The organism is Microbacterium sp. NPDC056003 (assembly GCF_042274785.1).
Taxonomy (GTDB): domain Bacteria; phylum Actinomycetota; class Actinomycetes; order Actinomycetales; family Microbacteriaceae; genus Microbacterium.
This window is the reverse complement of sequence record NZ_JBHJXQ010000003.1, coordinates 112,812-224,778: the sequence shown is the minus strand read 5'-3', so window position 1 is coordinate 224,778 and position 111,967 is coordinate 112,812. Positions and strand designations below refer to the sequence as shown.

Here is a 111,967-nt window from a genome sequence, read left to right as displayed (position 1 = left end):
GCACGGCGATGCCGAATACGAGGAGGGGACGGATGCCGCGGCATCCGCTGCCCGCCACCGTCTGGAGATCGGCGCGCTGCCCTGGAGGTACACCGAGGCCGAGTGACCCGCCGGTCAGTCTTCGAGGAGACGGCGGACGTGCGTGCCGACGGCGTGCGTCTCGATGAGGAAGCCGTCGTGGCCGAAGTCGCTCGCGAGCACGACCGAGCGGTCGCCGTCGAGGGTGCGACGGATGCCGCGCGCGATGCGGTGCTGACCGTCGATCGGGAAGAGCCGGTCGCTGTCGATCCCGAGAACGAGCGCGGTTGCGGTCACGCGCCCGAGGGCGTCGTCGATGCCGCCGCGGTCGCGGCCGACATCGTGCGAGTTCATCGCCTCGACGAGCGTGATGTAGGAGTTGGCGTCGAAGCGACGCGTGAACTTGTTGCCGTGGAAGTCGAGGTACGACTCCACCGCGAACCGGCCGCCGTGGCCGAGGGGGCTGACGCCCGACTGCCACGAGCGCTGGAAACGCTGGTTGAGCTCGGTGGGCGAGCGGTAGTTGAGCAGCGCCATGCGGCGGGCGAGCGCGAGTCCGCGGTTCGGGCCGTCGCCGTCGGCGGCGTCGTAGTATTCGCCGCCCTGGAACCGTGGGTCGATGCGGATGGCCTCGAGCTGCACCGAGTTCAGTGCGATCTGGTCGGCGGTGTTGACGGGCGGAGCCGAGAGGATGCCGACGCGCTCGACGCGGTCGGGCAGACCGACGGCCCATTCCAGTGCGTGCATGCCGCCCATCGATCCGCCGATGACGCCGGCCCACACGTCGATGCCGAGGGCGTCGGCGAGGCGCACCTGCGCGGCGACCTGGTCGCGGATCGTCAGGTAAGGGAACCGCGACGCCCACTCGTAGCCGTCGGGGCCGATGCTCGCGGGGCCGGTCGAGCCCTGGCAGCCGCCGAGCATGTTCGGTGCGACGACGAACCAGCGGTCCGTGTCGATGGGCGCGCCGGGACCGACGATGTCGTCCCACCACCCGGTCGTGGGATGCCCCGGCCCGGCCGGTCCGCGCACGTGGCTGTCGCCGGTGAGGGCGTGGAGCACCAGCACGGCGTTGTCGCGCGTCGCGTTCAGCTCGCCCCACGTCTCGTAGGCGAGGCGGTAGGCGGGCAGCTCACGCCCGCCCTCGGTGCGGAACGACCCGAACGCGGCGAAATGACGCTCGCCGACCGGGTCGCCGTCGCGCCACGCGCCGGTGGCCGGCGGGCGGCCCAGCAGCAGGCGGGCATCGGCCTCCGTCACCGGTGCCGAGGGCACGGTGTCTTCGGAGGTCTGCCAGTCCATCGGACCATTCTCCCGCCCTGCCGGTGCCCGTAGGCCGAGTGTTACAGAGGGGCGTTGCGCCGGTCGCAAGGGCACGCCGGTCGCAAGGCATGCCCGGTCGCGGGCCACGCCGGTCGCAGGGCACGCAGGTCGTATGGCACTCGGTGGGGCTCGACCCCGACCCGATCGCGGGGCTCCGCACCTCAGCCCCGGAATGTCGCCGTCTCGTACAGTGCGCCGTGCTGGCCGGCGAGGGCGATCGGCCGGGCATCCCACGTCTGCACGAAGCGGTGGTCCGTCGGCGTGCCGGGCGGCACCTGCGCGTCGATCTCGTCGAGCGTGCCCATCGTCTCGTTCGACAGCCACACCACCCGGCGGCCGATGGCCGCGCCGAGCCCCGCCATGATGTCGGCGAACCGGCGGCGCTCCGCAGAATCGAGGTACAGCAGCACAGCGCTGTGGAACACGACCAGCGTGGCGTCCGGCGGAGCGGCGGCCGCGACATCCGTCACCCGCTCCAGCAGATCGCCGCGGACGATCTCGGGAGGATCGGATGCCGCGATCGCGGCGGCCGCGCGCAGCCGGGAGACCCGGGCGTCGTGGTCGGGCCCGGGCCAGATGAGGTTCGCGAGCCAGTCGACGGCGTCGGCGTCGGCGACGTCGATGGGATCGAGGTCGATTCCGCGCCGCCAGACGACATCGGGATGCTGTTCGGGGACGGATGCCTCGTCATCGACGGTGCAGGTGAGCACGACGTCGCTCGGCCCGTCGGGCGGGTCGACGCGCCGCACCCCCGACGGGACCGCGTAGTCGACGCTGTACCGATCCGGGAACAGACACAGACCGGCGGCGGCCCCGACCTCGAGCAGGGCGATCGGACCGTCGATGCGGGAGAGGGGCGGGAGCCAGGTCGCACACCGGTTGGCCTCGTTGGTCTGCACGGTGCGGTCGGCACCGGTCGCCACGATGCGATCCCAGTGCTCGAGGAGCCACGGCCGCACCTCGTGGTACGGGCTCATCGCCGCACCCTCCCAGCGCGCCGACGCGAAGACGAGGTTCGGCTGCTGCTTGGCGCGGGGGAGTGCGGCCAGGCGGGCGAGCAGCTCGGGATCACGCGCGATGCCGAGCGCCCAGTCCTCGTACAACGGCGAGGTGCCGCGCGCCCAGCGGCGGCCGAAGTCGTCGTAGAAGGCCGCGATCGCGGCCGTCGGAGCACCGGTGTCCACGCGCCCACCCTACGATCGCCCGGCCGCCGTGTCGCCGGGCCGGTCTACCATCCGTGGAATGGACGTGATCGAGTACCTCTTGAGCGGCGATCCGGCGATCCGGTGGCAGGTCATGGCCGACCTCACCGATGCGCCGGCCGCCGAGATCGCAGCGGAGCGCGCGCGTGTCGCCACCGAAGGCTGGGGTGCCCGCCTGCTCGCCGAGCAGGGCGACGACGGGCTCTGGGACGGCGGCGTCTACAGACCGGGGTGGGTCGACGAGAGCCGGCCGTTCTTCGACGCGTGGACGGCGACGCACTTCTCCCTGCAGTCGCTCATGGAGTTCGGACTCGATCCGGGCTCGCCGGAGGCGGTGCGCGCGATCACGCGGGTGCGCGAGAACGCGCGGTGGGAGTACAACGGCGCACCGTATTTCGAGGGGGAGATCGAACCGTGCATCAACGGGATCGCCCTCGCGCTCGGCGCGTACTTCGCGCGCGACGAGTCGGCCGCGATCGCTCAGACCCTGCTCGACACCCAGCACGCCGACGGGGGCTGGAACTGCTGGGAGGACGACACGGCGACACCGTCGTCCTTCCACTCGACGATCTGCGCGCTCGAAGGGCTGTGGGCGTGGGAGCAGCGCACGGGCGGCTCCGACGAGCTCCGTGCCGCTCGGCTTCGTGGCGAGGAATATCTGCTGGAGCGACGACTCTTCCGCCGCAAGTCCGACGGCTCGATCGTCGATCCCCGCATGACGATGACGTCGGTGCCGTGGCGCTGGTTCTACGACGTGCTCCGCGGGCTGGAGTACTTCCGGCTGGCCCGCCCCGGGCGCGACGAGCGCTGCGCCGAGGCCATCGAGCTGATCCGCGCGAAGCGCCTCGAGAACGGGATGTTCCGATTCGAGAACCACCACGAAGGGCCGATGCTGTTCGCGATGGACGGCGAGCACGACGGCTTCCCGAGCCGGTGGGTCACTCTGCGCGCCCTGCGCGTGCTGCGCTGGTGGGATGCCGGCTGACGGCGGCGCCGAGAGACAGAACAGCGGATGCCCCGGCCCACGTGGGCCGAGGCATCCGCTGATCTGAAACCGAGGTCAGGCGCGCGCGGCCTCCGATACGCGACGAGCCGCCGCGAGCGCCTGCTCGAGGTCGGCCTTGAGGTCGTCGATGTTCTCGAGACCGACCGACAGGCGCACCAGGCCCGGCGTGACACCGGCGGTGAGCTGCTGCTCGGGAGTGAGCTGCGAGTGCGTGGTCGACGCCGGGTGGATGACGAGCGAGCGCACATCGCCAATGTTCGCGAGGTGGCTGAACAGGGTGAGCGAGTTCACGAACTCGCGACCCGCCTCGACACCGCCCTTGAGCTCGAAGGACAGCACGGCGCCCACGCCCTTCGGAGCGTAGGTGTTGGCCGCCGCGTACCACGGCGACGTGGGCAGGCCCGAGTAGTTGACCGAGGCGACGTCGTCCTGGTTCTCGAGCCACTCCGCGATCTCCTGCGCGTTCTGCACGTGACGCTCGATGCGCAGCGACAGGGTCTCGATGCCCTGGATCAGCAGCCACGCGCTCTGCGGCGAGATCGCCGCGCCGAGGTCGCGGAGCAGCTGCACGCGGGCCTTGATGATGTAGGCGAGCGGGTCGCCGACCGCGGCGGTGTAGGACGCGCCGTGGTACGACGGGTCGGGCTCGGTGAGGCCCGGGAACTTCTCGACGTTCTTCGACCACTCGAACTTTCCGCCATCGACGATGACGCCGCCGATGACCGTGCCGTGACCGCCGAGGAACTTGGTGGCCGAGTGGATGACGATGTCGGCGCCGTGCTCGAAGGGCTTGATGAGGTAGGGCGTCGCGATCGTGTTGTCGACGATGAGCGGGATGCCGTTCTCGTGCGCGACGTCGGCCACCGTGCGGATGTCGAGCACGTTGATCTTCGGGTTGCCGATGGTCTCGCCGAAGAAGAGCTTCGTGTTCGGGCGGATGGCGCGTCGCCACTCCTCGGGGTCGTCCTGGTTCTCGACGAACGTGGTCTCGATGCCGAGCTTGGCGAGCGTGTACTTGAAGAGGTTGTACGTGCCGCCGTAGATCGAGCTCGACGACACGATGTGGTCGCCGGCCTGGGCGATGTTGAGCACCGCGAAGGTCTCGGCGGCCTGGCCGCTGGCGACGAGGAGGGCACCGGTGCCACCCTCGAGCGCGGCGAGGCGCTCCTCGACGACGGCCTGTGTCGGGTTCTGGATGCGGGTGTAGATGTTGCCGAACTCGGCCAGCGCGAAGAGGTTCGCGGCGTGGTCGGCGTTGTCGAACACGTACGAGGTCGTCTGGTAGATCGGCGTGGCGCGGGCCTTGGTGACCGGGTCCGGTGCGGCACCGGAGTGGATCTGCTTGGTCTCGAAACGCCAGCTCTCGGGTGCGGACATGGCTTGCTCCTGCGGGTTCAGTGGGCGGGGGCGGCATCCCCCGACCGGATCGACAGTACGGATGTCGCGGCCTTGTCAACAACGAAGGGGAAATGTGACGTAATCTCCGGGCCGCGCGGACGACGGACGACCCCGGGCGGAATGGGTACCGTGGAGGCATGACGACCAGACGTGCTGTGGTGACCGGGGCGAGTTCGGGGATCGGTGAAGCGACCGCGCGGAAGCTGCGCTCGCGAGGCTGGGATGTCGTCGCCGTCGCCCGCCGGGCCGAGCGCCTCGAGGCGCTCGAAGCAGAGACCGGTGCGGTGGCGTTCGCCGCCGACCTCACCTCCGATGCCGATGTCGAGGCACTCGCCGAATTCCTCGACGGCACCGGTCCCGTGCACTCGCTGGTGCACATCGCCGGCGGCGCCCGCGGCGCCGACCGCGTCGAGGACGGCCTCGTCGAGGACTGGCAGTGGATGTTCGACGTCAACGTGCTGTCGGCTCAGCGGCTGGTGTCGGCGCTGCTGCCGCAGCTGCGGCGCGCCGCCCGCGAGGGCGGCCACGCCGACACGCTCTTCGTGACCTCGACAGCGGCACAGACCGCCTACGCCGGCGGAGCGGGCTACAACGCCGCGAAGGCCGGTGAGGCGATGCTCGCGCACGCCCTTCGGCTCGAGCTGAACGGCGAGCCCATCCGCGTGATCGAGGTCGCCCCGGGCATGGTGCACACCGAGGAGTTCACGACCAACCGGCTCGGCGGCGACAAGGTGGCGGCCGAGCGTGTGTACGAGGGCGTTCTCGCGCCCCTCACCGCCGACGACGTCGCCGACGTGATCGCCTACGCGCTCGATGCGCCGGGTCACGTCAACCTCGATCTCATCACGATGCGCCCGGTCGCGCAGTCCGCCCAGCACCTGCTCGCCCGCGGTCCGCTGCGTCCGCGCGGCGAAGGCGGCCTCGCGTGATCCCCGCCAGCGGCACGACGATCACCTACGCATCGGGCGCGACGTCGTCCACGGGCACGGTCGTGCACGTTGCCGACGCCGGCGACGGGCGCTCGGCCATCGTGCTCGACACGACCGCGTTCCATCCCGTCGACACGGCGTGGCCCGATCAGCCGGCCGACCGCGGCACGCTGAGTGCGGGCGGTGCGACGCGCGCGATCGTCGACGCCGTCGTCGGCGCGACTCAGGGCGACAGCCTCGTGCTCGGCCGCGACGTGCCGGTGCGCACCGGCACCGAGGGCTGGACCTTCGTGGTCGCGCACATCGTCGAGGGCGATGGCATCGCCGAGGGCGACACCGTGGAGATCGAAGCGGATGCCGCGTACCGCGCCGCTCTCTCAGCGGGGCACACCGCCTGCCACCTCGCCTCGCTGGCGCTCGACGCCGCGCTCGCGGACGCGTGGCGCAAAGAGGCGGCGACCGATGCGCTCGGCGCCCCGGCGTTCGACGCCCTCGCGATCCAGGAGTCTCGGATCCTTCCCGACGGATCGCGCGACGTCTACCGCATCGGCAAGTCGCTGCGCCGCAAGGGCTTCGACCCGGCCGCTTTCGACGACCCCGCCGCGGTGGCCGACCGGGCGAACGCGCTGCTCGCCGAGTGGATCGCGAGCGGCGGAGCCGTGCGCGTCGATGCCGACGGTCCGAGCCTCGCCGACCGCCGCACGTGGGTCTGCGAGCTTCCCTCGGCGGAGGTGCGCATCCCCTGCGGCGGAACGCACGTGTCGGTGCTGTCGGACCTGGCCGAGGCGACCGTGTCGCTCGAGGCGCACCCCGTCGACGGCGGCCTCGAGGTCGTCATGACGACGACCGCGACCCGGCGCTGACGCCGGGCGGCGGCATCCGCCCATCCCGTCGTCTTCCGCGCACCCCGTCGTCGGCCGTGCAGGATCAGAGGATCTGCGCCTCGCCGGCGACGGTCTCGACCTCTTCGGGCAGAGTGTCGGCGAACGCGACCTTGGGCACGAAGAACAGCAGCACCGCGGCGAGGAACCCGCCCGCCGCGCAGATCGACCACACCGCGAGGTAGCCGCCGAGCGACGCCGCGGTCTCGCTCGCGACGACGCCCGCACCGGCGGCGAGGACGACGCCGAAGACGGCCGAGGCGAACGTTCCGCCGATGGTCTTGGTCGTGTTCGTCAGCGCCGAGGCGATGCCCGTCTGGCCGTGAGGAGCCGCCGCCGCGGCGGCCGCGGGGAGCGCGCCGACGAGCGCACCCGAGCCGATGCCTGCGATGGACAGGTTGAGCAGCACCTGCCACAGCTCGGTGTGGAACGGGAGGAACAGCGCGTAGCCGATGCCGACGAGCGCCGAGGCGACGATGAGGATCGCCCGGGGGTTCGCGCGGCGGGACGTGACGGCGAACAGGATCGCCCCAACGATGAGGGACACGAGGTAGAGGCCGATCACGTAGGAGCGCGCTTCGGCATCGAGTCCGAGGCCGTAGCCGAGCGATGAGTCGGTGCCGGCGTAGGTCGACAGCGGACCCTGCGCGCCGAGCAGGCTGATGCCGACGAGGAACGCCGTCGCCTGCACCGGCCACATCTCGGGGCGCCGCAGCACGCGGATGTCGATGGCAGGATCGGGCTGCCGCAGCTCGAACAGCACGAAGAGCACGAACGCGACGATGCCGAGCGCGAGGAGCACCCACACGAACGCGGCGCCCGCTCCGTTGAGGCGCAGGAACGTGAGCGAGCTCGTGACGAGCAGCAGGCCGAGGGCGAGGATGACGAAGCCCCAGGTGTCGAGTCGCCGGCCGCGCACCGGCTCGGACTCGGGCACGCCGAGCCAGATGACCAGGCAAACGAGGGTGACGGCGATCGCGGGCACCATGAGGGTGAGCGTCAGGTCGCCGGTCGCGGTGAAGATGCGCCCCGCCGCGAGGGCGCCGATGATCGCTCCGGCCTCGAGTCCGACCACGAGCAGACCGGCTGCGCGGCGCGTCAGCGAGACGCCCCGGTTCTGCTTCCTGCCGCGCTCGAAGATCAGCGCGATCTCGAGCGGCAGCCATACGACGTAGAACCCCTGCAGCGCCCACGCGATCAGGAAGCTCCAGAAGTCGCCTGCGAAGGCCAGCCACCAGCTCGCACCTGCGGTGAGGATCGCCGCGATCAGCAGGATCTTCTTGTGCCCGTACATGTCGCCGAGCCTCGCGAGCACCGGCACGACGAGCGCCGACAGCAGCAGCTGCGCTGCCTCGAACCAGTTCACATCGGAGTCATGGATGCCCAGCTGATCGACGATGTCGCTGAACAGAGGCACGTAGTAGCCCTGCAGGATGCCGCTCGTGACCTCGACCAGGACGAACCAGCCGATGAGGCCCGCGGTGATCCCGAGGGCGGAGCCGCGCAGGCGGTCGGTGGCGCTGGAGACTCGGGACACGAGGGTGAGACTACTCGACCGGCGCGCCTAGTCTGGGAGCGTGTGGATGACGGTGCTGGATGCCCGGCGCGGGAGCGCTCCGTGGCGATGACGCTGCCCGAGCTCGCGGATGCGGGGCTCATGGATCCGGGCTGGGCCGAGGCGCTCGCGCCGGTCGCCCCCGACATCGCCGCGCTCGGCGAGCGACTGCGGGCGGAGGTGACCGCAGGCCGGTCGTACCTGCCCGCCGGAGACCGCGTGCTGCGGGCGTTCCAGCGGCCGCTCGCCGACGTTCGGGTGCTGATCGTGGGGCAGGACCCGTACCCGACTCCGGGGCATCCGATCGGCCTGTCCTTCGCGGTCGACCGGCACGTCCGCCCGCTGCCGCGGAGCCTCTCGAACATCTACCAGGAGCTCGAGGCCGACCTCGGCATCCCGCGCGCGGCGCACGGCGACCTGTCGGCGTGGAGCGAGCAGGGGGTCATGCTGCTCAACCGCGTGCTCACCGTCGCGCCGGGGCAGCCGGCATCCCACCGCGGCTGGGGCTGGGAGAAGGTCACCGAGCATGCGATCCGCACGCTGGTCGACCGAGACGGTCCGCTCGTCGCGATCCTGTGGGGGAGGGATGCCGCGAACCTGCGCCCCCTCCTCGAGCCCACGCCGATCATCGAGTCCGCCCACCCGTCGCCGCTGTCGGCCAGCAGAGGGTTCTTCGGGTCCCGCCCGTTCTCACGCGCGAACGCGCTGATCGAGGAGCAGGGCGGCCGGCCCGTCGACTGGGCCCTCCCGGCCGGAGCGTAGGCTGGCCGGATGCTCGAGGAGGAATACGACCGCGACCGGCGCCGGCTGCCGCGTCATCTGCGTCGTCGTCCTGAACCGGAGCGTCCCTTCTCGTTCGACATCCGGCCCGTTGCCGACGGTGACATCCCCGACATCCGCGAGATCTACAACTACTACGTGACCAACTCGGTCGTGACGTTCGACGAGAAGAAGTGGTCGATCGCGCAGTGGCGCGAGAAACTCGCGTACCTGCGCAAGCTCGATCTGCCGTTCCTCGTCGCGGAGTCGCCGACCGGGCAGATCCTCGGCTACGCGCTGGTGCAGCCGATGTCGACGAAGTCCGCGTACCGCTTCTCGGTCGAGAACTCGATCTATCTGGGGCAGGCGGCAACAGGAAAGGGACTCGGCAAGGCGCTGCTGGTCGCCCTCATCGAGGCGTGCGAGCAGAAGGGCATCCGTCAGATGGTCGCTGTGATCAGCGACAAGGGTGCCGAGGGTTCGGTCGCCCTGCACGAGAAGCTCGGGTTCGTCGAAGTGGGCCGCATGGGCCGTGTCGGTTTCAAGTTCGGCCGGTGGCTCGGCACGATCTACCTGCAGAAGGAGCTCAAGCCCGCCAAGAAGAAGGGGCTCTTCGCCCGCTGACACGCTCTTCGCCCCGCTGATCGGCTCAGTGCCGCGGAAGCTCAGCGCCGCGGTGAGGAGGCGGCCGCGTCCTTCACGGCATCGATGAGCTCACGCCACGGACCTCGGGCGTCGGCGTCGGCGAGCTCGGCCTCGCGTGCACGCTCGCCGCACCGGGCGTCGAGACGCCACACGAAGCGGTCGGCGCCGGTGTCGTCGCGCAGGATCGCCACCGCCTCCCACGGGCACCCCTCGATCAGCGCGCGCCACCGTTCGGCGTCGGACCCTTCCGCCTCGGCGCGCCACTCGCGCGAAAGGCCCGCGAACCCGCCCGAGCGTGTCACGGTCACCGAGACCGGGAGGTCGGCGCTCGTGTCAACCTCCGGGGGCGGTGCGGGCTGCTCGCCGCCGACGGGGGGCTCGGGCGAAGGCCCCGGCGAGGGCGTCGGCGACGGGCGCGGCGAGCGGGCGGCGGGACGTGCGCCGTGGGGCGCGTCAGGCAGCGGTCTCTGCGGCTCGTGCATCGTCGATCACGCCGACGCTCGTCCAGGCGGCCCGGACGGCGGCGACCTCCTCCGACTCCTCACCGTACTCCGCGGCGGCGGCCGCCAGGGTGGCGTTCGCGAACGTCGAGAAGTCGGCCGTCGACGGCAGGGCGCCGCTGAGCGTGCGATACCAGATCAGGCCTGCACGTTCCCACGCGTACCCGCCGAGTGCGATGGCCAGGAGATAGAACGCGTGATTCGGGATGCCGGAGTTGATGTGCACGCCGCCGTTGTCGTCGCGGGTCACGACGAAGTCCCGCATGTGCGCCGGCTGCGGGTCACGGCCGAGCACGTCGTCGTCGTACGCCGTGCCGGGTGCGGCCATGGAGCGCAGCGCGCGACCTTCGACCGCATCCGTGAAGATGCCTTCGCCGATGAGCCACGACGCCTGGTCGGCGGTCTGCCCGAGGTGGTGCTGCTCGGCGAGCGCACCGACGACGTCGGCGAACGACTCGTTGAGCGCGCCCGACTGGCCGCGGTAGAGCAGGCCGCCTTCGTCTTCGATGACGCCGTGGGCGAGTTCGTGCGCGATGACGGTGAGGGATCCGGTGAACCCGGAGAAGACCTCGCCGTCGCCGTCGCCGAACACCATGCGCTCGCCGTTCCAGAACGCGTTGTCGTAGTTCTCGCCGTAGTGCACGGTCGACAGGAGCGAGCCGCCCGAGCCGTCGAGGCTGTCGCGAGCGAAGGCGTCCCACAGGAAGTCGAACGTCGCGCCGAGTCCGTCGAACGCCTGGTCGACGGAGGTGTCGCCGGTCGGCGGGTCGTCTTCGCCCCTCACCTTCACCCCGGGGAGTTGCTCCTTCTGCTGCGCGTCGGAGATCTCCCGGTCGGGGGCGGGTGTGGCTTCGGCGACCAGGGTGCCGTCGTCTTCGATCGACAGTCGCAGCCGCGAGCGAACCGGACGGTACTCGCGCGGCGCCGCCAGTGTCGACCGGGCCGCCTCGGCCGCCTTGGCCCACGTGGGCTCCTGCACGGCGGCGATGCGGGCGAGCAGGTACGGGGGGACGATCGCGTGGGCCATGGTCAGAGGCTAGCGGCGAGGTCCGACGGTGGGCGCATCACGGCAGCGCGTCCGCATGACGACGTCACTCCTCGGTGCTGCCGCATCAGCAGAGCCCGCGCGGACGGCCGCGCCGCGGTCAGACGATGCCGGGGTCGATGACCGGGATCGAGGCGAGGAGGCGACGCGTGTACGACACCTGAGGCTGGAGCAGCACCTTCTCGGTCGGACCCTCCTCGACGATGCGACCGTCCTTCATGACCACCACCTCGTCGCACAGGCTCTGCACCACGCCGATGTCGTGCGACACGAGCAGCATGGTCAGCCCGTCGCGAGCCCGCAGCTCGCCCAGCAGCTCGAGGATCTGCGCCCGCACGGTGACGTCGAGCGCCGAGAGCGGCTCGTCGCCGACGAGCAGCTCGGGGCGGTGGACGATGGCGCGGGCCAGCGCGATCCGCTGGCGCTGGCCGCCCGAGAACTCGTGCGGGAAACGATTGGCCATGCCGGCCTCGAGACCGACGTCTTCGAGCACCTCGCGCACGCGTGCGCGCCGGTCGCCGTCGATGCCGAGCGCCCACAGCGGCTCGCCCACGATGCGGCCCACGCTCATGCGGGGATCGAGCGACGCGTACGGATCCTGGAACACGATGCCGGTGCGGCGGCGCAGCCAGTGCAGCGACCGGGCGCGCGCCGACGCGTCGATCGGCCGGCCGTCGAACTCGACGGTCCCCTCGGTGGGGGCATCGAGCGCGAGCAGCAGGCGCACGAGCGTCGACTTGCCCGACCCCGACTCGCCGATGATGCCGATGGCGGAGCCGGCGCGCACGTCGAGGTCGGCATCCGCCAGCCCCGTCGTATACACGCGCGGCCCGAACAGCCGGCTCTTCGGGGTCGGGTAGCGGCGGGTGAGTCCCCGCGCACGCACCAGGAACTCGCTCACGCGGCACCTCCCGCGGGTGCGCCGCCGGGGCGCCACAGCGTCGCCGTCGCGTCGCGCAGCAGCCCCTGGGTGACCGGCGAAGCGGGCGCGGTGAGCAGCTGTGACACGGGCGCGTCCTCCACCACGCGGCCGTCCTCGAGCACCACCCCGTGCGTGGCGATCTGAGAGAGCACCGCCAGATCGTGGGTGATGAAGACGAGCGACATGCCGTCGTCGCGCACGAGCGAGAGCAGCAGTTCGAGTATCTCGGCCTGGATCGTCACGTCGAGCGCCGTCGTCGGCTCGTCGGCGATGAGCAGGCGCGGCCGGCACGCGAGCGCCATCGCTATCGCCACGCGCTGTCGCTGGCCGCCCGACAGCTGGTGCGGGTAGCGCGAGACGATGCGCTCGGGGTCGGGGAGGGCGACTCGGGAGGCCTCGGCCACAGCGCGGGCCGCGGCATCCCGTCTCGATGCCTTCTCATGGATGCGGATCGACTCGGCGATCTGACGGCCCACGGTGCGGATCGGATTGAGCGCCGTGCGGGGCTCCTGGAAGACGATGCCGATCTCGTCGCCGCGGAGCGCGGCGAGCTCGCGGTCGGGGAGGCCCACCAGCTCGCGGCCGTTCCAGCGGATGCTGCCGGTCGCGGTCGCACCGTCGGGCAGCAGTCCCAGGATCGCGAGCGCCGTCAGCGACTTGCCCGAGCCGGACTCGCCGATGAGCCCGACGCGCGCGCCGTCGGGCACCGCGAACCCGACCCCGTCGACGACGCGCCGGCCGCCGATCTCGATCGTGAGGTCCTGCACCTCGAGGCTCACGCGACCACCTCCGGCACATGGGTGCGCGCGACGCGTCCGGCCCCGCGCGCATGCGTCAGCGTCGGATCGGTCGCCTCGCGCAGCCCGTCGCCCAGCAGATTGAGCCCCAGGACCGTCAGCGTGATCGCGAGGCCGGGCCACACCACCGACAGCGGGTGCACCGTGATGAACTGCTGCAGCTCGGCCAGCAGCAGGCCCCACGAGGGCTCGGTGACGGGGGCGCCGAAGCCCAGGTACGACAGGCCCGCCTCGGCGAGCACGGCAACGGCCATGCCCCACGACAGCTGCACGATGAACACCGGAGCGACGTTCGGCAGCAGGTGGCGGATCAGGTTCTGCGCGGGAGTGAGCCCCGAGGCGCGGCCGGCGACGACGAAGTCGCTGTGCAGCACGCGGCGCAGCTCGGGTCTCGTCACCCGGGCGATGTTCACGCCGAAGCCGATGCCCACCGCCCAGATCACGACCCACAGCGAGCCGCCCCACACGGCCGAGATCATCATGGCGATGATCAGCACCGGGAACGCGATGAGGATGTCGACGAACACCGCCACCGACTCGCGCACCCATCGCGCGGTGAGCGCGCCGAGCGAGGCGAGCGCGATGCCGATGATCGTCGCGACGATCCCCGCGCCGACGGCGACGAGGATCGTGGTGCGTGCGCCGGCCATGAGCAGGCTCAGGATGTCGCGACCCGCCGCATCGGTGCCGAGTACGTGGGGCCAGCCCGGTGGCAGCCACCGCGAGGAGATGTCGACCTGCTGGGGGTCGAACGGCGTCCAGAACCGGGCGATGACCGCCGTCGCGACCACGACGATCACGACGATCAGACCGAAGCGGCCCGTCGACAGTCGCCACAGCCGGCCGAGCCACGCCCACCGAGACGGCGGGGCGCCGGCCGCGGCATCCGTCTCCGCTCTCTTCAGAAGATCGCTCATGTCGCCTCCCGCTGCCTCGGATCGATGAGGCGGTGAGTGAGGTCGACGACGAAGCCGATGATCAGCACGAAGCCGGTGAGCACGAGGAGCTCGCCCTGCACCTTCGGCAGATCGCGGGCGCTCACGTCGGCGACGAGCATGCGGCCGATGCCGGGGAGGGTGAACAGCTGCTCGATGATCACCGCGCCGACGATGATGCCGGCGACCTGCAGGCCGAGGACGGTGATCACCGACAGGCCCACGTCGGGGAGGCCGTGGCGGATGAGGGCCGCGTTGCGGGTGAGGCCCTTGGCGGCACCGGTGCGGACGTGGTCCTGCCCGACGGCCTGGAGCGTCGCGCTGCGCACGAAGCGCATGAGCATGGCGCCCTCGACGATGCCGATCGTGAGCGCGGGCAGGAGAAGCGCGCGGAACGCCGCCCACGGATCCTGCCACCCCGCGCGGGGGAACCCCTGGGCGGGCAGCCAGCCGAGCCACACGGCGAAGACGACGACGAGCATCATGCCCGCCCACACCACCGGTACGGCGGCGAGGGTCTGCGCGCCGACGCTCAGCGCGGTGCCGTCGGGACGACCGCGGCGCATCGCCGACAGCACGCCCAGCGGCACGCTGAAGACGACGGCGATCGTGAGGGACATGATGCCGAGCGGCACCGTCACCTGCGCCTTCTGTGCGAGTTCGTCGGCGACGGCGGTGCCCGTGAGCAGCGAGCTGCCCAGGTCGCCGCGGAAGACGCCGCCGATCCAGTCGAGGTACTGCGCCGGCAGGGGCTGGTCGAGGCCGAGCCGCTCGCGGATCGCGTCCACCTGGCCGGGGCTGCTGTTGACCCCGGCGATCAGCTGGGCGACGTCACCGGGGAGGACGCGCAGCGAGAGGAAGATGAGCACGCTGGCGACGAGCAAGCCGAGCAGAAGCAGGGCAAGACGCGTCAGCGTGTATCGGATCACCCGTTGCTCTTGGCCAGCTCGGCGAGGTCGAGCCGCTCGTTCACGTTGATCGACGGCATACCCGTGATGTTAGTGCCGACCGCGACCACCGACGCGCCGTTGTACAGCCAGTCGGCCGCCGCGTCTTCGGAGACGATGCGCGCGGCCTCGGCGAGAAGCTCGGCCGCCTCGTCCTCGTCGGTCGCCGCGAGCGACTCGGCGAACAGCTCCTGCACCTCGGCGTTGTCGTACGTGAAGTAGTAGTCGGGGTTCGCCCAGTTCTCGAAGTCGCGCGCCTCGGTGTGCAGCACGAAGCTGAGGTCGTAGTCCTTGTTGATGTAGACGTCGTTGAGCCACGTCGAGAAGTCGACCGAGTCGACCTCGAGGGTGATGCCCACATCGTTGAGGTTCGACACCAGGATCTGCGGGATCGTCGTGGAGTAGAAGTTCGGGATCTTCAGCGTGAGCTCGAGGTCGTCGGCGCCGGCGTCCTCGAGGAGGGCGCGCGCGGCATCGGGGTCGAACGGGGCAACGTCGGAGAGGTCTTCGTAGCCCGGGTCGAGCGACGGGATCGGGCCGTACTGCGTCTCGCCGGACGCCAGCGCCTCGATGAAGGCGTCGTGGTTGATCGCCTGGCGGATCGCCTGACGCACGCGCTTGTCGGCGAGGGGGCTGCCGGGCTGCTGGTTGAACGCCAGGGTGCCCTTGTCGGTGGACTGACCGAGCACGAGCGCGAAGTCGCCGTTCGCCTCGATCTGGTCCTTGAGGTTCGCGTCGTAGCCGGTCACGACATCGACCTCGCCGGCGAGCGCCGCGTTGAGCGCTGCCTGGTTGTCGGGGATGTAGTCGAACACGACCTCGGCCACCTGCGCCTGGTCGCCCCAGTAGTCGTCGTTGCGCGTGAAGGTGATGCTCGCGCCCTGGCGCCAGCTGTCGAGGCGGAACGGACCGGTGCCGTTGGCGGCCGTGTTGTAGTCGACCGTGTCGCCCTCCTTGAAGACGAGCCCGGCGCGCCCGGTCAGGTTCCACAGCAGGCTCGAGTCGGGCTCGGCCAGGGTGAGGGTGATGTCCTGCCCCTCGGCGGTGATGGCCGTCACGTTGGCCAGTCGCGCCGAGTCGCGCCACGCGGGCGTCGCCTTGCGCGTGGTGAGCGACCACACGACGTCCTGGGGCGTGAGCGCCTGGCCGTCGTGGAAGAGCACGCCCTCGCGCAGCGTGAAGGTGTAGGTCAGGCCGTCGGGGGAGATGCTCCAGTCACTCGCGAGCGAGGGCACGATCTCCTGCTCGGGCGTGCGGGCCACGAGTCCCTCGTAGATGTTGTCGATCAGAATCTGATCGAGCGCGGCGCCGGCTGTCTGGCGGATGTCGAGGTTCTCGGGCTCGAGCACCAGGCGGATCGCCACAGACGCATCGGGGTCGGGTGCCGCGGTCGCGCTCGGCGTCGGGGACGAGCCCGCCGAGCAGGCGCTGAGCAGAAGAGCGCCGGCGGCGAGGAGCGAAGTCGCGGCGATCGCAGTGCGACGAAGCATGGAGATCCTTTCGGAGGGGGATCCGCACGGTGTGCGGTGCCGGGGCCAAGTCGGATTGGTTGGACCGACGCGCCGGATCACAAGCCTATTCAACGGAATCCGGAGGCGAGGAACCCGTTGCCCGGAACGCAACAGAAGCGTTAATCGTTCCCGAGGCGGATTCGTCGCCGCGCGCGAGGCGGCGTCGCCGTTCGATGCGGCGCCGCCGACCCGCCCCGTGCGATCCGGCGTGGGTAGGCTGGCGGCATGACCGAAGAACGGCGCGTCCACCTCTCCCGCTCGGCGCCGCCGGCCTATCAGGCGCTCGCCGCGTTCTCGAAGACCGTGGGAGGCATCGCGGCCGAGAGCGGGCTCGACGACCGGCTGAAGGAGCTCGTACAGATCCACACGTCCCAGCTCAACGGCTGCGCCTATTGCGTGCGGGTCCACGTCGAGCGGGCGGTGGCGGCGGGGGTCAGTCCCGACGTGCTCACCCAGATCGCGGTCTGGCGCGATTCGGGTGTCTTCAGCGACCGCGAGCGGGCGGGACTCGAACTGGCCGAAGCGTTCGCATTCATCCACGAGGACGGCGTCCCCGATGACGTCTACGACCGTGTCGGCGCGATCCTGACCGAGCAGGAGTACGTGGCACTCAGCTGGATCCTGGTGTCGATCAACGCGTTCAACCGCGTCGCGATCGCGGGCCGGTACAGCGTGCCGCCGCGGGACGACCTCGCCGGCGAGGACCGCGACGCCGCCTCGGGCGCTGCATGGTGACGGACCCCGACGATCCGGTCGTCTCGGGGGCGGTCAACCTCCGCGACGTGGGCGGTCTGCCCGCAGGTGCGTCGATCACGCGGCACGGCGTGCTCTTCCGCTCGGGCAACCTCGCCCAGCTCGACGAGCACGGCACCGCCGCTCTCGGTGGGCTCGGGCTGCGCCGCATCATCGACCTGCGCGCTGACGACGAGGTGGCGCACGCGCCCAGTCGCATCGACGGCCTCGAGGTCGTCACGCAGCGCGTGCCGCTGTTCCTCGGCTCGGTCGAGTCGTTCTTCGCCGATGACATCAGCCTCGACGAGATGTACCGGCAGCTCGTCGACGACTCGTCGGCGGGCGTGGTCGACGTCGTGCGCGGGATCGTGACCGACCAGCCGGTGCTCGTGCACTGCACGGTGGGGAAGGACCGCACCGGCGTCACCGTCGCGCTCACCCTCGCGGCCGCGGGCGTCGACCTCGACGCCGTCATCGCCGACTACGCGCGCACCGAGGGCCTGCTGCCCGACTGGCGCAACCGCCGCGTCGTGCAGCTGCTTCGCTCGATGCACCCCGAGGCGAGGCACCTCGAAGACCTCGCCACGCGGTCGCCCGCGCCGGTGATGCAGGCCCTGCTCGACGACGTCACGACCCGCTTCGGCTCGCCGGCCGACTACCTGCGCGCGCACGGATTCGGCGACGACGAGATCGCCGAGCTGCGGCGGGTGCTGCTGCGCCCGCTGTGACCGCACATTTCGTGTGAGGTTAGGCAACCCTTCATAGCGGGTATAGTGGGGGTGTCATGAGCCACACCACCGAGCACAGCGCCGCAGCCTGCCGTTCTTCGCGGCACACGCGCGTCCAGCACCTGATCACGGCCGACGAGTCCTCGCTCGCCGAGCTGCAGGTCGTGCTCGCGACGCTGCCGATCTGCTCGACGGGCCGTGTGTTCGTGGAGATTCCGGATGCCTCGTGGCAGGCCCACATCACCGTGCCCAGTCGCATGGTCCTGACCTGGCTCGACCGCTCACGCCGGTCGGGTGCCCCCGGCACGAGCCGAGGCTGTGCCCCCGGCGAGGCGCTCGCCCGCGCGGTGAACGGCTGGGCAGACGAGATGCTCTGCGCCGAAGACGACCAGACCCGCATCCATCTCCTCGGCGGCTACCTCGGCACCGCCGACATCGTCGATCACCTCACGGGCATCGGCATCGCGCCGACGTCGATCCGCACGCCGGCCGAGTACGGCCTCACGACCTCGCGCTGACATCCGCGCCCGGTCTGCGGTGGCGTCAGGCCGCGCCGCGGGGCACGTAGTTGCCGTCCTCGAGGCCGGCGAGGATCTCGAACCGGTTGCGCAGCGGGTCGCGGCCGGCCAAGAGGTAGAGGAACGGCATGAGGAGTCCGTACCGTCGCCATTGCGCCTTGTGCACCGCCTCGTGCCGCAGCAGGTGGTCGCTCACGCGGCCGTCGCCGGTGAGGAAGCAGCCGCCCACGCACACCCCGCCCCTCGCGAACGTCCACGCCGGCATGCCGCGGAACACCCACAGGCCCTCGCGACGCTCGATCCGACCCGTGCTCCACAGCGTCCCCCACACCCAGCCGACGGCGGTGCCGTAGGCGTAGCCGATGAGGCTGAGGGGGGAGTCCAGCAGAAACGCCGGGATGACGCGGTCGATGCGTCGTCCCCGCTCGACGGCGAGGTCGGCGCGTGCGCGCCATCCCCGAGGGGGTGTCGCGATCGGACTCACGCGAGCGCCCCGACGACGCGCAGGATGGCCCCGAGGTCGTCGGTCGCCGATGCCGCCGATGCCGGGGAGTAGCCCGCGAGGGAGGCGCCGGCGAGCGGCAGCTCCGCGCGCACGGCCGCGATCGCCGCGGTGAGCTCCGCCACCGCCAGTCCGAACGGCTCGGGGTGGGCGTTGCCCGCGATCTCGGCGGGATCGAGCACGTCGACGTCGACATGGATGTACACGGCGTCGGCCCCGCTGCCGCGCACCGCGGCTGCGAGCGCGGCCGGGTCGCGCAGTGCGTCGACGTCGAGCGCGGTCACACCGAGCGCGGTGACCGCGTCGATCTCGGCGTCGTCGTACGACCGCGCGCCCACGACGAACGTGCGCTCGGGTGCGACCGCACCCTCGGGGAGGGCCAGCTGCGGCGCTCCCTCGCCGAGCACCGCGCGCAGCACCATTCCGGCGAACGCCCCGGAGGGAGAGGTCTCGGGAGAGTTCAGGTCGGGGTGAGCATCCATCCACACCACCGCCAGTTGCGGAACGCGGCGCGCAGCGTGGGCGATGGGCTCGATGGCCACGCCGCAGTCACCGCCCACGGTCAGCACCGGCTCCGCAGAGGAGTCGAGTGCCGCCGCGATCAGCTCGCGCACACGCTGCAGGCTGCTCAGCCGGTGCACGCCGGTGCCGAGGGCCTCGCCGGCCTCCATCGGCACGTCGAGGATCGTGGTCGCCGATCGAGGCAGGTCGCCGGCGATCGCGTGCGCTCCGTCGATGAGCTGCATGGCCCGTGAGGAGGGGCTTCCCTGCCATTGCGGCACAACGAGGTAGCGCGTCATCCCCTCATCCTCTCGCAGCCCGACCCGCCCGCGCAGGCCGAGGCGCACGCCGTGCGCGAACACGCCGAAGGGCGCCGCCCCTTTGCGGAGCGACGCCCTTCGAGCGGCCGCGTTACGGCGTGTACGGGGCGCTGGGCGCGTCGATGGCCGCCTGCGCCGGGGCCTGCCCCGACTTCAGGGCGGCGAGGCGCGCCTCGACCTCGGTGAGCTCGCCCACGTCCTCGAGGCTCTCGAACTGAGCATCGAGAGTGGATGCCGCGAGCTCCTGCTTGCCGGCGGCGAGAGCCTCCTGACGGCGGACCTTGTCTTCGAAGCGGCCGAGCTCGCTGGTCGGGTCGAGGACGTCGATCGACTTGACCGCGTCGTGCACCTTGTTCTGGGCCTCGGCGGTCTTGGCGCGTGCGAGCAGCTCGGAGCGCTTCGACTTCAGCTGCTCCAGCTTCTGCTTCATGCCGTTGAGGCCGTCCTTGAGCTTGGCGACGACCTCGGTCTGCGACGCGATCGTGGGCTCGACGGCCTTCGCCTCGTTCTCCTCGCTGATCTGGCGCTGGAGCGCGATCTTGGCGAGGTTGTCGAACTTGTCGGCGTCGGCGGTGTTGCCGGCGCCGCGCAGCTCGTCGGCCTTGCGGCTTGCGGCGAGCGCCTTGTTGCCCCACTCGGAGGCCGCCTGCACGTCTTCCTGGTGGTCGCGCTCGAGCAGCCGCAGGTTGCCGATCGTCTCGGCGATGGCCGCCTCGGCATCGGCGATGCTGTTCGTGTAGTCGCGCACGAGCTGGTCGAGCATCTTCTGCGGGTCCTCGGCAGAGTCGAGGAGCGCGTTGATGTTCGCCTTCATGAGGGTCGAGATTCGACCGAAGATGGACTGCTTCGCCATCGGTTTTCCTTCCTATCGGACAGAGCGGGAGTGGTCAGGTTTCAGGGATGGGATGCCGTCGGTGCGGCGCGGACGCGATCAGAATCGACCACCTCCGCGGCGGGCGCGCGTGCCGCCCCCGCCGAAGCTGCCCGGCCGGATGCCGCCGCCGGAGCCTCCGCCGCCGAGCATGCCGCCCAGGCTTCCTCCGCCCAGGCTTCCGCCCGACGACCGGCCGCCGCCCATCATCGAGTTGATGAGGATGCCGCCCAGCACGGCGCCGAGCACGTTGCCCCCGCCGCCCTGCTGCGGGCCGCCGCCGAACATGCCGCCCATGCCGCCGCCTTCGAACGAGCCGACGTCGGACTGCGCGAGCTGGATCGCCTGCCCGGCGAGCTGGTCGGCGCGCTGCGCGTGCTGCATCGCCTGCTCGGGGTCGCTCGTCTGCAGCTGCTGTGCGCGGACCAGCGACGCCCCCGCCTCGGCGAGCCGCGTGCGCGCCTGCGCTCCGACGGCGCCGCGGCGTGCGGTGATGTAGTCCTCGGCGGTTGACACCTGTGCCTGCGCCTGCATGATCAGCTGGCCGACCATCTGACGTGCGCGCTGCGCCTGGGCCTCGGCATCCCGGATCCCCTTCACGAGCGCGTCGATCTGCTCGTTGGCGCTCTCGAGGCTCTTCAAGGTGACGAGCGGGCGCTTCGCGGAACTCGCGAGATTCGCCTTGGCCGCGTCGATCTGCTGGGTGGTCGCGGCGATGGTGGCGGCGACGCGTCCGTCCGGATCGGGGAGTGTGCCAGCGGTGACGACGTCCTGCTCGAGCTCGGTGATCAGCTCGGCGGCGCTGCGCTCGCCGGCGGCGAGGTCGGAGGCGAGCTTGCCGATGGCGTCTTCGAGCAGCTCGGCCTGGCCCACGGCCTCTTCGGCCGCTCGGATGCCGACGGCAGCCTCGCCGCCCTTGCCCGCGCCGATGGCCGCCTCGGCGGCGACGAGCTGCTCGCCGGCGAAGGCGAGGCGCTGGCGTGCCTGCTCGGGGTTGTCGGCGATGGTCGCCAGGGCTTCGGGCGCGTAGGCCGAGCGCAGAGTCTGCAGAGCGGCGGCGGCGCTGTCGAGGGATGCCTCGGCCTTCGCCTTCTCACCCTGTACACGGGCGAGCGCCTCGGGGGCGTTCTGCTCGAGCTTGCGCAGCTCGTCGAAGTCGGCGGCCTTGTCGTCGAGCATCGCGTTGGACTGCTCGCACAGGGCGATGATGCGCTCGTTCCAGGCGCGGGTGTCCTGCTCGGAGTCGGGCGTGGCGTCGTCGAGCTGCTGCTTGAGGGTGAACGCCTCGTCGAGGTTCGCCTTCGCCGTCGCCAAGGCCTCTTCGAACTCGGCCGTCGCCGCGTCGCCGAACTGCGCCTTCGCGAAGCCGAGCTCCTGTGCGCTCGTCTTGATCGCGTCATCGGTCTGGACGAGAGCGGATGCTGCGCGCCGCTCGAGCTCGGCGAGCGGAAGCTGCTCGACCGCGGGCCCGCCGGCGCCGCCGGCCACCGTGCCGGACTTCTTGCGGCGTGCTCGCAGGACCAGCCAGATCACCAGCAGCACGACACCGGCGATGACGACGACCCAGATGATGCCCGACGGGAAGCCGCCGGTGCCCCCGCCACCGCCCCCGCCGCCGAGCGACGATCTGATGGAGTCCGCGGTGGCGGTGATCGCGCCGACGTAGTCCTCGTCGCGGAGGTGCGCCTGGGCGGCGGCTTCCGCGGCGACCACCTGCTCCTCGGAGAGCGGACCCTCGGAGTCTGCGGACAGGTAGTACTGGCGTCCTTCGGTGGAGACGGCGAGCAGGTACTGCGACGGACCCAGTCCGTTCTGCTGCGCGACCGTGTTGGCCCACTGCTCGCTGCTGGACGGGTTGGTGAACTCGTCGACGAACACGACGTAGAGATCGGCGCCGGTCGACTCGAACAACTCGGTGAGCTCGGTCTCGGCGGCGCCGAACTCACCCGACGTGAGCGCACCGGCCTGATCGACGACGTAGCCCGAGCCCAGATCCACCGGGTCGGTGGCCCAGGCGCTTCCGCCGATCGCTGTCAGGGCGACCACCAGAGTCGCCGTGAGCATCGCCGCCCATCGCCCACGCATCGATTCCCCCTCCGGGACGCGGAATCCAGCCCCTCCGCGAGTCTATGCAGGCGCGGGCGACACGCGAAAGCCCGGGCGGACGTCCGGCCCTCGGCGCGGGTCGCTGCCCCGTTCGCAGCGTGATCGCGGGTACCCTCTCCGATTCGGAGGAGACATGGACGATCGCTACGGCACCGACGTGCTGGCCGACGGCTGGCGCGCGCGCTCGGCCACGCGGCTGGCGCGGGTCGAGGCATCCCGCGATCTCGTCGTGGAGGTCGCCGACGACGGCTTCTGCGGTGCCGTGGTCGGCGTCGCGTCGGGCATGGTCGAGCTCGAGGACCGCCACTCCCGCCGCCGGCTGTTCCCCCTCGGCCCGGGGTACCTGGTCGACGGCGCCGATGTCGTGCTCGTCGCGCCGGCCGCGATGCCGGCATCGACCAGTCCGAAGCGCACCGCGTCGGGGTCGTTCGCGGCCGAGGACGCGCGGGCGCGCGTGGCGCGGGCGAGCCGCATCTTCGTGGAGGGACGTCACGACGCCGAGCTCGTGGAGAAGGTGTGGGGAGACGACCTGCGCGCTGAGGGTGTCGTGGTCGAGTACCTGCAGGGCATCGATCTGCTCGAGGCCGTGCTCGAAGAGGAGCCGCCGTCGGCCACCCGGCGGTACGGCGTGCTGGTCGACCACCTCGTGCCGAACTCGAAGGAGTCGCGCATCGCGCAGGCGCTCGAGCGCGGCCGGCACGGAGCCCACATCCGCATCGTCGGTCACCCCTGGATCGATGTGTGGCAGTGCGTCACGCCCCGGGCGATGGGCATCGAGAGGTGGCCGGAAGTGCCGCGCGGCATCGAGTTCAAGGTCGGCGTCTGCCGCGCAATAGGCTGGCCGGCCCGCGATCAGGCCGACATCGCGCGGGCGTGGCAGCGCATCCTCGGGTCGGTGCACAGCTACCGCGACCTCGAGCCCGCCCTGCTGGGTCGTGTGGAAGAGCTCATCGACTTCGTGACGCTCGACTGAGTGTCGCCCCCGCCGGTCGGGCAATCGGTAAGCGCAGGGCTGTCGATGTATCCGTGAGCTCATCGCACCCCTCCTCACAGATGGGCGGCGAGCCTGCCGTCCTTGAGCGAAGGAGCGGCGATGGCCGAGATCGATCCGAAGGATGCCCGCGTGCTGGCAGGCGTCGAACTGAATGCACTCGCGATCGCGGGAGTGTTCTCGAAAGAGCGGCTCGACGGGGCCGAGGTGGCTCCGGATGCGACGCCGGTCTTCGACATCACCGGGGTCGTGCTGTTCTACAGGTTGCCCGTCGACCGCGGTCGTGAGCGGCTGGGGGCCGTCGACATCGCCGCCGACGCACTGATGGGCGACGTCCTGGTGGCCTACTCGGACGGGATGACGTGGAATCCCGACGCCCTCATCGGTGAGGCGCGGGAGGCTGCCCGTCGGAGATACGAGGTCGACGCGGCCGACGAGGTGCGATTCGTCGCCTACAGCTACCCCAAGCTCGGGGTCCAGTTCCTGCGCCGCGGCGAAGAGATCGTGCTGCTGGAACTGTTCACATGGGAACCGGTCCCGCCTGCCGGAGTGACGGTCGGACAGGCCGCGAAGCGCACCGACCGCAAACCTCTCGAGCCCGAGAACTTCGAACGGTGGAGCCTCGTCGAAGAGATGCCTGCGCCTGCTCGGCGCACGCGTGCAAAGCGCTTCGGGGAGCGTCTCCGGAACCTCGGCGAACTCACGCTGCACCGCAACGCATACGAGGTCAACCCCGACCTGTGGCGCGACATCCTCGTCTTCTCGCGCGTCGAGACGCGCGAGATCCGCTACTCGCTGCGGACGAGTCACCACACGCCCTGCTACGAGCTGCGGGGGCAGGAGACGAACGTGTGGTGCGTCGGGGCGAGCTCCCAGATGCTGCTCGACTTCTACCGCTACGAGTACACGCAGGACCGCCTCGCACAAGAGCTCGGGCTCGGCACGAAGGCGAACCCGAACGGGCTGCCGTACAGCCAGGTCGCGCACGTCGTCACGGCGCTGGAGGCGCTCACCGGCGGCGGCCTGGACGTGACGATGATCACCAATCCGACGTTCGCGACCTTCCGCACTGAGATCCGGGCGAATCGACCGCTCATCAGCTTCGTGCCCGGCCACTCGCGCACGGTGGCCGGCTTCACCGAGACGAGGATCCCCGTGCTCTACAGTGGGCCCAATCGAGGGCTGCTCGTCTACGACCCGTGGCCGCCGAACGCGGGTGTGATCACGAAGTGGGAGAACTTCGCCGCCCAGACGTATCAGTATGCCTACACGGCAAGGGTGACCAAGATCTAGCTATGTCCGATGCGGAGTCGGTGCGAAGCACAGCCGGGTCGTTCGTCGACGACCCGGCTCAGCTCGGCACGCCGATTGCGGTGAAGGATGCCGGAGGCGCTCTGACGTCCTGGTTCGTGCCGATCCTGGCCGGCGCGAGCGTCGCGGGATTCGTCGAACTGCTGCCCGACCTCACGCACCGCCGGACCTCGTGGTTCCCGGACGCCCCCGCGGCGTCGTCGTGGCTCGATCCGGCGATCATCCGGACTCGCGCGGCGACCGCTCTCACGGCGGACGAGATCGCCGCGGAACCGACGCTGTCGTTCGACGGGAGCCCTGACCGGCTCGCGTGGGCCGTCCCAGTCCGTGGCGCTCGTGGTGATGGGATCGTGTTCGTCGCCGGCGACGTGGTGTGGCGGAGCGAGGACCGCTGACCTCTCGGCTCCTCACGGCCGATCTGCGGGCGGGGTGCGTGCCCTCCCCTCGATCGAGTGCGCGCGGCGTGCCCTCCCGTAGGTCGAGTGCGCGCGAAGCGCCCCTCCCGCCGATCGAGTGCGCGCGGCGTGCCCTCCCGTAGGTCGAGTGCGCGCGAAGCGCCCCTCCCGCCGATCGAGTGCGCGCGAAGCGCGTGTATCGAGATCCCCCGGCTCCTCGATCGGCCTCGCTCGCTGGCCCAGGGGGTTTCGGTACGGCGCTGGCGCGCCTACTCACCCGGCGGGGGTCCCGGGACGGTCAAACCGTCGGGAGATTTCGCCCCGACACGCCGGTGACGGCGGACTTCGGCGGCGTTTCTCCCGACCGTTTGACACCCGTGGGTGCGGGGGGTTTCGGTACGGCGCTGGCGCGCCTACTCAACCTGCGGGGGTGGTGCTTGCGCGCCTACTCAACCTGCGAGAGGTGGGGCGCTGGCGCGCCTACTCAACCTGCGAGAGGTGGGGCGCTGGCGCGCCTACTCAACCTGCGAGAGGTGGGGCGCTGGCGCGCCCACTCGACCTGGGGTGCTTCGCGCCCGCCCCGCCGCCGGGCGAAGCGCGGGGCGGCTCTCGAATAGCCTGGGAGGGTGTCCGACACCGTTCCCCCCGCAGACGACCAGCCCCGCACCTTCCGGGAGCGTCCGGTGTCGTTCGTGCGGCGCAGCGGGCGCATGTCCGACGCGCAGGAGCGCGCCTGGTCCGAGCTCGCCGGCACGTATGTCGTCGAATCGCCGCGCGACCTCGCGGCGACCAGCATCCGGCCCGGCTCCGCGATCGACCCCGCACACGTCTGGGGCCGCGAAGCGCCGTTGATCGTCGAGATCGGGTCCGGCCAGGGGCACGCGATCGTGCATGCCGCGGCATCCCGCCCCGACGACGACTTCCTCGCGATCGAGGTGTTCCGCGCCGGACTCGCCCGCACGATGCTCGACGCCGACAAGGCCGGCGCGCGCAACCTGCGCCTCGTCGAGGCGAACGCCCCCGAGGTGCTCGAGCACCTGCTGCCCGAGGCATCCGTCTCGGAGCTGTGGGTGTTCTTCCCCGACCCGTGGCACAAGAAGAAGCACACCAAACGTCGCCTGGTCACCCCCGCGTTCGCGGCGCTCGCCGCGCATGCGCTGACCGACGGCGGCATGCTGCGGCTCGCCACCGACTGGGAGGACTATGCCCTCCAGATGCGCGCGGTGCTGGGCGACGCCGCCGACTTCGAGCCGGCGTTCGAGGGGGAGTGGGCGTCGCGATTCGACGGCCGCGTGCTGACGGCGTTCGAGCGCAAGGGCGCGCGGGTCGGTCGCGACATCCGCGACCTGGCGTATCGGCGAAGGCCGAGGCCGTGACCCAGCCCTCCGAGCCGCCGGCGACGCCGCCTGCGCCGAGAACGGAGCGAGCGGGTGCCGCGACCCGCGACCGCTGGCGGGTGGTGCGTCCGCTCAGCCACCGCGACTTCCGGGTGCTGTTCGGCGCGGTCGTGCTGTCGATCTTCGCCGCCGGCATGTGGGCGGTCGTCATGGTGTACGCCGTCATCGACGCCGGCGGCGGTCCGCTCGGGCTGTCGCTCGTCGCCGGAGCCAACGCCACGGGCCTGCTGCTCTGCGCGATCCCGGGCGGCATCGTGGCCGACCGCGTCTCGCGCCGCACGATCGTGCGCGTGGTGGAGTTCACGAACTTCGTCGCCATCACGACGATCGTCGTCGCGGGCATGGTCGGCACGGTCACGATCCCGCACCTGACGATCGTCGCGTTCGTGCTCGGCGCGGGGGCCGGGTTCTTCTTCCCCGCGTACAGCGCGATCCTGCCGCGCATCCTGCCGCAGGGCCAGCTGCTGGCAGCCAACGGGCTCGAGGGCGCGATCCGTCCGGCGCTGCAGCAGGCGGCGGGACCGGCCGCGGCGGGAATGCTGCTGGCCGCGCTCATCCCGAGCCATGCCGCCGTCGTCATCTCAATCGCCTACGCGCTCGCGTTCGTCGGCCTGCTGTTCCTCCGGGCCGAGCCGCCCGCACCGCACGATGAGCCCGAGCGCGCGGCATCCGTGTTCCACGATCTCAAGGAGGCGGTGGTCTTCACCGTCCGCACCCCCTGGCTCTTCGCCACCCTGCTGTTCGCGACGGGCTGGGTGCTGGTGTTCGTCGGCCCTGAGGAGGTGCTGCTGCCTTTCCTGCTGCGCGAGCGCATCGGCACCGACCCGCGATGGTTCGGCTTCCTGCTCGCGGTCTACGGCTTCGGCGGCGTGGTCGGGTCGATCGTCGTCTCGTCGATGAAGCTGCCGCGCCGGTACCTCACGGTGATGAACGTCGTGTGGGGCGTCAGCACCCTGCCGTTCGTGATCGTCGGCCTCACCGACCAGTACTGGCTCATGCTCATCTCGATGTTCATCATCGGGTTCGGGTTCAGCTACGGCAACGTCATCTGGGGGACGTTGCTGCAGCGCCGGGTGCCGCGCCACATGCTGGGCCGCGTGTCGAGCCTGGACTTCTTCGTCTCGCTCGCGCTCATGCCTCTGTCGATGGCCCTCGCCGGCCCGCTGTCGGAGGTCGTCTCGCTGCAGACGATCTTCATCGTGGCCGGCATCCTGCCGCTGCTGTTCGGACTCATCGCGATCTTCGCCGCGCGCATGCCGCAGGACGAGATCGCCCACCCTCTGGATCACTGATGCCGGCCTCTCCTGCCGCCGCTCCCGTCGCCACGCTGCCCGCCTGGTCGTGGCACCTCGCGCCCGCGCTCCTGGTGTGCCTCGCCGCGCCGGCGTTCTTCGTGCTGCGCGTGCCGTGGGTGGGCTGGGTGCTGCTGGCGGCCGGCCTTGCGGTGGCACTGATGATGGAGCGATCGGATGCTGCGACCCGCGGCCCCGTCGATGACGTCGCAGAGTCCGGGGCGCGGCGCCCGAGCATCCTTCGCGATCTGTCCCTCATCGCGATCGGAATGCTGATCGTGAGCGCGATCCCGCTCGAGGCGGAGCTCGACAACGTCGCGTTCGTGCGGTTCGGGCTCGCGCTGGGCGGCGCGGTCGCCGTGCCCTACGTCATCTCACGGTGGGCCTACCGCGACTACGCGATCCGGTTCCCGTGGCGGGGCGGCGGGCGGTGGACGGCGTTCCAGTGGACGTGGCTGGCCGTGGTGCTGGTGCTCGGCTGGCTGATCCTGCCGTTCTACTTCATCACCTCGGGCGTCTACCTCAACTGGCCCGTCGTCGACACCCCCGATCTCATCGCGCGCCTGTTCGTCGGCGTCGGCGCGGTGGGCATCTGGGACGAGCTGTTCTTCATCTGCACGTGCTTCGCGCTCCTGCGCCGGCACTTCCCGTTCTGGCAGGCGAACCTGCTGCAGATGATCGTATTCGTCTCGTTCCTCTGGGAGCTGGGCTACCGGGCGTGGGGTCCGGTGCTGACCATTCCGTTCGCCCTGCTGATGGGCTATATCTTCATGAGGACGCGCTCGCTCGCGTACGTCGTGACCGTGCACCTGCTGTTCGATGCGGTGGTGTTCGCCGTGCTCGTCCACGCGCACAACCCCGGTCCGATGGACTGGCTCTTCCTGGTCTGAGTGATCCTCGCCCTGGCTCGCGGGCTGCCCAGGACGTGCCCAGGCCGGATCGCTAGACTGGCTCGTGGATCCCGACCGGATCCCCGGACGACGGATCAGTACCCGGTGAGCGACAAGACTGGCCAGGAGCACAGTCATGGCGTGGGTCATCCTCATCGTTTCCGGCATCCTCGAGGCCGTCTGGGCGACCGCACTCGGCAAGACCGAGGGCTTCACCAAGCTCTGGCCGACCGTGATCTTCGGCGTCGCGCTCGTCCTGAGCATGGGCGGGCTGGCGTGGGCGATGCGCGACATCTCCACCGGCACCGCGTACGCGGTGTGGGTCGGCATCGGCGCATCGCTGACCGTCGCATACGCGATGATCACCGGCGATGAAGCGTTCTCGATCGTCAAGATGCTGCTCATCGTGGGCCTCGTCGGCTGCGTCGTCGGACTCAAGCTCGTCGGCCACGAGTGACGCTGGAATTCACCTTCAACTTCACGTCGAGATGACTTGATCGAGAACTCTTGACGCCCACCTGGGGTGACTGAGTACATTCGGTCCTGCGAAGAGAAAACGGAAACGAAGGAACCCGAAAGGGAGACGGATACAGGAACCGCACATCGCATGATGATCGCCCCGAGGCTTCGGCCCCGGGGCGATCTTCGTTGTGCGACCGGGGGCTTGGGTGGGTGAGGGCCGCGCAGATCAGACCGGCTCGCGCGTGATCGCCCGCACCGCGTCGTGCAGGGCGGCGACCGCGACATCCGGCGGGGCGACGCCCGCCACGAATCCGTCTGGGCGCACGAGGTACACGCGGTCGGCGGCCAGGCGACCGTGCGGGTCGCGCGCATGCGCGACCGGCTCCACGCCGAGGGTTCGCGCGATGCGCTCGACCACCGGCCGGTCGACGCCGTACCCGTGGAGCTGCCACGTGAAGTCGCGCAGTGAGGCGAAGTTGTCGCCGGTCCACGGCAGGCGGCGACCCAGCACGTGTTCGCGGCCGCGTGCGCCCGGCATCCGGTAGCGGATGCGCGTCTGCGAGAGGTACCCGTAGATGCGCTCGCCGCGCGCCGCGCGCGGAACGATCCGCACCGCCGCCGATCCGACCGCCGGGACGATCTTCGTCCGGACGAACCGCGCCCACCGGCCGCGCGAAGTGATGCGAGAGAAGAGCGCGTCGGTCGTGCGCACGAGGCGCTCCGCCACCGGGCGCCGTTCGTGCTCGTACTCCTCGAGGATCTCGGGCAGCGCGTCGCCGGCGATCACCTGCGCCAGCTTGCAGGCCAGGTTGTGGGCGTCCTGCAGGCCGGTGTTCATACCCTGCGCGCCGACGGGTGAGTGCACGTGCGCGGCGTCGCCGACGAGGAACACCGCGCCATCACGGAACCGCGCGGCGATGCGGTGGTGCGTGCGGTAGCGCGAGAACCACGACGACTGCGTGTACTCGACCGCGAACCTCTCGGCCAGCATGCGCTTGACCTGCGCTTCGACCTGCGCGTCGGTCTCGCCCTCGACGTACTCGGTGATGCCGAGCAGGCGATGGTGGCCCTCGCCGCCCATCGGGAACCCCAGCATCAGGTCGTCGCCCTCGATGCGCAGGTTGACGCCGCCTTCGACCAGGCCGGTCGCGTCGAGCGCGTCGGTGACGAAGTACGACAGCGGACTGGTGGAGCCTTCGAACGGGATGCCGCGTGCCTTGCGCACCGTGGACGACGCACCGTCTGCGGCGATGAGCCACGGCGCGCGCAGTGTCACGGGACCGTCAGGGCCGTCGCCCGTGACCGTCACCGGGGTGCCGTCGTTCCCGCCCTCGACGGAGACGAGCGCGTGCTCCCACAGGATGGTGCCGCCGAGCGTCAGGAATGCGTCGGTGAGGATCTGCTCGTTGCGGCTCTGCTCGAGGATGAACACGCCGGGGTAGGGCGTGACGGTGCGCCCCAGTTCGGTGAGCGGCACCGCGCCGAACACCGTGTGTCCGTATCCAGGATTCACGGATGTGGCCCGCGTCGCCTGCGCGAGCACGGGTTCGGTCAAGCCGAGCTGATCGTAGATCTCGATCGACCGTGCCTGAAGGCCGAGCGCGCGCGACTCCCGCGTCGGACCGGCCTTCCCGTCGAACACGACGACGCGTGCGCCCAGGCGGGCGAGGCAGGTCGCGGCCATGAGCCCGCTCGGACCCGCACCCGCGACGATCACGTCGGGGGCGGCATCCATCCCCCCACTCTCTCATCCCTCAGCGACATGGGTTCGCGCATGACGTCTGGTGGGCGCCCCGTAGGCTCGGACCCGTGACACCTATCGACCTTGCAGATGGAGCGACACTGCGCGCAGCGCGCCCCGGCGATGAAGCGGGCATTCTCGCGATGATCCACGGGCTGGCCGTGTACGAGCGCGAGCCCGACGCCGTCGAGAACACCGTCGACGCGCTCACGGCGAGCCTGTTCGGGCCCGAGCCGCGTGTCTTCACACACGTCGTGGAGCGTGAGGGGGCGATCGTCGGGATCGCGATGTGGTTCGTGACGTACTCGACGTGGACCGGCACGCACGGCATCTGGCTCGAGGACCTCTACGTCGACGACGCCGAGCGCGGGCAGGGGTACGGCAAGGCGCTCATCGCCTCGCTCGCGGCGGAGTGCGTGGAGCGCGGGTACTCGCGACTGGAGTGGACCGTGCTCGACTGGAACGCGCCGGCACTCTCGTTCTACCGCTCGCTGGGCGCCGCGCCGATGGACGAGTGGACGACGCAGCGGCTGACCGGCGACGAGCTGGCGGGGCTGGCACGCCACGTGAGGCAGGGCTGACATGATCGACCGCGCCGACCGCATCGCGCAGGCGGCCAAGGACCGCGGCGTGCACGTCGGGGTGGCCGAATCTCTGACCTGCGGAATGCTGTCGAGCACGATCGGCGCGGGGAGCGATGCCGAGGCGTGGTTCGCCGGGGGCGTCGTGGCGTATCGCACCGAAGTGAAGGAGTCCGTGCTCGGGATGACGCCCGGCATCGACACGTGCTCCGCGCAGTGCGCCGAGGAGATCGCGCAAGGGGTGAAGAGGGTGCTCGGCGTCGACATCGCCGTGTCCACGACCGGCGTCGGCGGACCCGACCCGCAAGACGGCCACCCGGCCGGCACCGTGTACCTCGGCTGGGCGACCGCCGACGACACGGGTCACCGGTTCCACGAGTTCTCCGGCTCGCCGGAGGAGGTGCTCGAACAGACGGTGGATGCCGCGCTCGCGCTGCTCGAGGAGCTCGTCGAGGGCTGAGCCCATCGACTCAGTCGTCGGCCGGCTCTTCCTCGGGATTGCCGGGGCGCACGGGCGCGTCGTCACGGATGTCGATGCGCGTGACGTTGTCCGCACGCTGGGTCACATCGATGCGGGGCGCCGCGTCTTCCTCGGTGGCGTCGGGTGCGGCCAGCAGCTGGTCGCGGCGCTTCTCCTCGTCGGTCATGCCGTCGCTCATGGCCTGGTTCCTCTCGTGGTCGGATGCCGCAGGCTATCGAGCCGCGAGCGGTCGAGGCCACGGGTTGACAGGGCGTGGACCCTACGCGATCGCGTGGTGGAGTCCGGTTCGCACGAGCGCCACGGGCACGGCGCGTAGCGCGACGCTCGCGGCCGGCACGAAGCCGGAGCGGAGGCGCCGGCGGGTTTCGCCGGCGCCGTCATGTCACCTCCAGACGGTCGCCAGCACCACGTTGAGGACCGTCAGCCCGCCGATGGTCGGGAGCACCCAGCCCGCGACAGTCTCGCGCTTCCGATTGACGAGCGCGATGACGATGATCGCGATGAGCACGGCGAGCTTCACTGTGATCTTCACGTTGTTGACGTCGTTGCCGAGCGGGTACTGCAGGCCGACGAGCAGGATCCCCGTGACGAGCATGGTCCATGCGCCAGCTTACCGACATAGTGTCGGATCCACCGACGTGGCGCGGGCCGTGGAACCGATGGCGGCCGGTGTGACGCCGCCCGATCCGCGGGGCAGCCCGGGACCGGGCGGCGCCAGGATCAGGCGTTCGCGCCCTTGCGGGGCTTGATGAATGCCTCCGGCTCTCGCTTGGCGCGCTTGGCTGCGCGCTTCTCCTTGATCGAGAGCTGTGCGACCTTCTTGGCTCCGCGCGACTGCGGTGACTTTCCAGACATGGACTCGCTTCCCCTTCTGACGGCTGGCGGGTGAACCCATGACCATAGCCCGCTTCCACGGGAAGTCAATTCGCGGCGGTGTGGTCCGCCGGCGGGGTCGCCGCGGAGTGACGTTCAGACGTCGGCCCAGGGGTCGGGAACCTTGCTGTCGGGGTGCGGGTGCCGTCCGTCGGACGCCCACGCGAGGGGAGCCTCGCGAGGCGCCGCGAGATCACCGCGGCGAGAGTCTCACACAGCCCATCGTGCGAGCATGAGTCCGGTGTCCCTTGCCCGCGTGTTGTAGTGGTGCCCCCGACAGGAATCGAACCTGCGACCTTTGGTACCGGAAACCAACGCTCTATCCCCTGAGCTACGGAGGCGTGCCGATCGAGGTTACCATCCGCGAACCCCGGTTCCGCGCCAGTCAGGGGGTGACGACGTCCTCATCGAGCGGGGCGTCGGCCACGACATCCGTCGCCTCTGTCATGCCCGCGATCGCAGTGGCGACCTTCTCCGCGAGGTACGCGTGGCCGGCGGTCGACGGGTGATCGCGCCCGGTGTCGCTCGTGTCGATGAGCTCGGGGTAGTTGTCGGGAGTGATCCAGCTCTCGGCGATGGGGGAGATGTACCACCAGCCGCGCTCGGCGGCGAAGGCCGCGAGGTCGCCGTCGATGCCCGCGGTCGCCGGCTCGACGGGCAGCACCTGCGGCGCGGGGCCCAGCACCACGATGGCGGCGTCGGGGTACAGCGCCTCGAGCGAGTCCCAGACGGCGGTGACAGCATCCCGATACCCGCTCGGATACAGCCGGCGGTCGTTGATCGAACCCTCGATGATCACGAGGTCGGGATCGAGCGCAGGGTCGAGCATCGCGACGCGCTCGCCGTACGAGCCGCCGTCGATCCCCGGCTTGAGGTAGCCGCTGCCGCGCACGCCGTCGACGATCGTCTCGCCGCCGAGGTGGTCGGCGAGCCGGTACGCGAAGCCGAGGCTCGGCACGATCGCCGCCGACCCGTAGACCCATGAGTCGCCGAAGACCAGCACTCGCGGTGCGTCGGGCAGCGTGAGGGGAGCGGCACCCGCGACCACGGCGACCGACTCGGCCTCGACCGCGACGGGCGCCGACGGAACGACCCACGGACGCCACATTCCGAGCGCGCAGACGGCGGCGACGGCGAGCGCGGCGCCGACGATCGGCAGCCACGGACGCCGTGCGCGGAGGCGTCCGGGCGCGTGCATGCACCGAGGGTACGTCACGTTCCGGGGCCTGCTGACCACCCGACGCAAAGGTGGGGAAACGTCGCGCGAATCCTGAGCGATCGGCCGAGGCATCCCACATCAAAACGGCACTGTGCACAAGCGCAGGAAGCACCCTTCTGGGCATGCGAGGATACTTCGGTGCAACGCGTCGTGACCGCCGAACTGGACCTCGATCTGGGGTCGTCCGTCGACCTCATCTTCCAGATCACGGCGGCCCAGGCGGTGCCCCTCGTCAGCGAGCAGCTGACCTTCACTCAGGGCGACCGCGTCTACACGCCGACCGAGATCGTCGACCAGTCCGGTAGCCGCCTGCACCGCCTGATGGGCGAGTCCGGACGCCTCGAAGTGCGCTACGAAGCCACTGTCGAGGGCCAGGCCGCCACGAGTCGCACGAGCGACCTCGAGGCCATCACCTACCTGCGTCCGAGCCGCTACTGCCAGTCCGACGAGGTCTTCCAGCAGGCACGCCGGCAGTTCAAGGGCCTCCAGGGGCACGACCTCATCGCCGCCGTCTCCGACTTCGTCGCCACGAGCACCACCTACACCCCCGGCCTCAGCCACGGCACCGACAGCGCCGTCACGACCCTCATGACCGGCCAGGGCGTCTGCCGCGACTACGCCCACGTCGTCATCGCGCTCCTGCGTGCCATGGACATGCCCGCCCGCTACGCCGCGTGTTTCGCACCGGGCCTCCAGCCCATGGACTTCCACGCGGTCGCCGAGGCCTATCTCGACGGCGCCTGGTACGTCATCGACGGCACGCGCCTCGCCAACCGCCGGTCGCTCGTCCGCATTGCGACGGGGCGGGATGCCGCAGACTGCGCCTTCCTCAGCTACCACGGCGGGTACGTCGGGCTGCAGCGCATGCGCGTCGACGCATGGGTCGTGCCGGACGACGTCGAAGGGGTCGAAGGCGCTGCGTCGATCGAAGCCCGGGCCGCGGATCCCTCGACGGATGACTTCGTCGAGCTGGTGCAGCTGGCGTAGGGGTTCCGGCGGCGAAGAGCGCGGAGCGGCCACGCAGGCAGACGCCCGTAGAATTGGCGGGCTATGAATCCCGAAGCGCTCTCCGCCGCCCTGCTCGCCGTCATCGCACCCCTCGCGGAGGCGCGACGACCCGGCGCGGCAGAGGGGCTCACCGCGGCAGACCTCGTGCTCGACCGGCCGAAGAACCGCGAGCACGGCGACTGGGCCTCGAACGCGGCGCTCAAGCTCGCGAAGGGCCTCGGCGCGAACCCGCGTGAGTTCGCGGCCGAGATCGCCGAGGGCCTCGCCGAGGTCGACGGCGTCGCCGAGGTCGAGGTCGCCGGCCCCGGCTTCATCAACATCCGACTGGATGCCGCGGCCGCCGGCGCCCTTGCGAAGACCATCGTCGACGCAGGCGCCGCCTTCGGCACCAACACCAGCCGCGCCGACGAGGTCATCAACCTCGAGTTCGTCTCGGCGAACCCGACCGGACCCATCCACCTCGGCGGCACCCGCTGGGCCGCGGTGGGCGACTCGCTCGCCCGCATCCTGGCGTCGCAGGGCGCGGCCGTGACGCGCGAGTACTACTTCAACGACCACGGCGCGCAGATCGACCGGTTCGCCCGCAGCCTCGTCGCCGCCCACGAGGGTCTTCCGACCCCCGAGGACGGCTACGGCGGCGGCTACATCGTCGACATCGCCCGCCGCGTGGCGCTGGCCTACGAGGGCGACATCGACGCGCTCGACGCGGACGCGAAGCAGGAGGCGTTCCGTGCGCTCGGCGTCGGCTTCATGTTCGACGAGATCAAGAAGAGCCTCCACGACTTCGGCGTCGACTTCGACGTGTACTTCCACGAGAACGACCTGCACGCGTCCGGCGCCGTCGAGCGCGCGGTGAAGCGGCTCGACGAGCTGGGTCACATCTTCGAGGACGACGGCGCCGTCTGGCTGCGCTCCACGACCTTCGGCGACGATCGCGACCGTGTCGTCATCCGCTCCAACGGCACACCCGCTTACATCTCGGGCGACCTCGCGTACTACCTCGACAAGCGCGAGCGCGGCTTCAACCGCTGCATCATCATGCTCGGCGCCGACCACCACGGCTACGTGCAGCGCCTCATGGCCATGTGCGCGGCCTTCGGCGACGAGCCGGGCGTCAACCTGCAGATCCTCATCGGCCAGATGGTCAACCTCGTCAAGGACGGCCAGCCGATGCGCATGTCGAAGCGCGCCGGCACGGTGGTGACCCTCGAAGACCTCGTCGAGATCGTGGGGAAGGATGCTGCGCGCTACGCGCTCGTACGCAGTTCGACCGACTCGAATCTCGATGTCGACCTCGATGTCCTGCAGAAGCGCACCAACGACAACCCGGTCTTCTACGTGCAGTACGCCCATGCGCGCACGCACAACGTGGCCCGCAACGCCGCGAACTCCGGCGTCGACCGCTCGGAGTTCGCCCCCGAGCTGCTGGCGCACGAGACCGAGTCCGCGCTCCTCGGTGCCCTGCAGGAGTTCCCGCGCATCGTCGCCTACGCGGCCGAGGTGCGCGAGCCGCACCGCATCGCGCGGTACCTCGAGGAGCTCGCCGGCCTCTACCACCGCTGGTACGACAACTGCCGCGTGATCCCCCTCGGCGACAACCCCGTCGAGCCGGTGCACCGCACACGCCTGTGGCTCAACGACGCCACCGGCCAGGTGCTGCGCAACGGCCTCGACCTGCTCGGCGTCGGCGCGCCGGAACGGATGTGACACGATGACGGCCGGCGACGCGCACCCCACTCAGCGGCTGCCCGAGTGGGAGCAGGCGCCGGTGCCCCGTCGCCGACGCCGTGCGTGGCCGTGGATCGTCGCCCTGATCATCGTCGTCGGGCTCGCCGTCGTCGCCTGGTTCGTCGCCGAGGCGATCGCCCGCGACCTCGTGCAGCAGACCGTCAAGCAGGAGATCCGGGAACGGCTCTCGTTGCCCGCCGATCACCCGATCGACGTCACCGTGCCGGGCGTGCTCATTCCGCAGCTCATCGGCGGCAGCCTCGATGAGATCGTCGTGTCGTCCGAAGACGTGCCCGTCGGCGAGTACGAAGGCGACGTCACCGTCACCGCGACCGATGTGCCCACCCGCCAGGGAGCCGACATGGGCGGCGCCACGGCGACGGTGACCCTCGACGAAGAGCAGTTGCGCGGGCTGCTCTCCGCGGTGGAGAACTTCCCGGCAGACTCCGTCAGCCTCGCCGACCCCGACATCAGCGTGGCGACCGAGCTGCAGCTGTTCGGCGCCGGCTTCCCGGTCGGGGTGACGCTCGCCCCCTCGGTCGCCGACGGCGACATCGTGCTGACCCCGACGTCGTTCGAACTCGCGGGCGCCCAGATCGACGCCTCGCGACTCTCGGACCAGTTCGGGCAGCTCGCCGACGTCGTCGTTCGCGACTGGACCTTCTGCCTGGCCGAGTACATCCCGGCCGGCGTGACGCTCACCGACGTGCAGGTCGATGGGGACGTGCTCGTCGCCGATGCCGACGTCGACGGCGCGATCGTGACCGACCCTGCGCTGCAGGCCGACGGCACGTGCGACTGACCCTCGCGGGGCGTCACACATCACGGGCCCGGCATGGGCTGTGCCCTAGACTGCAAGGACCGTCCGGCGCGAGAACCCACGGGTGAACGCGGCCGCCGGATCGAGTGCGCGCCCGGCGCGTCCGCCGAGCTGATTCGCGCCGATCCGGTCCACCGGACGATCCCGCGCCGAAGCCCGAACCGATTGGTCCTCTCCGTGTCCGCCCCTTCGCAGTCCCGCTCCCTGGCACCGGCATGGCTGGCCGAGCCGGAGGACGCCAACGCCCTCGCGCCGCTCGTGTGGCCGACGGCGGCGACGCGCGACGACGAGGGCGTGCTGCGGCTCGGCGGCATCCCGGCGACGGCGCTGCGCGAGCACTTCGGCACGCCCCTGTGGGTGCTCGACGAAGACGAGGTGCGCGCGACCGCCCGCCGCACGCTCGACGCCTTCCGCGCGGCGGCGGCCCTGCACGGCGTGCAGGCGCGTGTGTACTACGCGGGCAAGGCTTTCCTGAGCGTCGAGGTCGCGCGCTGGGTGACCGACGAGGGTCTCGCCGTCGACGTGTGCACCGGCGGTGAGCTCGCCGTCGCGCTCGCCGCGGGCGTCGATCCCGCCCGGCTGGGCTTCCACGGAAACAACAAGAGCGTCGCCGAGCTCGAGGCCGCCGTCGAGGCGGGTATCGGCTCGATCGTCATCGACAGCCTCATCGAGATCGAGCGCCTCGCCGCGATCGTCGACCGCCGCGGAGTGCGCCAGTCTGTGCTGCTCCGCGTGAACAGCGGCGTGCACGCCGAGACGCACGACTTCCTCGCGACGGCGCACGAAGACCAGAAGTTCGGTTTCACGCTGACGGATGCCGCGGCCGCGGCATCCCGAATCCGCGAGCTCCCGGGGCTCGACCTCATCGGCCTCCACTGCCACATCGGGTCGCAGATCTTCGGCACCGCCGGGTTCGAGGAGTCCGCGTCGCGCATCGTCGAGCTGCACGCCGAACTCCTCGCGGGCGGAGAGCTGCCGGTGCTGAACCTCGGGGGCGGCTTCGGCATCGCTTACACGTCGGTCGACGACCCGACCCCGATCGAGGAGCTGGCGATGGGCATCGCCGACGCCGTCGCACGGCAGTGCGAGGTGCGGGGCATCCCGATCCCGAATCTGGCCTTCGAGCCCGGACGCGCGATCGTCGGGCGCGCGGGCGTCACCCTCTACGAGGTCGGCACGACCAAGCCGGTCGAGGTCGACGGCGCCGAGCGCCTCTACGTGAGCGTCGACGGCGGCATGAGCGACAACCCGCGCCCGGCGCTGTACGGGGCGGAGTTCTCGGCGCGCATCGCGTCGCGCGCGAGCGACTCCGAGCCGGTGCTGGTGCGCGTGGTCGGCAAGCACTGCGAGTCGGGCGACGTCGTCGTGGACGCGGAGTACCTGCCCGGCGACGTGGCTCCCGGTGATCTCCTCGCCGTCCCGGCCACCGGTGCCTACTGCTTCTCGCTCGCGAGCAACTACAACTACGTCCCCCGCCCGCCCGTGGTGGCGCTGCGTGGGGGAGAGGCCCGCGTCATCGTGCGGGGCGAGTCGATCGACGATCTGCTCTCGCGCGATGCGGGCCTCACCGGCCACCCCGAGAAAGGGATCGACATGCCTGTACTGAGCGACCGGAGCGAGGACAAGTGACCGACTACCGCCGTCTTCGCGTTGCGCTGCTGGGTGCCGGAGCTGTCGGCTCGCAGGTCGCGTCGCTGCTGCGTCAGCACGCCGACGAGCTCGCCGACCGCGCCGGAGCGCGACTCGAGCTGATCGGCATCGCCGTGCGCGACGTCGACGCCCCGCGTGATGTCGACCTGCCCCGCGAGCTGCTCACGACCGACGCCGAGTCGCTCATCGTGGGCGCCGACATCGTCATCGAGCTCATGGGCGGCATCGAGCCTGCGCGCACGCACCTGCTGGCCGCGATCAACTCCGGCGCCGACGTCGTCACCGCCAACAAGGCGCTGCTCGCCACGCATGGCCCCGAGATCTTCGACGCCGCCGACCAGGTGGGCGCCGAGGTCTACTACGAGGCCGCTGCGGCCGGTGCGATCCCGATCATCCGTCCGCTGCGCGACTCGCTCGCCGGTGACCGCGTGCAGCGGATCATGGGCATCGTCAACGGCACGACGAACTACATCCTCGACCGCATGGACACCGAGGGCGCCGAGTTCGCCGACGTGCTCGCCGACGCCCAGCGCCTGGGGTACGCCGAGGCCGACCCGACGGCCGACGTCGAAGGCTACGACGCCGCCCAGAAGGCGGCCATCCTCGCGAGCCTCGCCTTCCACACCACCGTGCCGCTCGAGTCGGTCCACCGTGAGGGCATCACGGCGATCGACAAATCGATGATGGATGCCGCGCGCCACGCCGGCTACGTCATCAAGCTCCTCGCGGTGTGCGAGCGGCTGAACGGCGGCGCCGACGAATCCATCTCGGTGCGGGTGTACCCGGCGCTCGTCGACCGCGCCCATCCCCTCGCGAGCGTGCACGGCGCCAACAACGCCGTGTTCGTGCAGGCCGAGGCCGCGGGCAACCTGATGTTCTACGGCGCGGGCGCCGGCGGCGTGCAGACCGCGTCGGCCGTGCTCGGCGACGTCGTCTCGGCCGCGCGCCGCCACATCGCGGGCGGCGTCGGCGTGGGGGAGTCCACCCTCGCGAACCTTCCGATCGTCCCGATCGGCCGCGTCACGACCCGCTACCAGATCACCCTCGAGGTCGACGACCAGCCCGGCGTGCTCGCCACGGTCGCCGGCATCCTCAGCGACGGACGCGTGTCGATCGCGAACGTGGAGCAGACCGTCGCGGGCGAAGACGCCCGCACCGCGCGTCTGGTGATCGGCACGCACAAGGCTTTGGAGCAGGACCTCAGCGAGACGGTCGACCGTCTCGCCGCGAGCGGCGTCGTCGAGCGCGTCGTCTCGGTCCTGCGTGTGGAAGGAGACTGACATGGCACACGTCTGGCGCGGAGTTCTGCGCGAGTATGCGGATCGTCTGGGCGTCACGGATGCCTCGACCGTCGTCACCCTCGGCGAGGGCGGTACGCCGCTCCTGCCCGCACCGTCGCTGTCGCGCCGCACCGGTACCGACGTGTGGGTGAAGTTCGAGGGCATGAACCCCACCGGATCGTTCAAGGACCGCGGCATGACCGTCGCCGTCTCCCGCGCGATCGAGCACGGTGCGAAGGCCGTCATCTGCGCGTCGACGGGCAACACGTCGGCGTCGGCCGCGGCCTACGCGGCGCACGCCGGCATCACCGCGGCGGTGCTCGTGCCCGAGGGCAAGATCGCGATGGGCAAGCTCAGCCAGGCCGTCGCGCACGACGGCCAGCTCATCCAGATCCGCGGCAACTTCGACGACTGCCTCGAGATCGCCCGCGAGCTCGCCGACAACTACCCGGTGCACCTCGTCAACTCGGTCAACCCCGACCGCATCGACGGCCAGAAGACCGCCGCCTACGAGGTGGTCGCGCAGCTCGGCGACGCGCCCGACTTCCACTTCATCCCCGTCGGCAACGCGGGCAACTACACCGCCTACACCCGCGGCTACCGCGAGGAGGCCGAGCGCGGCGTGTCCACGCGCGTGCCGCGCATGTTCGGCTTCCAGGCTGAGGGCTCCGCGCCGCTCGTGCGCGGCGAGGTCGTGAAGAACCCCGAGACCGTGGCCAGCGCCATCCGCATCGGCAACCCCGCCTCGTGGGAGCTCGCCCTCGAGGCGCGCCAGGCGACCGACGGCTACTTCGGCGCCATCGATGACCAGCGCATCCTCGCGGCGCAGAAGCTGCTGGCGGGCGAGGTGGGCATCTTCGTCGAGCCCGCGTCCGCGATCAGCGTCGCGGGTCTCCTCGACCGCGTCGAGGCCGGCGTCGTGCCGCAGGGCGCGCGCGTCGTGCTCACCGTCACAGGCCACGGCCTCAAGGATCCGCAGTGGGCGCTGCGCAACGCCGACGGCAGCCAGGTCGAGCCGACCGTGGTCGACGCCACGACCTCGGAAGTGGCATCCGTCCTCAATCTCGCGCCCGCGGCGGCGACCGCGTGAACGCAGCCGTCGTCCCGGCTCCGGGGCGCCGTGTGCTCGTGCGGGTGCCCGCGACGAGCGCCAACCTCGGACCCGGCTTCGATACGCTCGGCCTCGCGCTGAGCGTGTACGACGAGCTGGACGTCACGGCCCTGGCTCCGGGGGAGCTCGAGATCGAGGTCACCGGCCAGGGCGCGGCCGACGTGCCGCGCGACGCCTCGCATCTCGTCGTGCGCGCGATCGCGTACACGTACGAGTCGGTCGGGCGCCGCATGCCGGGCCTGCGGCTGCACGCGCACAACGTGATCCCGCACGGCCGCGGCCTCGGATCGTCGGGCGCCGCAGTGGTGTCGGGCATCCTCGCGGCCAAGGGACTGCTCGAGGGCGACATCGAGCTCGGCCCCGACACCCTGCTGCGGCTCGCGACCGAGCTCGAGGGGCATCCAGACAACGTCGCGCCGGCACTGTTCGGCGGACTGACGATCGCGTGGATGGACGAGCACGGCCCGCAGCACAAGAAGCTGCTCGTGCACCGCGGCGTCTCGCCCCTGGTGTTCGTGCCCGAGTTCACGATGTCGACGGAGGTCGCGCGCAGCCTGCAGCCGCTGCAGGTGCCGCGCGAGGACGCCGTGTTCAACGTGTCGCGTTCAGCGCTGCTGATCGCCGCGCTCACCCAGAGCCCCGAGCTGCTGCAGGCCGCGACCGAAGACAAGCTGCACCAGAACTACCGCGCGAGCGCGATGCCGGCCACCGACAACCTCGTGCGCATGCTGCGCGCCGAGGGGTTCGCCGCCGTCGTCTCGGGCGCCGGGCCGAGCGTGCTCGTGCTCGCCGACGGGCCGGGCCGCCGCCTCGAGGCCGCCGCCCTCGCGTCGTCGGCATCCGACACCCCGTGGGAGGCGCTCATGCTCGCCGTCGACTTCAAGGGTGGTACAGTGAGGGAGTACGCGGAGGGTTCCACGTAAATCGTGAATCTGGCCTCCGTTCGCATTCTGCGAAACCCCGCACGACCCCCCACATCCTGCTGACGGTCTCTGAGCGCCATCGCGGTTCTCGAGTCCATCTCAGGGCCTTGAACGTCGAAGGGTCGGGCAAGACGCCTGCTGAACAGCGCGCCTCGTGCGGACGTGCATTTCCATTCGTTTGACAAGGGAGAACTCGTGGAGTCCATCTCCGAGATCCAGAGCGACGCAACGGCCGACGAGCGCACGGAAGCGCCCGAGGCCGTCGAGAACGTCGACACCACCACCACCGAGGCCGTCGCCGAGCCGACCGCGCCCGCTGCTGAGCCTGAGGCCGAAGCGGATGCCGCGGCTGAGGCTCTGACCGCCGCCGAGGCCGCTGAGCCCGAGGCCGCCGCCGAAGCAGCTCCGGCTGAGGCGCCTGCGACAGAGCCCGAGGCGCCGGCCGCTGAGGCTGAGGTTGCTGAGCCTGAGGCTGCGCCCGTGAAGGCGCCGCGCAAGCGTGCGCCGCGCCGCGCCAAGACGGCGGACGCCGTCACGCCCGAGCCCGTGGTCGAGGCGCCGGCCGAGGCCGCGCCCGCTGCGGAGGCCGCCCCTGCTGAGGCGCCCGCCGCGGAGACGCCGGCTGCCGCCGACGCTCCTGCTGAGGCCGCCCCCGCCGACGCGCCTGCCGAGGCCGACGCGAAGGCCGAGGCATCCACCGACGCGAAGGCCGAGGCATCCGCCGACGCGAAGCCCGCCGAGGGCGACGCGAAGCCCGCCGAGGGCGACGCGGCCGAGCAGACCGGCGACGAGACCCCGTCGCGCAGCCGCAGCCGCAGCCGCAGCCGCAGCCGGAATCGCAACCAGAACGACAAGGGCGACAAGGGCGGCCAGCAGCAGAACGGCGGCAAGGACAACGCGCCCGCCGCCACGCCCGAGTCCGACGAAGAGCCTGCTCAGGGCTCGGGGCGCGGCCGCCAGCGCAACAAGCGCCGTGGCGCCACGCAGACGGGCGACGAGTTCGAGACCGAGATCGGCGAGGACGACGTCCTGATCCCGATCGCGGGCATCCTCGACGTCCTCGACAACTACGCCTTCGTCCGCACGTCGGGCTACCTGCCCGGCACCAGCGACGTCTACGTCTCGCTCGGCCAGGTGAAGAAGTACAACCTGCGCAAGGGTGACGCCGTCGTCGGCGCGATCAAGCAGCCGCGCGAGGGCGAGCAGTCGAGCCGCCAGAAGTACAACGCGCTGGTCAAGGTCGACGCGATCAACGGCCTCTCGGTCGATGACGCCGCCACCCGCGTCGAGTTCGGCAAGCTCACGCCGCTCTACCCGCAGGAGCGCCTGCGCCTCGAGACGGCCCCCGAGAAGCTGACGCAGCGCATCATCGACCTCGTCGCACCGATCGGCAAGGGCCAGCGCGGTCTCATCGTCGCGCCGCCCAAGGCCGGCAAGACGATCGTGCTGCAGCAGATCGCCAACGCCATCGCCACCAACAACCCCGAGGTCCACCTCATGGTCGTGCTCGTCGACGAGCGCCCCGAAGAGGTCACCGACATGCAGCGCACGGTGAAGGGCGAGGTCATCGCCTCGACCTTCGACCGCCCCGCCGAGGATCACACCACGGTCGCCGAGCTCGCCATCGAGCGTGCGAAGCGCCTGGTCGAGCTCGGCCGCGACGTCGTCGTGCTGCTCGACTCGATCACCCGCCTCGGCCGCGCCTACAACATCTCGGCGCCCACCTCGGGCCGCGTGCTCACCGGTGGCGTCGACGCCTCGGCGCTGTACCCGCCGAAGCGCTTCTTCGGCGCGGCGCGCAACATCGAGAACGGCGGATCGCTCACGATCCTCGCGACGGCTCTCGTCGAGACCGGCTCCAAGATGGACGAGGTCATCTTCGAGGAGTTCAAGGGCACCGGCAACAGCGAGCTGCGCCTGAACCGCCAGCTCGCCGACAAGCGCATCTTCCCGGCCGTCGACGTCAACGCGTCGAGCACCCGCCGTGAAGAGATGCTGCTGTCGCCCGACGAGGTCAAGATCACCTGGAAGCTCCGCCGCGCGCTGGCCGGTCTCGAGCCCCAGCAGGCCCTCGAGGTCGTGCTCGGCAAGCTCAAGGAGACGCAGTCGAACGTCGAGTTCCTCGTGCAGATGCAGAAGTCGATCCCGGCGCCGTCGACCGGCCACGGTGGGCGCAGCCACGCGGACGACAACAGCATCCGCTGAGTCTCGGAGGGAACTGGGTGTTCGACTCCGTCAAGGCGCTGATCGAAGAGCACAAGGCGGTCCAGGAGGAGCTCTCCGACCCCGCCGTGCATGCCGATGCTGCACGCGCCAAGCGGGTCAACCGCCGCTACGCCGAGCTGTCTCGCATCGTGAAGGCGAACGAGGACTGGGTCGCGGCATCCGATGATCTGGAAGCCGCGCGCGAACTCGCCCGTGAGGACGACGCATTCGCCGAGGAGGTTCCCGCGCTCGAGGCGAAGCTCGCCGAAGCGCAGGAGCGCCTGCGGCGTCTGCTGATCCCGCGCGACCCCGACGACGCGCGTGACGTGATCATGGAGATCAAGCAGGGCGAAGGCGGCGCCGAGTCGGCGCTGTTCGCCGCCGACCTGCTGCGGATGTATCTGCAGTACGCGGCGTCGAAGGGCTGGAAGACCGAGCTCCTCGAGCGCAACGAGTCCGACCTGGGCGGCTACAAGGACGTGCAGGTCGCGATCAAGGGCTCGTCGTCCGACCCCGCGCAGGGCGTGTGGGCGCACCTCAAGTACGAGGGCGGCGTGCACCGCGTGCAGCGCGTGCCGGCGACCGAGTCGCAGGGGCGCATCCACACCTCGACGACGGGCGTGCTCGTCTTCCCTGAGGTCGACGAGCCCGAAGAGATCCACATCGACCCGAACGACCTGAAGATCGACGTCTTCCGGTCGTCGGGTCCGGGTGGGCAGTCGGTCAACACGACCGACTCGGCGGTGCGCATCACGCACGTGCCGACCGGGATCGTCGTGTCGATGCAGAACGAGAAGTCGCAGCTGCAGAACCGCGAGGCCGGCATGCGCGTGCTCCGGGCACGCCTCCTGGCCAAGCAGCAGGAGGAGCTCGAAGCCGCGGCATCCGACGCCCGCAAGTCACAGATCCGGGGCATGGACCGTTCCGAGCGCATCCGCACGTACAACTTCCCCGAGAACCGGATCGCCGACCACCGCACCGGCTACAAGGCGTACAACCTCGACCAGGTCATGGACGGCGCGCTCGAGCCCATCATCGAGTCGGCGATCGCCGCCGACGAAGAGGCCCGGCTCGCCGCGCTCGGCTCCGACGACTGAGGCCCCGCTTCGTTTCGTTGACCGAGACCCGGCATTCGCGACGAGACGGCGTCTCTCGCACGTGGTCTCGTCGCGAATCCGAGGTCTCGTGGAGTCTCCCGCCCGCCGCGCCGCTAGGCTCGGCTCGTGCTCACGCTCCTCATCCGCGCGGCGATTTTCCTCGTCTCGGCGTTCCTCGGACTCGTCGCGGCCGACCTGATCCTGCCCGGCTTCACGCTGCACTGGGACGACTGGTGGGGCATCCTGCTCGCGGTCGTGATCTTCGCGGTGCTGCAGAGCATCCTCGCGCCGTGGCTGTTCACGATCACGCGGCGTCACGCCAACGCCCTGATCGGCGGAATCGGCCTGCTGTCGACGTTCGTCGCGCTGCTGATCGCGGTGCTGATCCCGGCGGCGGGCATCGGCATCAACGGTCCTGTGGCGTGGATCATCGGCACGCTCATCGTGTGGCTCGTCACGGCGCTCGCCACCTGGCTGCTGCCGCCGCTCTTCATCAAGAAGCGCGTCCAGGACCGCCGGGAGTAGGTAGACCCCGGTCCCCTCGGGCCCCCGGTGGAGCGATGTCGATACGCGGCGTCTTCGGCGGCGCTACTCACCCTTGATCCGAGGCGCATGAACGCGGCTTCGCCGCAGTGCTCCGCCTCGCATCAGATGTGGTACTCGGGGTACTCGGGTGTGGTCAGGATCGATCGGGTGTCCTCGCCCTCACGACGCTGACGCGGCTTGGCGGGCACGCCCACCAGAACGCTGTCGGCCGGGGCATCCTTCGTCACCACCGCGTTCGCACCGACGACCGATCCCGCGCCGATCGTGATCGGTCCGAGGATCTTCGCGCCGGCGCCGACGGCGACGCCGTCCTCGAGCGTGGGATGCCGCTTCCCGCCCTCGCGCTGACGGCCGCCGAGCGTCACCCCGTGGTACAGCATGACGTCGTCGCCGACCTCGGCGGTCTCGCCGATCACGACGCCCATCCCGTGGTCGATGAAGAAGCGGCGGCCGATCTGCGCGCCGGGGTGGATCTCGATCCCGGTCAGCCACCGCGTGACCTGCGACCCGGCGCGGGCGACGAACCGTGCCTTGCGCACCCACAGCGCGTGCCACACCCGGTGCGCCCAGATCGCGTGCAGGCCGGGATAGAGGAGCGCGATCTCGACGCCCGACCGAGCAGCGGGGTCGCGCAGCCGTGCCGCGACGACGTCTTCGCGGATGCGGGCGAAGAAGCCCTCCCCGCGGCTCACGACGCGCTCTTCTCGGGCTCGCGCAGGTGCTCGTACAGTGCGGTCGACAGGTAGCGCTCGCCCGAATCGGGAATGATCACGACGATGCGCTTGCCCGCGGCCTCCGGGCGCGCGGCGATCTCGAGCGCCGCCCAGACGGCCGCGCCCGCCGACATGCCTCCGAGGATGCCCTCGCGCACGGCGAGGTCGCGCGCCACTCGGATCGCGTCGTCGAACTCGACGTCGAAGATCTCGTCGATGACCGACCGGTCGAGCACGGCCGGCACGAAGTTCGGCCCGATGCCCTGGATGCGGTGACCGCCGGCGCGGCCCTCCGACAGCATGGGGGAGTCCTTCGGCTCGACGATGGCGATCTTCACGTCGGGGTTGCGCTGCTTGAGCACCTGGCCCACGCCCGTGATGGTGCCGCCCGTGCCCGAGCCCGCGACGAAGTAGTCGACCGCGCCCTCGGTGTCGCGCCAGATCTCCTCGGCCGTCGTGCGGCGGTGGATCTCGGCGTTGGCCTCATGCTCGAACTGCCGGGCGAGCACGGCACCCGGCGTCTCGGCGACGATCCGCTCCGCGGTCTCGACCGCCTCGGTCATGCCCTTGTACGGATCGGTGAGCACGAGCTCCGCGCCGTAGGCCTTCAGCAGCGTGCGCCGCTCCTTCGACATCGACGCGGGCATCGTGAGGATCACCTTGTAGCCGCGGGCCGCGCCGATCAGCGCCAGTGCGATGCCCGTGTTGCCGCTGGTCGACTCCACGATGGTGCCGCCCGGCTTCAGCTCGCCGGCCGCCTCGGCGGCGCTGACGAGCGCGTAGCCCAGGCGGTCCTTCACACTCGAGCCGGGGTTGTAGAACTCGAGCTTGGCGAGGACCTCGCCGTGGAGACCTTCGGTGAGGGCGTTGAGCCTCACCAGCGGGGTCTCGCCGAATGCGGTCGTGATGTCGGAGTGGATCCCTGGCACGGGGCGCCTTTCTGGAGCGGTGTGCCTCAATCCTCTCGCAGGTTCTCGAACAGCGCAGTCGACAGGTAGCGCTCGCCGAACGACGGCACGATGACGACGATGTTCTTGCCCTCGGCCTCCGGGCGCGCGGCGATCTGCAGCGCGGCCCAGATCGCGGCGCCCGACGAGATGCCGACGAGGATGCCGTCCTGGGTGCCCACCGCGCGCGCGGTGTCGATCGCGTCCGCGAACTCGACGTCGACGACCTCGTCGATGACTCCCTGGTCGAGGACCGCCGGCACGAAGTTCGGGCCGATGCCCTGGATCTTGTGGGGTCCGGGCGTTCCCTTGGTGAGCAGCGGCGAGTCGGCGGGCTCGACGGCGATGACCTTCGCGCCGGGCACGCGCTCCTTGAGCACCTGGCCGACGCCGGTGATCGTGCCGCCCGTGCCGATGCCGGCGACGAAGTAGTCGACGGCACCGTCGGTGTCGCGGATGATCTCCTCGGCCGTGGTCTCGCGGTGGACGCGCGGGTTGGCCTCGTTCTCGAACTGGCGCGCGAGGACGGCGCCGGGGATCTCGGCGACGAGCTCCTCCGCCTTGGCGACGGCGCCCTTCATACCACCGGCCGGGTCGGTGAGCACGAGCTCGGCACCGTAGCCCTTGAGCAGCAGGCGGCGCTCGATCGACATGGACGAGGGCATCGCGAGCACGACGCGGTAGCCGCGGGCGGCACCGACCATGGCGAGCGCGATGCCGGTGTTGCCGCTCGTGGCCTCGACGATCGTGCCGCCGGGCTGCAGCTGGCCGGACTTCTCGGCGGCGTCGACGATGGCGATGCCGAGGCGGTCCTTGACGCTCGACGCCGGGTTGTAGAACTCGAGCTTGGCGATCACATTGCCGCCGAGGCCCTCCGCGGTGCGGTTGAGGCGCACGAGGGGGGTGTTTCCGAAGGCGGAGGTGATGTCGGGGTGGATGCCGGTCATGTCAGGCCTTTCAGCGGTGGTCTGCGGGTGGGCACAAGCCTATGGGGACGTCCCCGCCGTGAGTCCTTGTGTGACAGCGGCCCGGCCACGGGCGAGTACTCTGCCGGGCTTAGGCTGGACAGGCCCATGGCTTCACCCGAGACACCCCCGACCGTCGCCGCCTGGCTGCGTGATGCCGCCGCGCGCCTGGCGCACGCCGGCGTGCCCGACCCCGACGTCGACGTCGAGCTGCTCGCCGCGTTCGCGCTGCAGACCGGCCGCGGGGGAGTGCAGGCCGCCGCCATCCGCGGGGACGCCCTTCCCGCCGGGACAGCGCAGCAGCTCGAGGCGCTGGTCGAGCGCCGCGCGACGCGCGAACCCCTGCAGCACATCACCGGTCTCGCCCCCTTCCGCCATCTCGAGCTGCGCGTCGGACCCGGCGTCTTCGTGCCCCGGCCCGAGACCGAGATGGTGGCTCAGCTGGCGATCGACGCGCTCGCGGCCGCGGCATCCCCCTCTCCGATCGCCGTCGATCTCGGCACGGGAAGCGGCGCGATCGCCATCGCGATGGCCACCGAGGTGCCGCACGCCCGGGTCTTCGCGGCCGAGAACTCGGTCGACGCCTTCGTCTGGACGAAGGAGAACTTCGAGCGCGCAGGGGCCGACAATGCCACGCTCGCCTTCATCGATCTGGCTCACGCGTTCCCCGAGCTCGACGGCACGGTGTCGGTCGTCGCGTCGAATCCTCCGTATGTTCCGGATGCCGCGATCCCGCGCGATCCGGAGGTGCGGTTGTTCGACCCGCCCGCCGCGCTGTACGGAGGCGAGGACGGCCTCGACGTGGTGCGGATCCTCAGCGGTGTGGGGCTGCGGCTCGCGCACCCGGGCGGCACGATCGTCATCGAGCACGGCGAGTGGCAGGGCGAGGCGATCCGCGACCTGCTCGCCGCCGACGGCTGGCGCGCGGCATCCACTCATCCCGATCTCACGATGCGCGACCGCGCGACCACCGCCATCCGCCCCTGACACCCGTCCCTGCGCGCCGCGGATCCCCAGGCGCCCTTGATTAGACTGTGCGCGACATGTCCCCCATCTTCGATTGCCGCGATGAGGCACAGCTCCTTTCCGGCATGCGTCAGGCGCGCCAGGCCATCGGCCGCGGCGACCTGGTCGTCATCCCCACCGACACCGTCTACGGAGTGGCGGCCGACGCATTCAGCGCGAAGGCGGTGCAGAAGCTGCTCGACGCGAAGGGACGCACCCGGCAGATGCCGCCGCCCGTGCTCGTGGCCGGCACCGCGACGCTGCGCGCCCTCGTCGCCGAGGTTCCCGAGCCGATCGAACGCCTGGTCGAGGAGTTCTGGCCCGGCGGGCTCACGATCGTCCTCCCGGCCCAGCCTTCCCTCTCCTGGGACCTCGGCGAGACGCGGGGAACCGTCGCCGTGCGCATGCCCGCACACCGCATCGCCCTCAAGCTGCTCGAGGAAACCGGCCCGCTGGCGGTCTCGAGCGCCAATCTGACCGGCAAGGCGGCGGGCATCACGGCGGAGGACTCGGAAGGGATGCTGGGCGACAGCGTCGCGGTCTACCTCAGCGACGGTCCGTCCACGACGGGGATCTCGTCGACGATCATCGACGCCACCAGCCTGGTCGGCCAGGCGGAGCCGCTCGTGCGCGTGCTTCGTGAGGGCGCCGTGAGCCGCGAGCAGCTGCGCTCGGTGCTCGGTGACCTGCTCGAGCCCGACCCCGAGGCCGACGAGGCCGACGGGCCCGTGGCCCACGAGCCCGAGGCAGTCGCGCCGCATCCCGCGCCCGACCCCGACGAGCCGGGCGGGCCGTGAAGCAGTACGTCTTCACCATCCTCTTCACCGCGGCGGTCACCTTCGCGCTGTCGTGGACGGTCTGGCGACTCGGGCTGAAGTACAAGCTGTATCCGGGCATCCGCGAACGCGACGTCCACAAGACGCCCACCCCGCGCCTCGGCGGCATCGCGATGTTCCTTGGCGTCGTCGCCGCGTTCCTGGTCTCGTCGCAGCATCCCTTCTTCGCCATCGTGTGGAACGAGCCCGCGCAGGTGTGGGCGATCCTCGGGGCGACGTGCCTGATCGTGGTCGTGGGGGTCGCCGACGACCTGTGGGACCTCGACTGGATGATCAAGCTCGGCGCGCAGTTCCTCGCCGCCGGCATCATCACGTGGTTCGGCGACCTGCAGATCTACTCGCTGCCCATCGGCGGGCAGGCGGTCGGCTCGAGCTGGGTCAGCTTCACGCTCACGGTGTTCTCGATCGTCGTCGTCATGAACGCGGTGAACTTCATCGACGGACTCGACGGGCTCGTCGCCGGCGTGTGCCTCATCGCCAACGGCGTCTTCTTCGCGTACTCCTACATGCTGGTGCGCGACACCGGCCAGAGCAGCTACTTCAACCTCGCGTCGTTCATCGCCGCGGTGCTGATCGGCGTGTGCATCGGGTTCCTGCCGCTCAACTGGCGGCCGGCGAAGCTCTTCATGGGCGACTCCGGCGCCCTGATGCTCGGCCTGCTCATGGCCTGCTCGGCGATCGCCGTCACGGGCAGCATCACGCCGGCCATGGTCGGCGACAACGACGAGTTCGGCCGCTCGCAGCTGCTCGGTGCGTTCATCCCGATTCTGCTGCCGGTGGTGATCGTGCTCCTGCCGCTGCTCGACTTCGGCCTGGCAGTCATCCGGCGCATGAGCAAGGGCAAGTCGCCCTTCTCGCCCGACCGCAAGCACCTGCATCACCGGATGCTCGACATGGGGCACTCCGACCTCGGTGCGGTGCTCATCTTCTATGCCTGGACCACGATCGTCAGCCTGTCGGTCCTGCTCATGTACATCGGCACGTCCGAAGGCTGGCCGGGGGACTACCTCCTCGGCGTGGCATTCGGGCTCGTCGGGGTCGTCGCGTGCCTCGTGGTGACCCTGCTGCCTTCCCGCCGGCCTGCGCCGGCTCCCGAGACCGTCCTGGAGGACGCCGCATGACCACCAACCCCATCTCGAGCACGCCGATCCTGCGCACCGTCCTGGTGTGGGGCGGGGCCGTCACCGGCGCGCTGGCGGTGCTCGGCGGGCTCATCGGGTTCCTCGTCGCCGGCACGGACGGGCTGTGGAGTGCGCTGGTCGGCGTGCTGGTCGCGGCCGCATTCCTCCTCATCACCGTCGCGAGCATCCTGATCGCCAACCGGTGGTACGGCGACCCTCTCTACGTGCCGCTGTTCTTCGGCATCGTGCTCGGCGGATGGATCCTGAAGTTCCTCGTGTTCATCGTGCTGCTCCTGGTGCTGCGGGGTCAGCCGTGGATCGAGCCGATGGTCTTCTTCCTCGCCGTCGTCGTGGGCGTGCTCGCCTCGCTCATGGTCGACGTCATCGTGCTGCTCCGGATGCGCGTGCCGCACGTGAGCGACGTCACGCTGCCGACCGACCCCGAGGCCGGCGACCGACGCGATGACGCCGAGGAGGGGGAGCGCGGGCGCCCCGGGGCGGATTCAGGCACCTCTCAAGTTTGATAGGCTCTTCCTGCGCCCGCCTGCTCGCCTAGCGAGCACTTGCGGAGTGACGCTCATCGACCATCGTCGCAACGGTTCTCGACCGGTGCCCCGAAGCTGGAGCCAGCGCTGTTTACTCATGCTGCGACCCTGATCGCCCCCCTTGCCGCCGACGCGCCGCCGGAGTTCCACGGCCCTTCGATCGAAGAGTTCTTCCCTGAGATCCTCTTCACGCTGGCGGGGGTGCCGATCCACCGGATCCACCTGATCCAGTTCCTGGCGACCATCGCCGTCGTGCTGATCTTCTGGCTCGGCACTCGTCGCATGCGTGTCGTGCCCGGCCGGTTCCAGAGCCTCGTCGAGATGGGTCTCGACTTCGTCCGCGTCAACATCGGCGAGGACCTCCTCGGCAAGAAGGACGCCCAGAGGTTCCTCCCGATCCTGACGACGATGTTCTTCATGATCCTGTTCATGAACATCACGGGCATCATCCCGTTCCTGAACATCGCCGGCACGAGCATCATCGCGGTGCCGCTGACGCTCGCGGTCGTGAGCTACATCACGTTCATCTACGCCGGCATCAAGAAGAGCCCCAAGAACTTCTTCAAGAACTCGCTCTTCCCGTCGGGCGTGCCGTGGCCGATCTACATCATCGTCACGCCGATCGAGCTCATCTCGACGTTCGTCATCCGCCCCGTCACGCTCACGCTCCGACTCCTGATGAACATGATGGTCGGCCACCTCCTCCTGGTGCTGTTCTTCGCCGCCACGCAGTTCTTCATCGTCGACATGGGCGGCTGGTGGTCGATCCTCGGCGCCGGCAGCCTCGCGTTCGGCTTCATCTTCACCCTGTTCGAGATCCTGGTGGCTGTCCTCCAGGCCTACGTCTTCGCCCTTCTCACCGCGGTCTACATCCAGCTCGCGGTCGCCGAAGAGCACTGATACGGGACGGCCGGAAGGCCGCCCACAACCGAAAGGAAACACCCCCGTGGACGCAACTACGGTTCTCGCCGAGGTCTCCGGCTCCATCGCCACCGTCGGTTACGGTCTCGCCGCCATCGGCCCGGCCATCGGCGTGGGCATCGTCGTCGGCAAGACGATCGAGGGCGTGGCCCGTCAGCCCGAGCTGGCCGGCCGTCTGCAGGTCCTGATGTGGATCGGTATCGCCTTCACCGAGGCGCTCGCCTTCATCGGCATCGCGACCGGCTTCATCTTCGGCTTCTGATCGCTGACTTTCGACCTAAGGAGACAGGATGCTGAACGCTCTTGTCGCGTACGCCGCGGAGGAGGGTGCTGCACCCAACCCGCTCATTCCCGCGTGGTACGACATCATCTGGTCGTCGGTGTGCTTCATCGTCATTCTTCTCGTCTTCTGGAAGGTCGCCCTTCCGAAGATGAAGAAGCTGCTCGACGAGCGTTCCGCCGCGATCGAGGGGAACATCGCCAAGGCCGACGAGGCCCAGCGCAAGGCCGAGGCGGCACTCGAGGAGTACACCGCCCAGCTCGCCGACGCGCGCAAGGAAGCCGGTGAGATCCGCGACGCCGCCCGTGAGGACGGCAAGAAGATCGTCGCCGAGGCGAAGGACACCGCTGCCGCAGAGGCCGCGCGTCTGACCGCGACCGCGCACTCGCAGATCGAGGCCGAGCGCCAGACGGCCCTCGTGTCGCTGCGCAGCGAGGTGGGCACGCTCGCCCTCGACCTCGCCGGCGGAGTGATCGGCGAGACGCTGTCCGACGACGCGAAGGCTCAGGCCGTCGTCGACCGCTTCCTGGCCGAGCTCGAGGCATCCGAGGCAGAGAAGGCGTCGAAGTAATGGGCAGCGCGACCACTCAGGCCCTCGCGGCGACGACGAAGGCGCTCGACGCCACGTCGGGCGTCGACCTCGACGTGGCCGGCGAGCTGTTCGCCGCGGCGCGCGCCGTGGGCGACTCGTCGCAGCTGAGCGGCGCGCTCGCCGACTCCGCCGCTTCGCCCGAGGCACGCACCAAGGTCGTCGCCGACGTCTTCGGCCGTGCCGTCTCGCCGGCCACCGTGTCGCTGCTGACGGCCGCCGTCGCGCAGCACTGGTCGTCCGCGTCCGACCTGGTCGACGGCATCGAGGAGCTCGCCATCCGCGCCGCGGTGGTCGCCGAGCCGTCGTCCGACGTCGAGGACGAGCTGTTCCGGTTCTCCCGCACGGTCGCGGAGAATCCCGAGCTCGAGCTCGCCCTGGGCAGCCGTCTCGGGGATGCCTCGGCCAAGGGCGCGCTCGTCGACTCGCTCCTGGCGGGCCGCGCCAGCAAGGCGACGTCGCTGATTGCGGCATCCCTCGTCCAGCAGCCGCGCGAGCGCCGCGTTCGTCAGCTGCTGTCGCGGGCCACCCGCCTCGTCGCCGACCAGCGTGGCCGCAAGGTCGCGACCGTCTTCGCCGCGTCGCCGCTGAGCGCGGCGCAGGCCGACCGCCTCGCCGACGCGCTCTCGAAGCGCTACGGCACGCAGGTGTCCATCAACACCGTGGTCGACCCGACGGTGGTGGGCGGGCTGCGCGTGCAGATCGCCGACGACGTCATCGACGCCAGCGTGTCGGCCCGGCTGGCCGATCTCCGTCAGAGGCTGGCCGGCTAGCACAGACTTCCCGCCGCAGGCGGAGATCTCGGGGCAGAGCCCCACACACAGAATTTGGAACAAAGGGAAGACCATGGCAGAACTGTCAATCAGCCCCGACGTCATCCGTGACGCGCTGAAGGATTTCGTCGCCGCCTACGAGCCCACCGGGGCAGCGGCGACCGAGGTCGGCACCGTCATCGACGCCGCCGACGGCATCGCACACGTCGAGGGACTCCCCGGCGTCATGGCGAACGAGCTCGTGACGTTCGAGGACGGCACGCTCGGCCTCGCGCAGAACCTCGACGAGCACGAGATCGGTGTCGTCGTCCTGGGTGAGTTCTCGGGCATCGAGGCCGGCCAGGCCGTCACGCGCACCGGCGAGGTGCTGTCGGTTCCGGTCGGCGAGGGCTACCTCGGCCGCGTGGTCGACCCGCTCGGCAACCCGATCGACGGACTCGGCGAGATCGCGAGCATCGAGGGCCGTCGTGCGCTCGAGCTGCAGGCGCCCGGCGTCATGCAGCGCAAGTCGGTGCACGAGCCGCTCCAGACCGGCATCAAGGCCATCGACGCGATGATCCCTGTCGGCCGCGGTCAGCGCCAGCTGATCATCGGCGACCGCCAGACCGGCAAGACGGCCATTGCGATCGACACGATCATCAACCAGAAGGCCAACTGGGACTCGGGCGACGTCAGCAAGCAGGTCCGCTGCATCTACGTCGCCATCGGCCAGAAGGGCTCCACGATCGCTGCCGTCAAGGGCGCGCTCGAGGACGCCGGCGCCATGGAGTACACGACCATCGTCGCGGCGCCCGCGTCCGACCCGGCCGGCTTCAAGTACCTGGCGCCCTACACCGGCTCGGCCATCGGCCAGCACTGGATGTACGACGGCAAGCACGTCCTCATCATCTTCGACGACCTGACGAAGCAGGCCGAGGCCTACCGCGCTGTGTCGCTGCTGCTCCGCCGCCCGCCGGGCCGCGAGGCGTACCCCGGTGACGTCTTCTACCTGCACTCGCGTCTGCTCGAGCGCTGCGCGAAGCTCTCGGACGAGCTCGGCGCGGGCTCGATGACCGGTCTGCCGATCATCGAGACGAAGGCCAACGACGTGTCGGCCTACATCCCGACCAACGTGATCTCGATCACCGACGGCCAGATCTTCCTTCAGTCCGACCTGTTCAACGCCAACCAGCGTCCCGCGGTCGACGTCGGCATCTCGGTCTCGCGAGTCGGCGGTGACGCGCAGGTCAAGTCGATCAAGAAGGTCTCCGGCACGCTCAAGCTCGAGCTGGCCCAGTACCGCTCGCTCGAGGCGTTCGCGATGTTCGCGAGCGACCTGGATGCCGCGTCCCGCCGCCAGCTGGCCCGTGGCGCGCGCCTCACCGAGCTGCTCAAGCAGCCGCAGTACTCGCCGTACCCGGTCGAGGAGCAGGTCGTCTCGATCTGGGCCGGCACCAACGGCAAGCTCGACTCGATCGAGGTCGAGGACGTGCTGGCATTCGAGCGCGAGCTGCTGGACTACCTGCGTCGCAACACGACGATCCTCGACACGCTCCGCGACACCAACGTCCTCGATGACGACACCGTCGCCGAGCTCGGCAAGAAGACCGACGAGTTCATCCTCGAGTTCCAGGCCGGCAAGGGCCAGACGATCTCCAAGCCCGGCCACGAAGAGGTCGCGGCGGCAGAGGCCGAAGACGTGAACCAGGAGAAGATCGTCAAGGGCCGCCGCTAAGGCGACACCGGACAGAGACAATGGGCGCACAACTCCGGGTCTACAAGCAGAAGATCAGCACTGCTCAGACGACCAAGAAGATCACGAAGGCGATGGAGCTCATCGCGGCTTCGCGCATCCAGAAGGCGATGGCGCGTGTGCGCGCGTCGTCGCCCTTCGCGCGGGCCGTGACGCGAGCCGTCTCCGCCGTGGCGACGCACTCGAACGTGGAGCACCCGCTCACGACGGAGCGCGAGGTCATCCGCCGCTCAGCGGTGGTCATCTTCGCCTCCGACCGCGGCCTCGCCGGCGCGTTCAACTCGCAGATCCTCCGTGAGGGCCTCGAGCTGGCCGAGCTGCTGCGGCAGCAGGGCAAGGAGCCGGTGTTCTACCTCATCGGCCGCAAGGCCGTCGGGTACTTCCAGTTCCGTCGCATGGAGGCGGCTGCGGAGTGGACGGGCGACACCGACACCCCGCACTTCACCACGGCCGAGGAGATCGCGGCGACGCTGCTCTCCGCGTACGACCGCGGCGGCGAAGACGGCGGAGTCGACGAGATCAACCTCGTCTACAACCGCTTCGTCAGCATGATGACGCAGACGCCCGAGACCGTGCGCCTGCTTCCGCTCGAGGTCGTCGAGGCCGAGGAAGCGGCATCCGCTCAGGTGTACCCGCTCTACGAGTTCGAGCCGGACGCCGAGACCGTGCTCGACGCGCTCCTGCCGGTGTACATCCAGAGCCGCGTGTTCAACGCCCTCCTGCAGTCGTCGGCCGCGAAGCACGCGGCGACGCAGAAGGCGATGAAGTCCGCCAGCGACAACGCCGACAAGCTCATCACCGACTACACCCGCCTGCGCAACAATGCTCGCCAGGCCGAGATCACGCAGCAGATCGCCGAGATCGTCGGCGGCGCCGACGCCCTGGCGTCGGGCAAATAGACCACACGAAAGAGAAGAAGCCATGAGCCTCACCGCAGAGAAGACCGAGACCGCGGTCGTCGGCCGCGTCGCGCGGGTCACCGGGCCCGTCGTCGACATCGAGTTCCCGCACGACGCGATCCCCGACATCTACAACGCGCTCAAGACCACGATCACCATCGAGGGCGAGTCGACCGAGATCACGCTCGAGGTCGCCCAGCACCTCGGTGACGATCTCGTCCGCGCCATCGCGCTCAAGCCCACCGACGGCGTCGTCCGCGGTCAGGAAGTGCGCGACACCGGCGAGCAGATCACCGTGCCCGTCGGCGACGTCACCAAGGGCAAGGTCTTCAACGTGACCGGGGAGGTCCTCAACGCCGAGCCCGGCGAGACCATCGAGGTCACCGAGCGCTGGCCGATCCACCGCAAGGCCCCGAACTTCGACCAGCTCGAGTCGAAGACCCAGATGTTCGAGACCGGCATCAAGGTCATCGACCTCCTCACCCCGTACGTGCAGGGTGGAAAGATCGGCCTGTTCGGCGGTGCCGGCGTCGGCAAGACGGTCCTCATCCAGGAGATGATCCAGCGCGTGGCGCAGGACCACGGTGGTGTGTCGGTGTTCGCCGGTGTCGGCGAGCGCACCCGTGAGGGCAACGACCTCATCCACGAGATGGAAGAGGCCGGCGTCTTCGACAAGACCGCCCTCGTGTTCGGCCAGATGGACGAGCCGCCGGGCACGCGTCTGCGCGTGGCCCTGTCGGCGCTGACGATGGCGGAGTACTTCCGCGACGTGCAGAAGCAGGACGTGCTCCTCTTCATCGACAACATCTTCCGCTTCACGCAGGCCGGTTCCGAGGTGTCGACGCTGCTCGGCCGCATGCCGTCCGCGGTGGGCTACCAGCCCAACCTCGCCGACGAGATGGGTGTGCTCCAGGAGCGCATCACCTCGACGCGTGGTCACTCGATCACCTCGCTGCAGGCGATCTACGTGCCCGCCGACGACTACACCGACCCGGCTCCGGCGACCACGTTCGCCCACCTCGACGCCACCACCGAGCTCTCGCGTGAGATCGCGTCGAAGGGTCTGTACCCCGCCGTCGACCCGCTCGCGTCGACGAGCCGCATCCTCGACCCGCGCTACATCGGCGACGACCACTACCGCGTGGCCACCGCCGTCAAGCAGATCCTCCAGAAGAACAAGGAGCTGCAGGAGATCATCGCCATCCTCGGTGTCGACGAGCTCTCCGAGGAGGACAAGATCGTCGTGTCGCGCGCACGCCGCATCCAGCAGTTCCTCTCGCAGAACACCTACATGGCGAAGAAGTTCACCGGTGTCGAGGGCTCCACGGTCCCGATCAAGGAGACCATCGAGTCGTTCGACGCCATCGTCAAGGGCGACTTCGACCACGTCGCCGAGCAGGCCTTCTTCAACGTCGGCGGCATCTCCGACGTCGAAGAGGCGTGGGCCCGCATCCAGAAGGAGAACGGCTGATCATGCCGCTCAACGTGAGTCTCGTCTCCGCCGACGCGGAGGTCTGGTCGGGAGAGGCGTCGCTCGTCGTCGCCAAGACCGTCGAGGGCGAGATCGGCTTCATGTCGGGTCACGAGCCGGTGCTGGCGATCCTGGCCGAGGGTCAGGTGCGCATCACCCAGACCTCGGGCACCAAGATCGTCGCGAACGCGCAGGACGGCTTCCTCTCCATGGAGGGCGACAACCTGACGATCGTCGCCGGCAACGCGGCGCTCATCTCCTGACGAACCTCGGATCGAAACGCCCCAGTCCGCTCGCGGACTCGGGGCGTTTCGTCTCTGCCACGACATCACGGGACCCATGCTGATCCTCCTTCCTCCCTCCGAGACGAAGCGGCCGGGGGGCCGCGGCCGCCCGCTCGACCTCGGCGGCCTCACGATGCCGTCTCTCGCGCCGCAGCGCGCCGCCGTCGTCGACGCGCTGGTCGCGCTCTCGGCCGACGAAGCGGAAGCAGCGAGGGTGCTGAAGCTCGGGCCTACCCAGCTGGGCGAGGTCGCGGTGAACGCGGCACTGCGCGAGGCGCCCACCATGCCCGCGGTGGACCGGTACACCGGTGTCCTTTTCGACGCGCTGGATGCGGCATCCCTTCCCGCGGTCTCCCGTCGGTGGCTGGGCGCGCATGTCCGCGTGCACTCGGCTCCGTTCGGACCGGTGGGCGCCCTCGACCCGATCCCGTCCTACCGACTCGGCGCGTCGGCGACGCTGCCGGGACTCGCGTCCCTGAAGAAGGTGTGGGCGGATGCCGTCACCGCGGCGCTGGCGGAGGAGCGCCCCCGGTTCGTGCTCGACCTCCGCTCCGAGGCGTACGTCGCACTCGGGCCCGTGCCGGCGTCGGTGCGCTCGGCGTACGTGCGGGTCGTGTCGGAGTCCGAGGGTGGCGCCGCGCGGGCGCTCAACCACTTCAACAAGCACGCGAAGGGCGCGTTGGTGCGGCGCCTGGCCGAGGACCGGCCGCGGGTGAACTCGCTCGCGGGATTCGTGAGCTGGGCGGATGCCGGGGGCCTGCGCGTGCGCGCCGGAAAGTCCGGGGAGCTCGAGCTGTTCGCCTGAGCCCGCCCTCCGGCGAGTTGCCGGCTCCGGCGACTTCCGCTTCGTCAACGCCGCAGGAAGTGGCAACTCGACGGGCGAAGGAGCGTCAGTGCCGGGTGTGCTGAGCGGTGCGCTCCGTGTTCTCGGCGATCGCGATGAGCGCCACGACGGCCTCGATGATGAACCTCAGCGCGATGACCGCGATGAACGCGACGAGCGGCACGATGATGATCGTCGCGATGATCGCGGTGACGCCGGCGCCCACGTTGATCCACAGCAGCGATGCGCCGCCGACGATGCCGTTCACGAGGTACACGATGAAGCCGATCGCGATGGCGATGAGGCCCACGACGTAGAAGACGCTCGCGAGGCGGCGCGTGATGAACGTGCGGAAGCTGATGTCGAACAGCGCCGCGAAGAAGCCACGGCCGACGGCGGCGACGTCGTCGTCGAGCGACCGCGGCACCCCCGTGTCGTCGGGGTCGGTCGCGGGGTCGTAGGCGGGAGCGGATGCCTCACCCGGCGTCGCCGCGGAGCGCGCGGCGTCTGCGGCAGGCTGCTCGGGGAGGGGCGGGACGGGGGGAGTGGGGTCGGTCATGGTGATCCTTCCGCTGACTGGTCCTGTCAGGCTATCGACAGCCACGCCGGGGGTCAGCCCCCGAAACGCCCGGTTTCTGCTGACATGCGCGCACGGGCATCGCTAGCATGTGTCGCGCGGGGCGAGGCGCCTCGCTCGATGTGCGTGCGCATCGACGATCGTTCCGGAGAGGACGTTCATGTCATACGACGACGACTACGGGATCGGAGGGCTGATCGCCGTCTGGCTGGTCCTCGCGCCCCTGCTGTTCATCCTCGCGATCGCGGCCTACGTGATCTCGTCGTGGTTCCTGATGAAGATCTTCGAGAAGGCGGGCGTGCAGGGCAAGTGGCGCGCATGGGTCCCGGTGTACAACACCCTGATCTTCGTCAAGCTCGGCGACCTCAACCCGTGGTGGCTGCTGATCCTGTGGGGCGCGACCGCGTTCCTCAGCTGGATCCCGGTGGTCGGTCAGCTCTTCGGTCTCGCCGCCTTCATCTACACCCTCCTCGCCGCGTGGCGCGTCGGCCTGAAGCTGCAGAAGGAAGCCGTCTGGCTCATCCTCTACTTCTTCCTCTCGATCGTGTGGCTCGGCATCAACGCCTTCGACAAGTCGCGCTGGAACACGGCGATCCCGGCGGCTCCGTGGGCGGGTAACTTCCTCGCCGACAACACGACGTGGTCGGGCATCCCGAATCAGGTTCCCGCCGGCGGCTTCCCGCCCAACGCGGCGACCGCTCCCGGCAGCTACGCGCCGCCGGCCGGCTACCAGCCGCCGCCCGCAGGCTACTCGGCACCGCCCGCGCCGCCCGCCGGGCCTGCGGCCCCGGCCGCGCCGTACACGCCGCCGCCCGCGGCGGGCCAGCCGCCCGTGACGCCGCCGCCCCCCGCGCCGGACGCGCCGGCCGCTCCTCCGGCAGCCGCGCCGCCGGCAGCGGAGCCGCCCGCCGCACCTCCGGCAGCGACCGAGCCGCCCGCGGCGACCGAACCGCCGGCATCCGAGCCGCCCGCGGCGCCGGACGCGCCCGACGCTCCTCGCCCGTAGCGGAGGACGAAGACCCCTCGCCCGCGGGTGGGGGGTCTTCGCGTGCCTCGGCGCCGGCCGCTCTCTGCAGGTCCGGTTCCCGGAGCGCGCCGCCGGCACGCGGGATAGCGTGGAGGGATGACCTCTCCCGTTCCCCTGCGCCGCGTCGGCGCCTCCGGACTCCTCGTCTCGGCCGTCGGCCTGGGCTGCAACAACTTCGGCCGCGCGGGCACCCGCACCGAGACCCTCGAAGGCACCCGCGACGTGCTCGATGCTGCGATCGACGCCGGCGTCACGTTCCTCGACACCGCCGACATGTACGGCAAGGACCCCGGGCTGTCCGAGTCGCTCATGGGCGAGGCCCTGCGCGGTCGCCGGGACCGCGTGGTGCTCGCCACGAAGTTCGGTCACTCGGGCCGCGACATGGGCCTGCCGGTCGTCGGGGCGAAGGCCTCGCGGTCGTACGTGCGACAGGCGGTCGAGGCATCCCTCACCCGTCTGCAGACCGAGTGGATCGACCTCTACCAGCTGCACACGCCCGACCCGGCGACACCCATCGAAGAGACGCTCGACGTGCTGGGCGACCTCGTCCGCGAGGGAAAGGTCCGCTACATCGGGCATTCCAACCTCAGCGGCTGGCAGATCGCCGAGGCGCACTACGTCGCCGCGCGGCGATCGGGCATCCCGTTCGTCTCGGCGCAGAACCACTACAGCCTGCTGGCGCGCGCGTCGGAGCGCGAGGTGATCCCGGCAGCCGAACGGTTCGGGCTCGGTTTCCTGCCGTACTTCCCACTGCACAACGGACTGCTGACCGGCAAGTTCTCGCGCGACCACGCGCCGGAGGACACCCGCATCATGCGGCAGCGTCAGCATGTGTGGGAGGAGGCGCCGTGGGACGAGCTCGAGCAGTTCCAGGCTTTCTGCGACCAGCGTGGCATCACGATGCTCGACGCGACCTTCGGCTGGCTGCTCGCCAACCCCGTGCTCGCGAGCGTCATCGCGGGCGCGACGAGTCCGGAGCAGGTGCGTGCCAATGCCGCCGCCGCCAGCGCGTGGTCGCCGACCGCGGACGACATCGCGGAGATCGACGCCCTCTTCCCGCTGCCGGAGGACCCGGGCGCGAAGGTCTGACCTGCGCGTCGCCCGGTGGGGCGGCCTCGTGCGGCGCGGTTCGCCCACGGCGTAGCGCGCGGGTTGTGGCGTGTCCTCGGCCAGGCGTAGCGTCGCTCTCTGTGCGCTGCCGCGGTCGCGGCGGTCCCGGCGCACCGGAAAGGACGGTCGTGCTCGGCAAGCTCCTTGTGCGATACCTGCGACCCGCGTGGCCGCTCATCATCGCCGTCGTCGTCTTCCAGTTCGCACAATCGATGGCCTCTCTGCTGCTGCCCACGCTGAACGCCGACATCATCGACAACGGCGTGGTCACCGGAGACATCCCGTACATCTGGCAGACGGGCGGCGTGATGCTCGCGATCAGCCTCGTGCAGATCGCGTGCGCGATCGTGGCGGTCTACTTCGGATCTCGCCTGGCGATGGGCATGGGGCGCGACCTGCGCGGCGACCTGTTCCACCGCGTGGTGGCGTTCTCGCAGCGCGAGGTCGGGCAGATCGGCGCGCCGTCGCTCATCACCCGCAACACCAACGACGTGCAGCAGGTGCAGATGCTCGTGCAGGTGTCGGCGACCCTGATGGTCTCCGCGCCGATCCTCGCGATCGGCGGTGTGATCTTCGCGGTCCAGCAGGACGCCGGCCTCTCGTGGCTCATGGCTGTCGCGATCCCGGTGCTGCTGATCATCGTCGGCCTCATCGTGTCGCGCATGGTTCCCGCGTTCACGAAGATGCAGACCCGCATCGACCGCGTGAACCAGATCATGCGCGAGCAGCTCACGGGCATCCGCGTCGTGCGCGCGTTCGTGCGCGAGCCCGAGGAGCAGGTGCGCTTCACCGGGGCCAGTGCCGATGTGCAGGAGACGGCGCTGCGCGCCGGCAACCTCATGGCCCTGATGTTCCCCGCCGTCATGCTCGTCATGAACGTCTCGAGCGTCGCGGTGATCTGGTTCGGCGCCTTCCAGGTGCAGAACAGCGGCGTCGAGATCGGCACCCTGTTCGCATTCCTGCAGTACCTCATGCAGATCCTGATGGGCGTCATGATGGCGACCTTCATGTTCGTGATGATCCCGCGCGCGGCCGTGTGCGCGAACCGCATCGGCGAAGTGCTCGAGACCGCGCCGTCGGTCGACGCGCCGGCGGTCGCGGCATCCGCCCCCGTTCCCGCCGGTCGTGTCGAGTTCGACGCCGTCGACTTCGCCTACCCCGGTGCCGACGATGCTGTGCTCCATGACCTGACCTTCACGGTCGAGCCCGGCACCACGACGGCCGTGATCGGCTCGACCGGCGCGGGCAAGACCACGCTCATCGGCCTCGTCGCACGGCTGTTCGATGTGACCGCCGGCGCGGTGCGGGTCGACGGCGTCGACGTGCGCGAGTACGACCCCGACGAGCTGTGGCAGCGCATCGGACTGGTGCCGCAGAAGGCCTTCCTGTTCTCCGGCACCGTCGCGTCGAACCTGCGCTACGGCAACGGCGAGGCGACCGACGACGAGCTGTGGCACGCCCTGGAGCTCGCCCAGGCGAAGGACTTCGTGTCGGCGCTGCCCGAAGGGCTCGAGGCACCGATCGCGCAGGGCGGGACCAACGTCTCCGGCGGGCAGCGTCAGCGGCTGGCCATCGCCCGCGCCCTGGTGAAGCGACCCGAGGTCTACATCTTCGACGACTCCTTCTCCGCGCTGGACCTTGCGACGGATGCGGCGCTCCGCCGCGCCCTCGATGCGGAGCTGCCTGATGCCACGAGGATCGTGGTCGCGCAGCGCGTGTCGACGATCCGTCACGCCGATCAGATCATCGTGCTCGACCACGGGCGCATGGTGGGGATCGGCACCCACGACGAGCTCGTGGAGACGTGCGAGACGTATATCGAGATCGTCGAGTCGCAGCTTGCGGCGGAGGCGGCATGAGCGGCTCGCAGAACGCCCCACGGCGGATGCCGATGCAGCGCGGGCCGATGGGTCAGGTCGGCGGAGGAGAGAAGGCGCAGAACTTCGGCCCGAGTGCGAAGCGGCTTCTCGGCACGCTGCGCCACGACACGCCCGCGCTCATCGCGGTGCTGATCTTCTCGGTGCTGTCCGTCGCGCTGTCGGTGATCGGCCCGAAGCTGCTCGGGAACGCGACGAACGTCGTGTTCGCCGGGTTCGTGTCGCTGCAGATGCCGCCCGGTGCGACGAAGCAGCAGGTGGTGGACGGGCTGATCGCGCAGGGGAACGTGGATCAGGCGAACATGATCGCCGCGATGGAGTTCACGCCCGGCGCGGGCGTCGACTTCGAGCAGCTGGCGTGGATCCTCGGTGCCGTGCTCGCGGTGTACGTGCTGGCGAGCGTCTTCGGCTGGCTTCAGGCGCGGATCCTCAACGGCGTCGTCCAGCGGGCCATGCACCAGCTGCGACTGCGGGTCGAAGAGAAGGTTCACCGCCTGCCCCTCGCCTACTTCGACAAGGTGCAGCGCGGCGAGCTGCTCAGCCGCGTCACCAACGACGTCGACAACATCGGCCAGACGATGCAGCAGACGATCTCGCAGGTCGTGATCTCGCTGCTCACCGTCGTCGGCGTTCTCGTGATGATGTTCGTGATCTCTCCGCTGCTCGCCGTCATCGCCCTTGTGACGATCCCTCTCACCGTGGTGATCACGGTGGTGGTCGCGAAGCGGTCGCAGAAGCTCTTCGCCGCACAGTGGAAGTCGACGGGCGTGCTGAATGCGCGCGTGGAAGAGACCTTCTCCGGCCACTCGATCGTGAAGGTGTTCGGGCACCAGCGCGAAGTGGAAGCCGACTTCCGCGCCGAGAATGAGGAGCTCTACAAGGCGAGCTTCGGCGCGCAGTTCATCTCGGGCATCATCATGCCGTCGATGATGTTCATCGGGAACCTGGTGTACGTCGCGATCGCGGTCGTCGGCGGTCTGCAGGTGGCGGTCGGGCTGCTCTCGATCGGCGACGTGCAGGCGTTCATGCAGTATTCGCGCCAGTTCACCCAGCCACTGAGCCAGCTCGGGTCGATGGCGAACCTCCTGCAGTCGGGTGTGGCGAGCGCCGAGCGGGTGTTCGAGCTGCTCGACGAGGCCGAGGAGCAGCCCGACGACGCCCCGGCGCAGACCGCGCCCGACGCCGCGAGTCACCTCGCGTTCGAGGGCGTCTCGTTCCGCTACTCGCCGGACAAGCCGCTCATCGACGACCTCTCGCTCACCGCCCAGCCCGGCAGCACGGTCGCGATCGTCGGTCCCACCGGCGCCGGCAAGACGACGCTGGTGAACCTCATCATGCGCTTCTACGAAGTGGATGACGGCCGTATCACGCTCGACGGCGTGGACACCCGTCGCATGACGCGCGACGACCTGCGCGCGCGGACGGGGATGGTGCTGCAGGACACGTGGCTCTTCGCGGGCACCATCCGCGAGAACATCGCGTACGGCCGGCCCGACGCCACCGAGGCGGAGATCCTCGCCGCCGCCACGGCGGCCTACGTCGACCGATTCGTCCACGCCCTGCCCGACGGGTACGACACGATGCTCGACGACGAGGCGACGAACCTGAGCGTGGGCGAGCGACAGCTCGTCACCATCGCGCGGGCGTTCCTGGCTGATCCGCGCATCCTCATCCTCGACGAGGCGACGAGCTCCGTCGACACACGCACGGAACTTCTCATCCAGCGCGCCATGTCGCGCCTGCGCGAGGACCGCACCGCCTTCGTCATCGCGCATCGGCTCTCGACCATCCGCGACGCCGATCTCATCCTCGTGATGGAGGCCGGATCCATCGTCGAGCAGGGCAGCCACGACGAGCTGCTCGTCGCCCGCGGTGCGTATTGGCGGCTCTACAACGCACAGTTCGAAGCGCCCATGGACGAGGAGATCCTCGAGGACTCGGTCACGGTCGGAGCGCCGGTGTCCGGCGCGCCATCGGCCGCCGTCGCCGAAGACGTGGGGGAGGAACCCACTAGTATGTGAAGACGCGCCCGGACGCCGGGCCGCGCCAATTCGATCGGGAGGACGACGGCGTGTCCGAAGTATCCACCCAGTCGCTCTCGGTGCCCGTGCCGGGTGGGATCATCGACCTGGCGTGGGCCGCGGTCACCGACACGGGTCGCCGGCGCGAGGTGAACCAGGACGCCATGTTCGCCTCGTACCCGCTCTTCGTCGTCGCCGACGGCATGGGTGGTCACGTCGGAGGCGAGATCGCCAGTGCCAGCACCATCGATCGGCTCAAGGTCGTGGCCGACGCGGGCGCCGTCACGCCGAAGGCGATCGAGAAGGCCCTGGCCCGTGCGGTGAAAGACATCGCGTCGCACCCCGAGGCGACAGATGACGGCACCGGCACGACCCTGACCGGGCTGTACCTCGACACGAGCGGCGACACCGCGCACTGGGTCACCCTGAACATCGGCGACTCGCGTGTGTACCTCGTGCGCGACGGCGCCATCGTGCAGATCACCACCGACCACTCCGTCGTGCAGGAGCTCATCGCCTCCGGACGACTGAGCCCCGAAGAAGCGGAGAATCACCCGTACGGCAATGTCATCACGCGTGCCGTCGGGCCGAGTGAGGGCGTCACGCCCGACTACGTGCGTCTCGACGTCGCCGAGGGCGACCGGTTCGTGATCTGCTCCGACGGGCTCACCAAGGAGCTCACCGACTACGGCATCCGCCACTTCCTCGACGAGAACGCCGATCCGGCCGACGCCGTGAACGCGATGCTCGACGCCGCGCTCGAGAACGGCGGTCGCGACAACATCACGATCATCGTGCTGGACGTCGCTTCGGCGTCGGGCGCCGGTGCGGACGACGTCCGTGAAGGTGACGCGGATGCGGGCGCTGCCGCGGACGAAACGGCTGCGGGTGTCGATGGCGAGCGTGACGGTCGGGATGCCGCGGCCGACGCCGCTGCTGGCGACGGCGCTGCTGCCGATGGTGCTGACGATGGCGCTGCTGCGGCCGGTGCTGGCGATGGCGCTGCTGCGGCCGGGGACGACTCCTCCCCAGGCCGGGACTGACCGCCGCCGTCCACCGATCGGCGGCCTCGCGGACCCGGTTCGCCCGCGCCGCGCTGGACTGAGGCGTGTCCTTCGCCCCCGCTCGCTTCGCCACTCCTCGCCCTGCCAGGGCGGACGGAGTCTCGTTCGCCGACCCGGCCGCCCCCGAACCGCTGAACCTGCCGTCGGCGTGGACGGCGCCCTCCCGGCCACCGCTCCCGGTGGTGGCGGCGGTCGTCCCGATCGTCGGTGCGGTCGGCCTGTGGCTGGTGACGGGTTCGATCCTGTCTCTGTGGCTCGCCGCACTCGGCCCGCTGATCGCCGTCGCCACCCTCGCCGACGCCGCCCGCAGTGCGCGCCGCGACCGCCGCCGGCACCGGGCCATTGCCGCGCGCGCGCTCGCCGAGGTCGCCCAGACGGTGGCACAACGGCATGACGAGGAGCGCCGGCGTGCGTGGGCACGGCATCCGGATGTCGCGTCCTTCCTCGGCCGCGACGACGAGGTCTGGCGCAGATCACCCGGCCGTGACGACCTCCTCGTGGTCGGCGAGGGCGAGATCGCGAGCGAGGTACGGGTCACCGGTGGAGACGGCGACGCGCGTGCGGGTGCGCTCCGGGCGCGGTCGTCGCGCCTGTCGAACGCGCCGGTCACCGCATCCCTGCACGCCGGGGTCGTGGTGGTGGGGAAAGCTGTGGTCGCCGCGGCGGTGCAGCGCGCGCTCGTCGTCCAGCTCTGCCTCGCTCTGCCGCCGGGAGAACTCGCCGTCGTCGGCCCGCTGCCCGACGAACTCGCCTGGATGGAGGCGCTTCCGCATCGTGCGGTGGGGGCGCCGCGGCGCCTGGCGGTCGTCCTCCCGGGAGCGACCGCGCCGCCCGAGGCCGACATCGTGATCGCGTGCTCTGCGCCCGGCGACCCGCTGCCACCGCAGTGCGGCACCGTGATCACCGCTCACGCCCCGCATCGGGCGACCGTCGAGCGCGGTGCGGATGCGTCGGAGGTCGACGTCGAGGCGCTCGCGGTGGAGCAGGCGGCTGCCGTCGCGGCGATGCTCGCCGAGCGCGCAGAGCGCGTGCTGGGCCTGAGGGGCCGCGACAGCGGGCCCGTGATGCTCGCCGATCTCGCAGCGACCGCCGAACTCGCGGCGGTCGAGGCCGGCCGGCAGGGTGGTCTCGCGGCGGTGATCGGCCTCGAGGGGCGGGAGCCGGCGGTCGTCGACCTCGTCGCCGACGGCCCGCACGCCGTGGTCGCAGGCGTCACGGGGTCGGGCAAGAGCGAACTGCTCATCACCTGGATCCTCGCGCTGTGCCGCACGCGCTCGACGCGGGAGGTGGCGTTCCTGCTCGCCGACTTCAAGGGGGGAACCGCGTTCGAGTCGCTTTCCGGCGTGCCGCACGTGACCGGTGTGATCACCGACCTCGACGGCGCCGGCGCTCGGCGCGCCATCGAGAGCCTTCGGGCCGAAGTGCGGTGGCGCGAGGGGAAACTGGCCGCTGCCGGCGCCCGCGACATCCTCGACCCGCGGGTCGCGCTGCCGCGACTGGTGGTGGTCGTCGACGAGTTCGCCGCTCTCCTCGGCGATCACCCCGAACTGCACGCCGTCTTCGCCGATGTCGCCGCCCGCGGGCGTGCGCTGGGCATCCATCTCGTGTTGGGTACACAGCGCGCGGCGGGGGTGATCCGCGACAGCCTGCTCGCGAACTGCCCGCTGCGCATCAGTCTGCGCGTGACCGACGCCGCCGACAGCCGAAGTCTCCTCGGCACCGATGAAGCCGCGCTGCTGCCGGGCGGAGCAGCGGGGAGGGGGCATGCCCTGCTGCGCCGGGCGGGCGACGCCCGCCCGCGACCCGTGCGGATCGCGCTGTCCGGACCCTCAGACGTCGAGGCGGCAGCGGCACGCGGCGGCGCCGAGCGTCCGCGTCGACCGTGGCTCCCCGGCCTCCCTGAGCGGCTTACGCTGACGGAGCTCGCCGAACTCGCGCGGCCCGCGGCGGACGGCGAGGTCTTGCTGCTCGGTCTCGCCGACGAACCGCACCTCCAGCGACAGCGTGCCGCCACCGTCCGCATCGAGGACCGCGGACTCCTCGTGCTCGGCGGTCCCGCAGCGGGGCTGACCAACGCCGTCGCGCTCGCCGCAGCGCAGGCTCCCTCGGCGGTGATACGGATCCCGGCCGCGCCCGAGCCGATGTGGGACGCCATCGCGACGCTCACCGCAGAACCGCCACCGCCGGGCTCGGTCGTGTGCATCGACGACCTCGATGCCGTCGCAATGCGGCTCCCGCCCGACTACGCGCAGGTCGCGATCGAGCGCATCGAGGATCTCGTGCGTCGCGCGGGGTCGGACGGCCTCCTGATCGCAGCCAGCGCCCATCGCCTCGCCGGCGCCGTGGCGAGGATCGCCGACCTCTTCCCGAAGCGACTGCTGCTGCCGTTCCCGACGCGTACCGAGCACATCGCCGCCGGCGGCGACCCCGCCGCGTTCGACCCCGACGCGCCGCCTGGTCGCGGGGCGCTCGACGGCACGTCGCTGCAGGTCGCACTCGCACCGCCGCTCCCGCGCCCCGTGCCCGATCCGGCGCCGGACTGGTGCCCGTCGGCTCCGCTGACCGCGTTCGCGACGCGGCGCTCGCCCGCGGCGCGGGCGGCGCTGGGCGAGTGGAAGCGGCGCGGTGTCCGCTCCGTCTCCGTCGACGGCTACGCCGCCGACCCCGCGGTCATCGCGGAGGGCCCGGTCGTGGTCGTGGGCGAGCCCGACGACTGGCAGCGGCACTGGCGGCTGCTCGCCGACGCGCGCGGCGACCACGACCTCGTCGTCGACACGTCCTGCGCCGCCGAGTTCCGGCTGCTGACCAGCGCTCGCACCCTCCCGCCGTACTGCGAGCCCGGCCGCGGTCGCGCGTGGCTGATCTCGGCCGGAGGCGACGCCGTCCGCATCGTCCTTCCTTCGGCCCAGGTCCGGCCGAACCGTCCTCACGCGTGGCCTTGATTACCCTCCGACCGGGTCATAGCGTCACGGTGTGTCTACAACCCCGATCAACCTCGAACGTCCGCAGGGCAAGGGACTCGCGACCGGCACGCTCGGCCTCTTCGGCTCCACGGTCATCGGGCTCGCTTCGACGGCTCCCGTCTACTCCCTCGTCGCGACGCTCGGATTCGTGGTGCTCGCGGTCGGCGCCCAGGCGCCCATCGCCTTCGTCATCGCGTTCATCCCCATGCTGTTCATCGCCTTCGCCTACCGTGAGCTCAACAACGCGGTGCCCGACTGCGGCACGACGTTCACCTGGGGCACCAAGGCCTTCGGTCCCTGGGTCGGCTGGTTGGGCGGCTGGGGCGTCGCAGTCGCAGGAATGGTCGTCCTCGCCAACCTGGCTCAGATCGCAGGCATCTACTTCTGGGCTCTGATCGACGGCGTCGTCCGCTCGTCTGAGGACGCCCTGCTCTCCGACAGCGTGCCGCTCGTCACCGCTACCGGCGTCGTCTTCATCGCAGCCATGACCTGGGTCAGCTGGCGCGGTGTCGAGATCGGCGAGCGCATCCAGAACGTTCTGCTCGCCATCCAGTACCTCGCCCTGGCGATCTTCGTGATCGCGGCGCTCTGGCACTACTTCGCAGGGTCGGCGCCCGACGCCACGCCGTTCGACTGGTCATGGTTCAACCCGTTCGCCTTCACCGAGTGGGGCGGGTTCATCGAGGCGATCCTGCTCGCGCTGTTCATCTACTGGGGCTGGGACACATGCCTGGCGCTCAACGAGGAGACGAAGGACCCGAAGCGCATCCCCGGCCGGGCCGCGCTGCTCACCACGGTCATCCTCCTGGTGACCTACGTCGGCGTCACGGTCGCGGCGATGATGTATGCGGGCCTGGGGGAGACGGGCACCGGCCTCGGCAACGAGGCGAACGCCGACGACTTCTTCCTCGCGATCAAGGACGGCCTCCTCGGTCCGGTCGGCTGGGTGCTCGTGGTGGCTGTGATGATCTCGGCGATCTCCTCCACGCAGACGACGATCCTGCCGACCGCGCGCGGCACGCTGTCGATGGCGGCGTACAAGGCGCTGCCGCGCAAGTTCGCCACCGTGCACCCCACGTACAAGACGCCGTCGTTCTCCACGCTCGTGATGGGCGTCGTGGCGATCGTCTACTACGTCGGGATGGTGCTCATCAGCGACAGCATCCTGCAGGACTCCATCCTGTCGCTCGGGCTCGCGATCGCGTTCTACTACGCCATCACCGGCTACGCGTGCGTCTGGTACTTCCGGCGGGAGCTCTTCACGTCGACCCGGAACTTCTTCTACAAGTTCCTCCTGCCGCTCCTCGGCGCGCTCATGCTGACGTACGCGTTCGTCCAGTCGGCGATCGACATGTTCGACGTGGACTACGGCTACTCGGTGCTGCTCGGTGTCGGCGGCACCTTCGTCATGGGCGTCGGCGCGCTCGCGTTCGGCGTGCTCCTGATGTTGCTGTGGTTCTTCTTCCCGCGGGCGAAGCCGTTCTTCCGCGGGGAGAGCCTCAACCGCGACACCCCGGTGCTCGTGCCCGAAGACCCGGCGGACTTCAGCCGTTCGATCGACGGCGGTCTCGCGTGATCGCGGCGACGATCCGCCAACCGGCGGCTCACTGAAGGGCGACGCGCTCCACCGTCTCGAGCACCGCGGTCCGCGGCTCGGCGGCGATTCCCGCGGGGCGAGAGGACCACATCGACTCCAGCCGAGCGAGCATCGCACGGGCCGCGTCGACCTCGTCGAACTCGAGATCGATCACCACGACGGCCGGATCATCCGCATCGCGATGCACCGCATAGCCGCGCACGGCGGAGCCGCGACGATCGAGCGGGTCGCTGTCGAACGCGGCCTTCCACCGTTCGAAATCTCCGACGGGATGCTGGATCCGCAGAAGCACCATGAGACGTACCTCGATTCTCGGCCAAATGCTACGCCGCGCACCGAGGGGCCGCCATGGGGTCCGCAGCCGGCGGCGGCCGGGATCCTGTGAGGACCCCGGCCACCGGGCGATGAGACGAGCGGATCAGGCGAGCGCGGACTCCAGGGTCGCGAGCTCGAGACCGTGCGCGGTCGCCACGCCGGCATTGACCACGCGGCCGTCGACGATGTTCAGGCCGCCCGCGAGCGCGGCATCCGCTCGCAGTGCGTCCTTCCAGCCGCGACGCGCGATCTGGCGGATATAGGGGAGGGTCGCGTTCGTGAGCGCCGAGGTCGACGTGTTGGGCACGGCGCCCGGCATGTTCGCGACGCAGTAGAAGACGCTTCCGTGCACGGGGAAGGTCGGGTCGGCGTGGGTCGTGGGGCGGGTGTCCTCGAAGCAGCCGCCCTGGTCGACCGCGATGTCGACGAGCACGCTGCCCGGCCGCATGCGTGAGACCATCTCGTTCGTGACGAGCTTGGGCGCCTTCGCGCCGGGGATCAGCACCGAGCCGATGACGAGGTCGGAGTCGACGACGGCCTTGTCGAGATCGAACGGGTTGGATGCTGCGGTCTTGATGCGACCCTGGAAGTGGTCGTCGAGGTAGCGCAGGCGCTGCACGTTCGTGTCGAACACCGTGACGTCGGCGCCCATGCCCACCGCGATCACAGCCGCGTTCGCGCCGGCGACGCCGCCGCCGATGACCGTCACGCGAGCCGGCCGTGTGCCCGGAACCCCCGACATCAGCAGGCCGAGTCCGCCGGCGGAGCGCATGAGCGTCGCTGCGCCGACCGTCGGCGCGAGACGACCGGCGACCTCGCTCATCGGGGCGAGCAGCGGGAGGCCACCCCCCGCGACCTGGACGGTCTCGTACGCGATCGCGGTCACGCGGTCTTCGACCAGGCGGTCGGTGAGCGGCCGGTCCGCCGCCAGGTGCAGGTAGGTGAACAGCACCAGGTCGTCGCGGAAGTACGGGTACTCGCTCGCGATCGGCTCCTTGACCTTGAGCAGCAGCTCGGCTCGCGCCCAGACCTCCGCCGCATCGTCGAGGAGGGTGGCTCCGGCGGCCTCGTACTCGCTGTCGGGCATCGACGAGCCGGCTCCGGCGCCGCGCTGCACGAACACTTCGTGGCCCGCGGCGACGAGGTCGTGAACGCCGGCGGGTGTCAGGGCCACCCGGTACTCGTTGTTCTTCACCTCGGTGGGGACGCTGATCCTCATCGTGTGATCCTTTCCGCTCCGCCGTTGGAGCGCTCGGGCTCCTTGTGGGAGCGCCTCTAGAAGGCGGGGCGAATCGCCCCGACACTCTGCCCGCCGCCGAGGATCGACAGCGGAAGCCTCTGCATCGTGGCCGCCACCTCGGTCGAGCCGAGGGCGCCGGCGCGCTCGAGGAGGCGCAGCCCGACGGCTGTGGCGGCGCGGCCGTTGCCGTCGAGCATCTTGAGGGCGACGGTCGTGCCGTCGGGCGCGACCATCACCATCACGCCCTCGGCGCCGCCCTTGGCGAAGACGCCCAGCTGCTCATTGACGATGGTGTCGGGCCGCTCGGGCCCGTCGATCGTCCACGGGTTCTCGCGCACCGCCTGCACCAGGGTGCCGGCGCTGCGGTGCAGTGCGAACGGCGACGTCGGCGACGAGTTTCCGATGCGGTGGATGGCCCGTGCAAGCCCGAACAGGGTCGTCGCGTACACGGGGGCGCCGCAGCCGTCGATGGCGGTGGCCGCCGCCTTCTCGCCGAGGAGACGTTCGATGACCTCGCGCACGTGGAGCTGGAGCGGATGCTCGGGAGCGAGGTAGCCGGCCGGATCCCAGCCGTTCGTGACGCAGGTCAGGAGCATCGCTGCGTGCTTGCCCGAGCAGTTCATGCGGACGCGCGAGGGTTCGGAGCGCTCGCGCACGAGCTCGTCGCGAGTGGCGGTGTCTCCCGGCCACGCGGGCGGACAGCCCAGCGCATCTTCGCCGAGACCTGCCGCCCCGAGGATGTCGCGCACGACCGCCACGTGACGGTCGGTGCCGGAGTGGCTCGCGGTCGCCAGACCGAGACGCTCGCCCTCGAGCGGGGCGCCTGCCGCGAGGCACGCGAGCGCCTGCAGCGGCTTGAGGCTCGACCGCGGAAGGATCAGCGCAGACGGATCGCCCAGCTTGGTGTGGATCGTGCCGTCGGGTGCGAGGACGATCGCGATTCCCGAGTGGCGGGACTCGATGAAGCCACTGCGGTCGACGACGGCGAGCTCGACGGCGTCGGCTGCGGCGAAGGTCTGCGGCACCCAGCCAGCCTATCGCCGTGGCCGACGGCGACTGCATGACAGACTGTGCACATGTGGGGAGAGCATCGATACTCCGTCCGGACGACGTGGACCGGAGATCGGGGCACCGGCACCTCGGGCTACCGAGACTACGACCGTGCGGTCGCCATCGACATCGAGGGCAAGCCCACGTTGCAGGCATCCTCTGACAAGCCCTTCCGCGGCGACCCGACGAAGTGGAATCCGGAAGACCTCCTCCTCGCCTCGCTCAGCGAGTGCCACCTGCTCTCCTACCTGCACGCCTGCGTCCAGGCGGGTGTGGTCGTGGTCGGCTATGAGGACGACGCGTCCGGGCTCATGGTGGAGGACGGCCGGGGCGGAGGAGCTTTCCGCGAGGTGGTGCTGCGGCCTCGCGTGACGGTGGCGGAGGAGTCGATGGTGGATGCCGCGACCGCCGCGCACGCTCAGGCGAACGAGTGGTGCTTCATCGCGAACTCGGTGAACTTCCCGGTGCGGCACGAACCGACGATCGTGGTCGCAGGGATCAGCGACGCTCGTGCGGCAGGACCTGCTTGATGCGCTCGATCGGGTTCTGCGCGGGCGCCTCGTTGTAGGCGTTGGCGAGTTCCTGGCCCGACAGGGCGTGGATCGCGCTCATGATGTCGTCGGTCGCGAGCCGGCGCGCCTTGCCGGAACTGGCGGGGCCGTGGTGGGCGAGATCGAGCGGCTCGCCGAACCTGACCGTCGCGCGGTGCTGCCGCGAGGGACGCTTGGCGCCGACGGGCATGACGTCGTCGGTGCCGATGAGGCCGACCGGGACCACGGGGGCTCCGGTCTGCAGGGCGAGGAAGGCCACGCCGGTGCGGCCCTTGTAGAGGCGGCCGTCGAGCGATCGCGTGCCCTCGGGGTACAGGGCGACGGCCTTGCCCTGCTCGAGCAGCACGCGCTGCTGGTCGAGAGCGTCGAGGGCGGCCTGCCCCGCACCGCGCCGCACGGGGATGGCGCCGATCGCCGTGAAGAACTCGCGCGAGGCCCAGCCCTTGAAGCCGGTGCCTTCGAAGTAGTCAGCCTTCGCGAGGAAGTGCACCGGGCGCGGAGCGGCCACGGGGATGGCGATGGAGTCGATGAATGAGAGGTGGTTGCTCGCGAAGATCACCGGCCCGCTCTTGGGCACGTTGCCTCGGCCCTCGATGTGCGGGCGGTACACGAGGCGCGCGGTCGGGGTCAGCACGAATCGACCGAGGAAGTAGGTGGCGCCCATTCGGGTCGCAGGAGCCTCCGGAGGTGCGACAGCGGGCGATTCGTCCGCTTCGGGTACCAGGTCGGAAGTCACCCGTCGAGGGTACTCCCGATTCCATTCCGCTATCGGCATGGCGACTTCTCAGCGCAGGCAAAGCAAAGATGGGGGAGGATGGGGACTTCCCCTGCAATCGACTCGAGGTCTCACCGTGCGCATTCGCCCGATCGCCGCCCTGTCCGTCGCCGCGTTCTCCGCGGTACTGCTGGCGGGTTGCGCCAGCGGCGCGAACCCCAACGCCACGCCCGCGCCCAGTACCAGCGGTGCTGCAGCCGACCTCTGCGCCGCCGCGGCGCCGTCGGGCGCGGCCAGCGACTCGATCACCGTCGAGGGCGAAGTCGGCGAGAAGTCCACCGCGACCTTCTCGGCGCCGCTCGAGGTGGAGGAGCTGCAGAGCACCGTCGTCTCGGAGGGTGAGGGCGACCCGGTGGCGGCCGGCGACCTCGTGACCTACGCGCTCACCGCGTTCAGCGCCGAGACCGGCGAGGAGCTCGGCTCGTTCGGCTACGACGACGCGCCCGTGCTGCCGCAGCAGATCTCGGGCGACAACCCGCTCGGCCAGCTGCTCGGGTGCGCGACGCCGGGAACCCGGGTCGTCGCTGCGTTCCCGGCCACCGAGCAGGGCGCCGCCGAGGTCTACGTCGTCGACCTGCTCGAGGTCGTTCCGAATGCCGCCTGGGGAGACCCGGTCGACCCGGCGGAGGGTCTGCCCACGGTCGAGCTCGCCGACGACGGCGCCCCCACCGTGACGCTGCCCGAGGGCGACGCGCCCACCGAGTTCGAGAAGGCCACCCTCAAGGAGGGTGACGGTCCCGTGGTCGCCGCCGGCGACGGGGTGCTGGTGCAGTACCACGGCGTCTCGTGGGACACCGGCGAGGTGTTCGACGAGAGCTGGGGCGGTGCGCCGTTCTCGTTCACCGCGGGCAGCGGCGTGGTGCAGGGCTTCACCGACGCGGTCGTCGGTGAGACCGTCGGTTCGCAGGTCATCGCCGTGCTGCCGCCGGCCGTCGCCTACGGCGAGGGTGAGATCAACGACGCCGACCTCAAGGGCCAGACCCTCGTGTTCGTCGTCGACATCCTCGGCGTGCAGCCCGCGGAGACTCCGGCGCAGTAACCCGCTCGGTAGGCTGATCGGATGCGGCGCGTCCTCGTCCTCGGCTCGACAGGCTCGATCGGCACCCAGGCACTCGACGTCATCCGGGCCAACCCCGGACGCTTCGAGGTCGTGGGCCTGTCGGCCGGCTCCAATCGTGCGGTGCTGCAGGCGCAGGCCGACGAGTTCGGGGTCGAGAGCATCGCGCTCGGCGCGGATGAGGCCGAGCAGCTGGTCCGGGATGTCGAGGCCGACGTCGTGCTCAACGGGATCACCGGGTCGGTCGGGCTCGGACCGACGCTCGCGGCGCTGGAGCGCGGGCGCACGCTCGCGCTCGCGAACAAGGAGTCGCTGATCGTGGGGGGCGATCTCGTGACGGCGATCGCCCAGCCGGGTCAGATCGTGCCCGTCGACTCAGAGCACTCCGCGATCGCGCAGGCGCTGCGCTCGGGCGACCGGCCCGAAGTGCGGCGGCTCGTGCTCACCGCGTCCGGGGGTCCGTTCCGCGGTCGCTCCAAGGAGTCGCTCGCGAGCGTCACACCCGCCCAAGCGCTGGCGCACCCGACATGGGACATGGGCCGCGTGGTCACGACGAACTCGGCGACGCTGGTGAATAAGGGGCTCGAGGTCATCGAGGCGCACCTGCTGTTCCAGGTGCCGTACGGCGAGATCGACGTCGTCGTGCACCCGCAGTCGATCGTCCACTCGATGGTCGAGTTCTCCGACGGCTCCACGATCGCCCAGGCGTCGCCGCCTGACATGCGGCTTCCGATCTCTCTCGGGCTCGACTGGCCTCACCGCGTCTCGGGCGTCGGGCGCCCGCTCGACTGGACGACCGCGACGTCGTGGACGTTCGAGCCCCTCGACGAGGAGGCGTTCCCGGCGGTGAAGCTGGCGAAGCGCGTCGGCAGGGCCGGCGGGACGTTCCCCGCCGTGTTCAACGCCGCCAACGAGCAGGCGGTCGACGCGTTCCACGAGGGGCGACTCGGCTTCACCGGCATCGTCGAGACCGTCGAACGCGTGGTCGAGCAGCACGAGGCACCCGACACCCTCACGCGCGAGTCGCTCGCCGAGGCGGAGCGCTGGGCCCGCGAGGCCGCTGATCGCGCGATCGCGGCCGTCTCCGCGTGACCTTTCGCCCTTCCCGCTGATCGACTGCGTGCCGCCCCGACCGGCGGGCGGGACAGGCGCTGCGCGAGCGGTGCGGGCCGCTCTTCGACCCGCGGGCGCTACGACGCGGGGTAGGCGGGGCGCTCGGGGTCGGAGGCCGGGGTCTCGTCGGCGGGATACGGCACGGGCCAGTGCGGCTCGGGCACCGGCCATCCGGCGCCGCGCAGCGCGCGACGAGCGAGCTCGCGCGCCGAGTACGGGGTGCGCACGCCGCGGATGTCGCGGTAGTCCTGGTGACCGGGGCCGGCCCAGAGGATCGCATCGCCGTCGCCGACGAGCGCGACCGCTTCGAGGATCGCCCGCTCGGGCGGCGAGAACTCGAGGATCTCGGCATCGGGCTGAGCCCGGCGCGCGCCTTCGATCAGCGTCGCGCGGATCGAGTCGGGGTTCTCGTGCCGCGGGTGGTGGTCGGTGACGATGAGGATGTCGCTTCCCTCGACCGCGGTGCGCCCCATGTCGTGGCGCTTGGTTGCGTCGCGGTCGCCGTCGGCGCCGAAGAGCATCACGACCTTGCCTGGAGTGACGCGCCGCACTGCGGCGAGCGTCTTCTCGAACGCGTCGGGGGAGTGCCCGAAGTCGACGTACACGGCGGGGCCCGTCTCGCCCGAGACCAGTTCGGTGCGCCCGGGAAGATACGCCTCGATGCGGTGGCCGTCGAGTGTCTCGACGAGGCGGTCCCATGCGTAACCGCCCTCGAGGATCATCACGATCGCGAGGCCGGCGTTCGCTGCCATGTGCCGGCCGATCACCGGGACGAGGGTGGTCAGGCTGCGGCCGTCACGAGCTGTGAGGCGGAACTCGGTGCCCACAGGGCGCTCGTCGAGGATCTCGACGACCCAGTCGGCGTCGGCCGAGGCATCCGGATCCGAAGCCAACGCGGGCGTGCCCACGGTCACGGTCGGCACTTGGCTGCGCGCGACGACCTCCGCGCCCTGCTCGGAGTCGACGCACACGACAGCGCGACGTGAGCGGTCGGGCAGGAAGAGCGGCAGCTTGGCCTCGAAGTACTCGCGCATGTCGGCGTAGTCGTCGAGGTGGTCGTGGGTGAGGTTGGTGAACCCGGCGACGTCGAACACGATGCCGTCCACACGACGGCGGCTGAGCGCCTGCGCGCTCACCTCGACCGCGACCGCCTCGACCCCGCGCTCGCGCATGAGCGCGAGGAGCGCGTGCATCTCGTACGCCTCGGGAGTCGTGAGACGCGACACGATCACCTGCCCCGCGATGTGGCGCTCGGCCGTCGAGGAGAGGCCCGTGACCGCGCCGAGCTGACCGAGGATGCCCTCGAGGAGGTGCGAGACGCTCGTCTTGCCGTTCGTGCCGGTGGTGCCGAAGAGGATCGGCAGGTGGTCGTCGCGTCCGGTGCTGTACACCCACGCCGACAGGTCGCCGAGGAACCCGCGCGGGTCGTCCACGAGCACGACGGGGAGCCCGCTGGTCGCGGCGAGCTCGGCACCGTCCGTGTCGGTCACGACGGCGACGGCGCCCTTCTCGGCGGCGGCGGCGGCGAACTCGGCGCCGTGACGGTTGACGCCTCGCACCGCGACGAACACGTCGCCGGGGCGGAGGTCGGCGGTCGCGAGCGTCACGCCCGTCAGCGTCACCCCGGCGGTCTCGCCGCGCACCTCGAGGCCGAAGCGTGCGGCCAGTTCGTCGAGGGTGTGAACGGGCGGCGCGTCCGGTCGGAGGACAGGCGGAAGATTCGAAAGCGCGTCGGTCGGCATGGCGCCTCCATCCTCTCATCCGGAGGGGCTGAACCCCACGCCCGTCCACAGCGCGCGCACGCACTCCACGCCCGTCCACAGCGCGCGCACCGCACTCCACGCCCGTCCACAGCGCGCGCACCGCACTCCACGCCCGTCCACAGCGCGCGCACGCACTCCGCGCCCGTCGCCGGTGCCCGGTGCCCGTCGCCCGTCGCCCGTTGCCCGTCGCCTGGCCGCCGCGCCGCCGGTCGCCGGTTGCCCGTCGCCCAGATCAGGAGATTCGGCGTACGCAGGACGTCTTGCGGGGAATCGTCCTGTTTTCGCCAGATCCCCTGATTCGGCATGAGCGGGGCAGGGCGCGGACAGGGCGCCCAGCGCGCACACCGCCCCGCGTCGCCGGTCTCTGGGCGCTGGTCGCCGGCCGCCGGTCCGTCCAGTCCCGCGGCCCTCGTCGCTCGTCGCCGGTCGCCGGTCGTTGATCGCCGGTTGCCCGTTGCCCGTCGCCGAGATCAGGGGATTCGGCGTATGCAGGACGTTCTGCGAGGAATCGTCCTGTTTTCGCCAGATCCCCTGATTCGGGAGAGAGCCAGCAGCGCGCGGGCCCCGCAGAGGCGGGGCCCCAGCGGCGTGGGGCCCTGCAGAGGCGGGCCCCACGCCACGCGCCGGCCAGGCCCGGCAGTGCGCGGGGCCCGGCCAACGCGGCGGCAGCGCCCGGGCAGGGCACGAGCAGCGCGCGGGCCGGGCGCCGCGCAGAGGGTGAGGTCAGACGTCGCCTGACGTGCGGGAGCGGCCGCGCAGGAGCACGACGCCCAGCGCCGCGATGCCGGCGACGAGTCCGCCCGCCGCGAGCCAGCGCGCCACGGGGTCGGCCGCAGGGGCCGCGGTCGCCTGGCCGTCTGCGTGCTCGCCCGCACCGGAGGCTGCCCCCGCCGAGCCGTCCCCCGCCGAGCCGTCACCCGCCGAGCCGTCAGCCGCTCCGTCCTCGCCCGAAGCGTCCGCGTGGCCGTGCCCGTCGTCCTCGGCGACCGCGCCGACCTCGACGAGGGGTGCCGGGGCGTCGAGGTAGTGCGGGTCCTGGCCGTCGTCGGCGATGTCAGCCCAGGCGGTCTCGCCGTCGGCGCACAGCTGGGTCACCGGGAATGCGAGCGTGCTGCCGGCCGCGGATTCGTCGAACAGCACGTCCATCGCGACGGTCGCCTTGAAGCCGTCCTCGACGGGGATGTCGCTCGTGAACGTGATCTGCGTCGGCACGCCGTCGGCGCCCGACTCGCGTGTGATGGTCCAGCCGCCGTCGACGATGGGCGTCGCGTTTCCGACGCCGTCGGGGATGTCGATGACGAGCGAGGTCGTGGGGGATCCGTCGCAGCCGTGCGAGAACGCGAACGTGAGCGTCTCGGTCGAGCCGGCCGCCACCACGCCGGGGTCGACGTGGACGTGCGCCGAGGCGGCCAGCGGCGCGCCGACGGCGAGGGCGAGCCCCGCGGCGGTTCCGAGGGCGACGCGGAGAACGCGACGGGCGGGGCGGGCGGGGGCGGTAGTGGTGCGGGAAGTGGTCATGAACTGTCTTTCGTCGGGGTGCGCAGGCAGGCGGTCGCCGCCGCGCGGATGCACGGAACAGCGGTCCACGCGCGTACGGCGCAGGACCGGTGGGATGCCGCGGTCAGGAGGCCGCGAGGACGAAAGACGGAGGGCCGCGCCGAGAGGCGTCGGACAGCATCACGCGCGCGTCGCGCCGCCGAACGACGACAGCCGGCGCCGAGCGCACGAGCGGCGCGGCGACGAGCACCGGAACGCCGGCGCGACGAAGCAGTGAACGGATGCCGCGGCCCAGGGCGCGCAGCATCCGCTCGCCGTTATACAGCACGACGAGCGTGGCCACTGCCGCGATGAGGTGGCCGACGAGCATCCCGCCGTCGGGCAGAACCCCGGCCGTCGAGGTGCCGCCGACGAGCTGGACGTCGTGGACGTGGCCGCGGAGTCCGGTCGGGTCCACGCCGGCGGTCATGGCTAACGCGGTGTGGAACAGACCCTGACTCACCAGGACGGCGGTGCCGACCCGCCAGACAGAGAGCCGACGGCCGACCAGTGCGATGACCACGGGCGAGGCGAGCACGCCGAGGACCGCGATGAGCACGGGGGAGGGTGCGCCTCCGCCGGCCAGAGTGTGGGAGGTCGCGGCGATGATGGTTGCGATCCACGCAGCCGCAGCGCCTCGCAGGGCGCGAACGTGGCGTGGGGTCACGGGATCCTCCTGGGACGAGCCTAGGCGAGAACCGAGGACGGTCACGGCCAACTCAAAGGCCCGCGCGGGTACCGTGTCGGGTGTGGAAGCACTCGCATTCGTCATCGGCGTCGTCCTCATGGTCGTGGGCCTCGCCGTGTCGATCGCGCTCCACGAGCTCGGTCACCTGTGGCCGGCCAAGAAGTTCGGTGTGCGCGTCGGCCAGTACATGATCGGATTCGGTCCCACGCTGTGGTCGCGCCGCCTCGGCGAGACCGAGTACGGCGTCAAGGCGATCCCCCTCGGCGGCTACATCTCGATGGCCGGCATGTACCCGCCTTCGCCGAAGCAGGCCTCGGCTGCGGCATCCGGCCACCGCTCGGGCAAGGCGGGTGGTGGCTTCTTCGCCACGATGGTCCAGGACGCCCGCGCCGCGAACGACGAGACACTCCTCAGCGAGGACGACGACCGCGTCTTCTACCGGCTGCCCGTGTGGAAGCGCGTCGTGATCATGCTCGGCGGGCCGGTCATGAACCTGCTGTTCGCCATCGTGCTCTTCGCGATCCTGCTGTCGGGCATCGGCATCCAGACCGCGACGACCACCGTGTCGAGCGTCAGCGATTGCGTCATCCCGTCCGATTCCGCTCGCTCCGAGTGCGAGCCCACCGATCCGCAGGCACCCGCGGCCGCCGCCGGCATACGGTCCGGCGACGTGATCGTTGCGGTCGACGACGAGCCGATCTCGACCTTCGCCGAGGCGGCGGCTCTGATCCAGGCCTCGCCTGAGCGGGCGATCTCGATCACGGTCGAGCGCGACGGCGAGACCCTGACTCTGCCGCTGACGCCCGTCGCGGTCGAGCAGCCGGTGCTCGACGTGCGAGGTCAGCCGGTGGTCGGCGAGGACGGCGAGCCGCAGACCGAACGGGTCGGTCTCGCCGGCATCCGTCAGGAGGTCGACTACCTGCGTGAGCCGGTGTGGGTCGCGCCGCAGATGGCGTTCGAGCGCGTCGGAGCCGTCGCGGGGATCATCTGGCAGATGCCGGTCAAGGTGTGGGAAGCCGGAACGACCCTCGTCACCGGCGAAGAGCGCGATCCGAACGGGCCGCTCAGCATCGTGGGCGCCGGGCGGCTCTCGGGCGAGGTCGCGGCGGCCGACGCCCCCGTGCTGAACCGCGTCGCCGGCTTCCTCGAGCTCCTCGCCGCGGTCAACATCGCGCTGTTCGTCTTCAACCTCATCCCGCTCCTGCCGCTCGATGGCGGGCATATCGCGGTCGCCCTGTGGGAGGGGATCAAGCGCGTGTGGGCCAAAGTCTTCCGCCGCCCGCCGCCCAAGCCGGTCGACGCCACCAAGCTGGTTCCGGTCACGTTCATCGTGGTCGTCGCGCTCATCGCGATGGGCGCCGTGCTGATCCTGACTGACATCGTCAACCCGGTCTCGCTCTTCGGGTAGGGAATCTTCGAGGACCTGTCGAAATCGGTCTTGTCCATTCGCTGTGGGGATGAAACGGTTCCACTGACGAAAGGACCACGACCGTGAAGTACGTCCTGATGTTCACCAGCACCCCTGAGCTCGATGCCGCCGTTCCGCCGGAGCGCGCGCAGGAGGTCTACGGTCGGATCTACGAGTGGTTCGGCGAGCACGCCGAGCACATCGACGACTCCGGCGCCGAGTTGCAGCCCCCCGACACAGCGACGACCGTCAAGCACGGCGGGGACGCGCCCGTCGTGGTGGACGGGCCGTTCTCGGAGGCCAAGGAGGTGGTCGGCGGGTTCAGCGTGATCAACGCCGATGACCTCGACGCGGCCATCGCGATCGCCAGGAGCTGGCCCGCCCTCGCGCTCCCCGGCGTGGCGGTCGAGGTGCGCCCGATGGTGGTCGACTACAGCCAGTTCGAGCAGTGAGCACTCCGGATGCCGCGACCCCGCGCGATGCGCGCGGCGGGGCCGCGGCATCCGATCTCCTGCTCGCACGCATCGTGCGTGAGGAGTCCGGACGCCTCGTCGCGACTCTGACACGGTCGTTCGGCAGTCTCGACGTCGCCGAGGAGGCCGTCGCCGAGGCGGTCGAGGAGGCGCTGCGGGAGTGGCGGGGCCGCGGCATCCCGCCGAAGCCGGGCGCGTGGCTCACGCAGGCCGCCCGGCACAACGCGCTCGACCGCCTGCGCCGGGAGAGAGGACTCCGCGACAAGCTGACGCTCGTCTCGCGCGGGGCCGCGCCCCTGCCGGACCCGGGGGAGGAGATCGATGAACGGCTTCCGCTGCTGTTCGGATGCTGCCACCCCGCGCTCTCGCCCGACGCGCAGCTCGCGCTCACCCTTCGGGCGGTGTGCGGCCTGACGACGGCGCAGATCGCCCGCGCGACGTTCAGCGCCGACGCCGCGGTCGGTCAGCGCATCGTGCGCGCCAAGCGCAAGATCGGTGCGGCGGGCATCCCGCTGCGCATCCCGGAGGGACCGGAGCGGGCCGAGCGGCTCGACATCGTGCTCACGACCGTGTCGGTCATGTACAGCGAGGCTCATCTGGTGGCGGGGAGGGATGCCGCGGCCGACCGCGATCTCGCCGACGACGCCCTGTGGCTCGCGCGCGTCACCGCGCACGCGCTGCCCCGAGAGCCCGAGGCGCAGGGGCTGCTCTCGCTGCTGCTCTTCCACCGAGCGCGGGAATCGGCGCGGGCCGTCGACGGTGACCTGGTGCTGCTCGACGACCAGGATCGCTCGCGGTGGGACGCCGCCATGCTCACCGGGGCGCGTGCAGCGCTGGAACGGGCGGCGCGGCAGCGGCGGCCCGGGCGGTGGCAGCTGCAGGCGGCGATCGCAGCGTGCCACGCGGATGCCCCGACGGCCGCCGCGACGGACTGGCTGCAGGTGCTGACGCTGTACGACATGCTGCTCGCGTACGACCGCACACCGGTCGTGCGGCTGAACCGTGCTGTCGCACTCGCTCGCATCGACGGCCCGGAGCGGGCGCTCGCCGAGGTCGACGCGCTCGAGGATGCCCTGGCGCGTTCGCACCTCTGGCACGCGGTGCGCGCGTCGCTGCTGCGGGAGCTGGGGCGCGACGACGACGCGCTCGCCGCGGACCTGCGCGCGCTGGAGCTCACCGCGAACGAGGCGGAGCGCCGCCTGCTGGCATCGCGCATCGACCGCTGACGCAGCCGGTTGTCGAGTGCGCGACCTGCCGTCCCCCGCTGATCGAGTGCGCGCGCAGCGCGTGTATCGAGATCCCTCGCCCGGCGATCCGCTCAGCGACGCGGCGCGGACAGCGCGTGCGACACCAGACGTTCGAGCGTCGTCATGCCGTCGCGCGACAGGATCGACTCGAGGTGTCCCTGCACCGACGCATACCCGGGTCCGCGCAGCGCGTACACGTCGCCGGTCGCAGGATCCGCCGCGACCTCGGTCTCGCCGATCTCGGTCACCCCGGCCGGGACGCGCGCAGCGAAGGTGTTGTAGAAGCCGATGGATGCCGGCATCCCGAACACGTCCACCGTCTTCTGCAGACCCTGGTGCGGCGCGGCGAGCGGTGCGAGCTCGATGCCCACCGAGTCGGCGAGGATCTGGTGGCTCAGGCACACCGCGAGGATCGGGCGCCCGGCCTCGCGGCGCCGGCGCACGACGTCGCGCATCCGGCCCATGCGCGGGCTGGACGGTTCGCGCGGGTCGCCGGGGCCGGGGCCGGACACCACGAGCTCCGCCTCGTCGATCTGCGCATCCGTCACGTCGCTCCACGGAACGATGGTCGCGTCGAGTCCGAGGTGGCGCAGCTGGTGGGCGAGCATCGTGGTGAAGCGATCCTCGGCATCGACGACCAGCGCGGAACGCCCGGCGAACGGACCGGCCTCGTCCGTCTCCTGGGGGTTGAGCCAGAACGAGGCGAGCCGGCCGTTGCGCGAGGCGAGGAGGGAAGCGATCTCGGGGTCGTCGGCGAGGCGCCTCGGCTCGGCGGCGGGGGCGTCTTCGTCGATGGCGGCGGCTTCGGCGGCGGCCGGGACCTCGGGGCTCAGCTGCGGGCCGGGATCGCGGGCGATCGCGCCGATCGCTCCCAGCACGCCGGCGGCCTTTCCGTGGGTCTCGCCGACTTCGCCGTACGGGTCGGAGTGCCGCACGAGCGTGGCGCCGACCGGCACGCGGAGACGCCCGGCTTCGAGATAGGCCGTGCGGATCAGGATCGGGGCGTCGAGGTCGTGCGTGGGCTCGCCCTCGCCGACCGTCGGGCGGGGGGTGAACAGCGCGGCGACGCCCGAGTAGTAGCCGCGCGGCGTGCGCTCGTGGCGGGTGATCACCGTGCACGCGTTCTGCATCGGCGAACCCGTGACGGTGGGGGCGAACATGGTCTCGCGCAGGATGTCGCGCGGATCGAGGCGGCTGCGCCCGCGCAGCACGTACTCGGTGTGCGTGAGGCGCGACATCTCCTTGAGGTGCGGTCCGGTGATGCGGCCGCCGTCGGAGCAGACCGCGCTCATCATCTTGAGCTCCTCGTCGACGACCATGAAGAGCTCCTCGGTCTCCTTGGTCGACTCCAGGAACTCGCTGAGCGTCTCGGCGGTCGCGCCGCCGGCGGGGTGGCGGAAGGTGCCCGAGATCGGGTTCATCGTCACCACGCCGTCCTGTGCGCTCACGTGCGCCTCGGGGCTCGCCCCGACGGCGACGTGGCCGGGCGTCACGACGGCGAAAGTCCAGTAAGCACCGCGCTCGTACTCGAGCAGGGCATGGAACCACGTCAGCGCGGCGGTCGCGGGTTCGACGTCGACCCGGGCGGTGAAGTCGCGACGGATGACGAAGTTCGCCCCCTCGCCGCGTCCGATCTCGTCGGCGATCACCCGTCGCACGATGTCGGCGTACTCCTCGTCGGCGATGTCGAAACCGGCGCCCGCGAGCGGCACCGCCTCGGTCGGCAGCTGCGCGAGCACCTCGTCGCGCGGGAGCGACACGCGCTCCGAGACGACGAGGCAGCGCAGCGGAGCGCCGTCGTCGTGGCACTCGAAGCCGCGCTCGATCACCTGGCGGAACGGCACGAGCGCGAGCACTTCCCGCGCCGCGCCGGTCGCATCGAGCAGCGGGATGTCGGCGAGCAGCGCGACGTCGACCACGTCTCCGGTGAGGATTTCGACGGTCGCGCCGTCACGGGCGATGAGGGCGAACGGGATGCCGCGAGCGGCCAGCTCGGGGACGGAGAGGTGGGCGGGCCCGGTCATGATCGGTCCTTCGTCGTGGGGGCGGTCGCCCTACGAAAAAGAAGACCGCCTCGAGGGCGGTCTGTGGTCGCGCGAACCCACCGCCTTATGCGGTGAGCCACCAGGTGCGGGTCGCGGACATGGGCCGAACCTACCACAGCGCCGTGCGCCGCCTCCGCCCCGTGACGCATGCTTCAGCGCGTCGCACGCTCGAGCTCGACTGCCGCGCGGCGCCGGCCGATCGTCTCGTAGCCCACCACCACGAACGCGGGCGACACGGCGACGAGGATGATGCCGACGCCGAGCGTGGCGCCGGAGGACACGGCGATCACACCCGCCGCGAGGAACAGGACCACCCCGATGTAGAGCACCAGGTTGAACCAGTCGAACTGCATCACGAGGAGCGCGAAGAGCGCGAAGAGGAGCGTCTCGAACGCCAGCACGGGGATCGCGATCGTGAGGATCGCGAAGGTGGCGTCGACGTGCGCCTCGTGCGAGATCACATTCGCCGCAACGTGCAGGCCCGCGCCGACAGCGACGAGCGAGCCGAACAGCGCGATCTGCAGGTAGCCCCACACGAATCCGCGCGCGCGATGGCGTTCCAGCACCGCGCCGAACGGGATGGCGAAGTACATCCACCACATGCCGAACGCCAGCGCAGTGCCCCCGAACGCGACCAGGGCCGCCTCGACCGTCCAGCCCGCCTCGCCGCTCACGACGGCGGAGATCGCGAGGATCGTGCCCAGGATCACTTCGCCGAGCGTGATGATGACCAGGAGCCCATACCGCTCGGCGATGTGATGAGCGTGCCAGGGCGTGCGCCCGAAGCGCAGCTCGGCGAACAGCGGGCACGCGAGTTCGAGCAGCATCAGCAGGGTCGTGAAGACGAGGGTGATGCCCACCGGCAGGGTCAGGAAGATCAGTGCGATCCAGCCCACCTGAGCGGCGGAGATGCCGATGGCGTACGCGAGGCACGTTCGACGGCGCGCCTCGTCGTGGCGCGCGGCGCGCAGCCAGAGGGCGACCGTGGCAAGGCGCATGATGACGTAGCCGGCGACCATCACGGTGTTGTCGAGGTGCGCGCCCTCGGCGAGCGAATGGAATACGTCGGGGACACCGAGAGCGACCACCAGGACGCCGACCATCACGATGAGCGTCGCCACGCGGAAGTACACGTCGTCGGTGTCGTACGCCGACGCGAGCCAGGAGTAGTTGATCCAGGCCCAGGTCACCGCGAACGTGCCGAACGCGAAGCCCAGCAGAGCCGTCGCCACCTGGTCGAGTTCCAGGTAGTGCGCCATCTGCGACGAGATCTGGCTGAATGCAACGACGAAGGTCAGATCGAAGAGCAGCTCGAGCGGTGTGGCCGCGCGGTGCGCCTCATGCGGATCGCGTCCGGTCATCCGCCGAACGTGACGACTCAGGCTCATGCGGGAAAGCTACACCGATACCAGGCGCGCGGCGTCACGGCAACGCTCAGGCGACGACCAGCCCCAGGGGAGGCGACCCCGCGTAGGCTGGGGGCGTGCCAGCAGTGAATCTCGGGATGCCCAAGGTCCCCGAAGTCCTCGCCCCTCGTCGCAAGACCCGGCAGATCAGCGTGGGCAAGGTGCTCGTCGGCGGCAACGCGCCCGTCAGCGTCCAGTCGATGACGACGACGCAGACCACCAACATCAACGCGACACTCCAGCAGATCGCCGAGCTCACGGCCTCGGGCTGCGAGATCGTGCGCGTCGCCGTCCCCCACCAGGACGACGCCGATGCGCTCAAGATCATCGCGATGAAGAGCCAGATCCCGGTGATCGCCGACATCCACTTCCAGCCCCGCTACATCTACACCGCGATCGACGCGGGCTGCGGCGCGGTGCGCGTGAACCCCGGCAACATCCGCCAGTTCGACGGCAACGTCGGCCAGATCGCCGCAGCGGCGAAGGCCGCCGGCGTCTCACTGCGGATCGGCGTCAACGCGGGCTCGCTCGACAAGCGTCTCCTGGAGAAGCACGGCAAGGCGACGGCCGAAGCACTGGTCGAGAGCGCCGTCTGGGAGGCGTCGCTCTTCGAGGAGCACGACTTCCACGACTTCAAGATCTCGGTCAAGCACAACGACCCGGTCGTGATGGTGAAGGCCTATCGCATGCTCGCCGAGCAGGGCGACTGGCCGCTGCATCTCGGCGTCACCGAGGCCGGGCCCGCCTTCCAGGGCACGATCAAGAGCGCCACGGCGTTCGGCATCCTCCTCTCCGAGGGCATCGGCGACACGATCCGCGTGTCGCTGTCGGCGCCCCCGGCCGAAGAGGTGAAGGTCGGCCACCAGATCCTCCAGTCGCTGAACCTGCGCGAGCGCAAGCTCGAGATCGTGTCGTGCCCGTCGTGCGGTCGAGCGCAGGTCGACGTCTACACGCTCGCCGACAACGTCACCGAGGGTCTCAAGGACATGACGGTGCCGCTGCGCGTCGCCGTCATGGGTTGCGTCGTGAACGGTCCGGGCGAAGCGCGCGAGGCAGACCTCGGGGTCGCATCGGGCAACGGCAAGGGCCAGATCTTCGTCAAGGGCCAGGTGATCAAGACCGTGCCCGAGGCAGACATCGTCGCGACGCTCATCGAAGAGGCGAACCGCATCGCCCACGAGATGGGCCCGAACGCCCCGGTGGGCACGGCCCAGGTCGTCACGAGCTGACGACCCCGAGTCCGCCCGTCCGAGCGATCCGGAGTCCGCCCGTCTAGGACAGGGTGCCGGCGCTCACCGCGAGGTCGTCGGTGACGGTTGCGCTCGTGCGCACCGCGATCTCGAGCGCGCGTGCGATATCGGCGAGCGGGAGGGACGCGGCATCCGTCGACCGATGCTCGGCCGCCCACGGCACGTGCACGAACCCGGCGCGTGCACCGCGCGATGCCGACTCGTGCAGCGCCGTGTAGAAGACGTGGTTGCACACGAAGGTGCCGGCAGAGTGCGACACGGATGAGGGGATGCCGGCTGCCGCGATGTCGCGCGCGATGGCTTTGACGGGCAGCGTCGCGAAGTAGGCGGTGGGGGCCTCGGGCACGCTCGGCTCGTCGACCGGCTGCGCGCCGGCGTTGTCGGCGATGCGTGCGTCGCGCAGATTGACCGCGACGCGCTCGACGGAGATCGTGGCGCGGTCGCCCGCGAGCCCGCTCGCGACGACGACGTCGGGGGAGTGCTCGGCCAGGAGCTCCGCGAGGCGTGCGGCCGCGCCGTCGAACGTCACGGGCAGGACGGCGGTGACGAGGGTCTCGGGTCCGTCCCACCCCGCCGCGACGATGCCGACCGCCTCTCCGGAGGGGTTGACGGCGTCGCCGCCGAAGGGTTCGAAGCCGGTCAGGAGGATCGTCGTCACCTGACCAGGGTAGGCGGCGCTTATAGACTCGGGCGGTGCCCGCGCTCACCCCGGATCAGACTGCGGCGCTGGCGTCGTGGCTGCCGGGCTTCGAGATCGCGGCGGATCTCAGCTGGGGGCAGACCGACACCGTGGTGCTGCGGGTCCGCACCGCGGGCGGCGAGTACGTGGTGAAGGCCGGAGGCCCGGCGAACCATCACATCCTGCGCGAGCTGCAGGCGCACGACGGCGCGACCGACGTGTGGGTCGCCGAGGGCCGGGCCGCGCGGCTGCGCTTCGCCGATGCCGCACTGCGCATCCTGGTCGTCGACTACCTGCCCGGCGTGCTCGCGGGCTCGACGCCGGCCGCTCTCGACCCCGACGTGCACCGGCAGGCCGGCGAGCTGCTTCGCCAGCTGCACGACGAGGCGTCGGTGGACGGCGGCGTGGCGGAAGACGCGGCGATGCGCTCGGCCCTCAGGTGGCTCGACGCGCCGCATCGCATCGCGCCGGCGACCGTGCGACGGCTGCGCGACGCGCTGGGCGCAGCATCCGTGGATCCTCCTCCTGCCGTGCCGACGCACGGCGACTGGCAGCCGCGGAACTGGCTCATCGACGACGGCGTCGTGCGGGTGATCGACCTCGGCCGGTTCGCGCTGCGTGCGGCGGCCACCGACTTCGCGCGCGTCGCCGCGCAGGAGTGGCGGGCAGACCCCGATCTCGAGCGCGCGTTCTTCGAGGGGTACGGCGACGATCCGCGCACGCCGGAGCACTGGCGGCTGGTGCGGCTGCGCGAGGCGATCGCCACCGCCGCGTGGGCGCACCAGGTGGGCGACGAGCAGTTCGAGGAGCAGGGTCACCGCATGATCCACGAGGCCCTGGAGTGAGCGCGGTCCTCCCCGGCGAACCGCTCTCGCGACCCATCACCGCCGGTGTCGTGACGGCGCTGGTCGGATTCACGAGCGCCTTCGTCATCGTCCTCACCGGCCTCCGCGCGGTCGGCGCCACCCCGGAGCAGGCGGCGAGCGGCCTGCTCGCGGTGTGCGTCACGATGGGTCTCGGCTCGCTGGTGCTCGCGTGGCGATACCGGATGCCGATCACCGTCGCCTGGTCGACGCCCGGCGCCGCCCTGCTCGCGGCCACCGGGGCGGTCGAAGGCGGATGGCCTGCCGCCGTGGGCGCATTCCTCGTGGTCGGTGCGCTCGTCGTGCTCACCGGACTCTGGCCGATGCTGGGGCGCCTGATCGCCGGCATCCCACCGTCGATCGCCCAGGCGATGCTCGCGGGAGTGCTGCTGCCGCTGTGCCTCGCGCCGATCACCGGGATCGTCGTCAATCCGTGGGGCGTCGTGCCGGTCGTGCTGACCTGGCTCGTCTTCGCGCGGCTGGCCCCGCGGTGGGCGGTGCCGCTCGCGTTCGTCGCCGCGGCGATCGTGGTGGGGGTGTCGCTCGCTGCCGAGGGGGCGTCGGTCGACCCGGCACTGCTCATTCCGCGGATCGAGCTGACGATGCCGACGTTCACGGTCGGCGCGCTCGTGAGCATCGCGATCCCGCTCTACATCGTCACGATGGCGTCGCAGAACGTGCCGGGCGTGGCCATCATGCGCAGCTTCGGCTACCGCGTGCCATGGCGGCCGGCGATGCTCGTCACCGGGATCGGAACGGTCGCCGGCGCCCCGCTCGGCGGGCACGCGATCAACCTCGCCGCGATCAGCGCCGCGCTCGCCGCGGGTCCTGAGGCCGATCCCGACCCGAAGCGCCGCTGGGTCGCCGCGATCTCGGCGGGCGGCTCGAGCCTCGTGCTCGGCGCGGCATCGGCGGCGTTCGCCGCGCTCGTGCTGCTCGCTCCGGAAGCCGTGATCCCCGCCGTCGCCGGGCTCGCGCTGTTCGCCGCCTTCGGATCGGCCGTGCAGCAGGCGATCGACGATCCGGGCGAGCGGATGCCCGCGGTGGTGACGTTCCTCGTCGCGGCGTCGGGCGTCTCTCTCCTGGGCGTGAGCGCCGCGTTCTGGGCGCTCGTCGCGGGGCTGCTCGTGCGCACGGTGCTGCACCTCGGGCGCCGCCGGAGAGGGTGAGGTGTGAACCCTTCGCCCGATGCCGGACACTTCAGGATATGGACGAACCGGACGAGGCGCTGTGGGTGCGGGTGTGCGCGGGCGAAGAGGCCGCGCTCGGCGCCCTCTTCGACCGTCATGAGGCACGCCTGTTCCGGCATGCCCGTCGCCTGCTGACGGCGCGGGAGGACGCGAAGGATGCCGTCACCATCGCCTTCTTCGAGCTGTGGCGCAAGCAGGCCGCGGTGCGACTGGTCGACGGCTCACCGCTGCCGTGGCTGCTGAACACCGTGTCCAACTCGGCACGGAACCTGGAGCGGTCCGGCCGCCGCTACCGTGCGCTTCTCGCGCGCACGCCCGCCGCGGCACCCGCTGCGGCGCCCACCGCTCAGGATGAGACCGGCGTGCTGGCTGCGCTCAAGCGGCTGCCCGCGCGCGAGCAGAGCGTCGTCGTGCTGACGGTCCTCGAGGGCTATCCCGAACGCGCGGCGGCCGAGACGCTCGGCATCCCCCTCGGAACCGTGAAGTCCCGCCTCGCCCGGGCGAAGTCGAAGCTCCGCGACGAGATGACCGCGATGGAGGCGTCATGGGTATGAACGAGGACCGGCTTTCGGAGCGGGAGCACGGCGAGATGCGCGACATCCTCCTGGCCGGAACCCAGCGAGTCCGCCCCGCGGGGGCCAATCGAGCACAGATCATCGCGGGGGCGGTGGCCCTGCTGCTCGTCGGCGGCATCGCCGGCGGCGCCGTCACGACGGCAGCGCTCATCAACGGCGGCGCAGTCGCCACGACGCCGACCCCTGCCGAGTCGGACGCCCCGCCACGTCCCGCGCCCACCCCGACGCCGACGGTGCCGCCCGTCGCCGAACCCGCTGTGGGCGTGGAGCCCTTCGGAGGCGAGTGTGCGAACGTCCTCACGGACGACGAGGTCGGCAGAGCCACCGGAATGGCCATGATGCGCTCGGACTACCGCTGGAAGACGGGCGCGAACACCACTCTCGGCGGCATCGACTGCGTGTGGGTGTCGGACGGGGTGTACCTGGCGGCCACAGTCCACGTCTTCGCCTACCCGGAAGCCGTCGTGGCCCGGGCGGTGAGAGAGGCTCCGACCGGGTGCGTGCCCGTCGAGGGCGAGGGAGATGACGAAGTGTGCGTGTCCACGGACGTCGCAGGTGGAACGTGGGTGCAGGTGCGGGTGCGCGGCGCGGCCGACGGCGTCAGCGAGGAGGGCACCGCGCAGCTCCTCGCAGCCGCGACGGCGAGGCTCGACGAGCACGCGGCGCCGCTCTCGGCCGAGCCGCAGGACGAGTGGTGGGCCCTTCCCGACTGCGAGCAGCTGGTCACCGGCATCGACCCCGGGCTCTACGGGTTCGAGCGCGTGGCCCTGCTGGACCAGCAGGGCATGACCGCACCCGAGACCAGCGCGGAGAGCATCCCGCTGACCGCGAGAGCCACCTCCACCTGTCTTCTCCACTTCACGGCCGGCGAAGGGGACGACACGAGCGGGGAAGTCGTCGCGGTGTCCGTCGTGCCGGGCGGTGCCGTGGCGTTCCCGACGGCTTCCGGACGGCAGGACGCGGTCCCGGTGACCGTGGCGGGGGCGCAGGGCGCAGTGGTCGTCCCCGGCCTGGACCGGTATGAGGGATCGCCTTCCGTCCTCGTGGTCAGCGACGGCGTGAACATCCTCATGGTCACCCCCGACATGGTGCGAGACGCGGCCGAAGCCGCTCCGCTGGCAGCCGCGCTGCTCGCCGTGATGCATCCCTGACGGCGGGCCCGTGCGCAGAATCGGAGATCGTCGCGGACACGCCGCTCGGAGGTCGCCCGCGCCGGCGCGTCGCCGGTGATCTCCGATTCTGCGACGGAGGTCCCGGGTGACGCTCAACCGGCAGCGGCGGCGGGCGCGGCATCCCACCGCTCTAGACTTGTCGCTCGTGGTCACACGTCTCTCGCAGTATTTCCTCCGCACGCTCCGCGAAGACCCGGCTGACGCCGAGGTCGCAAGTCACCGACTGCTCGTTCGCGCCGGCTACATCCGCCGTGCCGCACCGGGCATCTTCACGTGGCTGCCGCTGGGCCTGAGGGTCAAGGCGAAGATCGAGAAGATCATCCGCGACGAGATGACCGAGGCGGGCGCGTACGAGGTGCACTTCCCGGCGCTGCTGCCGCGGGAGCCCTACGAGCAGTCGGGCCGCTGGACCTCGTATGGCGACGGCATCTTCCGCCTTCACGACCGCCGCGGCGCCGACTACCTGCTCGCGCCGACCCACGAGGAGATGTTCACCCTCCTCGTGAAGGACCTGTACTCGTCGTACAAGGATCTGCCGCTGACGATCTACCAGATCCAGGACAAGTACCGCGACGAGGCGCGTCCGCGCGCCGGCCTGCTGCGCGGCCGCGAGTTCACCATGAAGGACGCGTACTCGTTCGACTACACCGATGAGGGGCAGGATGCCTCGTATCAGTCGCAGCGCGACGCGTACGAGCGCATCTTCACACGGCTCGGCCTCGAATACGTCATCGTCGCCGCCGACAACGGTCTCATGGGCGGCGCGCGCAGCGAGGAGTTCCTGCACCCGACGCCCGTCGGCGAAGACACGTTCGTGCGGTCGGCCGGCGGCTATGCGGCCAACGTCGAGGCCTTCACGACCGTCGTGCCCGACGCGCTGCCGTTCGACGGGCTCGGCGCGCCGGTCATCTTCGACTCGCCGAACACCCCGACGATCCAGACGCTGGTCGACCACGCCAACGCCCATCTCGAGGCTCCCGCCCCCGGGATCGCCGGCCCGGCGACCGACGCCGCCACCACGTGGACGGCGGCGCACACGCTGAAGAACGTCGTGCTCGCCCTGACGCACCTCGACGGCACGCGCGAGCTCGTCATCGTCGGGATCCCGGGTGACCGGGACGTCGACGACAAGCGCGCCGAGGTCGCCTTCGCGCCCGCCGCCGTCGAAGCGGCCACGCCCGAGGACTTCGAGAGGCACCCGCTCCTCGTCAAGGGCTACATCGGCCCGTGGTCCGAGACCGGTCCGCTCCTCGGCGAGGAGTCGGCGACCGGCATCCGCTACCTGCTGGACCCCCGAGTCGTCGACGGCACCGCGTGGATGACGGGCGCCAACATCGACGAGAAGCACGTGCACACGCTCATCGCCGGCCGGGACTTCACGGGCGACGGATTCGTCGAGGTCGCCGACGTGCGCGCCGGCGACCCGGCGCCCGACGGCTCCGGACCGGTCGAGCTCGCACGCGGCATGGAGATCGGCCACGTCTTCCAGCTCGGGCGCTTCTTCGCCGAGACGCTGGGGCTCAAGGTCCTCGACGAGAACGGCAAGCTCGTCACGGTGACGATGGGCTCGTACGGCATCGGCGTGACGCGCATCCTCGCCAACCTCGCCGAGCTCAACCACGACGAGAAGGGCCTGCAGTGGCCGGCCTCCGTCGCGCCGTTCGACGTGCACGTCGTCGCCGCCGGCCGCGAGGCCGTGGCGTTCGAGGTCGCCGAGAAGCTGTCGGCCGAGCTCGAGGCATCCGGTCTCGACGTCCTCTACGACGACCGCATCAAGGTCTCTCCCGGAGTGAAGTTCGGCGATGCCGAGCTCATCGGCGTCCCGAAGGTCGTCGTCGTGGGGCGCGGGGCCGCTGAGGGTCAGCTCGAGCTGTGGGACCGCCGCACCGGCGATCGCGACGCCGTCTCGGTCGCCGAGGTCGTGGAGCGTCTCCGGGCGAACTAGGCGAGCCCCGCCCTCGGGAGGCGGCGGCATGCCACGCTGGATGCATGCCCGACCCTTCCGCCGTGCCCCCTGAGGTGACCGACGACATCCGCGCGCTGATCGCCGACGCCGGGATCACCGAGAACGTCGACCTCATCGCGCGCATCCTCGTGACCGGCGTCGGCCTCGGCCTCGACCGTGCGGACCGGCTCGACCTGAAGATCACGACGGCGGCGTTGGGCGAGATGCGCGCGGCGTTCGAGCACTTCGCGCCGTTCGACGGTGTGCCCAAGGTCACGATCTTCGGTTCCGCGCGCACGCGACCCGACGACCCGGTGTACCGCGCGGCGGCCAGTGTCGCGGAGGCGCTCGCCGAGAGCGGCTGGCTCGTCGTGACGGGTGCCGGGCCGGGCATCATGCAGGCGGCGGCCGAGGGCGCGGGCGCGCACCGCTCGCTCGGCGTCTCGATCCGGTTGCCGTTCGAGGACCGCCCGAACTCGGTCATCGCCGAGAACTCCCGCAACGTGGCGATGAAGTACTTCTTCACGCGCAAGCTCATGCTCGTCAAGGAATCGCATGGGTTCGTGTGCGTGCCCGGTGGCTTCGGCACGCTCGACGAGCTGTTCGAGCTGCTCACGCTGCAGCAGACCGGTAAGGCGGAGCCGACGCCGATCGTGCTGCTCGACAAGCCCGGCGGCACGTTCTGGCACGGCCTCGAGCGTTTCGTCGACGAGCAGCTGGCAGGCTCGGGCCTGATCTCGCCCGGCGACTTCGACCGGCTGCTCATCACGGACTCCGTGGAGGCCGCCGCGCAGGAGATCACGGGATTCTGGCGCAACTACGACTCGCTGCGCTGGGTGGGCGACCGGCTCGTGCTGCGCCTCAAGGCCGCTCCCACCGACGCCGAGGTGGACGAGCTCAGCGAGCGCTTCGGGTCCCTGCTGCTGTCGGGGCGCATCGAACGCAGCGAGCCGCTGCCGGCGGAGGCCGACGACGAGGCCCGCGCCGACCTGCCCCGGCTCGTGCTGCGTCTCGACCAGTTCAAGGTCGGGTCGCTCCACCGCCTTATCCGGGCGGTCAACGCCCTGGACAGCGCGCCGAAGGGGCCGGCCCGGGCGGCGTGAGACCGACCGACCCCATCGGGCGCGGGGCGCGTCGCCGCGTCAGCAGCTGACCGTGCCGTGGCGCATCATGTCATCGGGCGTGTCCCGCGTCACGAGAGCCTTGAGCATGCCCGCGGCCACGACCAGCTTGCCGTGGCGGGGCTCCCAGAACTCGCACTCCTTCGGGGTCACGCGCAGCAGCGCGATCCCCGGGGTGTCGAGTCCGTCCTCGAACCAGATGTCGAGACTGGGGGAGTAGAGCTCCTGCATCTTGGCGCGGTCGTGCACGACGGTCGCGCGGCCGGCCACCGAGACGTAGCGGTGCCCCTTGGCGTCGATGTACGCGAGACCGACGTCGTGCCCGGGGTCGGCCTCGGCCTCGGCGACCTTCTTGGTGTCGTCGAGCGTGAAGAACCAGATGTCTCCCGCGTCGTCCATCCGGCGCGCGCTCATCGGACGGCTGACGAGGTTTCCTGCGGCATCCAGCGTCGTGAGCATCGTGAAGTCGATGTCCTCGACGAGCTCCTTCACGCGGGCGATGGCCTCCATGCCGGTGACTTCGGTGGGTTGTGTCGTGTCGGTCATGACTCGACACTTCCCGAGCCGGCGATCCGGGGACAGGGGATTGACAGATCGGATGCCGCGGCCAGACTCACATCCGGGCGAAGCGTGCCCGTGCCACGGTGAAGACCCCGTAGGCGATGAATCCCACACCGACGACGCCCGCGATCAGCGGCCCCAGCGCCAGGGCGAGCATCGCGTCGACCGCCCCGTCGATCCCGCCCGCGGTCTCGGCATCCGTGCTCAGCGCCGCGACGAGCAGCAGCACCCCGACGATCGCCAGCGCGACGCCCTTGGCGATGAACCCCACGATGCCGAGGCCGGTGACCCCCCGGCCGACGACGGTGTCGGGGATGTCCATCCGGTTGTGGAAGCTGCGCAGGATGCCCATGGCGACGAAGGCGACGCCCGCGGCCGCGAACCCGAGGCCGATGAGCGACAGCACGATCGGTCCGCCCGGGATGTCGATCAGGCCGCGGCTCGCGTCCTCGGCCGCCTTCTCGGCGTTCGGCCGGGCGCCCAGGGCGACGGCGGCCGCGATCACGCCGAGGCCGATGAAGACGACGGCCTGGCCCCACTCGGAGGTCCGCCGTCCCCACTTCTTCGCGGCGCCCTTGGTGTCGCCCGACAGGTCACGCGCGAGCAGGCCCTCGGCGGCGTGCCAGAGGCCGAGCGCCCACAGCGCGGCAGCGATGAGCCACAGCAGGACGAAGCCGAGCGGCGCGGCCGCCACGGCCTTCAGCACACCCGCCTGATCGCCCTCCGCCTCGCCGCCGAACGCGATGACCAGCACGAGCACCCCCAGCAGGATGTGGACGATGCCGTTCGCCACATAGCCGGCGCGCGCGAACAGCTCGAAGACAGGGCTCGCCTCGGCTTGTCGCGCGGCGGCCTTCGCAGAGGGGGCCGACATGCGGTCAGCATATTGCGGCGGATCGGAAGCCGAACGGGGTTGCGCGCGCACCGCGGTTCATGCTGATGCGCGGGCCGCCAGCATCCTCCCAGCGCCGCCGGCCGCGGCATCCGGTAACGTAAGAGGGTTCCGGCGGCTGGATGCGTCGGTGAGAGCTGAATACGGAGGCCCAGAGTGGACATCGATCTCGGATTGCTGCGGACTGTCGAGCGTGAGAAGGAGATCCCCTTCGACGAACTCGTCCGGATCATCGAGCAGGCCATCCTGACCGCCTACGCCAAGCACACGTCGCCCACCGGCGATCTCCCCGAGGGCGCGCGCGCCGAGCTCGACCGCAAGACCGGCCACGTCGCCGTCTTCGTGCCGCTGCTCGACGACGAAGGCGCGGTCATCGGCGAGGAGGAGAGCACCCCCGAGGACTTCGGCCGCATCGCGGCATTCGCCGCCAAGCAGGTCATCTCGCAGCGCCTGCGTGACATCGCCGACGACGCCGTCCTGGGCGAGTTCCGCGGCAAGGAGGGCGACATCGTCGCCGGCGTCGTGCAGCAGGGCCCCAACCCGCGCATGGTGCACGTCGACCTCGGCACGGTCGAGGCCATCCTTCCACCCGAGGAGCAGGTCGCGGGGGAGGAGTACCCGCACGGCTCGCGCTTGCGGGTGTACGTGACCTCGGTGTCGAAGGGCACCAAGGGACCGCAGATCACGGTGTCGCGCACGCACCCGGGCCTGGTCCGCAAGCTCTTCGCCCTCGAGGTGCCCGAGATCGCCGCCGGACTCGTCGAGATCGTCTCGCTCGCGCGGGAGGCCGGCCACCGCAGCAAGATCGCCGTGAAGGCCAACGACCCGACCATCAACGCCAAGGGCGCCTGCATCGGCGAGCTCGGTCGCCGTGTCCGCGCGGTGACCGAAGAGCTGGGCGGCGAGAAGATCGACATCGTCGATTACGACCCCGAACTCGCGAAGTTCGTCGCCAACGCGCTGTCGCCCGCGAAGGTCACCTCGAGCTTCATCCTCGACGCATCGAGCAAGGCCGTGCGCGCGCTGGTCCCCGACTACCAGCTGTCGCTGGCGATCGGCAAGGAGGGCCAGAACGCCCGTCTCGCCGCCAAGCTGACGGGCGCGAAGATCGACATCCAGCCCGACTCGATCCTCGAAGAGGGCTGACGCGGACGGCGCTCCCAGCCCCGAGGTGTAACATGGAGCCTGTACGAACGTGCGTCGGTTGCCGCACGCGTGCTCCCCGGTCCGCCCTCCTCAGGGTGGTCTCCATCGATTCCGTCCTCGTCCCCGACGAGCGTGCGGTGATGCCGGGACGAGGCGCGTGGGTGCATCCGACGAACGAATGCGTGGATGCCGCACTCCGGCGCCGCGCCTTCGTGCGGGCATTGCGTGTGTCAGGCCCGCTTGACACGCAGACCATCGAGAAACGGCTGAACGGCTATGGAAACAAAGTGAACGGCTCGAAATGAGTCCCGTCCGCGACTAACGGTCTGCCCTGCCTGGGTAGACCCCAGACAGGAGAATTGTGGCAAACGCCAAACCACGCGTGCACGAGATCGCCTCCGAACTCGGCGTCGACAGCAAGGTCGCCCTTGCGAAGCTCAAGGAGCTCGGCGAGTTCGTGAAGAGCCCCTCGTCCACCATCGAACCCCCCGTGGCCCGCAAGCTGCGCGCCGCCCTCGAGGCGGACGGCGCGGCCAAGCCGGCTGGTGACGCGAAGCCGGCCGCTCCGGCGCGCCCGGCCGGCCGTCCCGGCCCCGCGCGCCCGGCGGCTCCGGCAGCCCCGGCCGCTCCCGCAGCCAAGGCGCCCGCAGCGCCCGCTCCGGCTCCGGCTGCCAAGACGCCGGCCCCCGCGCCTGCGCCCGAGGCTCCGGCTGCGGCCGCCCCCGAGGCTCCGGCTCCGTCCGCCCCCGCGCCGAGCGCTCCCGCCGCCAAGCCCGGCGCGCCGACGCCCGGCGCCCCGACCCCGGGCGCTCCCCGCCCCGGCGGCGGTGCCGGCGCTCCGCGCCCCGGCAACAACCCCTTCGCCTCTTCGCAGGGCATGGGCCAGCGTCCCGCCGGCCCGCGTCCGGGCAACAACCCCTTCGCCTCGGCGCAGGGCATGGGCCAGCGTCCGAACCCCGGCAACATCCCGCGTCCGCAGGCTCCGCGCCCCGGCGCCCCCCGTCCCGGCGCTCCGCGCCCGGGTGGCGGCGGTCGTCCGGGCGGCGGCGGTCGTCCCGGCGCACCCTTCCAGCAGCGTCCCGGTGGTCCCGGTCGTCCCGGCGGTGCCGGCGGCGGGTTCCAGCGTCCCGGTGCTCCCGGCGGTGCTCCCGGCGGATTCGCGGGTCGCCCCGGTGGCGGCGGTCGTGGCCGCGGTCCCGGCGGTGGTACCGCGGGTGCCTTCGGCAAGGGCGGCGGCAAGTCGAAGCAGCGCAAGTCGCGCCGCGCGAAGCGGCAGGAATTCGAGATGCGGTCGGCGCCGGTCGTCGGCGGCGTCAACGTCTCGAAGGGCAACGGCGAGATCATCCGCCTGCGCCGCGGCGCCTCCATCGCCGACTTCGCCGACAAGCTGGAGGCCCTGAACGGCTACACCGTCCAGCCCGGCACGCTCGTGACGATCCTCTTCAACCTCGGCGAGATGGCCACGGCCACCGAGTCGCTGGATGAGGCGACGTTCGAGGTGCTCGGCGAGGAGCTCGGCTACAAGATCCAGATGGTCTCGCCCGAGGACGAAGACAAGGAGCTCCTCGAGGGCTTCGGTCTCGACCTCGAAGCCGAGCTGGAGGCCGAGAGCGAGGACGACCTCGAGATCCGCCCGCCCGTCGTGACCGTGATGGGTCACGTCGACCACGGTAAGACGCGACTGCTCGACGCCATCCGCCAGACCAACGTGGTCGCGGGTGAAGCCGGCGGCATCACGCAGCACATCGGTGCCTACCAGGTCTGGACCGAGCACGAGGGCATCGAGCGCGCGATCACCTTCATCGACACCCCGGGTCACGAGGCGTTCACCGCCATGCGTGCCCGTGGTGCGCAGGTGACCGACCTCGCGATCCTGGTGGTCGCAGCCGATGACGGCATCATGCCGCAGACGGTCGAGGCGCTGAACCACGCCCAGGCGGCCAACGTGCCGATCGTGGTCGCGGTCAACAAGGTCGACAAGCCCGAAGCCAACCCGGCCAAGGTGCGCCAGCAGCTCACCGAGTACGGTCTGGTCGCCGAGGAGTACGGCGGCGACGTCATGTTCGTGGATGTCTCGGCCCGTCAGGGAACCGGCATCCAGGAGCTCCTCGACGCCGTCCTGCTCACGGCCGACGCGGGTCTCGACCTCACGGCCAACCCGAACAAGGACGCCCGTGGAGTCGCGATCGAGGCCAAGCTCGACAAGGGCCGCGGTGCCGTGGCGACCGTCCTCATCCAGTCCGGAACGCTCCGGGTCGGCGACGCGATCGTGGCGGGTACGGCGTACGGCCGTGTCCGCGCGATGGCCGACGAGAACGGCGACGCCGTCCTCGAGGCCGCTCCGTCGCGTCCGGTCCAGGTGCAGGGTCTGAACTCGGTGCCGCGCGCCGGCGACACGTTCATCGTGACCGAGGAGGACCGCACGGCCCGCCAGATCGCTGAGAAGCGTGAGGCTGCCGAGCGCAACGCCCAGCTGGCCAAGGCCCGCAAGCGCATCTCGCTCGAGGACTTCACCCGGGCACTCGAAGAGGGCAAGGTCGAGTCGCTCAACCTCATCATCAAGGGTGACGTGTCGGGTGCCGTCGAGGCGCTCGAGGAGTCGCTCCTCAAGATCGAGGTCGACGACTCCGTGCAGCTGCGGATCATCCACCGCGGCGTCGGCGCGATCACCGAGTCCGACGTGAACCTGGCGACGATCGACAACGCGATCATCATCGGCTTCAACGTGCGTCCCGACACGAAGGCGCGCGAGCGCGCCGCTCGCGAGGGCGTGGACACGCGCTTCTACTCGGTCATCTACAACGCGATCGACGACGTCGAGCAGTCGCTCAAGGGCCTGCTCAAGCCGGAGTTCGAGGAGGTGCAGTCGGGTGTCGCCGAGATCCGCGAGGTGTTCCGCTCCTCGAAGTTCGGCAACATCGCCGGTGTCATCGTCCGTTCGGGCACGATCACGCGCAACGCCAAGGCGCGCGTCATCCGCGACGGCGTCGTCATCGCCGATGGCCTGGCCATCGAGTCGCTGCGCCGCTTCAAGGACGATGTCACCGAGGTCCGCACGGACTTCGAAGCCGGTATCGGCCTCGGCAAGTACAACGACATCCAGGTCGGCGACGAGATCGAGACCACTGAGATGGTCGAGAAGCCTCGCGGCTGATCGCAATCGGTGAGGGGCGCCAGGCGGCGCCCCTCACCTGTCGAAAGGAACGGACATGGCCGGCGAACGTCAGGCACGACTGGGCGACCGCATCCGCGTGATCCTCGCCGAGAGGCTCGAGAAGGGTCTGCGCGACCCGCGGCTCGGCTTCGTCACCATCACCGACGTGCGTGTGACGGGCGACCTGCAGCACGCGTCGGTGTTCTACACGGTCCTCGGCAGCCCCGAGGAGCGGGAGGCGTCTGCGGCTGCGCTGCGGTCGGCGACCGGGATGCTGCGTTCCGAGGTCGGCAAGCACCTCAACGTGCGCCTCACCCCGTCGCTCGAGTTCATCCCCGACGCGATCCCCGAGAACGCGGACCACATCGCCGACCTCCTGCGCGAGGCGCGCGAGCGCGATGCGGCCGTGGCCGGGCTCGCCTCCTCGGCGACGTATGCCGGCGACGCCGACCCGTACGTCAAGCCACGCGAGTTCGACGAGGCCGGCGAAGCCGACGACGCGCGAGCCGAGATCGACGAGGACTGATCCTCACGACGGCAGGCGGAGGAGTCCTTCGGATGCCTCGGCCAGGCCGTCCGCGATGAGCGAGTCGATCGCTCGATCGCGCTGACGGGGATCGGGCCAGTCCGGCACCACATCCACGAGCGGGACCGCGTGGGTCGCGGCATCCCGCAGCACCTTCAGGACCGCGCCACGCGCCTGCCGGTCGCTGCCCTCGTAGCGCGCCTGTCGTCGGCGCGCGTCGCCGGTGTCGGGATATCCGGCCGCGCGCCACGCGCAGCGGTCCGCGATCGGGCAGGCGTCGCACCGAGGCGCCCGTGCGGTGCACACGACGGCGCCGAGCTCCATGGCGGCCGCATTGACGATCGCGGCGTCGGCGTCGCTCGGGGGGAGGATCGCGTCCATCGCGGCGAGGTCGCGCTTGGCAGGCGGCGCGGGCTGCGAGCGCCCGTCGACGGCCCGAGCGAGCACGCGGCGCGTGTTGGTGTCGACCACGGGCTCCCGCCCGCCGTAGGCGAAGACGACGACCGCCCGCGCGGTGTAATCGCCGATGCCGGTGAGCGCCAGCAGAGCGTGCACATCGCGCGGCACGGCGCCGTGGTGACGGTCGCGGATCTCGACCGCCGCGCGGTGCAGCCAGAGCGCCCGCCGCGGATATCCGAGGTTCGCCCACTGGCGTACCGCGTCGGCCGGTGCGGCGGCCGCGAGGTCGGCGGGGGATGGCCATCGCTCGAGCCAGGCGGCGAGGTGGGGGATCACGCGATCGACCGGCGTCTGCTGCAGCATGAACTCGCTCACCAGCACGCCCCATGCACCGAAGCCGGGGCGTCGCCACGGCAGGTCGCGGGCGTTCTCGCGGTACCACGCGATGAGCGGCGGCGCGAGGTCGGGCATGCCTTCAGCCTAGGCTGGAGTCATGCGCCTGCCCGTCACGCCCGCCACCACGCTGTGGCGCGAGCTGCGTGACGAGGTGCAGCGCGACTACCCGCGCGGACGGGTGATCGTCGCCGTCGACGGGATCGACGGTGCCGGGAAATCGACGTTCGCAGACGGCCTCGCCGAGGTGTTCGCCGAGAAAGGCGCGGCGGTCTTCCGCGCGAGCATCGACGGGTTCCACCGGCCCCGTGCGGAGCGCTACGCCCGCGGGCGCCGAAGCCCCGAGGGCTACTACTACGACTCGTACGATTACGCGACGTTCCGCCGCGTGCTGATCGACCCGTTCCTCGACGGCGCCCAGACGGCTGCGACGACGGGATTCCAGCTCGCCGCGTTCGACCACGTGCGCGACGCCGTGGTCGAGTCGCAGTGGGTGACAGCCCCGCGCGACGCGGTGCTGGTGGTCGACGGCATCTTCCTCCACCGTCCCGAGCTGAAGAACCTGTGGCACTGGTCGGTCTGGCTCGACGTGCCCGAGTCCGTCGCGTGCGCCCGCATGGCGATCCGCGACGGAAGCGACCCGGATCCCGCGGCGCCGGCGAACGCGCGGTATCGCCAGGGCCAGGAACTGTATCTCCGTGAGGCGAAGCCCCAGCTCGCGGCATCCGCCATCGTCGACAACAGCGATCTCGCCCACCCGCGCCGCGCGTACCGGGACTTCTGCTGATGGCGGCATCCGGCATCCTCCTCGTCGACAAGCCCGGCGGGATGACCTCTCACGACGTCGTCGCGCGCGCCCGGCGCGCGCTGGGAACGCGCAAGATCGGCCACGCCGGCACGCTCGATCCGATGGCGACGGGACTGCTCGTGCTCGGCGTCGAAGGCGCGACGCGCCTGCTCACCTTCATGGTCGGGCTCGACAAGACCTATGAGGCCACCATCCGGCTCGGCGTAGCTACCGACACCGACGACGCCGACGGCGAGACCGTGACGGTGACGGATGCCTCGTCCCTCGCCTCCTCGCGCATCACCGAGGAGATCGCCGCACTGACGGGCCGCATCTCGCAGGTGCCGAGCACCTACTCCGCCATCAAGGTCGACGGGCGGCGCGCCTACGACCTCGCCCGGGCGGGAGAGCAGGTCGAGCTGAAGGCGCGCGATGTCACGGTGTCCCGCTTCGACGTCCTGTCGGAGCGGCGCGAGGGAGCAGTGGTCGATCTCGACGTGGTCGTGGACTGCTCGAGCGGCACCTACATCCGCTCGCTCGCCCGTGATCTGGGTGCGGTCCTCAGCGTCGGCGGGCACCTCACCGCGCTGCGCCGCACGCGGATCGGGCCGTTCGAGGTCGCGCAGGCGGCGTCCGCCGAGGCGATCGACGGCGCTCAGCTCGTCGCGCCCGCTGCCGCCGCGACCGCCGTGCTGAGCCGCTTCGACGTGACGGCCGAGGAAGCACGCGATCTGCGTCACGGCAAGCGGCTGGCAGGCGCCGCGGTGCGCCTGGGCTCTCAGCCCGCGGCGGCGATCGATCCCGACGGCGCGCTGGTCGGCGTCGTCGAGAAGCGCGCAGACGACGTCAAGAGCTCGATGAACATGCCCGAGGAGGCCCCCCGATGATCCTGTGGTTCACGATCGTGCAGGTGGCTGTCGCCGTGATCGCCGGACTGTTCTGCGTCATCGCCGGACTCGCCGGCCGTCGTCCGAGCGATTTCACCGTCGGCGCGCTCGCGTTGCTCGAACTGCTGCTGATCGTGCAGATCGTCATGGGGATCGTGGCCCCCCTCGTCGGGAACTCGCCCACGGGCAGCCTGCTGGAGTTCTGGGTCTACCTCGTCTCGGCGGCGCTCCTGCCGATCGCCGGGGTGGGCTGGGCGCTGCTCGAGCGCAGTCGCTGGAGCACGGTGATCATGGGCATCGCCGCGCTCGCGGTCGCCGTCATGGTGTGGCGCATGTACACGATCTGGACCGTCCAGCTCGCCTGAGCCGGCGTCAGGTCAGCGCTTGGCGAGATACGCCGAGTGCACCCACCCGGTCTTGCCGGCGTAGCTGACCTTGCGCCACACCGTGCGGGACTCGAGGATCTTGCCGACGTTCGCGCCCTTCGGGATCAGGAGCACACGCGCTGCGGACGTGGACGGGCTCGCGCGGAGGTTCAGCGCGGCCGTGGCGGCGTAGGTGCCCGTTGCGACGACCGGCGGCGGTGTGGTGGGCGGGACGACGGCCGGCGCGGGGACGGCGGGCTTCACCGGCGACACGTAGCTCGACGAGACCCAGCCCGTCTGCGTGCCGATCTTCACCGGGATGAAGCCCGACGTGATCCGCCCGGGCACGTGCACCATCGCCGTGGCCTTGGGCAGCAGGCGCAGGACCGAGGACGAGGTCGACGGTCCGGTGCGGAAGTTGACGCCCGTCGTCGTGTAGTAGGTGCAGGTGGCCGGCGCGTTGCCGGCGTAGACGGCGGTCGCGGACTTGTAGAGGTCGACGCCCCGCGCCTGCAGGAACGCGGCGGCGTTCTCGGCCACGGAGCCGGTCGGCGTGGCGCGCCACAGTTCCAGGTGCAGGTGGCTTCCCGACGAGATGCCGCTGTTGCCGACCTCGCTGATGCGCTGGCCGGCGGTGACCTTCTGGCCCACCTTGACGCGGGTCGTCGCCGACCAGATGTGCAGATACTTCGACGTGTACTCCACGCCGCTGATCACGTGGCGCACCGAGATGTACCCCACGCGGGAGGCCGTGCCGCTCACTGTGGCGGTCACGACCCCTGCGGCGATGGCATAGATCGGCGTGCCGGACTTCGCTGCGAGGTCCACTCCGTTATGGAACGTGGACGCCCCGGGAACGGGGATGCACCTCGGTCCGAAGAAGGACGACACGGTGTAGGTCTTCGCGGCGATCGGCTGGCGGAAGGTCGTCGCCGCGGTCGCGGTGACCGCCGCGGCGGGATGCGCAGCGGCGGGGTGCGGGGCGGCGACGGCAGCGGGGGCGATGCCCCCGAGGGCCAGGGCCAGGGCGGCTGTTCCCGCGAGCAGGGCAGGACGGATCGATCGCATGGTGTTCTCTATCGGCATCGAGGACGGACAGGTGGTGCGGTCGGGTTCCGTGCTGTGAATATTGTCACTTATCGGTGTGTCTGTCCATTCGAGTGGCGAATGAGGCGTATGTGACCAACGGGCACGGAGCGCATCGCGGGCGCAACTAGGATTGACGCGACATGACCTCCCCCGCCCGTCCCCGCCGCCGCATGACCGGAATCGGCCGCGTCCTCGTCATCGTGTACGCGATCATGGCCCTCGCCGCTACAGGACGATCCTTCGTCCAGATCGTCCAGAGCTTCGACGAGGCCCCGCTCGCCTACACGCTCTCCGCGATCTCGGCAGTCGTCTACATCGTCGCGACGCTGGCGCTCGTGTTCGCCGGATCGCGCGGGTGGTACCTCGTCGCGTGGATCGCGATCGTCTTCGAGCTCGCGGGCGTCCTCATCGTGGGTGCCCTCTCGTTCCTCCTGCCCGAGCTCTTCGCCCACCCGACCGTGTGGTCGTGGTTCGGGCTCGGATACCTGTTCGTGCCGCTCGTGCTGCCGTTCTTCGGGCTGTGGTGGCTCATCACCCACCGCCCGGCGGCGAACGGCGTCGCACCCGAGCAGGCGACGGTCGGAGCATGATCGTCTTCCACGACCCGGCGGAGATACCCGCAGGGTTCGGCCCGTCGGTGGTCGCCATCGGAAAGTTCGACGGCGTCCACACCGGTCACCGTGCGGTCATCGATCGAGCCCGCGTCGACGCCGCCACCGGCGGCGCACGTGTCGTGGCTGTGACATTCGACCGCAACCCGCTCGCGCTTCTGCGACCGGAGATCTGCCCCGCCGACTTGATCGGCGTGCACCAGAAGCTGCAGCTGCTGGCTGAGACGGGGATCGACGCGACGCTTCTCCTGCGCTTCGACCGCGACCTCGCCGACCTTCCTGCGCGGGCGTTCGTCGAGCACGTCCTGGTCGGCGCCCTGGGCGTGCGGACCGTCCTCGTCGGCCGCGACTTCCGGTTCGGACGCGGGGGAGCGGGCGACCCCGGGCTCCTCGCCGAGCTCGGTCGCGAGTTCGGCTTCACCGTCGACGTGGTCGACGACGTCCGTGCGATCGACGCCGGCCGCCGCGTGTCGTCGACCTGGATCCGCGAGCTCCTCGCCGAAGGCGACGTCGAGACGGCCGCCAAGCTGCTCGGCCGCGTGCCGTCGGTGTGGGGCGAGGTCGTCCACGGACTCAAGCGGGGCCGGGAGCTCGGCTTCCCCACTGCCAACCTGTCCTCCGAGTGCGAGGGATTCGTGCCGGCGGACGGCGTCTACGCCGGGTGGCTGATCGACGAGGGCTCACCCGATGGCCTGCGTCGCGGCATCCGCTATCCGGCCGCCATCAGCATCGGGACGAACCCGACCTTCGACGACGTGCCGGTGCGGCAGGTCGAGGCCTACGTGCTCGACGAGACCGACCTCGACCTGTACGGGCACCGTGTCGAGATCCAGTTCGCGAGCCGCATCCGTGGAATGGTCGCGTTCGACGGCATCGACGCGCTCATCCGCCAGATGACCCATGACGTCACCGAGGTGCGCACCGCGCTCAGCTGAGCGGCGCCCATAGACCTCGCCGCGCGCGCGGGCCTACGATCGAGGCGTGCCAGGCCTCGACATCCTCGCCGCTGCGGATGCTGCCGCGAACCCCGTGAACCTCTGGGGTGCGCTCGGGTGCGCGGTGGCCTATTCCGCCTCACTGCTGGCCACGCTCGACGCGTTCGCCGACCTCATCCTCGCGAGGGGCGACGCGCCCGCCGGGCGCCTCACACCCGGGGTAGGCTTGAAGTTCGCGTCCAAGCTGGCGGCCGCGGCGATCGCGGTCATCGCGGCAGGGATCGTCCTGGCCCTCGACGACAACTGGTTCGCTTTCACGAGCCTGACCATCGCGTTCGTGGTGGTCGTCGGAATCGGGGTGATCGTCCTGCTGAGGCACTCGAGGATGATGGCGGATGAGCGGACAGCGACGCGCGCGAGCGGGTGAGGCAGCCTCGCCCTCGCCCACGCCACACGACAGAGGGAGCACCATGAGCCGGACCGACCTGCAGACACTGCCCGAGCGGGCTGTCGCGCTGCTCGGTGGAGAGCCAGACGACACGACGCTGCGGCGCTACCTCCACGGCCTGCCCGGCGTCGACGCCGTCGGCCTCGAACAGCGCGCGGCCGGCCTCGGCACCCGCTCCATCAAGACCACGTCCAAGGCGTGGGCGCTCGACAAGATCATCGAGCTCATCGACCTCACGACGCTCGAAGGCGCCGACACGCCCGGCAAGGTGCGGTCGCTGGTCGCGAAGGCACTGAATCCGGATGCCTCCGACCCGACCTGCCCGCGCGTGGCAGCGGTGTGCGTCTACGGCGACATGGTGCCCTATGCGGTCGAGGCGCTCGGCGCCGCGCACGGCGACCCCGACGAGGGCGGCGTGAGCGTGGCGGCGGTCGCGACCGCGTTCCCGAGCGGCCGGTCGTCGCTCGAGATCAAGCTCGCCGACACGGCCGACGCCGTCGCCGCGGGAGCCGACGAGATCGACATGGTCATCGACCGCGGTGCCTTCCTCGCCGGGCGCTACGGCCTGGTGTTCGACCAGATCGCGCGCGTGAAGGAAGCCTGCCGTCGGGAGGACGGCACCTACGCGTCGCTGAAGGTCATCCTCGAGACAGGCGAGCTCAACACCTACGACAACGTCAAGCGCGCGTCGTGGCTGTCGATCCTCGCCGGGGGCGACTTCATCAAGACGTCCACCGGAAAGGTGCAGCCCGCGGCCACCTTGCCGGTGACCCTCCTCATGCTCGAGGTCGTGCGCGACTGGCACCGCGCGACCGGCGAGAAGGTCGGGGTGAAGCCGGCAGGCGGCATCCGCACCTCCAAGGATGCCATCAAGTACCTCGTGACCGTCGCCGAGACCGTGGGCGAGGAGTGGCTGCAGCCGCACCTCTTCCGCTACGGCGCCTCCAGCCTGCTCAACGACGTGCTGCTGCAGCGTCAGAAGCTCGCGAGCGGGCACTACTCCGGCACCGACTACGTGACGATCGACTGACGCTCCCACGAGCTCAGGCAACCAGGAGAATCATGAGTTTCCTCGAATACGCACCCGCCCCCGAATCGCGGGCGATCCTCAATCTGCGCGACGAGTACGGGCTGTTCATCGACGGTGAGTTCCGACCGGGGGGCGGCGAGTCGTTCGCCTCGATCTCGCCCGCCGACGAGAAGCACATCGCCACGATCGCCACGGCGACCGACGCCGATGTCGACGCCGCCGTCGCGGCGGCGCGCCGCGCGTACGACAAGACGTGGTCCAAGCTGAGCGGCCGTGACCGCGGCAAGTACCTCTTCCGCATCGCCCGTCTCGTGCAAGAGCGCGCGAGGGAGCTCGCCGTGGCCGAGAGCCTCGACAACGGCAAGCCCATCAAGGAGAGCCGCGACGTCGACGTTCCGCTCGTCGCCGCCTGGTTCTTCTACTACGCCGGCTGGGCCGACAAGCTCGACTACGCGGGCCTCGGCGCGAACCCGCGCTCGCTCGGCGTGGC

Annotated in this window: 111 protein-coding genes, 1 tRNA gene and 1 riboswitch (2 of these 113 only partly in view); of the genes, 73 read left to right on the top strand and 39 right to left on the bottom strand. The window is 70.7% G+C overall.

Annotated elements, in window-relative coordinates:
• Positions 1-106 carry the 3' end of an NUDIX domain-containing protein gene (locus ACFC1W_RS13460; protein WP_375993402.1) on the top strand. Its footprint begins 647 nt before the window's first position, so 106 of the gene's 753 nt are visible here — the last part of the coding sequence; its start codon lies beyond the left edge, outside the window; the stop codon is at positions 104-106.
• Positions 107-114: 8 nt separating this feature from the next.
• Here ACFC1W_RS13460 and ACFC1W_RS13455 read toward each other — a convergent pair whose 3' ends face one another.
• Both ACFC1W_RS13455 and ACFC1W_RS13450 read right to left on the bottom strand, forming a co-directional pair.
• Positions 115-1,320: a homoserine O-acetyltransferase gene (locus ACFC1W_RS13455; RefSeq protein ID WP_375993399.1), complete on the bottom strand. Its 1,206-nt coding sequence runs from the start codon at positions 1,318-1,320 to the stop codon at positions 115-117.
• Between the two features lie 182 nt (positions 1,321-1,502).
• Positions 1,503-2,525, bottom strand: a complete 1,023-nt coding sequence (locus ACFC1W_RS13450; protein ID WP_375993396.1) for a DUF2332 domain-containing protein — start codon at positions 2,523-2,525, stop codon at positions 1,503-1,505.
• 58 nt (positions 2,526-2,583) lie between these two features.
• On the opposite strand from ACFC1W_RS13450, the gene ACFC1W_RS13445 reads away from it, so the two are divergent.
• Entirely contained in the window at positions 2,584-3,528 is a 945-nt protein-coding gene (locus tag ACFC1W_RS13445; protein WP_375993394.1) for a hypothetical protein, read from the top strand.
• Positions 3,529-3,603: 75 nt separating this feature from the next.
• On the opposite strand, the gene ACFC1W_RS13440 is transcribed toward ACFC1W_RS13445, so the two are convergent.
• A complete protein-coding gene (locus ACFC1W_RS13440; RefSeq protein WP_375993391.1) occupies positions 3,604-4,926 on the bottom strand; it encodes a bifunctional o-acetylhomoserine/o-acetylserine sulfhydrylase in 1,323 nt (440 codons plus the stop codon).
• 158 nt (positions 4,927-5,084) lie between these two features.
• Here ACFC1W_RS13440 and ACFC1W_RS13435 point away from each other — a divergent pair, with 158 nt between their 5' ends.
• Together ACFC1W_RS13435 and ACFC1W_RS13430 are read left to right on the top strand one after the other, a co-directional pair.
• Positions 5,085-5,876: an SDR family oxidoreductase gene (locus tag ACFC1W_RS13435; protein ID WP_375993388.1), complete on the top strand. Its 792-nt coding sequence runs from the start codon at positions 5,085-5,087 to the stop codon at positions 5,874-5,876.
• Positions 5,873-6,739 carry a metal-dependent hydrolase gene (locus ACFC1W_RS13430; RefSeq protein ID WP_375993385.1) on the top strand — a complete coding sequence of 289 codons (867 nt, stop codon included), beginning with the start codon at positions 5,873-5,875 and terminating at the stop codon, positions 6,737-6,739. Before ACFC1W_RS13435 ends, ACFC1W_RS13430 begins: the two co-directional genes overlap by 4 nt.
• 64 nt (positions 6,740-6,803) lie before the next feature.
• Here ACFC1W_RS13430 and ACFC1W_RS13425 read toward each other — a convergent pair whose 3' ends face one another.
• A complete protein-coding gene (locus ACFC1W_RS13425) occupies positions 6,804-8,294 on the bottom strand; it encodes an MFS transporter (RefSeq protein ID WP_375993383.1) in 1,491 nt (496 codons plus the stop codon).
• 81 nt (positions 8,295-8,375) lie between these two features.
• Between ACFC1W_RS13425 and ACFC1W_RS13420 the strand changes: the two genes are divergently transcribed.
• Positions 8,376-9,074 carry a uracil-DNA glycosylase gene (locus ACFC1W_RS13420; protein ID WP_375993999.1) on the top strand — a complete coding sequence of 233 codons (699 nt, stop codon included), beginning with the start codon at positions 8,376-8,378 and terminating at the stop codon, positions 9,072-9,074.
• Between the two features lie 9 nt (positions 9,075-9,083).
• Complete coding sequence (locus tag ACFC1W_RS13415) at positions 9,084-9,695, top strand: GNAT family N-acetyltransferase (protein WP_375993380.1); 612 nt, start codon at positions 9,084-9,086, stop codon at positions 9,693-9,695.
• A gap of 41 nt (positions 9,696-9,736) precedes the next feature.
• Here ACFC1W_RS13415 and ACFC1W_RS13410 read toward each other — a convergent pair whose 3' ends face one another.
• From ACFC1W_RS13410 to ACFC1W_RS13380, 7 genes are all read right to left on the bottom strand, one after another.
• Positions 9,737-10,024, bottom strand: a complete 288-nt coding sequence (locus ACFC1W_RS13410; protein ID WP_375993377.1) for a protealysin inhibitor emfourin — start codon at positions 10,022-10,024, stop codon at positions 9,737-9,739.
• 145 nt (positions 10,025-10,169) lie between these two features.
• Positions 10,170-11,243: a M4 family metallopeptidase gene (locus ACFC1W_RS13405; protein WP_375993374.1), complete on the bottom strand. Its 1,074-nt coding sequence runs from the start codon at positions 11,241-11,243 to the stop codon at positions 10,170-10,172.
• Positions 11,244-11,361: 118 nt separating this feature from the next.
• Positions 11,362-12,162 (bottom strand): ATP-binding cassette domain-containing protein, encoded by an 801-nt coding sequence (locus ACFC1W_RS13400; RefSeq protein ID WP_375993371.1) that lies wholly within the window; start codon positions 12,160-12,162, stop codon positions 11,362-11,364.
• On the bottom strand, positions 12,159-12,962 hold the full coding sequence (locus ACFC1W_RS13395) for an ATP-binding cassette domain-containing protein (RefSeq protein ID WP_375993368.1): 804 nt from the start codon (positions 12,960-12,962) through the stop codon (positions 12,159-12,161). The genes ACFC1W_RS13400 and ACFC1W_RS13395 overlap by 4 nt, the downstream gene beginning before the upstream one ends.
• Positions 12,959-13,897 carry an ABC transporter permease gene (locus ACFC1W_RS13390; protein ID WP_375993365.1) on the bottom strand — a complete coding sequence of 313 codons (939 nt, stop codon included), beginning with the start codon at positions 13,895-13,897 and terminating at the stop codon, positions 12,959-12,961. Before ACFC1W_RS13390 ends, ACFC1W_RS13395 begins: the two co-directional genes overlap by 4 nt.
• On the bottom strand, positions 13,894-14,844 hold the full coding sequence (locus ACFC1W_RS13385) for an ABC transporter permease (protein ID WP_375993363.1): 951 nt from the start codon (positions 14,842-14,844) through the stop codon (positions 13,894-13,896). Before ACFC1W_RS13385 ends, ACFC1W_RS13390 begins: the two co-directional genes overlap by 4 nt.
• Positions 14,841-16,352 (bottom strand): ABC transporter substrate-binding protein, encoded by a 1,512-nt coding sequence (locus ACFC1W_RS13380; RefSeq protein ID WP_375993360.1) that lies wholly within the window; start codon positions 16,350-16,352, stop codon positions 14,841-14,843. Before ACFC1W_RS13380 ends, ACFC1W_RS13385 begins: the two co-directional genes overlap by 4 nt.
• Before the next feature lie 246 nt (positions 16,353-16,598).
• Here ACFC1W_RS13380 and ACFC1W_RS13375 point away from each other — a divergent pair, with 246 nt between their 5' ends.
• From ACFC1W_RS13375 to ACFC1W_RS13365, 3 genes are read left to right on the top strand one after another with little or no spacing between them, the layout of a single operon-like run.
• Positions 16,599-17,108 carry a carboxymuconolactone decarboxylase family protein gene (locus ACFC1W_RS13375; protein ID WP_375993357.1) on the top strand — a complete coding sequence of 170 codons (510 nt, stop codon included), beginning with the start codon at positions 16,599-16,601 and terminating at the stop codon, positions 17,106-17,108.
• Positions 17,102-17,833, top strand: a complete 732-nt coding sequence (locus tag ACFC1W_RS13370; RefSeq protein WP_375993354.1) for a tyrosine-protein phosphatase — start codon at positions 17,102-17,104, stop codon at positions 17,831-17,833. Before ACFC1W_RS13375 ends, ACFC1W_RS13370 begins: the two co-directional genes overlap by 7 nt.
• Positions 17,834-17,889: 56 nt before the next feature.
• Complete coding sequence (locus tag ACFC1W_RS13365) at positions 17,890-18,351, top strand: SIP domain-containing protein (RefSeq protein WP_375993352.1); 462 nt, start codon at positions 17,890-17,892, stop codon at positions 18,349-18,351.
• A 25-nt stretch (positions 18,352-18,376) separates the two neighbouring features.
• On the opposite strand, the gene ACFC1W_RS13360 is transcribed toward ACFC1W_RS13365, so the two are convergent.
• From ACFC1W_RS13360 to ACFC1W_RS13345, 4 genes are all read right to left on the bottom strand, one after another.
• On the bottom strand, positions 18,377-18,835 hold the full coding sequence (locus ACFC1W_RS13360; protein WP_375993349.1) for a Fe-S oxidoreductase: 459 nt from the start codon (positions 18,833-18,835) through the stop codon (positions 18,377-18,379).
• A complete protein-coding gene (locus ACFC1W_RS13355) occupies positions 18,832-19,653 on the bottom strand; it encodes an arginase family protein (RefSeq protein ID WP_375993346.1) in 822 nt (273 codons plus the stop codon). The genes ACFC1W_RS13360 and ACFC1W_RS13355 overlap by 4 nt, the downstream gene beginning before the upstream one ends.
• Positions 19,654-19,765: 112 nt before the next feature.
• Positions 19,766-20,527, bottom strand: coding sequence for a PspA/IM30 family protein (locus ACFC1W_RS13350; RefSeq protein ID WP_375993344.1), 762 nt, complete (start codon positions 20,525-20,527; stop codon positions 19,766-19,768).
• A gap of 78 nt (positions 20,528-20,605) precedes the next feature.
• Positions 20,606-22,630, bottom strand: a complete 2,025-nt coding sequence (locus ACFC1W_RS13345; RefSeq protein WP_375993341.1) for a TPM domain-containing protein — start codon at positions 22,628-22,630, stop codon at positions 20,606-20,608.
• Between the two features lie 154 nt (positions 22,631-22,784).
• Between ACFC1W_RS13345 and ACFC1W_RS13340 the strand changes: the two genes are divergently transcribed.
• The 7 genes from ACFC1W_RS13340 to ACFC1W_RS13310 all read left to right on the top strand — a co-directional run bounded on the left by ACFC1W_RS13340 (position 22,785) and on the right by ACFC1W_RS13310 (position 29,384).
• Positions 22,785-23,624: a DUF3097 family protein gene (locus tag ACFC1W_RS13340; protein WP_375993339.1), complete on the top strand. Its 840-nt coding sequence runs from the start codon at positions 22,785-22,787 to the stop codon at positions 23,622-23,624.
• A gap of 120 nt (positions 23,625-23,744) precedes the next feature.
• A complete protein-coding gene (locus tag ACFC1W_RS13335; RefSeq protein WP_375993336.1) occupies positions 23,745-24,935 on the top strand; it encodes a C39 family peptidase in 1,191 nt (396 codons plus the stop codon).
• A gap of 2 nt (positions 24,936-24,937) precedes the next feature.
• Positions 24,938-25,348: a hypothetical protein gene (locus ACFC1W_RS13330; RefSeq protein WP_375993334.1), complete on the top strand. Its 411-nt coding sequence runs from the start codon at positions 24,938-24,940 to the stop codon at positions 25,346-25,348.
• 710 nt (positions 25,349-26,058) lie between these two features.
• Positions 26,059-26,724, top strand: a complete 666-nt coding sequence (trmB, locus tag ACFC1W_RS13325; RefSeq protein ID WP_375993996.1) for a tRNA (guanosine(46)-N7)-methyltransferase TrmB — start codon at positions 26,059-26,061, stop codon at positions 26,722-26,724.
• An 83-nt stretch (positions 26,725-26,807) separates the two neighbouring features.
• Positions 26,808-28,037 (top strand): MFS transporter, encoded by a 1,230-nt coding sequence (locus tag ACFC1W_RS13320; protein ID WP_375993993.1) that lies wholly within the window; start codon positions 26,808-26,810, stop codon positions 28,035-28,037.
• On the top strand, positions 28,037-28,927 hold the full coding sequence (locus ACFC1W_RS13315; protein WP_375993332.1) for a CPBP family intramembrane glutamic endopeptidase: 891 nt from the start codon (positions 28,037-28,039) through the stop codon (positions 28,925-28,927). Before ACFC1W_RS13320 ends, ACFC1W_RS13315 begins: the two co-directional genes overlap by 1 nt.
• Before the next feature lie 62 nt (positions 28,928-28,989).
• A riboswitch (guanidine-III (ykkC-III) riboswitch) is annotated at positions 28,990-29,054 on the top strand.
• Positions 29,055-29,063: 9 nt separating this feature from the next.
• Positions 29,064-29,384: a DMT family transporter gene (locus ACFC1W_RS13310; RefSeq protein ID WP_375993330.1), complete on the top strand. Its 321-nt coding sequence runs from the start codon at positions 29,064-29,066 to the stop codon at positions 29,382-29,384.
• 231 nt (positions 29,385-29,615) lie between these two features.
• On the opposite strand, the gene ACFC1W_RS13305 is transcribed toward ACFC1W_RS13310, so the two are convergent.
• A complete protein-coding gene (locus ACFC1W_RS13305) occupies positions 29,616-31,124 on the bottom strand; it encodes an FAD-dependent monooxygenase (RefSeq protein WP_375993327.1) in 1,509 nt (502 codons plus the stop codon).
• A 149-nt stretch (positions 31,125-31,273) separates the two neighbouring features.
• Between ACFC1W_RS13305 and ACFC1W_RS13300 the strand changes: the two genes are divergently transcribed.
• Positions 31,274-31,711, top strand: coding sequence for a GNAT family N-acetyltransferase (locus ACFC1W_RS13300; RefSeq protein WP_375993990.1), 438 nt, complete (start codon positions 31,274-31,276; stop codon positions 31,709-31,711).
• Position 31,712: 1 nt separating this feature from the next.
• Positions 31,713-32,171, top strand: a complete 459-nt coding sequence (locus ACFC1W_RS13295; protein ID WP_375993324.1) for a CinA family protein — start codon at positions 31,713-31,715, stop codon at positions 32,169-32,171.
• Positions 32,172-32,181: 10 nt separating this feature from the next.
• Here the strand turns inward: ACFC1W_RS13295 and ACFC1W_RS13290 are convergent, their stop codons facing one another.
• The 5 genes from ACFC1W_RS13290 to ACFC1W_RS13270 form a co-directional block, all read right to left on the bottom strand.
• Complete coding sequence (locus ACFC1W_RS13290; protein ID WP_375993321.1) at positions 32,182-32,370, bottom strand: hypothetical protein; 189 nt, start codon at positions 32,368-32,370, stop codon at positions 32,182-32,184.
• A 204-nt stretch (positions 32,371-32,574) separates the two neighbouring features.
• Entirely contained in the window at positions 32,575-32,787 is a 213-nt protein-coding gene (locus ACFC1W_RS13285) for a hypothetical protein (protein ID WP_375993318.1), read from the bottom strand.
• Positions 32,788-32,912: 125 nt separating this feature from the next.
• Complete coding sequence (locus ACFC1W_RS13280; RefSeq protein ID WP_375993315.1) at positions 32,913-33,047, bottom strand: hypothetical protein; 135 nt, start codon at positions 33,045-33,047, stop codon at positions 32,913-32,915.
• A gap of 283 nt (positions 33,048-33,330) precedes the next feature.
• A tRNA-Arg gene (locus ACFC1W_RS13275) sits at positions 33,331-33,406 on the bottom strand.
• 44 nt (positions 33,407-33,450) lie between these two features.
• Positions 33,451-34,263, bottom strand: a complete 813-nt coding sequence (locus ACFC1W_RS13270; protein ID WP_375993312.1) for an SGNH/GDSL hydrolase family protein — start codon at positions 34,261-34,263, stop codon at positions 33,451-33,453.
• A 159-nt stretch (positions 34,264-34,422) separates the two neighbouring features.
• Here ACFC1W_RS13270 and ACFC1W_RS13265 point away from each other — a divergent pair, with 159 nt between their 5' ends.
• The 10 genes from ACFC1W_RS13265 (at position 34,423) to ACFC1W_RS13220 (ending at position 46,631) form a co-directional block, all read left to right on the top strand.
• Entirely contained in the window at positions 34,423-35,271 is an 849-nt protein-coding gene (locus ACFC1W_RS13265) for a transglutaminase family protein (RefSeq protein ID WP_375993310.1), read from the top strand.
• 63 nt (positions 35,272-35,334) lie between these two features.
• The gene (argS, locus tag ACFC1W_RS13260; protein WP_375993307.1) at positions 35,335-36,999 is read left to right on the top strand and encodes an arginine--tRNA ligase; all 1,665 of its coding nucleotides are present in this window, start codon (positions 35,335-35,337) and stop codon (positions 36,997-36,999) included.
• 4 nt (positions 37,000-37,003) lie between these two features.
• Positions 37,004-37,822, top strand: coding sequence for a DUF2993 domain-containing protein (locus tag ACFC1W_RS13255; RefSeq protein ID WP_375993304.1), 819 nt, complete (start codon positions 37,004-37,006; stop codon positions 37,820-37,822).
• 195 nt (positions 37,823-38,017) lie between these two features.
• Positions 38,018-39,469, top strand: a complete 1,452-nt coding sequence (gene lysA, locus ACFC1W_RS13250; protein ID WP_375993301.1) for a diaminopimelate decarboxylase — start codon at positions 38,018-38,020, stop codon at positions 39,467-39,469.
• On the top strand, positions 39,466-40,770 hold the full coding sequence (locus ACFC1W_RS13245; RefSeq protein ID WP_375993298.1) for a homoserine dehydrogenase: 1,305 nt from the start codon (positions 39,466-39,468) through the stop codon (positions 40,768-40,770). The genes lysA and ACFC1W_RS13245 overlap by 4 nt, the downstream gene beginning before the upstream one ends.
• A gap of 1 nt (position 40,771) precedes the next feature.
• Positions 40,772-41,860: a threonine synthase gene (gene thrC / locus ACFC1W_RS13240; protein ID WP_375993295.1), complete on the top strand. Its 1,089-nt coding sequence runs from the start codon at positions 40,772-40,774 to the stop codon at positions 41,858-41,860.
• Positions 41,857-42,804 (top strand): homoserine kinase, encoded by a 948-nt coding sequence (gene thrB / locus ACFC1W_RS13235; protein ID WP_375993293.1) that lies wholly within the window; start codon positions 41,857-41,859, stop codon positions 42,802-42,804. Before thrC ends, thrB begins: the two co-directional genes overlap by 4 nt.
• A 195-nt stretch (positions 42,805-42,999) precedes the next feature.
• A complete protein-coding gene (rho, locus tag ACFC1W_RS13230; RefSeq protein ID WP_375993290.1) occupies positions 43,000-45,009 on the top strand; it encodes a transcription termination factor Rho in 2,010 nt (669 codons plus the stop codon).
• A gap of 17 nt (positions 45,010-45,026) precedes the next feature.
• A complete protein-coding gene (gene prfA, locus ACFC1W_RS13225; protein WP_375993287.1) occupies positions 45,027-46,106 on the top strand; it encodes a peptide chain release factor 1 in 1,080 nt (359 codons plus the stop codon).
• A gap of 126 nt (positions 46,107-46,232) precedes the next feature.
• The gene (locus ACFC1W_RS13220; RefSeq protein WP_191763302.1) at positions 46,233-46,631 is read left to right on the top strand and encodes a phage holin family protein; all 399 of its coding nucleotides are present in this window, start codon (positions 46,233-46,235) and stop codon (positions 46,629-46,631) included.
• Between the two features lie 122 nt (positions 46,632-46,753).
• Here ACFC1W_RS13220 and epsC read toward each other — a convergent pair whose 3' ends face one another.
• From epsC to cysK (ACFC1W_RS13205), 3 genes are read right to left on the bottom strand one after another with little or no spacing between them, the layout of a single operon-like run.
• Entirely contained in the window at positions 46,754-47,344 is a 591-nt protein-coding gene (gene epsC, locus ACFC1W_RS13215; protein WP_241112241.1) for a serine O-acetyltransferase EpsC, read from the bottom strand.
• Complete coding sequence (cysK, locus tag ACFC1W_RS13210) at positions 47,341-48,294, bottom strand: cysteine synthase A (RefSeq protein ID WP_375993283.1); 954 nt, start codon at positions 48,292-48,294, stop codon at positions 47,341-47,343. Before cysK (ACFC1W_RS13210) ends, epsC begins: the two co-directional genes overlap by 4 nt.
• A gap of 26 nt (positions 48,295-48,320) precedes the next feature.
• Positions 48,321-49,259: a cysteine synthase A gene (gene cysK, locus ACFC1W_RS13205; protein WP_375993281.1), complete on the bottom strand. Its 939-nt coding sequence runs from the start codon at positions 49,257-49,259 to the stop codon at positions 48,321-48,323.
• Positions 49,260-49,385: 126 nt separating this feature from the next.
• Between cysK (ACFC1W_RS13205) and prmC the strand changes: the two genes are divergently transcribed.
• The 13 genes from prmC (at position 49,386) to ACFC1W_RS13140 (ending at position 60,538) form a co-directional block, all read left to right on the top strand.
• Positions 49,386-50,264, top strand: a complete 879-nt coding sequence (gene prmC, locus ACFC1W_RS13200) for a peptide chain release factor N(5)-glutamine methyltransferase (RefSeq protein WP_375993278.1) — start codon at positions 49,386-49,388, stop codon at positions 50,262-50,264.
• Between the two features lie 56 nt (positions 50,265-50,320).
• Positions 50,321-51,079 carry an L-threonylcarbamoyladenylate synthase gene (locus ACFC1W_RS13195; protein WP_375993275.1) on the top strand — a complete coding sequence of 253 codons (759 nt, stop codon included), beginning with the start codon at positions 50,321-50,323 and terminating at the stop codon, positions 51,077-51,079.
• Entirely contained in the window at positions 51,076-52,239 is a 1,164-nt protein-coding gene (locus tag ACFC1W_RS13190) for an MraY family glycosyltransferase (RefSeq protein ID WP_375993274.1), read from the top strand. Before ACFC1W_RS13195 ends, ACFC1W_RS13190 begins: the two co-directional genes overlap by 4 nt.
• Complete coding sequence (locus tag ACFC1W_RS13185; protein ID WP_375993271.1) at positions 52,236-52,763, top strand: hypothetical protein; 528 nt, start codon at positions 52,236-52,238, stop codon at positions 52,761-52,763. The genes ACFC1W_RS13190 and ACFC1W_RS13185 overlap by 4 nt, the downstream gene beginning before the upstream one ends.
• Positions 52,764-52,892: 129 nt before the next feature.
• Complete coding sequence (atpB, locus tag ACFC1W_RS13180; RefSeq protein WP_375993988.1) at positions 52,893-53,684, top strand: F0F1 ATP synthase subunit A; 792 nt, start codon at positions 52,893-52,895, stop codon at positions 53,682-53,684.
• A 46-nt stretch (positions 53,685-53,730) separates the two neighbouring features.
• Positions 53,731-53,967, top strand: a complete 237-nt coding sequence (gene atpE / locus ACFC1W_RS13175; protein WP_159845304.1) for an ATP synthase F0 subunit C — start codon at positions 53,731-53,733, stop codon at positions 53,965-53,967.
• A 28-nt stretch (positions 53,968-53,995) separates the two neighbouring features.
• Positions 53,996-54,556 (top strand): F0F1 ATP synthase subunit B, encoded by a 561-nt coding sequence (locus tag ACFC1W_RS13170; protein WP_375993269.1) that lies wholly within the window; start codon positions 53,996-53,998, stop codon positions 54,554-54,556.
• Positions 54,556-55,347, top strand: a complete 792-nt coding sequence (locus tag ACFC1W_RS13165; RefSeq protein WP_375993266.1) for a F0F1 ATP synthase subunit delta — start codon at positions 54,556-54,558, stop codon at positions 55,345-55,347. Before ACFC1W_RS13170 ends, ACFC1W_RS13165 begins: the two co-directional genes overlap by 1 nt.
• Before the next feature lie 73 nt (positions 55,348-55,420).
• Positions 55,421-57,061, top strand: coding sequence for a F0F1 ATP synthase subunit alpha (gene atpA, locus ACFC1W_RS13160; RefSeq protein ID WP_375993262.1), 1,641 nt, complete (start codon positions 55,421-55,423; stop codon positions 57,059-57,061).
• A gap of 20 nt (positions 57,062-57,081) precedes the next feature.
• On the top strand, positions 57,082-57,978 hold the full coding sequence (locus tag ACFC1W_RS13155; RefSeq protein WP_191763280.1) for a F0F1 ATP synthase subunit gamma: 897 nt from the start codon (positions 57,082-57,084) through the stop codon (positions 57,976-57,978).
• Between the two features lie 22 nt (positions 57,979-58,000).
• Positions 58,001-59,449, top strand: a complete 1,449-nt coding sequence (gene atpD, locus ACFC1W_RS13150; protein WP_375993260.1) for a F0F1 ATP synthase subunit beta — start codon at positions 58,001-58,003, stop codon at positions 59,447-59,449.
• A 2-nt stretch (positions 59,450-59,451) separates the two neighbouring features.
• Positions 59,452-59,712, top strand: a complete 261-nt coding sequence (locus ACFC1W_RS13145) for a F0F1 ATP synthase subunit epsilon (protein ID WP_214465893.1) — start codon at positions 59,452-59,454, stop codon at positions 59,710-59,712.
• Positions 59,713-59,788: 76 nt separating this feature from the next.
• Positions 59,789-60,538 (top strand): YaaA family protein, encoded by a 750-nt coding sequence (locus tag ACFC1W_RS13140; protein ID WP_375993257.1) that lies wholly within the window; start codon positions 59,789-59,791, stop codon positions 60,536-60,538.
• Positions 60,539-60,623: 85 nt separating this feature from the next.
• Here the strand turns inward: ACFC1W_RS13140 and ACFC1W_RS13135 are convergent, their stop codons facing one another.
• Entirely contained in the window at positions 60,624-61,115 is a 492-nt protein-coding gene (locus tag ACFC1W_RS13135) for a DUF4282 domain-containing protein (protein WP_375993255.1), read from the bottom strand.
• 178 nt (positions 61,116-61,293) lie between these two features.
• Here ACFC1W_RS13135 and ACFC1W_RS13130 point away from each other — a divergent pair, with 178 nt between their 5' ends.
• The 7 genes from ACFC1W_RS13130 to ACFC1W_RS13100 all read left to right on the top strand — a co-directional run bounded on the left by ACFC1W_RS13130 (position 61,294) and on the right by ACFC1W_RS13100 (position 72,771).
• Positions 61,294-62,139 (top strand): large exoprotein, encoded by an 846-nt coding sequence (locus ACFC1W_RS13130; RefSeq protein WP_375993252.1) that lies wholly within the window; start codon positions 61,294-61,296, stop codon positions 62,137-62,139.
• A gap of 117 nt (positions 62,140-62,256) precedes the next feature.
• The gene (locus tag ACFC1W_RS13125; protein WP_375993250.1) at positions 62,257-63,249 is read left to right on the top strand and encodes an aldo/keto reductase; all 993 of its coding nucleotides are present in this window, start codon (positions 62,257-62,259) and stop codon (positions 63,247-63,249) included.
• A 149-nt stretch (positions 63,250-63,398) separates the two neighbouring features.
• Positions 63,399-65,129 carry an ABC transporter ATP-binding protein gene (locus ACFC1W_RS13120; protein ID WP_375993247.1) on the top strand — a complete coding sequence of 577 codons (1,731 nt, stop codon included), beginning with the start codon at positions 63,399-63,401 and terminating at the stop codon, positions 65,127-65,129.
• Complete coding sequence (locus ACFC1W_RS13115; RefSeq protein WP_375993245.1) at positions 65,126-67,168, top strand: ABC transporter ATP-binding protein; 2,043 nt, start codon at positions 65,126-65,128, stop codon at positions 67,166-67,168. The genes ACFC1W_RS13120 and ACFC1W_RS13115 overlap by 4 nt, the downstream gene beginning before the upstream one ends.
• 50 nt (positions 67,169-67,218) lie before the next feature.
• Entirely contained in the window at positions 67,219-68,211 is a 993-nt protein-coding gene (locus tag ACFC1W_RS13110; protein ID WP_375993242.1) for a PP2C family protein-serine/threonine phosphatase, read from the top strand.
• Positions 68,212-68,276: 65 nt separating this feature from the next.
• On the top strand, positions 68,277-71,174 hold the full coding sequence (locus tag ACFC1W_RS13105) for an FtsK/SpoIIIE domain-containing protein (protein WP_375993240.1): 2,898 nt from the start codon (positions 68,277-68,279) through the stop codon (positions 71,172-71,174).
• Between the two features lie 31 nt (positions 71,175-71,205).
• The gene (locus tag ACFC1W_RS13100) at positions 71,206-72,771 is read left to right on the top strand and encodes an APC family permease (protein ID WP_375993237.1); all 1,566 of its coding nucleotides are present in this window, start codon (positions 71,206-71,208) and stop codon (positions 72,769-72,771) included.
• Positions 72,772-72,799: 28 nt separating this feature from the next.
• On the opposite strand, the gene ACFC1W_RS13095 is transcribed toward ACFC1W_RS13100, so the two are convergent.
• From ACFC1W_RS13095 to ACFC1W_RS13085, 3 genes are all read right to left on the bottom strand, one after another.
• On the bottom strand, positions 72,800-73,087 hold the full coding sequence (locus tag ACFC1W_RS13095) for a hypothetical protein (protein ID WP_375993234.1): 288 nt from the start codon (positions 73,085-73,087) through the stop codon (positions 72,800-72,802).
• A 123-nt stretch (positions 73,088-73,210) separates the two neighbouring features.
• A complete protein-coding gene (gene ald, locus ACFC1W_RS13090; protein WP_375993231.1) occupies positions 73,211-74,326 on the bottom strand; it encodes an alanine dehydrogenase in 1,116 nt (371 codons plus the stop codon).
• Between the two features lie 56 nt (positions 74,327-74,382).
• Entirely contained in the window at positions 74,383-75,372 is a 990-nt protein-coding gene (locus ACFC1W_RS13085) for an asparaginase (protein ID WP_375993229.1), read from the bottom strand.
• A 51-nt stretch (positions 75,373-75,423) separates the two neighbouring features.
• Here ACFC1W_RS13085 and ACFC1W_RS13080 point away from each other — a divergent pair, with 51 nt between their 5' ends.
• The gene (locus ACFC1W_RS13080; protein ID WP_375993227.1) at positions 75,424-75,927 is read left to right on the top strand and encodes an OsmC family protein; all 504 of its coding nucleotides are present in this window, start codon (positions 75,424-75,426) and stop codon (positions 75,925-75,927) included.
• Here ACFC1W_RS13080 and ACFC1W_RS13075 read toward each other — a convergent pair.
• Positions 75,896-76,612 (bottom strand): lysophospholipid acyltransferase family protein, encoded by a 717-nt coding sequence (locus tag ACFC1W_RS13075; RefSeq protein WP_375993986.1) that lies wholly within the window; start codon positions 76,610-76,612, stop codon positions 75,896-75,898. The genes ACFC1W_RS13080 and ACFC1W_RS13075 overlap by 32 nt on opposite strands.
• 187 nt (positions 76,613-76,799) lie before the next feature.
• Here ACFC1W_RS13075 and ACFC1W_RS13070 point away from each other — a divergent pair, with 187 nt between their 5' ends.
• Both ACFC1W_RS13070 and dxr read left to right on the top strand, forming a co-directional pair.
• Positions 76,800-77,762, top strand: coding sequence for an FKBP-type peptidyl-prolyl cis-trans isomerase (locus ACFC1W_RS13070; RefSeq protein ID WP_375993224.1), 963 nt, complete (start codon positions 76,800-76,802; stop codon positions 77,760-77,762).
• Positions 77,763-77,783: 21 nt separating this feature from the next.
• The gene (gene dxr / locus ACFC1W_RS13065; RefSeq protein ID WP_375993222.1) at positions 77,784-78,872 is read left to right on the top strand and encodes a 1-deoxy-D-xylulose-5-phosphate reductoisomerase; all 1,089 of its coding nucleotides are present in this window, start codon (positions 77,784-77,786) and stop codon (positions 78,870-78,872) included.
• Positions 78,873-78,970: 98 nt separating this feature from the next.
• Here the strand turns inward: dxr and ACFC1W_RS13060 are convergent, their stop codons facing one another.
• The 3 genes from ACFC1W_RS13060 to ACFC1W_RS13050 form a co-directional block, all read right to left on the bottom strand.
• Positions 78,971-80,635, bottom strand: a complete 1,665-nt coding sequence (locus tag ACFC1W_RS13060) for a Mur ligase family protein (RefSeq protein ID WP_375993219.1) — start codon at positions 80,633-80,635, stop codon at positions 78,971-78,973.
• 744 nt (positions 80,636-81,379) lie between these two features.
• Positions 81,380-82,174 carry a DUF1775 domain-containing protein gene (locus tag ACFC1W_RS13055; protein ID WP_375993216.1) on the bottom strand — a complete coding sequence of 265 codons (795 nt, stop codon included), beginning with the start codon at positions 82,172-82,174 and terminating at the stop codon, positions 81,380-81,382.
• A gap of 103 nt (positions 82,175-82,277) precedes the next feature.
• Positions 82,278-82,859, bottom strand: a complete 582-nt coding sequence (locus ACFC1W_RS13050) for a hypothetical protein (RefSeq protein ID WP_375993213.1) — start codon at positions 82,857-82,859, stop codon at positions 82,278-82,280.
• A gap of 82 nt (positions 82,860-82,941) precedes the next feature.
• Here ACFC1W_RS13050 and ACFC1W_RS13045 point away from each other — a divergent pair, with 82 nt between their 5' ends.
• The 3 genes from ACFC1W_RS13045 (at position 82,942) to ACFC1W_RS13035 (ending at position 85,987) form a co-directional block, all read left to right on the top strand.
• Positions 82,942-84,288: an RIP metalloprotease gene (locus ACFC1W_RS13045; protein ID WP_375993210.1), complete on the top strand. Its 1,347-nt coding sequence runs from the start codon at positions 82,942-82,944 to the stop codon at positions 84,286-84,288.
• 83 nt (positions 84,289-84,371) lie between these two features.
• Positions 84,372-84,740 (top strand): YciI family protein, encoded by a 369-nt coding sequence (locus tag ACFC1W_RS13040; protein ID WP_375993207.1) that lies wholly within the window; start codon positions 84,372-84,374, stop codon positions 84,738-84,740.
• The gene (locus ACFC1W_RS13035) at positions 84,737-85,987 is read left to right on the top strand and encodes an RNA polymerase sigma factor (protein ID WP_375993204.1); all 1,251 of its coding nucleotides are present in this window, start codon (positions 84,737-84,739) and stop codon (positions 85,985-85,987) included. The genes ACFC1W_RS13040 and ACFC1W_RS13035 overlap by 4 nt, the downstream gene beginning before the upstream one ends.
• Positions 85,988-86,079: 92 nt before the next feature.
• Here the strand turns inward: ACFC1W_RS13035 and ACFC1W_RS13030 are convergent, their stop codons facing one another.
• Together ACFC1W_RS13030 and ACFC1W_RS13025 are read right to left on the bottom strand one after the other, a co-directional pair.
• Complete coding sequence (locus ACFC1W_RS13030; RefSeq protein ID WP_375993201.1) at positions 86,080-88,032, bottom strand: anthranilate synthase family protein; 1,953 nt, start codon at positions 88,030-88,032, stop codon at positions 86,080-86,082.
• Between the two features lie 173 nt (positions 88,033-88,205).
• Positions 88,206-89,441, bottom strand: a complete 1,236-nt coding sequence (locus ACFC1W_RS13025) for a low temperature requirement protein A (RefSeq protein ID WP_375993199.1) — start codon at positions 89,439-89,441, stop codon at positions 88,206-88,208.
• A gap of 95 nt (positions 89,442-89,536) precedes the next feature.
• Here ACFC1W_RS13025 and ispG point away from each other — a divergent pair, with 95 nt between their 5' ends.
• Complete coding sequence (ispG, locus tag ACFC1W_RS13020; protein ID WP_375993197.1) at positions 89,537-90,688, top strand: flavodoxin-dependent (E)-4-hydroxy-3-methylbut-2-enyl-diphosphate synthase; 1,152 nt, start codon at positions 89,537-89,539, stop codon at positions 90,686-90,688.
• Positions 90,689-90,731: 43 nt separating this feature from the next.
• Here the strand turns inward: ispG and pcp are convergent, their stop codons facing one another.
• On the bottom strand, positions 90,732-91,367 hold the full coding sequence (gene pcp, locus ACFC1W_RS13015) for a pyroglutamyl-peptidase I (RefSeq protein WP_375993194.1): 636 nt from the start codon (positions 91,365-91,367) through the stop codon (positions 90,732-90,734).
• Positions 91,368-91,402: 35 nt separating this feature from the next.
• Here pcp and ACFC1W_RS13010 point away from each other — a divergent pair, with 35 nt between their 5' ends.
• From ACFC1W_RS13010 to ACFC1W_RS12985, 6 genes are all read left to right on the top strand, one after another.
• On the top strand, positions 91,403-92,233 hold the full coding sequence (locus ACFC1W_RS13010; RefSeq protein WP_375993191.1) for a phosphotransferase: 831 nt from the start codon (positions 91,403-91,405) through the stop codon (positions 92,231-92,233).
• On the top strand, positions 92,230-93,420 hold the full coding sequence (locus ACFC1W_RS13005; protein WP_375993188.1) for a benzoate/H(+) symporter BenE family transporter: 1,191 nt from the start codon (positions 92,230-92,232) through the stop codon (positions 93,418-93,420). Before ACFC1W_RS13010 ends, ACFC1W_RS13005 begins: the two co-directional genes overlap by 4 nt.
• 38 nt (positions 93,421-93,458) lie before the next feature.
• Positions 93,459-93,995 carry an RNA polymerase sigma factor gene (locus ACFC1W_RS13000; RefSeq protein ID WP_375993185.1) on the top strand — a complete coding sequence of 179 codons (537 nt, stop codon included), beginning with the start codon at positions 93,459-93,461 and terminating at the stop codon, positions 93,993-93,995.
• The gene (locus tag ACFC1W_RS12995) at positions 93,986-95,167 is read left to right on the top strand and encodes a hypothetical protein (RefSeq protein WP_375993182.1); all 1,182 of its coding nucleotides are present in this window, start codon (positions 93,986-93,988) and stop codon (positions 95,165-95,167) included. Before ACFC1W_RS13000 ends, ACFC1W_RS12995 begins: the two co-directional genes overlap by 10 nt.
• A gap of 166 nt (positions 95,168-95,333) precedes the next feature.
• Positions 95,334-97,133, top strand: coding sequence for a proline--tRNA ligase (locus ACFC1W_RS12990; protein ID WP_375993179.1), 1,800 nt, complete (start codon positions 95,334-95,336; stop codon positions 97,131-97,133).
• A 44-nt stretch (positions 97,134-97,177) separates the two neighbouring features.
• Positions 97,178-98,236 (top strand): TIGR00730 family Rossman fold protein, encoded by a 1,059-nt coding sequence (locus ACFC1W_RS12985; RefSeq protein WP_375993176.1) that lies wholly within the window; start codon positions 97,178-97,180, stop codon positions 98,234-98,236.
• Between the two features lie 39 nt (positions 98,237-98,275).
• Here the strand turns inward: ACFC1W_RS12985 and ACFC1W_RS12980 are convergent, their stop codons facing one another.
• Together ACFC1W_RS12980 and ACFC1W_RS12975 are read right to left on the bottom strand one after the other, a co-directional pair.
• Complete coding sequence (locus tag ACFC1W_RS12980) at positions 98,276-98,800, bottom strand: pyridoxamine 5'-phosphate oxidase family protein (protein WP_375993173.1); 525 nt, start codon at positions 98,798-98,800, stop codon at positions 98,276-98,278.
• 67 nt (positions 98,801-98,867) lie between these two features.
• Positions 98,868-99,689 (bottom strand): DUF1206 domain-containing protein, encoded by an 822-nt coding sequence (locus ACFC1W_RS12975; RefSeq protein ID WP_375993171.1) that lies wholly within the window; start codon positions 99,687-99,689, stop codon positions 98,868-98,870.
• Positions 99,690-99,863: 174 nt separating this feature from the next.
• On the opposite strand from ACFC1W_RS12975, the gene nusA reads away from it, so the two are divergent.
• The 4 genes from nusA (at position 99,864) to rbfA (ending at position 104,533) form a co-directional block, all read left to right on the top strand.
• A complete protein-coding gene (nusA, locus tag ACFC1W_RS12970; protein WP_375993168.1) occupies positions 99,864-100,853 on the top strand; it encodes a transcription termination factor NusA in 990 nt (329 codons plus the stop codon).
• Positions 100,854-100,885: 32 nt separating this feature from the next.
• Positions 100,886-101,158 (top strand): YlxR family protein, encoded by a 273-nt coding sequence (locus ACFC1W_RS12965; protein ID WP_191763210.1) that lies wholly within the window; start codon positions 100,886-100,888, stop codon positions 101,156-101,158.
• Between the two features lie 77 nt (positions 101,159-101,235).
• Positions 101,236-104,007, top strand: coding sequence for a translation initiation factor IF-2 (gene infB, locus ACFC1W_RS12960; RefSeq protein WP_375993984.1), 2,772 nt, complete (start codon positions 101,236-101,238; stop codon positions 104,005-104,007).
• Positions 104,008-104,062: 55 nt separating this feature from the next.
• Positions 104,063-104,533 carry a 30S ribosome-binding factor RbfA gene (gene rbfA, locus ACFC1W_RS12955; RefSeq protein WP_375993165.1) on the top strand — a complete coding sequence of 157 codons (471 nt, stop codon included), beginning with the start codon at positions 104,063-104,065 and terminating at the stop codon, positions 104,531-104,533.
• A gap of 3 nt (positions 104,534-104,536) precedes the next feature.
• Here rbfA and ACFC1W_RS12950 read toward each other — a convergent pair whose 3' ends face one another.
• Positions 104,537-105,403, bottom strand: coding sequence for an A/G-specific adenine glycosylase (locus ACFC1W_RS12950; RefSeq protein WP_375993162.1), 867 nt, complete (start codon positions 105,401-105,403; stop codon positions 104,537-104,539).
• Between the two features lie 22 nt (positions 105,404-105,425).
• Between ACFC1W_RS12950 and ACFC1W_RS12945 the strand changes: the two genes are divergently transcribed.
• The 3 genes from ACFC1W_RS12945 to ACFC1W_RS12935 are packed head-to-tail and all read left to right on the top strand — an operon-like array spanning position 105,426 to position 107,364.
• Entirely contained in the window at positions 105,426-106,112 is a 687-nt protein-coding gene (locus tag ACFC1W_RS12945) for a uridine kinase (RefSeq protein ID WP_375993160.1), read from the top strand.
• The gene (gene truB, locus ACFC1W_RS12940) at positions 106,112-106,999 is read left to right on the top strand and encodes a tRNA pseudouridine(55) synthase TruB (RefSeq protein WP_375993157.1); all 888 of its coding nucleotides are present in this window, start codon (positions 106,112-106,114) and stop codon (positions 106,997-106,999) included. The genes ACFC1W_RS12945 and truB overlap by 1 nt, the downstream gene beginning before the upstream one ends.
• The gene (locus tag ACFC1W_RS12935; protein WP_241113131.1) at positions 106,996-107,364 is read left to right on the top strand and encodes a hypothetical protein; all 369 of its coding nucleotides are present in this window, start codon (positions 106,996-106,998) and stop codon (positions 107,362-107,364) included. Before truB ends, ACFC1W_RS12935 begins: the two co-directional genes overlap by 4 nt.
• 12 nt (positions 107,365-107,376) lie before the next feature.
• Here ACFC1W_RS12935 and ACFC1W_RS12930 read toward each other — a convergent pair whose 3' ends face one another.
• Positions 107,377-108,432, bottom strand: coding sequence for a peptidoglycan DD-metalloendopeptidase family protein (locus ACFC1W_RS12930; protein WP_375993154.1), 1,056 nt, complete (start codon positions 108,430-108,432; stop codon positions 107,377-107,379).
• Between the two features lie 161 nt (positions 108,433-108,593).
• Here ACFC1W_RS12930 and ACFC1W_RS12925 point away from each other — a divergent pair, with 161 nt between their 5' ends.
• The 5 genes in view from ACFC1W_RS12925 to ACFC1W_RS12905 are tightly spaced (at most 46 nt apart) and all read left to right on the top strand, a layout consistent with a single transcriptional unit that may run on beyond the window.
• The gene (locus tag ACFC1W_RS12925) at positions 108,594-109,043 is read left to right on the top strand and encodes a hypothetical protein (protein WP_375993151.1); all 450 of its coding nucleotides are present in this window, start codon (positions 108,594-108,596) and stop codon (positions 109,041-109,043) included.
• Entirely contained in the window at positions 109,040-109,999 is a 960-nt protein-coding gene (locus ACFC1W_RS12920; protein WP_375993149.1) for a bifunctional riboflavin kinase/FAD synthetase, read from the top strand. The genes ACFC1W_RS12925 and ACFC1W_RS12920 overlap by 4 nt, the downstream gene beginning before the upstream one ends.
• Before the next feature lie 46 nt (positions 110,000-110,045).
• Positions 110,046-110,426, top strand: coding sequence for a hypothetical protein (locus ACFC1W_RS12915; RefSeq protein ID WP_375993146.1), 381 nt, complete (start codon positions 110,046-110,048; stop codon positions 110,424-110,426).
• 43 nt (positions 110,427-110,469) lie between these two features.
• Positions 110,470-111,477 carry a deoxyribose-phosphate aldolase gene (deoC, locus tag ACFC1W_RS12910; protein ID WP_375993145.1) on the top strand — a complete coding sequence of 336 codons (1,008 nt, stop codon included), beginning with the start codon at positions 110,470-110,472 and terminating at the stop codon, positions 111,475-111,477.
• A 32-nt stretch (positions 111,478-111,509) separates the two neighbouring features.
• Positions 111,510-111,967, top strand: the 5' end (the start) of a protein-coding gene (locus ACFC1W_RS12905; RefSeq protein ID WP_375993142.1) for an aldehyde dehydrogenase family protein. The gene runs 985 nt beyond the window's last position; 458 of the gene's 1,443 nt are visible here — the first part of the coding sequence; it begins with the start codon at positions 111,510-111,512; its stop codon lies off the right edge, out of view.

Coding starts and splice junctions, on each gene's coding strand:
- ACFC1W_RS13455 (WP_375993399.1), bottom strand. CDS start 1,320: ATGGACTGGCAGACCTCCGAAGACACCGTGCCCTCGGCACCGGTGACG.
- ACFC1W_RS13445 (WP_375993394.1), top strand. CDS start 2,584: ATGGACGTGATCGAGTACCTCTTGAGCGGCGATCCGGCGATCCGGTGG.
- ACFC1W_RS13440 (WP_375993391.1), bottom strand. CDS start 4,926: ATGTCCGCACCCGAGAGCTGGCGTTTCGAGACCAAGCAGATCCACTCC.
- ACFC1W_RS13435 (WP_375993388.1), top strand. CDS start 5,085: ATGACGACCAGACGTGCTGTGGTGACCGGGGCGAGTTCGGGGATCGGT.
- ACFC1W_RS13415 (WP_375993380.1), top strand. CDS start 9,084: ATGCTCGAGGAGGAATACGACCGCGACCGGCGCCGGCTGCCGCGTCAT.
- ACFC1W_RS13405 (WP_375993374.1), bottom strand. CDS start 11,243: ATGGCCCACGCGATCGTCCCCCCGTACCTGCTCGCCCGCATCGCCGCC.
- ACFC1W_RS13390 (WP_375993365.1), bottom strand. CDS start 13,897: ATGAGCGATCTTCTGAAGAGAGCGGAGACGGATGCCGCGGCCGGCGCC.
- ACFC1W_RS13380 (WP_375993360.1), bottom strand. CDS start 16,352: ATGCTTCGTCGCACTGCGATCGCCGCGACTTCGCTCCTCGCCGCCGGC.
- ACFC1W_RS13375 (WP_375993357.1), top strand. CDS start 16,599: ATGACCGAAGAACGGCGCGTCCACCTCTCCCGCTCGGCGCCGCCGGCC.
- ACFC1W_RS13370 (WP_375993354.1), top strand. CDS start 17,102: ATGGTGACGGACCCCGACGATCCGGTCGTCTCGGGGGCGGTCAACCTC.
- ACFC1W_RS13365 (WP_375993352.1), top strand. CDS start 17,890: ATGAGCCACACCACCGAGCACAGCGCCGCAGCCTGCCGTTCTTCGCGG.
- ACFC1W_RS13355 (WP_375993346.1), bottom strand. CDS start 19,653: ATGACGCGCTACCTCGTTGTGCCGCAATGGCAGGGAAGCCCCTCCTCA.
- ACFC1W_RS13350 (WP_375993344.1), bottom strand. CDS start 20,527: ATGGCGAAGCAGTCCATCTTCGGTCGAATCTCGACCCTCATGAAGGCG.
- ACFC1W_RS13345 (WP_375993341.1), bottom strand. CDS start 22,630: ATGCGTGGGCGATGGGCGGCGATGCTCACGGCGACTCTGGTGGTCGCC.
- ACFC1W_RS13340 (WP_375993339.1), top strand. CDS start 22,785: ATGGACGATCGCTACGGCACCGACGTGCTGGCCGACGGCTGGCGCGCG.
- ACFC1W_RS13335 (WP_375993336.1), top strand. CDS start 23,745: ATGGCCGAGATCGATCCGAAGGATGCCCGCGTGCTGGCAGGCGTCGAA.
- ACFC1W_RS13330 (WP_375993334.1), top strand. CDS start 24,938: ATGTCCGATGCGGAGTCGGTGCGAAGCACAGCCGGGTCGTTCGTCGAC.
- trmB (WP_375993996.1), top strand. CDS start 26,059: ATGTCCGACGCGCAGGAGCGCGCCTGGTCCGAGCTCGCCGGCACGTAT.
- ACFC1W_RS13315 (WP_375993332.1), top strand. CDS start 28,037: ATGCCGGCCTCTCCTGCCGCCGCTCCCGTCGCCACGCTGCCCGCCTGG.
- ACFC1W_RS13310 (WP_375993330.1), top strand. CDS start 29,064: ATGGCGTGGGTCATCCTCATCGTTTCCGGCATCCTCGAGGCCGTCTGG.
- ACFC1W_RS13305 (WP_375993327.1), bottom strand. CDS start 31,124: ATGGATGCCGCCCCCGACGTGATCGTCGCGGGTGCGGGTCCGAGCGGG.
- ACFC1W_RS13300 (WP_375993990.1), top strand. CDS start 31,274: ATGATCCACGGGCTGGCCGTGTACGAGCGCGAGCCCGACGCCGTCGAG.
- ACFC1W_RS13295 (WP_375993324.1), top strand. CDS start 31,713: ATGATCGACCGCGCCGACCGCATCGCGCAGGCGGCCAAGGACCGCGGC.
- ACFC1W_RS13290 (WP_375993321.1), bottom strand. CDS start 32,370: ATGAGCGACGGCATGACCGACGAGGAGAAGCGCCGCGACCAGCTGCTG.
- ACFC1W_RS13285 (WP_375993318.1), bottom strand. CDS start 32,787: ATGCTCGTCACGGGGATCCTGCTCGTCGGCCTGCAGTACCCGCTCGGC.
- ACFC1W_RS13280 (WP_375993315.1), bottom strand. CDS start 33,047: ATGTCTGGAAAGTCACCGCAGTCGCGCGGAGCCAAGAAGGTCGCACAG.
- ACFC1W_RS13270 (WP_375993312.1), bottom strand. CDS start 34,263: ATGCACGCGCCCGGACGCCTCCGCGCACGGCGTCCGTGGCTGCCGATC.
- argS (WP_375993307.1), top strand. CDS start 35,335: ATGAATCCCGAAGCGCTCTCCGCCGCCCTGCTCGCCGTCATCGCACCC.
- ACFC1W_RS13255 (WP_375993304.1), top strand. CDS start 37,004: ATGACGGCCGGCGACGCGCACCCCACTCAGCGGCTGCCCGAGTGGGAG.
- thrC (WP_375993295.1), top strand. CDS start 40,772: ATGGCACACGTCTGGCGCGGAGTTCTGCGCGAGTATGCGGATCGTCTG.
- cysK (WP_375993281.1), bottom strand. CDS start 49,259: ATGACCGGCATCCACCCCGACATCACCTCCGCCTTCGGAAACACCCCC.
- prmC (WP_375993278.1), top strand. CDS start 49,386: ATGGCTTCACCCGAGACACCCCCGACCGTCGCCGCCTGGCTGCGTGAT.
- ACFC1W_RS13195 (WP_375993275.1), top strand. CDS start 50,321: ATGTCCCCCATCTTCGATTGCCGCGATGAGGCACAGCTCCTTTCCGGC.
- ACFC1W_RS13185 (WP_375993271.1), top strand. CDS start 52,236: ATGACCACCAACCCCATCTCGAGCACGCCGATCCTGCGCACCGTCCTG.
- ACFC1W_RS13170 (WP_375993269.1), top strand. CDS start 53,996: ATGCTGAACGCTCTTGTCGCGTACGCCGCGGAGGAGGGTGCTGCACCC.
- ACFC1W_RS13165 (WP_375993266.1), top strand. CDS start 54,556: ATGGGCAGCGCGACCACTCAGGCCCTCGCGGCGACGACGAAGGCGCTC.
- atpA (WP_375993262.1), top strand. CDS start 55,421: ATGGCAGAACTGTCAATCAGCCCCGACGTCATCCGTGACGCGCTGAAG.
- ACFC1W_RS13155 (WP_191763280.1), top strand. CDS start 57,082: ATGGGCGCACAACTCCGGGTCTACAAGCAGAAGATCAGCACTGCTCAG.
- atpD (WP_375993260.1), top strand. CDS start 58,001: ATGAGCCTCACCGCAGAGAAGACCGAGACCGCGGTCGTCGGCCGCGTC.
- ACFC1W_RS13145 (WP_214465893.1), top strand. CDS start 59,452: ATGCCGCTCAACGTGAGTCTCGTCTCCGCCGACGCGGAGGTCTGGTCG.
- ACFC1W_RS13140 (WP_375993257.1), top strand. CDS start 59,789: ATGCTGATCCTCCTTCCTCCCTCCGAGACGAAGCGGCCGGGGGGCCGC.
- ACFC1W_RS13135 (WP_375993255.1), bottom strand. CDS start 61,115: ATGACCGACCCCACTCCCCCCGTCCCGCCCCTCCCCGAGCAGCCTGCC.
- ACFC1W_RS13130 (WP_375993252.1), top strand. CDS start 61,294: ATGTCATACGACGACGACTACGGGATCGGAGGGCTGATCGCCGTCTGG.
- ACFC1W_RS13125 (WP_375993250.1), top strand. CDS start 62,257: ATGACCTCTCCCGTTCCCCTGCGCCGCGTCGGCGCCTCCGGACTCCTC.
- ACFC1W_RS13115 (WP_375993245.1), top strand. CDS start 65,126: ATGAGCGGCTCGCAGAACGCCCCACGGCGGATGCCGATGCAGCGCGGG.
- ACFC1W_RS13095 (WP_375993234.1), bottom strand. CDS start 73,087: ATGGTGCTTCTGCGGATCCAGCATCCCGTCGGAGATTTCGAACGGTGG.
- ald (WP_375993231.1), bottom strand. CDS start 74,326: ATGAGGATCAGCGTCCCCACCGAGGTGAAGAACAACGAGTACCGGGTG.
- ACFC1W_RS13080 (WP_375993227.1), top strand. CDS start 75,424: ATGTGGGGAGAGCATCGATACTCCGTCCGGACGACGTGGACCGGAGAT.
- ACFC1W_RS13075 (WP_375993986.1), bottom strand. CDS start 76,612: ATGGGCGCCACCTACTTCCTCGGTCGATTCGTGCTGACCCCGACCGCG.
- dxr (WP_375993222.1), top strand. CDS start 77,784: ATGCGGCGCGTCCTCGTCCTCGGCTCGACAGGCTCGATCGGCACCCAG.
- ACFC1W_RS13060 (WP_375993219.1), bottom strand. CDS start 80,635: ATGCCGACCGACGCGCTTTCGAATCTTCCGCCTGTCCTCCGACCGGAC.
- ACFC1W_RS13055 (WP_375993216.1), bottom strand. CDS start 82,174: ATGACCACTTCCCGCACCACTACCGCCCCCGCCCGCCCCGCCCGTCGC.
- ACFC1W_RS13030 (WP_375993201.1), bottom strand. CDS start 88,032: ATGACCGGGCCCGCCCACCTCTCCGTCCCCGAGCTGGCCGCTCGCGGC.
- ACFC1W_RS13025 (WP_375993199.1), bottom strand. CDS start 89,441: ATGAGCCTGAGTCGTCACGTTCGGCGGATGACCGGACGCGATCCGCAT.
- ACFC1W_RS13000 (WP_375993185.1), top strand. CDS start 93,459: ATGGACGAACCGGACGAGGCGCTGTGGGTGCGGGTGTGCGCGGGCGAA.
- ACFC1W_RS12995 (WP_375993182.1), top strand. CDS start 93,986: ATGGGTATGAACGAGGACCGGCTTTCGGAGCGGGAGCACGGCGAGATG.
- ACFC1W_RS12985 (WP_375993176.1), top strand. CDS start 97,178: ATGCCCGACCCTTCCGCCGTGCCCCCTGAGGTGACCGACGACATCCGC.
- ACFC1W_RS12980 (WP_375993173.1), bottom strand. CDS start 98,800: ATGACCGACACGACACAACCCACCGAAGTCACCGGCATGGAGGCCATC.
- ACFC1W_RS12975 (WP_375993171.1), bottom strand. CDS start 99,689: ATGTCGGCCCCCTCTGCGAAGGCCGCCGCGCGACAAGCCGAGGCGAGC.
- ACFC1W_RS12965 (WP_191763210.1), top strand. CDS start 100,886: ATGGAGCCTGTACGAACGTGCGTCGGTTGCCGCACGCGTGCTCCCCGG.
- rbfA (WP_375993165.1), top strand. CDS start 104,063: ATGGCCGGCGAACGTCAGGCACGACTGGGCGACCGCATCCGCGTGATC.
- ACFC1W_RS12950 (WP_375993162.1), bottom strand. CDS start 105,403: ATGCCCGACCTCGCGCCGCCGCTCATCGCGTGGTACCGCGAGAACGCC.
- ACFC1W_RS12945 (WP_375993160.1), top strand. CDS start 105,426: ATGCGCCTGCCCGTCACGCCCGCCACCACGCTGTGGCGCGAGCTGCGT.
- truB (WP_375993157.1), top strand. CDS start 106,112: ATGGCGGCATCCGGCATCCTCCTCGTCGACAAGCCCGGCGGGATGACC.
- ACFC1W_RS12935 (WP_241113131.1), top strand. CDS start 106,996: ATGATCCTGTGGTTCACGATCGTGCAGGTGGCTGTCGCCGTGATCGCC.
- ACFC1W_RS12930 (WP_375993154.1), bottom strand. CDS start 108,432: ATGCGATCGATCCGTCCTGCCCTGCTCGCGGGAACAGCCGCCCTGGCC.
- ACFC1W_RS12925 (WP_375993151.1), top strand. CDS start 108,594: ATGACCTCCCCCGCCCGTCCCCGCCGCCGCATGACCGGAATCGGCCGC.
- ACFC1W_RS12920 (WP_375993149.1), top strand. CDS start 109,040: ATGATCGTCTTCCACGACCCGGCGGAGATACCCGCAGGGTTCGGCCCG.
- deoC (WP_375993145.1), top strand. CDS start 110,470: ATGAGCCGGACCGACCTGCAGACACTGCCCGAGCGGGCTGTCGCGCTG.